The 115343-nt window shown below is 71.3% G+C and carries 93 protein-coding genes, 2 pseudogenes and 3 CRISPR repeat arrays (2 of these 98 cut by a window edge); of the genes and pseudogenes, 63 read left to right on the top strand and 32 right to left on the bottom strand.

The features are described 5' to 3' along the window. The 4 genes from NQO67_RS33120 to NQO67_RS33105 all read right to left on the bottom strand — a co-directional run. Positions 1-123 carry the start of an acyl-CoA thioesterase gene (locus tag NQO67_RS33120; protein ID WP_255954090.1) on the bottom strand. Its footprint begins 294 nt before the window's first position, so only the first 123 of its 417 coding nucleotides appear in the window; it begins with the start codon at positions 121-123; its stop codon lies beyond the left edge, outside the window. Between the two features lie 314 nt (positions 124-437). Continuing rightward, the gene (locus NQO67_RS33115) at positions 438-968 is read right to left on the bottom strand and encodes a hypothetical protein (RefSeq protein WP_255954061.1); all 531 of its coding nucleotides are present in this window, start codon (positions 966-968) and stop codon (positions 438-440) included. 67 nt (positions 969-1035) lie between these two features. Then, the gene (locus NQO67_RS33110; RefSeq protein ID WP_255954060.1) at positions 1036-1641 is read right to left on the bottom strand and encodes a histidine phosphatase family protein; all 606 of its coding nucleotides are present in this window, start codon (positions 1639-1641) and stop codon (positions 1036-1038) included. A 269-nt stretch (positions 1642-1910) separates the two neighbouring features. Beyond that, a complete protein-coding gene (locus tag NQO67_RS33105; RefSeq protein ID WP_255954059.1) occupies positions 1911-3140 on the bottom strand; it encodes a pyridoxal phosphate-dependent aminotransferase in 1230 nt (409 codons plus the stop codon). A 150-nt stretch (positions 3141-3290) separates the two neighbouring features. On the opposite strand from NQO67_RS33105, the gene NQO67_RS33100 reads away from it, so the two are divergent. Continuing rightward, on the top strand, positions 3291-4043 hold the full coding sequence (locus NQO67_RS33100) for a winged helix-turn-helix transcriptional regulator (RefSeq protein WP_374119218.1): 753 nt from the start codon (positions 3291-3293) through the stop codon (positions 4041-4043). Positions 4044-4254: 211 nt separating this feature from the next. Here the strand turns inward: NQO67_RS33100 and NQO67_RS33095 are convergent, their stop codons facing one another. Then, entirely contained in the window at positions 4255-5223 is a 969-nt protein-coding gene (locus tag NQO67_RS33095) for a hypothetical protein (RefSeq protein ID WP_255954057.1), read from the bottom strand. Beyond that, positions 5223-6518, bottom strand: a complete 1296-nt coding sequence (locus NQO67_RS33090; protein WP_255954056.1) for a VWA domain-containing protein — start codon at positions 6516-6518, stop codon at positions 5223-5225. Before NQO67_RS33090 ends, NQO67_RS33095 begins: the two co-directional genes overlap by 1 nt. 199 nt (positions 6519-6717) lie before the next feature. Between NQO67_RS33090 and NQO67_RS33085 the strand changes: the two genes are divergently transcribed. Next, positions 6718-7425, top strand: coding sequence for a DUF4291 domain-containing protein (locus NQO67_RS33085; protein ID WP_255954055.1), 708 nt, complete (start codon positions 6718-6720; stop codon positions 7423-7425). Positions 7426-7522: 97 nt separating this feature from the next. Beyond that, positions 7523-8434, top strand: coding sequence for a HipA family kinase (locus NQO67_RS33080; RefSeq protein WP_255954054.1), 912 nt, complete (start codon positions 7523-7525; stop codon positions 8432-8434). Positions 8435-8586: 152 nt separating this feature from the next. Here the strand turns inward: NQO67_RS33080 and aceB are convergent, their stop codons facing one another. After that, positions 8587-10215, bottom strand: coding sequence for a malate synthase A (gene aceB / locus NQO67_RS33075; protein WP_255954053.1), 1629 nt, complete (start codon positions 10213-10215; stop codon positions 8587-8589). A gap of 425 nt (positions 10216-10640) precedes the next feature. After that, positions 10641-11423 (bottom strand): nucleotidyltransferase family protein, encoded by a 783-nt coding sequence (locus NQO67_RS33070; RefSeq protein WP_255954052.1) that lies wholly within the window; start codon positions 11421-11423, stop codon positions 10641-10643. Between the two features lie 619 nt (positions 11424-12042). Here NQO67_RS33070 and NQO67_RS33065 point away from each other — a divergent pair. Next, positions 12043-12369 carry a DUF5955 family protein gene (locus tag NQO67_RS33065; protein WP_255954051.1) on the top strand — a complete coding sequence of 109 codons (327 nt, stop codon included), beginning with the start codon at positions 12043-12045 and terminating at the stop codon, positions 12367-12369. Between the two features lie 367 nt (positions 12370-12736). On the opposite strand, the gene NQO67_RS33060 is transcribed toward NQO67_RS33065, so the two are convergent. Continuing rightward, a complete protein-coding gene (locus NQO67_RS33060; RefSeq protein WP_255954050.1) occupies positions 12737-13540 on the bottom strand; it encodes an IclR family transcriptional regulator in 804 nt (267 codons plus the stop codon). Between the two features lie 601 nt (positions 13541-14141). Here NQO67_RS33060 and allB point away from each other — a divergent pair. From allB to NQO67_RS33040, 4 genes are all read left to right on the top strand, one after another. Beyond that, positions 14142-15683, top strand: coding sequence for an allantoinase AllB (gene allB, locus NQO67_RS33055; RefSeq protein ID WP_255954049.1), 1542 nt, complete (start codon positions 14142-14144; stop codon positions 15681-15683). Positions 15684-15688: 5 nt separating this feature from the next. After that, a complete protein-coding gene (gene alc / locus NQO67_RS33050; protein ID WP_255954048.1) occupies positions 15689-16849 on the top strand; it encodes an allantoicase in 1161 nt (386 codons plus the stop codon). 115 nt (positions 16850-16964) lie between these two features. Further along, positions 16965-17786, top strand: a complete 822-nt coding sequence (locus NQO67_RS33045) for an AIM24 family protein (RefSeq protein ID WP_255954047.1) — start codon at positions 16965-16967, stop codon at positions 17784-17786. Positions 17787-17994: 208 nt separating this feature from the next. Beyond that, entirely contained in the window at positions 17995-18420 is a 426-nt protein-coding gene (locus NQO67_RS33040) for a guanyl-specific ribonuclease (RefSeq protein ID WP_255954046.1), read from the top strand. A 72-nt stretch (positions 18421-18492) separates the two neighbouring features. Here the strand turns inward: NQO67_RS33040 and NQO67_RS33035 are convergent, their stop codons facing one another. Next, positions 18493-18708: a hypothetical protein gene (locus tag NQO67_RS33035; protein ID WP_255954045.1), complete on the bottom strand. Its 216-nt coding sequence runs from the start codon at positions 18706-18708 to the stop codon at positions 18493-18495. Between the two features lie 397 nt (positions 18709-19105). Between NQO67_RS33035 and NQO67_RS33030 the strand changes: the two genes are divergently transcribed. Continuing rightward, positions 19106-20347, top strand: coding sequence for a sensor histidine kinase (locus NQO67_RS33030; protein ID WP_255954044.1), 1242 nt, complete (start codon positions 19106-19108; stop codon positions 20345-20347). A 29-nt stretch (positions 20348-20376) separates the two neighbouring features. After that, entirely contained in the window at positions 20377-21048 is a 672-nt protein-coding gene (locus tag NQO67_RS33025; RefSeq protein WP_255954043.1) for a response regulator transcription factor, read from the top strand. A 36-nt stretch (positions 21049-21084) separates the two neighbouring features. Here the strand turns inward: NQO67_RS33025 and NQO67_RS33020 are convergent, their stop codons facing one another. Beyond that, entirely contained in the window at positions 21085-22089 is a 1005-nt protein-coding gene (locus NQO67_RS33020; protein ID WP_255954042.1) for a Gfo/Idh/MocA family protein, read from the bottom strand. 112 nt (positions 22090-22201) lie between these two features. On the opposite strand from NQO67_RS33020, the gene NQO67_RS33015 reads away from it, so the two are divergent. The 8 genes from NQO67_RS33015 to NQO67_RS32980 all read left to right on the top strand — a co-directional run bounded on the left by NQO67_RS33015 (position 22202) and on the right by NQO67_RS32980 (position 33765). Then, positions 22202-22951 (top strand): GntR family transcriptional regulator, encoded by a 750-nt coding sequence (locus tag NQO67_RS33015; protein WP_255954089.1) that lies wholly within the window; start codon positions 22202-22204, stop codon positions 22949-22951. Between the two features lie 259 nt (positions 22952-23210). Continuing rightward, a complete protein-coding gene (locus NQO67_RS33010) occupies positions 23211-24212 on the top strand; it encodes a sugar ABC transporter substrate-binding protein (protein WP_255954041.1) in 1002 nt (333 codons plus the stop codon). After that, the gene (locus tag NQO67_RS33005; protein ID WP_255954040.1) at positions 24209-25267 is read left to right on the top strand and encodes an ABC transporter permease; all 1059 of its coding nucleotides are present in this window, start codon (positions 24209-24211) and stop codon (positions 25265-25267) included. The genes NQO67_RS33010 and NQO67_RS33005 overlap by 4 nt, the downstream gene beginning before the upstream one ends. After that, positions 25264-26253 (top strand): ATP-binding cassette domain-containing protein, encoded by a 990-nt coding sequence (locus tag NQO67_RS33000; RefSeq protein WP_255954039.1) that lies wholly within the window; start codon positions 25264-25266, stop codon positions 26251-26253. Before NQO67_RS33005 ends, NQO67_RS33000 begins: the two co-directional genes overlap by 4 nt. 274 nt (positions 26254-26527) lie before the next feature. Beyond that, positions 26528-27688 (top strand): ROK family glucokinase, encoded by a 1161-nt coding sequence (locus tag NQO67_RS32995; protein ID WP_255954088.1) that lies wholly within the window; start codon positions 26528-26530, stop codon positions 27686-27688. Next, positions 27685-28281, top strand: coding sequence for a sugar kinase (locus NQO67_RS32990; protein ID WP_255954038.1), 597 nt, complete (start codon positions 27685-27687; stop codon positions 28279-28281). The genes NQO67_RS32995 and NQO67_RS32990 overlap by 4 nt, the downstream gene beginning before the upstream one ends. 169 nt (positions 28282-28450) lie before the next feature. Beyond that, positions 28451-31459, top strand: coding sequence for an SCO1167/SCO6262 family helicase (locus NQO67_RS32985; RefSeq protein ID WP_255954086.1), 3009 nt, complete (start codon positions 28451-28453; stop codon positions 31457-31459). A gap of 479 nt (positions 31460-31938) precedes the next feature. After that, positions 31939-33765 (top strand): SWIM zinc finger family protein, encoded by a 1827-nt coding sequence (locus tag NQO67_RS32980; RefSeq protein ID WP_255954037.1) that lies wholly within the window; start codon positions 31939-31941, stop codon positions 33763-33765. Between the two features lie 176 nt (positions 33766-33941). On the opposite strand, the gene NQO67_RS32975 is transcribed toward NQO67_RS32980, so the two are convergent. Continuing rightward, positions 33942-35051 carry an FAD-dependent oxidoreductase gene (locus NQO67_RS32975; protein ID WP_255954035.1) on the bottom strand — a complete coding sequence of 370 codons (1110 nt, stop codon included), beginning with the start codon at positions 35049-35051 and terminating at the stop codon, positions 33942-33944. A 52-nt stretch (positions 35052-35103) separates the two neighbouring features. Between NQO67_RS32975 and NQO67_RS32970 the strand changes: the two genes are divergently transcribed. From NQO67_RS32970 to NQO67_RS32955, 4 genes are all read left to right on the top strand, one after another. Then, the gene (locus NQO67_RS32970) at positions 35104-35547 is read left to right on the top strand and encodes a MarR family winged helix-turn-helix transcriptional regulator (protein WP_255954034.1); all 444 of its coding nucleotides are present in this window, start codon (positions 35104-35106) and stop codon (positions 35545-35547) included. Between the two features lie 179 nt (positions 35548-35726). After that, positions 35727-37136 (top strand): TNT domain-containing protein, encoded by a 1410-nt coding sequence (locus NQO67_RS32965; RefSeq protein WP_255954033.1) that lies wholly within the window; start codon positions 35727-35729, stop codon positions 37134-37136. Positions 37137-37216: 80 nt separating this feature from the next. Continuing rightward, the gene (locus NQO67_RS32960) at positions 37217-38461 is read left to right on the top strand and encodes an NAD(P)/FAD-dependent oxidoreductase (protein ID WP_255954032.1); all 1245 of its coding nucleotides are present in this window, start codon (positions 37217-37219) and stop codon (positions 38459-38461) included. Between the two features lie 84 nt (positions 38462-38545). Further along, positions 38546-38983, top strand: coding sequence for a glutaredoxin domain-containing protein (locus NQO67_RS32955; protein WP_255954029.1), 438 nt, complete (start codon positions 38546-38548; stop codon positions 38981-38983). Here the strand turns inward: NQO67_RS32955 and NQO67_RS32950 are convergent, their stop codons facing one another. Continuing rightward, positions 38984-39565, bottom strand: a complete 582-nt coding sequence (locus NQO67_RS32950; RefSeq protein ID WP_255954028.1) for a MarR family winged helix-turn-helix transcriptional regulator — start codon at positions 39563-39565, stop codon at positions 38984-38986. A gap of 86 nt (positions 39566-39651) precedes the next feature. On the opposite strand from NQO67_RS32950, the gene NQO67_RS32945 reads away from it, so the two are divergent. Further along, entirely contained in the window at positions 39652-40683 is a 1032-nt protein-coding gene (locus tag NQO67_RS32945) for an alpha/beta hydrolase (protein WP_255954027.1), read from the top strand. A 95-nt stretch (positions 40684-40778) separates the two neighbouring features. Here NQO67_RS32945 and NQO67_RS32940 read toward each other — a convergent pair whose 3' ends face one another. Continuing rightward, positions 40779-41960 (bottom strand): ROK family protein, encoded by a 1182-nt coding sequence (locus NQO67_RS32940; RefSeq protein ID WP_255954026.1) that lies wholly within the window; start codon positions 41958-41960, stop codon positions 40779-40781. A 159-nt stretch (positions 41961-42119) separates the two neighbouring features. On the opposite strand from NQO67_RS32940, the gene NQO67_RS32935 reads away from it, so the two are divergent. The 3 genes from NQO67_RS32935 (at position 42120) to NQO67_RS32925 (ending at position 45771) form a co-directional block, all read left to right on the top strand. Then, positions 42120-43139 (top strand): Gfo/Idh/MocA family protein, encoded by a 1020-nt coding sequence (locus NQO67_RS32935; protein WP_255954025.1) that lies wholly within the window; start codon positions 42120-42122, stop codon positions 43137-43139. Then, on the top strand, positions 43136-44578 hold the full coding sequence (locus NQO67_RS32930; protein ID WP_255954024.1) for a sugar porter family MFS transporter: 1443 nt from the start codon (positions 43136-43138) through the stop codon (positions 44576-44578). Before NQO67_RS32935 ends, NQO67_RS32930 begins: the two co-directional genes overlap by 4 nt. 296 nt (positions 44579-44874) lie before the next feature. Next, positions 44875-45771, top strand: coding sequence for an aminoglycoside phosphotransferase family protein (locus tag NQO67_RS32925; protein WP_255954023.1), 897 nt, complete (start codon positions 44875-44877; stop codon positions 45769-45771). Positions 45772-45814: 43 nt separating this feature from the next. On the opposite strand, the gene NQO67_RS32920 is transcribed toward NQO67_RS32925, so the two are convergent. Next, positions 45815-46288, bottom strand: coding sequence for an ATP-binding protein (locus tag NQO67_RS32920; RefSeq protein ID WP_255954022.1), 474 nt, complete (start codon positions 46286-46288; stop codon positions 45815-45817). 179 nt (positions 46289-46467) lie between these two features. On the opposite strand from NQO67_RS32920, the gene NQO67_RS32915 reads away from it, so the two are divergent. Both NQO67_RS32915 and NQO67_RS32910 read left to right on the top strand, forming a co-directional pair. Beyond that, a complete protein-coding gene (locus tag NQO67_RS32915) occupies positions 46468-47331 on the top strand; it encodes a helix-turn-helix domain-containing protein (protein WP_255954021.1) in 864 nt (287 codons plus the stop codon). After that, positions 47328-47639: a DUF397 domain-containing protein gene (locus NQO67_RS32910; protein WP_255954020.1), complete on the top strand. Its 312-nt coding sequence runs from the start codon at positions 47328-47330 to the stop codon at positions 47637-47639. Before NQO67_RS32915 ends, NQO67_RS32910 begins: the two co-directional genes overlap by 4 nt. Positions 47640-47697: 58 nt before the next feature. On the opposite strand, the gene NQO67_RS32905 is transcribed toward NQO67_RS32910, so the two are convergent. After that, positions 47698-50610, bottom strand: coding sequence for an NACHT domain-containing protein (locus NQO67_RS32905; RefSeq protein WP_255954019.1), 2913 nt, complete (start codon positions 50608-50610; stop codon positions 47698-47700). Between the two features lie 276 nt (positions 50611-50886). Between NQO67_RS32905 and NQO67_RS32900 the strand changes: the two genes are divergently transcribed. Then, entirely contained in the window at positions 50887-51807 is a 921-nt protein-coding gene (locus NQO67_RS32900) for a hypothetical protein (RefSeq protein WP_255954018.1), read from the top strand. A 57-nt stretch (positions 51808-51864) separates the two neighbouring features. On the opposite strand, the gene NQO67_RS32895 is transcribed toward NQO67_RS32900, so the two are convergent. After that, positions 51865-53058, bottom strand: a complete 1194-nt coding sequence (locus NQO67_RS32895) for an MFS transporter (RefSeq protein ID WP_255954017.1) — start codon at positions 53056-53058, stop codon at positions 51865-51867. A 99-nt stretch (positions 53059-53157) separates the two neighbouring features. Here NQO67_RS32895 and NQO67_RS32890 point away from each other — a divergent pair, with 99 nt between their 5' ends. Then, a complete protein-coding gene (locus NQO67_RS32890; protein WP_255954016.1) occupies positions 53158-54243 on the top strand; it encodes a DUF5937 family protein in 1086 nt (361 codons plus the stop codon). A gap of 466 nt (positions 54244-54709) precedes the next feature. Here the strand turns inward: NQO67_RS32890 and NQO67_RS32885 are convergent, their stop codons facing one another. Further along, positions 54710-55366, bottom strand: a complete 657-nt coding sequence (locus NQO67_RS32885; RefSeq protein WP_255954015.1) for a Tat pathway signal sequence domain protein — start codon at positions 55364-55366, stop codon at positions 54710-54712. Between the two features lie 345 nt (positions 55367-55711). Here NQO67_RS32885 and NQO67_RS32880 point away from each other — a divergent pair, with 345 nt between their 5' ends. Both NQO67_RS32880 and NQO67_RS32875 read left to right on the top strand, forming a co-directional pair. Further along, positions 55712-56440, top strand: coding sequence for a TetR/AcrR family transcriptional regulator (locus tag NQO67_RS32880; protein WP_255954014.1), 729 nt, complete (start codon positions 55712-55714; stop codon positions 56438-56440). Between the two features lie 11 nt (positions 56441-56451). Then, positions 56452-57702 (top strand): helix-turn-helix transcriptional regulator, encoded by a 1251-nt coding sequence (locus NQO67_RS32875; RefSeq protein ID WP_445195111.1) that lies wholly within the window; start codon positions 56452-56454, stop codon positions 57700-57702. Between the two features lie 80 nt (positions 57703-57782). Here NQO67_RS32875 and NQO67_RS32870 read toward each other — a convergent pair. Beyond that, a pseudogene (locus NQO67_RS32870) lies at positions 57783-58805 on the bottom strand (MFS transporter); the annotation flags it as partial. A 905-nt stretch (positions 58806-59710) separates the two neighbouring features. On the opposite strand from NQO67_RS32870, the gene NQO67_RS32865 reads away from it, so the two are divergent. After that, positions 59711-60388, top strand: coding sequence for a lytic polysaccharide monooxygenase auxiliary activity family 9 protein (locus NQO67_RS32865; RefSeq protein WP_255954013.1), 678 nt, complete (start codon positions 59711-59713; stop codon positions 60386-60388). A 107-nt stretch (positions 60389-60495) separates the two neighbouring features. Here the strand turns inward: NQO67_RS32865 and NQO67_RS32860 are convergent, their stop codons facing one another. Next, positions 60496-61014, bottom strand: a complete 519-nt coding sequence (locus tag NQO67_RS32860; RefSeq protein ID WP_255954012.1) for a DUF1203 domain-containing protein — start codon at positions 61012-61014, stop codon at positions 60496-60498. Between the two features lie 717 nt (positions 61015-61731). Here NQO67_RS32860 and NQO67_RS32855 point away from each other — a divergent pair. The 8 genes from NQO67_RS32855 (at position 61732) to fni (ending at position 70983) form a co-directional block, all read left to right on the top strand. Beyond that, positions 61732-62802, top strand: coding sequence for a type III polyketide synthase (locus tag NQO67_RS32855; RefSeq protein WP_255954011.1), 1071 nt, complete (start codon positions 61732-61734; stop codon positions 62800-62802). 129 nt (positions 62803-62931) lie between these two features. Next, a complete protein-coding gene (locus tag NQO67_RS32850) occupies positions 62932-63507 on the top strand; it encodes a cupin domain-containing protein (protein ID WP_255954010.1) in 576 nt (191 codons plus the stop codon). Positions 63508-63512: 5 nt separating this feature from the next. Further along, the gene (locus NQO67_RS32845) at positions 63513-64670 is read left to right on the top strand and encodes a DegT/DnrJ/EryC1/StrS family aminotransferase (RefSeq protein WP_255954009.1); all 1158 of its coding nucleotides are present in this window, start codon (positions 63513-63515) and stop codon (positions 64668-64670) included. Then, complete coding sequence (locus NQO67_RS32840) at positions 64667-65662, top strand: class I SAM-dependent methyltransferase (protein ID WP_255954008.1); 996 nt, start codon at positions 64667-64669, stop codon at positions 65660-65662. The genes NQO67_RS32845 and NQO67_RS32840 overlap by 4 nt, the downstream gene beginning before the upstream one ends. Positions 65663-65796: 134 nt before the next feature. After that, positions 65797-67380 (top strand): class I adenylate-forming enzyme family protein, encoded by a 1584-nt coding sequence (locus NQO67_RS32835; protein ID WP_255954007.1) that lies wholly within the window; start codon positions 65797-65799, stop codon positions 67378-67380. A 151-nt stretch (positions 67381-67531) separates the two neighbouring features. Next, positions 67532-68425 (top strand): aromatic prenyltransferase, encoded by an 894-nt coding sequence (locus NQO67_RS32830; RefSeq protein ID WP_255954006.1) that lies wholly within the window; start codon positions 67532-67534, stop codon positions 68423-68425. 121 nt (positions 68426-68546) lie between these two features. Next, complete coding sequence (locus tag NQO67_RS32825; RefSeq protein WP_255954005.1) at positions 68547-69851, top strand: cytochrome P450; 1305 nt, start codon at positions 68547-68549, stop codon at positions 69849-69851. A 79-nt stretch (positions 69852-69930) separates the two neighbouring features. Further along, positions 69931-70983 carry a type 2 isopentenyl-diphosphate Delta-isomerase gene (gene fni, locus NQO67_RS32820; protein WP_255954004.1) on the top strand — a complete coding sequence of 351 codons (1053 nt, stop codon included), beginning with the start codon at positions 69931-69933 and terminating at the stop codon, positions 70981-70983. A 92-nt stretch (positions 70984-71075) separates the two neighbouring features. Here the strand turns inward: fni and NQO67_RS32815 are convergent, their stop codons facing one another. Together NQO67_RS32815 and NQO67_RS32810 are read right to left on the bottom strand one after the other, a co-directional pair. Then, positions 71076-71258: a MerR family transcriptional regulator gene (locus NQO67_RS32815; protein ID WP_255954003.1), complete on the bottom strand. Its 183-nt coding sequence runs from the start codon at positions 71256-71258 to the stop codon at positions 71076-71078. Further along, positions 71255-71884: a hypothetical protein gene (locus tag NQO67_RS32810; RefSeq protein ID WP_255954002.1), complete on the bottom strand. Its 630-nt coding sequence runs from the start codon at positions 71882-71884 to the stop codon at positions 71255-71257. Before NQO67_RS32810 ends, NQO67_RS32815 begins: the two co-directional genes overlap by 4 nt. A gap of 431 nt (positions 71885-72315) precedes the next feature. Between NQO67_RS32810 and NQO67_RS32805 the strand changes: the two genes are divergently transcribed. Further along, positions 72316-73407, top strand: a complete 1092-nt coding sequence (locus tag NQO67_RS32805; protein WP_255954001.1) for a polyprenyl synthetase family protein — start codon at positions 72316-72318, stop codon at positions 73405-73407. A gap of 33 nt (positions 73408-73440) precedes the next feature. Then, the gene (locus NQO67_RS32800) at positions 73441-74514 is read left to right on the top strand and encodes a methyltransferase (RefSeq protein ID WP_255954000.1); all 1074 of its coding nucleotides are present in this window, start codon (positions 73441-73443) and stop codon (positions 74512-74514) included. Positions 74515-74556: 42 nt separating this feature from the next. Here the strand turns inward: NQO67_RS32800 and NQO67_RS32795 are convergent, their stop codons facing one another. The 3 genes from NQO67_RS32795 to sigJ form a co-directional block, all read right to left on the bottom strand. After that, positions 74557-75378: an AfsR/SARP family transcriptional regulator gene (locus NQO67_RS32795; protein WP_255953999.1), complete on the bottom strand. Its 822-nt coding sequence runs from the start codon at positions 75376-75378 to the stop codon at positions 74557-74559. A gap of 373 nt (positions 75379-75751) precedes the next feature. Beyond that, positions 75752-77521 (bottom strand): ATP-binding protein, encoded by a 1770-nt coding sequence (locus NQO67_RS32790; RefSeq protein ID WP_255953998.1) that lies wholly within the window; start codon positions 77519-77521, stop codon positions 75752-75754. A gap of 715 nt (positions 77522-78236) precedes the next feature. Beyond that, complete coding sequence (sigJ, locus tag NQO67_RS32785; protein WP_255953997.1) at positions 78237-79172, bottom strand: RNA polymerase sigma factor SigJ; 936 nt, start codon at positions 79170-79172, stop codon at positions 78237-78239. A gap of 153 nt (positions 79173-79325) precedes the next feature. On the opposite strand from sigJ, the gene wrbA reads away from it, so the two are divergent. The 4 genes from wrbA (at position 79326) to NQO67_RS32765 (ending at position 82900) form a co-directional block, all read left to right on the top strand. Continuing rightward, the gene (gene wrbA, locus NQO67_RS32780) at positions 79326-79937 is read left to right on the top strand and encodes an NAD(P)H:quinone oxidoreductase (RefSeq protein ID WP_255953996.1); all 612 of its coding nucleotides are present in this window, start codon (positions 79326-79328) and stop codon (positions 79935-79937) included. Between the two features lie 100 nt (positions 79938-80037). Continuing rightward, positions 80038-81327 (top strand): bifunctional 3-oxoadipate enol-lactonase/4-carboxymuconolactone decarboxylase PcaDC, encoded by a 1290-nt coding sequence (gene pcaDC / locus NQO67_RS32775; protein WP_255954084.1) that lies wholly within the window; start codon positions 80038-80040, stop codon positions 81325-81327. Positions 81328-81442: 115 nt separating this feature from the next. Beyond that, positions 81443-82078 carry an MBL fold metallo-hydrolase gene (locus NQO67_RS32770; protein ID WP_255953995.1) on the top strand — a complete coding sequence of 212 codons (636 nt, stop codon included), beginning with the start codon at positions 81443-81445 and terminating at the stop codon, positions 82076-82078. Positions 82079-82120: 42 nt separating this feature from the next. Beyond that, the gene (locus NQO67_RS32765) at positions 82121-82900 is read left to right on the top strand and encodes an exodeoxyribonuclease III (RefSeq protein ID WP_255953994.1); all 780 of its coding nucleotides are present in this window, start codon (positions 82121-82123) and stop codon (positions 82898-82900) included. 176 nt (positions 82901-83076) lie between these two features. On the opposite strand, the gene NQO67_RS32760 is transcribed toward NQO67_RS32765, so the two are convergent. Further along, positions 83077-84885 (bottom strand): SGNH/GDSL hydrolase family protein, encoded by a 1809-nt coding sequence (locus NQO67_RS32760; RefSeq protein WP_255953993.1) that lies wholly within the window; start codon positions 84883-84885, stop codon positions 83077-83079. A gap of 425 nt (positions 84886-85310) precedes the next feature. On the opposite strand from NQO67_RS32760, the gene NQO67_RS32755 reads away from it, so the two are divergent. Further along, positions 85311-85751, top strand: coding sequence for a DUF6278 family protein (locus tag NQO67_RS32755; protein WP_255953992.1), 441 nt, complete (start codon positions 85311-85313; stop codon positions 85749-85751). A gap of 518 nt (positions 85752-86269) precedes the next feature. On the opposite strand, the gene NQO67_RS32750 is transcribed toward NQO67_RS32755, so the two are convergent. Next, a complete protein-coding gene (locus tag NQO67_RS32750) occupies positions 86270-87019 on the bottom strand; it encodes a hypothetical protein (protein ID WP_255953991.1) in 750 nt (249 codons plus the stop codon). A gap of 120 nt (positions 87020-87139) precedes the next feature. Further along, positions 87140-90175, bottom strand: a complete 3036-nt coding sequence (locus tag NQO67_RS32745) for a glycoside hydrolase family 35 protein (protein ID WP_255953990.1) — start codon at positions 90173-90175, stop codon at positions 87140-87142. A 525-nt stretch (positions 90176-90700) separates the two neighbouring features. On the opposite strand from NQO67_RS32745, the gene NQO67_RS32740 reads away from it, so the two are divergent. The 5 genes from NQO67_RS32740 to ggt all read left to right on the top strand — a co-directional run bounded on the left by NQO67_RS32740 (position 90701) and on the right by ggt (position 96945). Then, positions 90701-91183, top strand: coding sequence for an ATP-binding protein (locus tag NQO67_RS32740; RefSeq protein WP_255953989.1), 483 nt, complete (start codon positions 90701-90703; stop codon positions 91181-91183). Between the two features lie 444 nt (positions 91184-91627). Further along, the gene (locus NQO67_RS32735) at positions 91628-92833 is read left to right on the top strand and encodes a PP2C family protein-serine/threonine phosphatase (RefSeq protein ID WP_255953988.1); all 1206 of its coding nucleotides are present in this window, start codon (positions 91628-91630) and stop codon (positions 92831-92833) included. After that, positions 92830-94593, top strand: a complete 1764-nt coding sequence (locus NQO67_RS32730; RefSeq protein ID WP_255953987.1) for a sensor histidine kinase — start codon at positions 92830-92832, stop codon at positions 94591-94593. The genes NQO67_RS32735 and NQO67_RS32730 overlap by 4 nt, the downstream gene beginning before the upstream one ends. Beyond that, a complete protein-coding gene (locus NQO67_RS32725) occupies positions 94590-95036 on the top strand; it encodes a response regulator (RefSeq protein ID WP_255953986.1) in 447 nt (148 codons plus the stop codon). Before NQO67_RS32730 ends, NQO67_RS32725 begins: the two co-directional genes overlap by 4 nt. Before the next feature lie 103 nt (positions 95037-95139). Next, positions 95140-96945 carry a gamma-glutamyltransferase gene (ggt, locus tag NQO67_RS32720; RefSeq protein ID WP_255953985.1) on the top strand — a complete coding sequence of 602 codons (1806 nt, stop codon included), beginning with the start codon at positions 95140-95142 and terminating at the stop codon, positions 96943-96945. A 613-nt stretch (positions 96946-97558) separates the two neighbouring features. Here the strand turns inward: ggt and map are convergent. Continuing rightward, positions 97559-98326 (bottom strand): type I methionyl aminopeptidase, encoded by a 768-nt coding sequence (map, locus tag NQO67_RS32715; protein WP_255953984.1) that lies wholly within the window; start codon positions 98324-98326, stop codon positions 97559-97561. 65 nt (positions 98327-98391) lie between these two features. On the opposite strand from map, the gene NQO67_RS32710 reads away from it, so the two are divergent. The 10 genes and pseudogenes from NQO67_RS32710 to NQO67_RS32665 all read left to right on the top strand — a co-directional run bounded on the left by NQO67_RS32710 (position 98392) and on the right by NQO67_RS32665 (position 112690). After that, positions 98392-98649, top strand: coding sequence for a helix-turn-helix domain-containing protein (locus NQO67_RS32710; RefSeq protein ID WP_255953983.1), 258 nt, complete (start codon positions 98392-98394; stop codon positions 98647-98649). 127 nt (positions 98650-98776) lie between these two features. Continuing rightward, on the top strand, positions 98777-100531 hold the full coding sequence (locus tag NQO67_RS32705) for a chromosomal replication initiator protein DnaA (RefSeq protein ID WP_255953982.1): 1755 nt from the start codon (positions 98777-98779) through the stop codon (positions 100529-100531). 399 nt (positions 100532-100930) lie between these two features. Beyond that, positions 100931-101773, top strand: a complete 843-nt coding sequence (locus NQO67_RS32700) for a nitrilase-related carbon-nitrogen hydrolase (protein ID WP_255953981.1) — start codon at positions 100931-100933, stop codon at positions 101771-101773. Beyond that, positions 101770-103053, top strand: coding sequence for an aspartate aminotransferase family protein (locus NQO67_RS32695; RefSeq protein ID WP_255953980.1), 1284 nt, complete (start codon positions 101770-101772; stop codon positions 103051-103053). The genes NQO67_RS32700 and NQO67_RS32695 overlap by 4 nt, the downstream gene beginning before the upstream one ends. A gap of 179 nt (positions 103054-103232) precedes the next feature. After that, positions 103233-103700, top strand: a pseudogene (locus NQO67_RS32690) (amidohydrolase family protein); the annotation flags it as partial. 107 nt (positions 103701-103807) lie between these two features. Continuing rightward, on the top strand, positions 103808-105199 hold the full coding sequence (gene hydA / locus NQO67_RS32685; protein WP_255953979.1) for a dihydropyrimidinase: 1392 nt from the start codon (positions 103808-103810) through the stop codon (positions 105197-105199). A gap of 400 nt (positions 105200-105599) precedes the next feature. Then, a CRISPR array of direct repeats spans positions 105600-106370; the repeat unit is 29 nt; unit sequence CTGCTCCCCGTGCACGCGGGGATGGTCCC. Between the two features lie 91 nt (positions 106371-106461). Next, a CRISPR array of direct repeats spans positions 106462-107406; the repeat unit is 29 nt; unit sequence CTGCTCCCCGTGCACGCGGGGATGGTCCC. A 322-nt stretch (positions 107407-107728) separates the two neighbouring features. Next, the gene (locus tag NQO67_RS32680; protein ID WP_255953978.1) at positions 107729-108505 is read left to right on the top strand and encodes a class I SAM-dependent methyltransferase; all 777 of its coding nucleotides are present in this window, start codon (positions 107729-107731) and stop codon (positions 108503-108505) included. A gap of 5 nt (positions 108506-108510) precedes the next feature. Then, the gene (locus NQO67_RS32675) at positions 108511-111159 is read left to right on the top strand and encodes an SUMF1/EgtB/PvdO family nonheme iron enzyme (protein WP_255954083.1); all 2649 of its coding nucleotides are present in this window, start codon (positions 108511-108513) and stop codon (positions 111157-111159) included. Continuing rightward, entirely contained in the window at positions 111156-111422 is a 267-nt protein-coding gene (locus NQO67_RS32670; RefSeq protein WP_255953977.1) for a hypothetical protein, read from the top strand. The genes NQO67_RS32675 and NQO67_RS32670 overlap by 4 nt, the downstream gene beginning before the upstream one ends. Further along, on the top strand, positions 111419-112690 hold the full coding sequence (locus NQO67_RS32665; RefSeq protein ID WP_255953976.1) for a hypothetical protein: 1272 nt from the start codon (positions 111419-111421) through the stop codon (positions 112688-112690). The genes NQO67_RS32670 and NQO67_RS32665 overlap by 4 nt, the downstream gene beginning before the upstream one ends. A gap of 154 nt (positions 112691-112844) precedes the next feature. Further along, positions 112845-113731: a CRISPR direct-repeat array (repeat unit 29 nt; unit sequence CTGCTCCCCGCGCACGCGGGGATGGTCCC). A 243-nt stretch (positions 113732-113974) separates the two neighbouring features. Here NQO67_RS32665 and cas2e read toward each other — a convergent pair. The 3 genes in view from cas2e to cas6e are tightly spaced (each overlapping or abutting the next) and all read right to left on the bottom strand, a layout consistent with a single transcriptional unit that may run on beyond the window. Next, a complete protein-coding gene (gene cas2e / locus NQO67_RS32660; protein ID WP_255953975.1) occupies positions 113975-114337 on the bottom strand; it encodes a type I-E CRISPR-associated endoribonuclease Cas2e in 363 nt (120 codons plus the stop codon). Next, a complete protein-coding gene (gene cas1e / locus NQO67_RS32655; protein ID WP_255953974.1) occupies positions 114334-115323 on the bottom strand; it encodes a type I-E CRISPR-associated endonuclease Cas1e in 990 nt (329 codons plus the stop codon). Before cas1e ends, cas2e begins: the two co-directional genes overlap by 4 nt. Next, positions 115320-115343, bottom strand: the final stretch of a protein-coding gene (cas6e, locus tag NQO67_RS32650; protein WP_255953973.1) for a type I-E CRISPR-associated protein Cas6/Cse3/CasE. 759 nt of this gene lie beyond the right edge of the window; the window shows 24 of its 783 coding nt (coding positions 760-783); its start codon lies beyond the right edge, outside the window — the gene reads right to left on this strand; its stop codon occupies positions 115320-115322. Before cas6e ends, cas1e begins: the two co-directional genes overlap by 4 nt.

Here is a 115343-nt window from a genome sequence, read left to right as displayed (position 1 = left end):
GCCGGCGGCCTGCAACAGCGACCAGCGGGCGTGCTCGGCGTACTGGAGGTACACGCTCTGGTTGAGGTGGCCCTGGGTGTCGGTCTCGTAGCCCCGCACGGTGATGGGGACCGAGAAGTCCACGGTGGCGGAGGGCTCCGGAGCGCCGGGGGCGGGCGACGCGGGCCCGGTGGCGGGCCCGGTGGCGGGTTCGGCGGGGGCGAACTCCGGGGCCGGCGCCGTGGCGGTCGGCTCGGGCGTGGGGCGCATGGCGTGCCTTTCGTGGTGCGTGGGCCGGGGTGGGGCTCTGGTCGGTGCGCAGGTGGGCGGCAGAGCGGGCGGGTAGGTTTCTGAGCGCTTGCTCATCCGCCCTGAACCGCCGGCGGGCGTCGCGTATTCCGCCCGCACCCACCCGGGCCGCCGCGGCGGCCGTCGGGCCGTGTGGAACCGGGCAGCGCTCACGCGCGGCGTGGTGACGCCAGCAGGTAGTGCGTGCCGCGTCTGCGATCACGGTGCTCGCTGGGCTGCCAACCGGCGTCCTCCAGGGCGGTCGCGCAGGCCCGCAGCTCCTGCGTGGTGTGCGCCCGGACGGCGACGGCCTCCGGCTGGGGGGTTTCCGACACGTGGTAGCCGCCGGTGCCGGCCGTGGCGGGGCGGCAGCCGGCCGCCTCCAGGGCGAGCGCCGCCGCCCGGACGAGATGCGCGCGCTCCCAGCCGCACGGCCGGTCGGTCGCGCCGTCCGGGTGCGTCATCCGGCGCAGCTCGATCAGGCCCTGCCAGGCGCTGCGCACCTCACGCGCCCGCGCCGGCGAGTCGTCGCCGTGCGGCTCATCGCCGGTGCGGGCGGCGAAGACGCCACCGGGACCGCCCGCGCCGCCACCGGGCCCGCCCGCGCCGCCACCGGGACCGCCCGTGTCACCGGCGGGCGGGCCCGCGCCGCCGCCCCGTGCGGCCGCGTCCCCGCGCTGCCCGCCGCTGCCGTCCCTCATGCCGCCCCCACCTCGCAGCCGTCTCCCGCTTCCCCCTGGCCCCCTGGACCTGCGTACACCGGCGAGCCTACGACCGGGGTGTGACATTCCATCCGGAGAGCACCGGCCGCCCGTGCTCCGTGCCGAGCCGTGCGAGTGTCCCCGTCGCCATCTGGAACAGCGCTCCGCCGGACGGTGGCAGCCCGAGACGGCGGGCCGTGAGCACCCGCAGGAAGTGTCCGTGGGCGACCAGGAGGACGCCGCCGCCGTCCGTCGCCGAGGCGAGTGCCGCGTCCGCCTTGGCCAGCATGCGGTCGGCCCGCGCCCCGACCTCCTCGGGGCGCTCCCCGGGGTGTTCGGGCGGCCCCGGTGCGACGCCGTCCGTGAAGAGGAACCAGTCCGGCCGGGTGCGCTGGATGTCGGCGGTGGTGATGCCCTCGTAGCCGCCGTAGTCCCACTCGCACAGATCGGGATCGACCCGTGCGTCGTCGTGCCCGATCAGTTCCGCCGTCTCGCGCGCCCGCCGCAGCGGGCTGGTGAAGGCGGCGGTGATGTGCTGGCCGGCGATCAGCGGGGCGAGCGCACGGGCGTGTTCCCTTCCGCGGTCGGTGAGCGGCAGGTCGGTGAAGCTGGTGTGCCGTCCGGAACGGGACCACTCGGTCTCACCGTGCCGCACCAGCAGCAGATCACCCACGCCCGTCACCCACCCCCGTGTCCGCCCCGTGGCGTGGTCGTCCGCCGGGCCGGCACCCGACCGTGCCCGCCCTGCCGTCTCCTGCGTCGATGCCGTGCCGGCGGACGCCTCCCACCGGGCGGAGGGCGCCACGGCCCGGGACCTGTATCGGGACGGCGTGGTCCCTTGCTACGAGCAGCATGTGCACCACTATCACTCGCCCCGCGCTGAACCCTCGGTTCCCACCCCGGGCACCCCGCGCGTCGCCGAGCGACCCGGGCGCCGCTGGCTCAGCGCTCCCGGGCGGGCGCCTCTTGCCGGTAGCCCGCCAGGAACCGCCCGATGCGGCTGATGGCGGCGTCCAGGTCGTCGGCGTGCGGCAGGGTCAGGATGCGGAAGTGGTCGGGGCTCGGCCAGTTGAAGCCGGTGCCCTGGACGACCTGGATCTTCTCGCGCAGCAGCAGGTCGAGCACGAACTGCTCGTCGTCGTGGATGGGGTACACCTGCGGGTCGAGCCGGGGGAAGGCGTACAGCGCGCCGCGGGGCTTGACGCAGCTGACGCCCGGGATCTCGTTGAGCTTCCGCCAGGCGCGGTCCCGCTGCTCGTACAGCCTGCCGCCCGGTGTGGTCAGCTCCTGGATGGACTGCCGGCCACCGAGCGCGGCCTGGATGGCGTACTGGGCCGGGGCGTTGGGGCAGAGCCGCATGGAGGCCAGCATGGTCAGGCCCTCGAGGTAGTTCCGGGCGTGCTGCCGGGGCCCGGTGACGACCAGCCAGCCGGATCGGAAGCCGGCCACCCGGTAGGTCTTGGACAGCCCGCAGAAGGTCAGCACGACCAGGTCGGGGGCGAGCGCGGCGACAGAGTGGTGCACCGCGTCGTCGTAGACGATCTGGTCGTAGATCTCGTCCGCGAAGACCATGAGCCCGTGGCGGCGCGCCAGGTCGAGGATGCCTTCGAGGACGTCCTTGGGGTAGACGGCGCCGGTCGGGTTGTTCGGGTTGATGATCACGACGGCCTTGGTGCGGTCGGTGATCTTCGACTCCAGGTCGGCGAGGTCGGGGTTCCAGTCGGCCTGCTCGTCGCAGAGGTAGTGCACCGCCCGACCGCCGGCCAGGGTGGTGACCGCCGTCCACAGGGGGTAGTCGGGCGCCGGCACGAGGACCTCGTCGCCGTCCTCCAGCAGTGCCGTGACCGCCATGTTGACCAGCTCGGAGACGCCGTTGCCCAGGAAGACGTCGTGCACGTCCACGTCCAGGCCCAGGTTCTGGTAGCGCTGGGCGACGGCGCGGCGGGCCGAGAGGATGCCGCGCGAGTCGGTGTAGCCGTGCGCCGCGGGCAGCATCCGGATCATGTCCTGGACGATCTCCTCGGGCGCCTCGAACCCGAAGAGGGCGGGGTTGCCGGTGTTCAGGCGCAGCACGCTGTGTCCCGCCTTCTCCAGGGCGTCGGCGTGCTCGATGACCGGGCCCCGGATCTCGTAGCAGACGTCGGTGAGCTTGCTCGACTGCCGGAACTCCATGCGACCGTCTCCAGACCTCTTGCGGCGGCACCGAAGTGCCTGCGTGGCACGCACGGATGGTGCGCGACTGCGGCACGCGGCCCTGCGTTCACCAGGAGACCTCGCGTCCAACTTGGTTTTACCAAGTACTCGCTTGGAAAGTCCAACAATATGTCTAGACTGCGACGCATGCCACGCCAGTCATCCCAGCCGGAACCCGCGCGCCGCTCGGCGCCGTCCCCCCGGTCGAACCCGCCGGCCCGCCGCAGCTACGACCACTACTGCGGCGCCGCCCGCGCCCTGGACGCCGTCGGCGACCGCTGGACCCTGCTGATCGTCCGTGAACTCCTCGCCGGGCCGCGGCGCTACACCGATCTGCACGCGGACCTGCCCGGCGTCAGCACCGACGTGCTCGCCTCCCGGCTGAGGGACATGGAGCAGGGCGGCATCGCCACCCGCCGCCGGCTGCCCCCACCGGCCTCCGCCTTCGTCTACCAGCTCACCCCGCGCGGCCGCGGGCTGCTGCCGGTCCTCCAGGCACTGCACGCCTGGGGCGCCGGCGACCTGGGCGAGCGGCGCCCCACCGACGCGGTGCGCGCCCACTGGTTCGCCCTGCCGCTGCGCGCCCGCCTCCAGGAGCTGGGCGGCGGCGGAGTGGCCGAAGTCCAGCTGGACGAGGGCGTGTTCCACGTCCGGCTCGGCGCGGACCTGCCGGACCCGGACGATGACGCGGCAGCCGACGCCGACCCGGTCTACGGCGACGGTCCCGCTCCGGGCGCCCCCGACGCCCGCCTGCTGCTGGCCGCCGAGACCTGCACGGCGCTGGTCACCGGAGACCTGACGGTGCGGGACGCGGTGCGCGACGGCCGGCTCCGGGTGGCGGGGGACGGCCCGCTGGCGAAGGCGATCCGCGGCGACGCATGACGAGCCCCTTTCTGAGGCTCGGTTCGCCTCCGGGCGGCAAAGCCGGTGTCGGGACCCCCACCGTGCTCAGCCCTCCTTCGTCGGGCCTGCGCGCGGTCCGGGTCTGGACACCGGCGCGCCCTTCGGCTCACTCGCCGCGCGGGGCACCGCGACAGCCGACCGGCCGCCCCGCGTCCGCGAAGGCGGCGGCCGGTTTTCGGTCGGTCCTCGTTCAGCCCTGGGGCGGCGGCCCGTACCGCGGTCCGCGTCCGCGGGTCAGGACGTACCCGCCGACGCCCGCGAGCGCGGCCAGCACACCTCCCACACCGGTCCAGATCCACCGGTCGGTCGCCCAACCGGAGGCCCAGCCGCCGTCGGGCTCGCCCTCGGCCAGGCTCGCCCGGTCACCGGTACCGGAGTCGGAATCGGAGTCCGATCCGGCGGCCGCCGCCATCGAGATGCCCGGCACCAGCGGCTCGCTGAGCGACCCGCCCACCGCGTACGCCCCGCCCGCATCGTGCGACGCGGCCTTCACCGACGCCCGGAAGGGCAGCCCCACATCGGCGCTGCCGAGGTCCACCGCGGTCAGCCGGATGTAGTACGTGCCCGGCAGCGGATCGTTGGCCCACGGCTCCGCCCAGGCCCGTACCGGACGCAGCGTGCAGGCCAGCCGCACCGATGCGGTGCCCGTGGCGGCGGTCCGTGCCTGCGTGCCGTACATGCAGGCCTGCCGGCGCCGCAGCCCGTCGTACACGTCGATCTGCCAGGTCGAGGCGGCGTGCAGGGCGGGCGAGGTCGGCAGCTGCACCGTCGCCTGCACGGTGGGCCGCTGCCCGGAGTCCGCCGGGAACGACCAGTACAGGTAGTCGCCGGTGGACGCGCTCGCGGTGGCCTGCTGGTCCAGCTGCATGGCGGCCGCCGTACGGAAGGACGTGCCCGCCTCGGTGGGCCCCGCGTCGTCGGACGCGGCACTCGTGGCGTCGGAACCGTCCGACGGGCTGGCCGTGGTGTCCGCGAGTGCGGGCAGCGCGGCAGGCCCGAGCAGTGCAGCGCACGCCAGCAGCGCACCGGCCAGGGTGCGCGCCCCACGGGCCAGCCGCACCCCGCGTATCAGCCGCCGCCTGCCCACCACCGGTGCCTGGCCCACCGCTCCTGCCTGGCCCACGACTCGTACCTGGCGTATCAGCCGTACCCTACGCATCAGTTGGCCCTCCAGATCGCAACCCGCCACCGTGAGATCCAGCCCCACAGCAGGCCTCCCACGAACCCGGTGAGCACCAGCGCACCGAGCAGCCACCAGCCACGGCCGAGGCCGAAGGCGGCCACGTCGCCGGGGGTGTCCGGGCCGTCCACGACATCGACGGTCAGCTCCACGGGCAGACCCGGGGTGGTCTTCACCGACGGGGCGGCGGCGTAGGAGTTGCTGACCTGGAGGCACACCGTCTCCGGCGTGTCCGCCGCGTCGTCATCGTCGTCCTGCTCCGGCCTCGGATAGCGCAGCCCGGTGGAGATCACGTCCGTCCGGCCGTCTCCCGCCTCCGAACCGCGCACGATCTCCCGACCGTGCCGGGTGACCGCCCGCAGCAGCACGCCGTAGTCCCGGTTGACCTCGCGGTCGGCCGCGACGCTCACCGACGCCCGCAGCTCCTGCCCGGCGGCAACGTCCACCTGGTACCAGCGGTGCTCGCCGAACTTCTCCCGGTCGTTGTAGAGCCCCGGCTTCAGCTTCGGCGCGTCGGTGCACCCTGCCGCGCCCTGGACGGCGACGGGGGTCACCACCGGGTCGGCGGTGCGGTCCACCAGCTGGCCCACCCGGTCGGTGAGCTGGTCGGTGTGCTGGACGGACGTGTAGGTGCCGCCGGTGGCCTCCGCGATGCAGAGCAACTGGTCACGCGTCTTGGCGTCCGGCACCAGGCCCAGCGTGTCGATGGTCAGGTGGATGCCCTTGGCCGCGATGTCCCGGGCCACCTCGCACGGGTCGAGCGGCTGGCAGGTGTCCTCGCCGTCGCTGATGAGGACGATACGGCGCGACCCTTCGCCGCCTTCCAGGTCGCCGGCCGCCTTCTGAAGGGCCGGCCCGATCGGCGTCCAACCGGTGGGCGCGAGGGTCGCCACGGCGGTCTTGGCCTCGGTGCGGTCGAGCGGCCCGACCGGGTACAGCTGCGCGGTGTCCTTGCAGCCCACCTTGCGGTCGTCGCCCGGGTAGTTCGCACCGAGCGTGCGGATGCCCAGCTGCACTTCCTTGGGCGTGGCGTCCAGCACCTCGTTGAACGCCTGCTTCGCCGCGGCCATCCGGGTACCGCCGTCGATGTCACGGGTCCGCATGGATCCGCTGACGTCCAGCACCAGGTCCACCTTCGGGGCGTCCTGCTGCGCCTGGTCCCCGGTGCCGTCCGCACCGTCCGCGGCCAGGGCGGGCCCGGCCGCGGGGAGAGCGAGGGTCAGGGCGGCGGACAGTGCGCAGAGCACCGCCGCCAGCCGTTGTCTTGTGATCATCGCCGGATCCTATTGAGCCCAAGGGCCCGCGCTCAAACCGTGCATGATGCTCCGTCAGCTCTCGGGGCCGCCGCGGTGGGGTTCGGCTGGCGCTCCGGCTTCGGCGGCGGACGGACGACGTGCCGGATGGTTGTACGGCGTCCCGCGCCCGCCGCGCGACGCCGTCGCGCCGCGAAAACCCGTGGCCGCAACGTCGACCATGGGTGACGATGGCGGCCGGATGGTGATGATGAGCGACGACAGCCAGGTCATGGGAGCGCGGACCGTGCGGGCCGGGTACACCGCGGCGACCCTCACGGTGTACCAGGCGTATCCCCGGGAGATCGCGGAGCCCGCGGTGCGGGCGGGGACGTTCGTGGCGCCCTTCAAGCAGGAACGGATGACGTGGATCAAGCCCTCGTTCCTGTGGATGATGTACCGGTCGGGGTGGGCCCGGAAGGCCGGCCAGGAGCGGGTGCTCGCCATCGAGGTCCGGCGTGACGGGTTCGAGTGGGCGCTGGCGCACGCCGCGTTGAGCCACTACGACGCCGGCGTGCACGCCAGCCGCGACTCCTGGCGGCAGCAGGTCGCCCAGAGCCCCGTACGGATCCAGTGGGACCCCGACCGCTCGCCTTCCCTGGCGCCGCTGCCGCGTCGGGCGATCCAGGTCGGGCTCGCCGGCGAGGCGGTGCGGCGGTACGTGGGCGAGTGGGTGGTGGGGATCAGCGACATCACCGACACGGTGCACGCGATCCACCACGGTCTGCGGGCAGCCCGGGCGCCGACCCCGGAGGGCATCGCGGGCATCGCGGGCATCGAGGACGCCGGGGGCACCCGGGACGCCGCCGCCGTCCTGCCGGCGCTGCCCGTGGAGCGCGCGTATCCGCTGCCGGAGGCCGTCCGGGAGAGAATCGGGGCGAGTGCATAGCGGTGCGGGAGGGAGCGGGCCACGGCCACGTCACCTCGCCGTCCGTGCCGAGTGGCAGCCGATCGAGGTCGGGCGTGGAGCGTAAGGCGGAAGAGCTGTGAAGTCCGGGGCAGAACTGCGGGAGGTCACCGCGACCCGTTATGTCGAACCCCTGCACGCCGGCGGCTCCGTACCGGGCGTCGTCGAGGCCGATGACCTGGGAACGTACGTGGCGAAGTTCACCGGTTCCGCGCAGGGGCGCAAGGCGCTGGTGGCCGAGGTGATCGTGGGGGAGCTGGGACGGCGGCTCGGGCTTCGGGTGCCCGAACTGGTGCGGGTGGTGTTCGACCCGGCGGTGGCCGCGCACGAGCCGCACCAGGAGGTGCAGGACCTGCTCCGGGCCAGTGCCGGGCTGAACCTCGGCATGGACCTGCTGCCGGGCGCCGTGGACTTCAGCGCCGCCGACCGGGACGCGGTCGCCGTCGGGCCTCTGGAGGCGGGCCGGATCGTCTGGCTGGACGCGCTCACCGCCAACGTCGACCGCACGGTGCACAGCCCGAACCTGATGGTCTGGCCGGGTGCGGGTCCCGCCGAGCCGCGGCTGTGGCTGATCGACCACGGTGCCGCACTCGTCTTCCACCACCGGTGGGACACCGCCGCGAACGCCGTCGGCAAGGTGTACGACTTCCGTGCGCACGCACTCGGCGGGTACCACCCGGACACCGTCGCAGCCGACGCGGAGCTGGCGCCCCGCGTCACGGAGCCGTTGCTGCGCGAGATCGTCGCCCGGGTACCGGACGAGTGGCTGGCGGGTGAGCCCGGCTTCACCGGCCCGGACGCCGTGCGCGCGGCCTATGTCGGCCATCTCGCCGCCCGAGCGAGGGCCTCGGCGACCTGGTTGCCGACCGGGTTCCACGGTCGTGAGCAACTCGCCGCCGAGACCGCCCGACGTGTCGCCGCCACCGAGGCGGCCCGCCCCGGCTGGCTCAAACACGTGCCCGACCTGCACGGCCGCCCGCAGACCCGGTGACCCTGGCGGGGGCGGGTGGCGGCCGGCGGCGCGGGTGCCCGCCGACGTCGAACACACCGAAAGCCGCCCGGCCGCCCGGCCCGTCGACTGACCGGAGCCGGTCCGCCCCCGCGCGGCCGACGGGAGTCGCCGGCCGCTGCGGTCCGCGTGCGTCAGTCCTTCCCGATCAGCTCCCGGTAGGCCGGCAGCGTCAGGAAGTCCGCGTAGTCCTCGTCCAGGGCCACCTTCAGCAGCAGGTCGTGCGCCTGCTCCCAGCGACCCGCGGCGAAGGCTTCGGCGCCGGCCTCGGTGCGGATCGCGGCGAGGTCCTCAGCGGCGATCTTGCGCACCAGCTCCGGTGTCGCCCGCTCGCCGTTCTCGAAGGAGACCCCCGCGTTGATCCACTGCCAGATCTGCGACCGGGAGATCTCGGCGGTGGCCGCGTCCTCCATCAGGTTGAAGATGGCGACCGCGCCCGCGCCGCGCAGCCAGGCCTCGATGTAACGGATGCCGACCTGCACGGCGTTGACCAGACCGCCATAGGTCGGCCTGGCGTCCAGGGAGTCGACGGCGATCAGCTCGGCCGCGCTGACCGAGACGTCCTCGCGCAGCCGGTCCTTCTGGTGCGGACGCGTCCCCAGCACCGCGTCGAACGACTCCATGGCGATCGGCACCAGGTCCGGGTGGGCCACCCAGGAGCCGTCGAAGCCGTCCGTCGCCTCGCGGTCCTTGTCGGCGCGCACCTTCTCGAACGCGACCTTGTTGATGTCCGGGTCGCGCCGGGACGGGATGAAAGCGGCCATGCCGCCGATGGCGTGCGCCCCGCGCTTGTGGCACGTGCGCACCAGCAGTTCGGTGTAGGCGCGCATGAACGGTGCCGTCATCGTGACCGCGTTGCGGTCCGGCAGGACGAAGCGCGCGCCGCCGTCGCGGAAGTTCTTCACGATCGAGAAGAGGTAGTCCCAACGCCCGGCGTTCAGCCCCGAGGCGTGGTCGCGCAGTTCGTAGAGGATCTCCTCCATCTCGTACGCGGCCGTGATGGTCTCGATGAGGACGGTGGCCCGGATGGTGCCCTGCGGGATGCCCAGCTGGTCCTGGGCGAAGACGAAGACGTCGTTCCACAGCCGCGCCTCCAGGTGCGACTCGGTCTTCGGCAGGTAGAAGTAGGGGCCCTTGCCGAGGTCCAGCAGCCGCCGGGCGTTGTGGAAGAAGTACAGGCCGAAGTCGACCAGCGCCCCCGGCACGGGCCGGCCGTCGACCTCCAGGTGCCGCTCGTCCAGGTGCCAGCCGCGCGGCCGGGCGACGACGGTGGCCAACCCGTCGGCGTCCCTGAGGGTGTACGACTTGCCGCTGGCCTCGTCGGTGAAGTCGATGCGGCGCTCGTAGGCGTCGGTCAGATTGAGCTGGCCCAGGACCACGTTCTCCCAGGTGGGGGCCAGGGCGTCCTCGAAGTCGGCAAGCCAGATCCGCGCGCCCGAGTTGAGCGCGTTGATGGTCATCTTGCGGTCGGTGGGACCGGTGATCTCCACGCGCCGGTCCTCCAGCGCGGGTGGCGCGGGGGCGACCCGCCAGGAGTCGTCGGCGCGGATCGCGGCGGTCTCGGGGAGGAAGTCGAGCGTGGCGGTGCGGGCGATCTCCGCGCGCCGCTCGGCGCGGCGGGCCAGCAGTTCGTCGCGGCGGGGGGTGAAGCGTCGGTGCAGCTCGGCCAGGAAGGCCAGGGCCTCCTGGCTGAGCACCTCGTCCTGGCGGGGCAGCGGCTCCGCGTCGACGACGGTCGCCCCCACGGGCGCTGATGCGGACATGAACTCTCACTTCCTTCGACGAGCGGTGTGCTGCACGGCTCGACGGACGGCCCCGCGCGGGGCTGCCCAACTCGGCGGGGTGCACAGCGGCAAGGCCGGGCCCCGGACGGCGTGGCACCGCGTGCCGCAGCCTGATCCGCGCGACGGCAGTGCCGGCTCACCGATCCGGCGCCTGAAGAGTGCCGCTGTGTTCCCCTGCGTAGGTGGCTCTGCGAACGCTTCTGATCAGTGGATACTAGTTTTCTTATGGTGGAAGTTCAATCGTTTGTTGATGTTGAGACTCTTTCCGTCGAGAGATGTCGAGGCGATCTGACGGTGACGGCCACGCTACGGACCGGGAAGGCGTGGCGCGCGGTGCCACTTCGCGTGCCGCGCCGTACGCCGCCACCGTCGCGTCCCTGTCCGAGTGCCCGTCTGAGTGCCCGTCAGTCCGGCATCAGCCGGGAGAGGTCCGCCACGGTGTCGATGTCGTACGCCTCGGCCACGTCGGCGCACTCGACGAGCGTGAGTGCATCCGCGTGCGCTGCCAGATAGGCCCGCGCTCCCCGGTCGCCCCGGGCGCTCGCCGCCACGCCGGCCCAGTGGTCCGCGCCGAACAGCACGGGATGCCCCCGCCGTCCGCCGTACGCGGCGGCCACCAGCGAGGCGGGCGAGTCGTACGCGGCGCGTACCCGCGCCACCGCCGCGGTGCCGATGCCCGGCTGGTCGACGAGGAGGACGAGGACGGCGCCCGGCGCGTCCGCGTACCCGGCGATCGATCCCGCTCCGGACGGGGGCTCGCCGGTGGGGGCGGCTCCGGTGGCGGTGCCGTGGTCGGTGGTTCCGTGGTCGGTGGTTCCGTGGTCGGTGGTGACGTGGGTGCCGGTGAGGGAGGCGAGTCCGGCGCGCAGCGAGGAGCCCATGCCTTCCTCCCATGCTGGATTGTCGACCAGAACGCAGCCCGGCAGAACGGCTTCCCGGCGTACCCGTGCGGCTGCCGCACCCAGCACCACGTGCACCCGGGCGCAGCCGCCGGCGCGCAGCACCTGCGTGGCGTGCTCCACGAGGGGGCGCCCCCGGTGTCGTAGCAGCGCCTTCGGGCGCCCGCCCAGCCGCCGTCCGCCGCCCGCGGCGAGCAACAGCCCCACGACTGCGCCGGTCTCGTTCCCGCCGGCGCGAGTGGTCCCGGCCGGGGACGTAACGGGGTCGTTCGACGCCTTGCCCGTCATGCGGCTCCTCTCCCTGCCCGGCGCACGCCGGCCTGCCCGCCGGCGAGGGCTCCCCGTCGAGCCTACGCGCGCCCGGGCGGCCAACCGCCTGCTCTGGTCACTCGCGGTGTGCGCCCCGCGCCGCTGGCCCGGGAGGCCCACCCGGCCGGCTCGCTCGTCCGGGTCCGGCCGAGGTGACGTATCCGGGTCAACCGGCACGTCCGATGCGCCTTGCGCGAGCGCCATCGAACTCCTGTATGCCGTCCACGTTCTGTGTAACTCTTCCGCCTTTGGAGACTTCGACGTCTCGGCGCTCCTCGTCCCTGGTCTGGCCGCTGACCTTGGTAAGCGTGCGCTCTCGAAGGTCCCTATGAATGCCGTACCCGGAAAAGCGCGCCGATGACGCTTACGGAGAGGTACTGAATCAGATCTTCCGGTTATCCGTTATCGCATCCCTGTTTCAAGGACACGCGTCGAATTACGTCCATTCTGTGGCGCGCGGCCGCAACGTGGCGTTTACTGTCCCGCACCTCCAGGCAATGGGCCACTCATGAGGGGCATGAGGGGTCCAGCCTGGGGTGCGCGTGCAGGGCAGCAGTAATGCGATGCGGCGCACAACGGTGTGTAAGGGGGAGGGGCTGTGTTGCGGAGTGTGGAGTGCAGAACAGTGAAGGGCAGTGGCGGCGTAGACCCGCGTGTGGCGAATTTAAGAGCCGCCGTGTCACGTCTGCGTCGCGAACTGGCTGCCCATCCCGCGGAGTTCCCCGACCGGGGGATCGCGGAGGACGAGCTGGCGGCGCTCGCCGCCATGGCCTTCAACGACATGCCGGAGATCCGGCGGCTACGCCGGTCGCTGCTGCTGGTCGCCGGGGCCATCGGCTCGGTCAGCGCGCTCTCGCCGAGCCTGGCGAAGGTGCGGACGGCAGTGGAACTCTTCGGTGATCGGCGGCTGCCGCCGCTCAACTGAGTGGCCCCGGAGGGGGGGAGAGGTGAGTGAGGGCGTCGGCCCCTGCGCGGCGGGATGCGCAGGGGCCGACGCCCGCTCGCCTGGAGTGCCGGGACGCCGTGGGCTCCTGGTGCGCCGGATGGCCGTGGTGCCCGATGGGTCGGGACCGGCCGGCCGCGTTGATGTGTCCGCGGCCAATGGGAAGTCGGGAAGTGGGATCGCTCCCATTAACTTCTCAGGTTACCGGTGAGTCATTTCCTCATTTTAATTCCAAGGCGATTTTTGCACGGCAGTCCATTTACGGACGGCGGGCTTGCGGGTATTCGCGGCGGTTGTGGAATCTGTTGAATTCTTGCGTGCTTATTAGTGCGCGGTCGTTCGTTCCGGCTCAACTGGCCGTCAGGGCCCCGGAGAGTTCGCTGGCGACCTCCTTCAGGACCGGGACGATCTTCTCCGTGGCGGCGTCGGTGAGCCGCCCTGCGGGACCCGAAATCGAGATCGCCGCGGCCGTGGGGGAGTCGGGCACCCGGACGGCCAGGCAGCGGACGCCGATCTCCTGCTCGTTGTCGTCGACCGCGTAGCCGGCGCGGCGGACATCCTCGAGGGCGCCCAGGAAGTCGTCGGGGGAGGTGATCGTCTTGTCGGTGGCGGCCGGCATGCCCGTACGGGCCAGCAGGGCCCGGACCTCCTCAGCGGGCAGGGGGGCGAGCAGGGCCTTGCCCACCCCGGTGGTGTGCGGCAGCACCCGCCGGCCCACTTCGGTGAACATGCGCATGGAGTGCTTCGACGGCACCTGCGCCACGTACACCACTTCGTCCCCGTCCAGCAGGGCCATGTTGGCCGTCTCGCCGGTCTCCTCCACCAGGCGGGCGAGGTGCGGCCGGGCCCAGGTGCCGAGCAGCCGGGACGCGGACTCGCCGAGCCGGATGAGGCGGGGGCCGAGCGAGTAGCGCCGGTTGGTCTGCTGGCGCACATAGCCGCAGGCGACCAGCGTCCGCATCAGCCGGTGGATGGTGGGCAACGGCAGCCCACTGCCGGCGGACAGCTCGCTCAGGCCGACCTCGCCACCCGCGTCCGCCATCCGTTCCAGCAGGTCGAAGGCGCGCTCGAGCGACTGGACGCCCCCGGAGGATCCGGAGGCGGCAGGGGACTTGGCGGCGTCGGAGGTGCTGGCGCTGGACGACGACGGCACGGCGAGGTCCTTTCGGGACTCGGGAGTCGGGTGAGCCGGAAGGTCTCCGGGCACCGCGACGAACGGGGTGTGCGGGCGAGTGGGTAAGCGATCAGCCTACCCGGCGGCGGTCTGCGTGCTGCCCGGTCCAGAGGCGTTCCGGCCGGTCAGCGGGGCGTGCGGAGAGGAGTGGTGAGTGGTCCGCCGCCTGCTTGGGACTACCACGCCGCCGGGGCCACTGCGGTCAGGGCACCCATCGTACGTACACAGGTACGAGCGGGTCGCGGAAGCATGATTCCGATGATCGGAAGGACCACCCGGGTGGAGGGCCGGGCGCATGCCGCGCGCCGCATGCGCCCCGGTGCGCGGCGGCGGATGGTCGCGGGTGGGGCGCGCTTGAGGTGAGGGCGGGGCAGAGGGCGTGCTTGACGAGGCAATAGGCGCGGGGAACACTTCAACAGAACGTTGAAAACCTTGCGAGCCGGGGCGGAGACCGGCATCGGACGGAGCCGAGGACCTGAGCCGCCGTGCCGTCCCCGGACTCCCGGAGTCCAAGGACTCCGAGCCGTGCAGCGCCGGAGCAGCGGGCACGAGCCGGAGCCGCCCGACGGAGAGGATCCGCGTGTCGATCGCCGAACCGTCCGCATCGCCCGAACCCCCGCAGACCGCCGCCGACCTCCTCCTACGCTCCACCCGGGTCGTCACCCCCGAGGGAACCCGCCCCGCCACCGTGGCCGTCGCGCAGGGGCGCATCACCGCCGTGCTGGCCCACGACGCGGTGCCACCTCCCGGCGCCCGGGTGCGGGACTTCGGCGACGACGCCCTGCTCCCCGGCCTCGTCGACACCCATGTCCACGTGAACGACCCGGGCCGCACCGAGTGGGAGGGGTTCCGCACGGCCACCCGCGCGGCTGCGGCCGGCGGCGTCACCACGCTCGTCGACATGCCGCTCAACTCGCTGCCGCCCACCACGACCGTGCCCCATCTGCGGACCAAGCAGGCCGTGGCCCGCGGCGCGGTGCACGTCGACGTCGGCTTCTGGGGCGGTGTGGTGCCCGGGAACCTCGGCGGGCTGCGGCCGCTGCACGACGCCGGGGTGTTCGGCTTCAAGTGCTTCCTGTCGCCCTCGGGCGTCGAGGAGTTCCCCGAGCTCGACGAGGCACAGCTGGTCGCCGCGATGACGGAGACCGGCGGCTTCGGCGGGATGCTGATCGTGCACGCCGAGGACCCGCGGCAACTGGCCGACGCCGCACGGCACGCCGGACCCGGCTACCCGGACTTCCTGCGCTCACGGCCCGCGGCGAGCGAGGACACGGCGATCCGGACGGTCGTCGAGACGGCCCGCGCGTTGGACGCCCGTGTGCACATCCTGCATCTGTCGTCGGCGGGGGCGCTGCCGCTGATCGCCGCCGCCCGCCGCGCCGGTATCCGGCTCACCGTGGAGACCTGCCCGCACTACCTCACGCTCAGCGCGGAGGACGTGCCGGACGGCGCGTCCGCGTTCAAGTGCTGCCCGCCGATCCGCGAGGCGGACAACCGCGAGCTGCTCTGGGCCGCGCTGGCCGACGGCATCCTCGACTGCGTCGTCTCCGACCACTCGCCGTGCACCGCCGACCTCAAGACCCCCGACTTCGCCACCGCCTGGGGCGGCATCTCCTCCCTGCAACTCGGCCTGCCCGCCGTCTGGACCGAGGCGAGACGGCGCGGTCACACCCTCGACGACGTGGTGCGCTGGATGTCGGAGCGGCCCGCAGGGCTCGTCGGGCTGACCCGCAAGGGCGCCATCGCACCCGGCCGGGACGCCGACTTCGCGGTGCTGGCCCCCGAGGCGACGTTCACCGTCGACCCCACCGCGCTCCAGCACCGCAACCCGATCACCGCCTACGCCGGCCGCACCCTCCGCGGCGTCGTCACCTCGGCCTGGCTGCGCGGCACCTGCGTCTACGCCCGCTCCGGCGGCACGGCGAGCGCGGTCGGCGCGCCTGGTGCACCCGGCACGGCCGGGCCCTTCTTCGCCCCGCCGACGGGCCGTCTCCTGGCGAGGGAGAGCTTCGCCGCACCGGAGGGGAGACACCGCCCGGAGCGGCCGCGTCTCCCGGAACAGGAACACGTCGGGCAGGTACCCGTCCCCGGCAGGCAGCACGTCCCCGAGCAGGAGCAGTGATCACCGTGACGGCGATCCCCCACTTCACCGGCGCCGCGGCCCCGTACCCCGGCGGCGATCCGTACGCGGACTACCGCACCGCCGCGTTCCCTTTCACCGTGCACCCCGACCTCGCCGACCGGGCCCTGGGCGCCGCGGTCATCGCGGCCAACGACGAGTTCTTCGCCCCGCGCGAGAACCTGCTGCTGCCCCATCGCGCCGTCTTCGACCCCGAGCGCTTCGGGCACAAGGGCAAGATCATGGACGGCTGGGAGACGCGCCGGCGCCGCGGCGGTTCGGCCGAGCGGCCCTGGCCGGAACCCGACGACCACGACTGGGCCCTGATCCGCCTCGGCGCCCCCGGCGTGGTGCACGGCGTCGTCGTCGACACCGCCCACTTCCGCGGCAACCACCCGCAGGACGTCGCCGTCGAGGCCACCTGCGCCGAGGGCACCCCGTCGCCCGAGGACCTGCTCGCGGGCGGCGTGCGCTGGCACACCCTCGTGCCGCGTACGCCGGTCGGCGGGCACGCCGCGAACGGCTTCGCCGTCGACCTGCCGCGCCGCGTCACCCACCTGCGCCTCATGCAGTACCCCGACGGTGGCGTCGCGCGCCTACGGGTGCACGGTGAGGTGGTGCCGAACCCGGCGTGGCTGGCGGCGCTCGGCACGTTCGACGTGGTGGCGCTGGAGCACGGCGGCCGGGTCGAGGACGCCTCCGACCTGTTCTACTCGCCCGCCACCCACACCATACGGGCCGGCCGCTCCCGGCAGATGAACGACGGCTGGGAGACCCGCAGGCGCCGCGACCGCGGCCACGACTGGATCCGCTACCGGCTCGCCGCGCACGCCGAGATCCGGGCCGTGGAGATCGACACCGCCTACTTCAAGGGGAACGCGGCCGGTTGGGCCTCGGTCTCGGTCGGCGAGCCCGGCGCCGGCGCCGGGGGAACCGGCGCGCAGGGCGACGTGTCCTGGGTGGCGGCGCTGCCGCGCACCCGGCTGCAACCCGACGCCACGCACCGTTTCGTACTCCCCGCTCCCGTCACCGGCAGCCAGGCCCGCATCGACATCCATCCGGACGGCGGCGTCTCCCGACTACGCCTCTTCGGCTCGCTCACCGAGCGGGGAGCGACCGAGCTGACGGAGCGCGCCGCGGAACTCGGGGGCCCGGGAGCTCGCGCCTGAGCCGGCCCACCACCTGGCCGGAACCGAGCGGGTGGTCTCCGTCGTTGAAGGGACGGACGGGGATCGGGGGCCCCGATCCGCACCGCAAGCACCCGTGCGTGTCAAGGAGACCACCGTGACCCTGCAACAAGAGATCGTCGGCAATGCCATGCAGATGGTGGTCGTGAACCTCAAGCCAGGCCAGACCGTCTACTGCGAGGCCGGCAAGTTCCTCTTCAAGACGGCCAACGTGACCATGGAGACCCGGCTCGGCGGGCCGTCCAGCGGCGGCCAGCGGCAGGGCCAGGGGCAGCAGGGCGGCGGCGGGATGGGCGGCATGCTCCGCCAGGCCATGGGCACCGCCATGCAGGTCGGACAGCGCTACCTGGCGGGCGAGTCGCTGGCGTTCCAGTACTTCACGTCCCAGGGCGGCGACGGCACCGTCGGCTTCGCAGGCGTGCTGCCCGGCGAGATGCGCGCCCTCGAACTGACCGGCTCGCGCGCCTGGTTCGCGGAGAAGGACGCGTTCGTGGCCGCCGAGTCCACGGTCGAGTTCGGCATCGCCTTCCAAGGCGGCAGGACCGGCATGAGCGGCGGCGAGGGCTTCATCCTCGAGAAGTTCACCGGCCACGGCACGGTCATCATCTGCGGCGCCGGCAACTTCATCGACCTCGACCCGGCCGACTTCGGCGGGCGCATCGAGGTCGACACCGGCTGCGTCGTCGCCTTCGAGGAAGGCATCCAGTACGGCGTGCAGCGCGTCGGCGGCCTCAACCGCCAGGGCATCATGAACGCGGTCTTCGGTGGTGAGGGCCTGTCCCTGGCCACCCTGGAGGGGCAGGGCCGGGTCATCCTCCAGTCGCTCACCATCGAGGGCCTGGCGAACGCGCTCAAGAAGGCCCAGGGCGGCGACAAGCAGGGGCCGACGGGAGGCCTGTTCTCCACCCATGCGGGGTGACGACGCGGGCGCTCTTCCAGGTATCGGTCGCGGCAAACAGCCGCCCCAGTCGCCCCCAGTGGCCCCGGCGGCCGAAGACGACCACTAAGAGGCGTATGGCTGGGCCGCCTTGGGGCGCGTCCGTATGTCGCACTTCTGGATGAACGTTCTGGAAACTCATGTCCTTGTCATTGACACGACATGGTCTACGCGCGTCATCCTAGAAGGCATGCGAACCCCCACACGCATCCTCAGCGTTTCCGCCCTTGCCGCCGCCCTCTTCGTCGGCCCCGTGGCCGCCGCGAGCGCGGCGCCGGCCCCCACCCACACCGGACCAGCCGCGACTGCGGTGACGTACCGCATCACCGCGGTCGGCGACATCTGCCACTCCGACCTGCCGGCCGAGGCGTACGACACCCTCGACCTGATCGACCAGGGCGGCCCGTTCCCGTACCCGGAGGACGGTCAGGTCTTCCAGAACCGTGAAGGCGTCCTGCCGCAGCAGTCGACCGGCTACTACCACGAGTACACCGTGGAGACCCCCGGCTCCCCGGACCGCGGCGCCCGCCGCATCGTCACCGGTGAGCAGACCGACGAGGACTACTACACCTCCGACCACTACGCGACGTTCGACCTGATCGACTTCGACTGCTGACGGTCCGCCGTTCGCCGCCGCCGGCCGGTCACCGACGCTCGCCGCTTCCCCAGGGTGGTCAGCGGTCAGCGGTCAGCGGTCGGTGTGACGGTCGCTGTCGCTGTCGGCGGCGGCGAGCAGCGCGAGGCCCAGCACGACCAACGCGATGCTCGCGTAGGTGTCGTAGCCGTCGAGGACGTCGAGGCGCTGGGTGATCCCCCAGCCCACGTGGCCGGTGATCGCGTGCACCAGTCCCCCCACCCCCTGGATCAGCGCGAGCACCGCCACGAACTGCACAAGCTGTTTCATGCAAGAGACCCTCGCCCCGCGGACCCCCCACAGTCATCGGCCGCGGGGCGAGAGCATGCCGACGAAGGGTCACCGTGCGGACGGCCGCGGCGCCGAAAGTATGCGGAGCCGCCGGCCGGACGCGACTTTCGGCTCCCCTTCGGCTCGCCAAGGGCGCGGTCGTCGCCGACCGGGCTCCCTGGCCCGCGGGGCTGCGTAGATTGCCGGCATGGAAGGTGATGAGCGCACGCCGGGCGCCGGGCCGGCCCTGAGCGCCCGTGCGCCCCGGCCGGTGCCTCCCGGACCGAGGGCACGTGGACCACGGGATGACGGGCCGGGTGCCGACGTCCCCGAGTCCACCGCCCGCGGACCCGCCGCCCCCGGAGCAACCGCCCCCGGCCACCCGGCCCGAGAGCCGATGCCGCCCCCGCCGGCCGCCCCCGCCCTCCCGCTGCCGGGGCACCGCTGGTTCCTGCCGTCCGCCCTGGTCCGTGCGCTCGATCCGGAAGGTGCGGGGCGCCGCCGGCGCACGGTGCGGGACTGGATCGTCGACTTCATGTGTTTCTGGGCGGCCGTCGTCCTCGGGCTGCTCGCCGCCCGCACGGTGGCGCACGACCCGCACACCCCCGAGCCGTTGGCCGCCCTGGACCAGCTGCTGGGCGCGCTGTCCTGCGGCGCCGTCTGGCTGCGCAGGCGCTGGCCGGTCCCGTTCGCCGTGGCGATGCTGCCGGTCGGGCTGCTCTCCAACAGTGCGGGCGGTGCTGCCCTGGTCGCCCTGTTCACGCTCGCCGTGCACCGGCCGTTCCCGTACGTGGCCTGGATCGGCGGTGGTTCGCTGGCGAGCGCGCCGGTCTTCTTCTGGCTGCGTCCGGACCCGGACCTGCCCTTCGCTGTGTCGGTCGCGTTCACCGTGCTGCTCAGCTGCGCCGCCGTCGGCTGGGGCATGTTCGTACGCTCCCGCCGCCAGTTGCTGGTGAGCCTGCGAGACCGTGCCCGGCGTGCCGAGACCGAGGCGCAGTTGCGTGCCGAGCAGGCCCAGCGGCTGGCGCGTGAGGCCATCGCACGCGAGATGCACGACGTCCTCGCGCACCGCCTCACCCTGCTGAGCGTGCACGCCGGCGCCCTGGAGTTCCGGCCCGACGCGCCCCAGGCGGAGATCGGCCGCGCGGCCGGGGTGATCCGGGAGAGCGCCCACGAGGCGCTCCAGGACCTGCGGCAGATCATCGGCGTGCTGCGGGCGGGGGAGGGCGACGAGTCCGGCCGCCCGCAACCGACGCTCGCCGCGCTCGATGCGCTCGTCGACGAGTCCCGCAGCGCCGGCATGCACGTCGTCCTCGACCACGACCTCACCGACCCCGCGGCGGTGCCCGCCAACGTGGGCCGCACCGCCTACCGGATCGCCCAGGAGGGCCTCACCAACGCCCGCAAGCACGCGCCCGGTGCCACCGTCACGGTCCACGTCACCGGCGCACCGGGCGACGGTCTTACCGTGTCGGTGCGCAACCCTGCGCCACCGGCCGCCGTGCCGCACGTCCCCGGCTCGGGCCAGGGCCTCATCGGCCTCACCGAGCGCGCCACCCTCGCCGGCGGGCACCTGGAACACGGGCCGCAGCCCGACGGCGGGTTCCTGGTGCGGGCCAGGCTGCCCTGGTCCGGATGAGGGGGAGCGGGCTGGCTACCGTGACGACCATGCGACCGATCAGGGTGCTCCTCGTCGACGACGATCCTCTGGTGCGCGCCGGGTTGTCCTTCATGCTCGGCGGCGCCCACGACATCGAGATCGTCGGCGAGGCCGGCGACGGCGGTGAGGTGCAGGCACTCGTCGACTCCTGCCGGCCCGACGTGGTCCTGATGGACATCCGGATGCCGGCGGTGGACGGCCTGACCGCGACGGAGGCGCTGCGGGCCCGCGCCGAAGCGCCCGAGGTGGTGGTGCTCACCACGTTCCACGCCGACGAGCAGGTGGTGCGGGCGCTGCGGGCGGGTGCCGCCGGGTTCGTGCTGAAGGACACCCCGCCGGCCGAGATCGTCGCCGCGGTGCGCCGGGTCGCGGCCGGTGACCCGGTGCTCTCGCCGACCGTCACACGGCAGCTGATCGGCCGGGTCACCGAGCCCGACCCGGGACGTGACCGCCGTACGCGGGCGCGCGCCCGGCTCGCCGTGCTCGGTGAGCGGGAACTCCAGGTGGCCGTCGCGGTCGGCCGGGGCGCCTCCAACGCGGACATCGCCGCCGAGCTCTATCTGAGCCTGGCGACCGTCAAGGCCCATGTCTCGCGCATCCTGGCCCGGCTCGACCTCAACAACCGCGTGCAGATCGCCCTGTTGACTCACGACGCGGGACTGCTCGACGAGGACGGCTGAGCGGGCCGCCCGTCCGTCCCCGGGCCGCCGCCCGGCTCACGCCTGCCGGATCTCCGCCAGCTGCACCGGGCGGTGCTCGCGCCGGGAGAGTTCGCAGGCCTCGGCGATGCGCAGGGCGTGCAGCGCCTCGTGGCCGTCGCACGGGTTGACGCGGGTGCCGCGCACCACCTCGACGAAGGCGGCGAGTTCGGCCTCGTAGGCGGGCGCGAACCGCTCCAGGAAGCCGGGCCAGGGCTTGTCGGGCGGCGGCGGTCCTGCGGGTTCGGCGGAGCTGACGGGGGTGCGGTCGTCGAAGCCGACGGAGATCTGGTCGCGCTCGCCGGCCAGCTCCATGCGGACGTCGTACCCCGCCCCGTTGCACCGGGTGGCGGTCGCGGTGACGAGCGTGCCGTCGTCGAGCGTCAGGACGGCCGCCGCGGTGTCCACGTCGTCCGCCTCGGCGAACATCGCGGGGCCCGCGTCGGATCCGACGGCGTACACCGTGGTGACCTCACGTCCCGTCACCCACCGCAGGATGTCGAAGTCATGCACCAGGCAGTCCCGGTACAGGCCGCCGGAGAGCGGCAGGTAGGCCGCGGGCGGCGGCGCCGGGTCCGAGGTCATCGCGCGCACCGTGTGCAGCCGCCCGAGCCGGCCGGCGCGCACCGCCTCGCGTGCCGCGGTGTAGCCGGCGTCGAAGCGGCGCTGGAAGCCCAGTTGCAGCACCGTGCCCGCCGCCGTCACCTCTTCCAGCGCGGCCAGCGTGCCGGGCAGGTCGAGCGCGATGGGCTTCTCGCAGAAGACCGGCAGGCCGGCGCGCGCCGCCCGGCCGATCAGCTCCGCGTGCGCCGAGGTGGCCGCCGTGATCACCAGGGCGTCCAGGCCGGCGGCGAAGGCCTCGTCCACGCCCGGGGCGGCGCTGACGCCGAGGCGCTCCGCCAGGTCGGTGGCGCGCGCCGGCTCGACGTCGGCGACGACGAGCGAGTCGACGGCGGGATTGCGGTGCAGGGCCGCAGCGTGAAATGAGCCGATACGGCCCGTTCCGATCAGTCCGATGCGCATGGTTACAACCTGGCCCGGCCGCCGTGACGCTGTCAAATGTCTGGACAATCTTACTTCACGACTTCCCGTCATCATTCCCCGGAGCTACCCTCGCAAGGTGCCCAAACCAGGTGTGGATCCGACCGTCCCCCTTGATCTCAGCGTCGACCGCAGCAGCCCGGTCCCGCTCTACTTCCAGCTGTCCCAGCAGTTGGAGGCGGCCATCGAGCGCGGTCTGCTCACCCCCGGCACCCTGCTCGGCAACGAGATAGAACTGGCGGGACGGCTCGGCCTGTCCCGCCCGACCGTGCGCCAGGCCATCCAGTCGCTGGTCGACAAGGGGCTCCTGGTGCGGCGCCGTGGTGTGGGAACGCAGGTCGTGCACAGCAAGATCAAGCGCCCGCTGGAGCTCAGCAGCCTCTACGACGACCTGGAGGCGGCCGGCCAGCGCCCGTCGACCGGGGTCCTGGCCAACACCGTCGTACCGGCGCCGGCCGCGGTCGCCGCCGCGCTCGGCGTGCCGGAGGGCAGCGAGGTGCACCGGGTGGAGCGGCTGCGGCTGGCGCACGGCGAACCCATGGCGTACCTGTGCAACCACCTGCCGGCCGGGCTGCTCGACCTGGACAACGACCGCCTGGAGGCGACCGGCCTCTACCGGCTGATGCGCGCCGCCGGCATCACCCTGCACAGCGCCCGCCAGTCCGTCGGGGCGCGCGCCGCCTCCGCCGAGGAGGCCGACCGGCTCGCCGAGCCGATGGGTGCGCCCCTGCTCACCATGGAGCGGACCACCTTCGACGACACCGGCCGCGCGGTCGAGTTCGGTACGCACGTCTACCGCGCCTCGCGGTACTCCTTCGAGTTCCAGCTGCTCGTGCGGACGTGAGCCGGCCGCCGGGTGGGGGAGCGGGGTGGGCGGGGCCGGCGACGTGAGCCGTCAGAATGTTATGACAAGGGCATTGACGCGGCTGACCCGCACCGCTAGAACACCTCCAGCCGTACCGCGGTGGCCGCGCAGCACGATCGCCCTGATCAGCGCGTTTCCGCCACGGTAGGGACCCGGTGCACGGGCGGGGGACACGGATACCGGATACTGGACGGCCGGTCCCCGTCGGCACGATATACGGACAGAAGGGCGCGGTCTGGTGGCACGGTTTCGCAGCTGGGTAAGCATGGCTCTGGCAGGGGCCATCGGCCTGACCCTCGCGGGGTGCAGCAGCAACGGCGGCAAGGAGGCCGAGGACGCCTCCAAGAAGGCCACCAGCGGCAAGGCAGCGGTGAGCACGCCGCGCTGGACCTTCGCGATGGTGACCCACTCGGGAGAGGGCGACACCTTCTGGGACATCGTCAAGGGTGGCGCCAAGCAGGCCGCGGTCAAGGACAACATCAAGTTCCTGTACTCCCAGGACGACCAGGCCCAGCAGCAGGCCCAGCTGGTCGACGCCGCCATCGACAAGAAGGTCGACGGGCTGATCGTCACCCTGGCCAAGCCCGACGCCATGAAGGCCGCCGTGGCCCGCGCCGAGAAGGCCGGCATACCGGTGATCACCGTGAACTCCGGCTCCGCCGAGTCGAAGAAGTTCGGCGCGCTCACCCACATCGGCCAAGACGAGACCATCGCCGGCCAGGCCGTCGGTGACGAGCTGACCAAGCGCAGCCGCAAGAACGTCCTCTGCGTCATCCACGAGCAGGGCAACGTCGGCCTGGAACAGCGCTGCGCCGGCGCCAAGGACCACTTCAAGGGCAAGTTCAGCAAGCTGTACGTGGAGGGCACCAACATGCCCGACGTGCAGTCCCAGATCGAGTCCAAATTGCAGTCGGACTCGTCCATCGACACCATCGTCACGCTCGGCGCGCCGTTCGCCGACACCGCCGCCAAGGCCAAGAAGAGCGCCGGCAGCAAGGCCGAGATCGACACCTTCGACCTGAACGCGACGGTGGCCACCGGCCTGAAGGACGGCACCCTCGGCTTCGCCGTCGACCAGCAGCCCTACCTCCAGGGCTACGAGGCCGTGGACCTGCTCTGGCTCTACAAGTACAACGCCGACACGCTCGGCGGTGGCCGCCCCGTCCTCACCGGACCGCAGATCGTCACCAAGGAGAGCGCGGACACCCTCGCCGACTACGCCAAGCGGGGCACCCGATGACGACGACCGCACCCGCGGCCGCACAGCACGGCGGCGCCCCGGCCAAGCGGCCGGGGCGCCGTCCGCCGCTGCGCAAGCTGCTGGGCCGTCCCGAACTCGGCTCGGTCGTCGGCGCCGTCGCCGTCTTCGCGTTCTTCGCCGTCACGGCCGACGGATTCCTCCGTGCGACCAGCCTCGCCACCGTGCTGTACGCCTCGTCGACCCTCGGGATCATGGCGGTCCCCGTGGCGCTGCTGATGATCGGCGGGGAGTTCGACCTGTCCGCGGGCGTGCTGGTGACCAGCTCCGCGCTGGTCACCTCGATGTTCAGCTACCAGTTGACCGTGAACGTCTGGGTGGGCGTCGTCGTCTCGCTGCTGGTGACCCTCGGGATCGGCGCCTTCAACGGCCTGATGCTGACCCGCACCAAACTGCCCAGCTTCATCATCACGCTGGGCACGTACCTCATGCTGACCGGCATGAACCTCGGCTTCACCCAGCTGATCGACGGCACCGTCTCCACCAAGTCGATCGCCGACATGGACGGCTTCTCCTCCGCCAGGAAGATCTTCGCCTCCCAGCTGACGCTCGGCTCGGTCAACCTCCGGATCACCATCCTGTGGTGGATCGTGCTGGTGGCCGTCGCCACCTGGATCCTGCTGCGCACCCGCGCCGGCAACTGGATCTTCGCCGCCGGCGGCGCCAAGGACGCGGCACGCGCCGTCGGCGTCCCGGTGGCCCGGACCAAGATCGGGCTCTACATGGGCGTCGCCCTGGGTGCCTGGCTCGCCGGGCAGCACCTGCTCTTCTCGTACGACGCCGTGCAGTCCGGCGAGGGCGTCGGCAACGAGCTGATCTACATCATCGCCGCGGTCATCGGCGGCTGCCTGATCACCGGCGGCTACGGCTCCGCCGTGGGCTCCGCGATCGGCGCCCTGATCTTCGGCATGACCAGCAAGGGCATCGTGTTCGCCGAGTGGGACGCGGACTGGTTCAAGTTCTTCCTCGGCGCGATGCTGCTCCTCGCGACCCTGCTCAACGCCTGGGTCCGCAAGCGCGCGGAGGCGACGGCATGACGGGAAACGACGACCTGACCAGCGATGACGGCGTGCGTGGCACGGACGCTGCGTCCGGTGGCGGCGACCAGGCAGGCGCGAAAGCGCCCGCGTCCGTCACCAAGGCTCCCGCGCCCGCCGCTGCGGCGCCCGTGCCGGCCGCGCCGGACGGTCCGCTCGTCGAGCTGACGGACGTGAGCAAGTTCTACGGCACCATCCGCGCCCTGGAAGGCGTCTCCCTCCAGGTGCACGCCGGACAGATCAGCTGCGTGCTCGGCGACAACGGCGCCGGCAAGTCCACCCTCATCAAGATCATCTCCGGGCTGCACCAGCACGACGGCGGCAGCCTGCGCATCGCCGGTGCGGAGACCACGCTGGCCTCCCCGCGCGAGGCCCTGGACCGCGGCATCGCCACCGTCTACCAGGACCTCGCCGTGGTGCCGCTGATGCCGGTCTGGCGGAACTTCTTCCTCGGCTCGGAGCCCACCAAGGGCAAGGGCCCCTTCCGGCGCCTGGACACGTCCTTCATGCGGGCGACCACGCACGCCCAACTGCGCCGCATGGGCATCGACCTGCGCGACGTGGACCAGCCCATCGGCACCCTGTCGGGTGGCGAACGGCAGTGTGTCGCCATCGCCCGTGCGGTCTACTTCGGCGCCAGGGTCCTCGTCCTGGACGAGCCCACCGCGGCCCTGGGCGTCAAGCAGTCCGGGGTGGTCCTCAAGTACGTGGCCGCGGCCCGTGACGCAGGCCTCGGCGTGGTGCTGATCACCCACAACCCGCACCACGCCTACCTCGTCGGCGACCGCTTCGTCCTGCTCAAGCGGGGCACCATGGCGGGCAGCCACACCCGTGACGAGATCACCCTGGACGAGCTGACCCGCCAGATGGCCGGCGGCAGCGAGCTGGACGACCTCCGCCACGAACTGGAGCGCGCCCCCGCCCCGGCCGGCCTCGGCGCGGGAAGCAGGAGCGCGGGACGGGACGCCGGACCGAAGAAGGCGTGACGCCGAGTGGCCGACCGTGACGGGACGTGAGCAAGGTCATGGTCGGCCGTGCCGGCACCCACGGCCCGCCGTGAGCGTGGCCGGCGGCCCCGTGTGAGCGTTGTCCCGAAAGGCCTGGCACGTACCCCGCAGCAGGCCGTCAGCGGTACCCGGCTGCGGGATGCGCCATGCGGTCCCAGGGGCGTGTGAGGCACAATCGGCGTCGATGAGCACCTACCGTGACCCCACCCCCCTCCGAGCGTTCGGCTCCGGCGCCAAGCTCGGCTTCGCCCGTATGGGGGTGCCCTCGCGCTCCGGGGGGACCTCCGGAGGCTCCACCCGCGCCACCATGCTGCGCACCGTGGCCGCCCGGGAACGCCGCTCCCACCTGACGGCGCCCCGTGTCCCCACCGTCGGCATCGACATCGGCGGCACGAAGGTCATGGCGGGTGCGGTGGACGCCGACGGCGTGATCCTGGAGACCGTGCTCGCCGAGACCCCGGACAAGAGCAAGAGCCCGCGGGTCGTCGAGGACACCATCGTCGAGCTGGTCCTGGACCTGTCCGACCGGCACGACGTGCACGCCGTCGGCATCGGTGCGGCGGGCTGGGTCGACGGCGACCGCAACCGCGTGCTGTTCGCGCCCCACCTGAACTGGCGCAACGAGCCGCTGCGCGACCGCATCTCCGAGCGCCTCGCCGTCCCCGTCATGGTCGACAACGACGCGAACACCGCCGCCTGGGGAGAGTGGCGCTTCGGCGCCGGCCGCGGCGAGGACCACTTGGTCATGATCACGCTCGGCACCGGCATCGGCGGGGCGATCCTGGAGGACGGCCGGGTCAAGCGCGGCAAGTACGGTGTCGCCGGCGAGTTCGGCCACATGCAGGTCGTGCCCGGCGGCCACCGCTGCCCCTGCGGCAACCGCGGGTGCTGGGAGCAGTACAGCTCGGGCAACGCACTGGTACGCGAGGCCCGCGAGCTGGCCGCGGCCGACTCGCCGGTGGCGTACAACATCATCGAACGGGTCAAGGGCAGCATCCCCGACATCACCGGACCGCTCATCACCGAGCTGGCCCGCGAGGGCGACGCGATGTGCGTCGAACTGCTCCAGGACATCGGACAGTGGCTCGGCGTCGGCCTGGCCAACCTGGCGGCCGCCCTCGACCCGTCCTGCTTCGTCATCGGCGGTGGCGTCAGCGCGGCCGACGACCTGCTCATCGGGCCCGCGCGCGACGCCTTCCGCCGGCACCTCACCGGCCGCGGCTACCGCCCCGAGGCCCGGATCGCGCGGGCCCAGCTGGGCCCCCAGGCGGGCATGGTCGGCGCGGCCGACCTGGCCAGGCTGGTCGCCCGCCGGTTCCGCCGTGCCACCCGGCGCCGGGTCGAACGCTACGCGCGCTACGAGCGCTACGCCCAGGTCCTGGGCGCCCGCAGCACACCGGGGGCCCCGCGATGACCGCCGTGGAACCGACCGAACGGACCGACGTGCAACACCAGGATCCCGCGGCGCCCCCGCCGTCCGGTGAGGGCCGCCGCCACATGATCCGCCGCCGCGCGCTGACCCTCCTGACCATCGTGCTGCTCATCGGCATCCCGGCCGGCTACCTGGTCATCTCGGCCAATCAGAGCCGGGACAGCGGCAAGGAGAAGGAGGCACGCTACGCGGCCACCGGCCTGACCGGCGGGGCGCCGTCCAAGGTGCAGCGGCGGCTGTACAACGTGCCCCTGCCGCTGGAGCACGAAGCGGTGTCGTACTACGAGACGAACAACTGGAAGACCAGCCGTCTCTACGTCCAGTTCCTCACCACCCAGCACGGCCTGAACGACTTCCTGACCACCATGGGAACCAGCGTCGGGGCGCTGAAGAAGGACGGCCTGCCGATCGGCGCCCGGGACCGCAAGGTGGTCGGCTGGGACTTCAGCGGTACCGGCGACTGGCGTGGCCTCTCCCACCTCGAACGCGACCCGCACCCGAGCCAGCGGGTCGTGGTCAACCTCGCGAATCCGCGGTACCCGCAGGTGTACGTGGTGTCGTCGACCAAGCCGTAAGCGGGACGAGCCGGAGGCGGGACGACCGTCCGGCCGCACCGGCCTGGCTCCCGCCGCTCACGGCGCTGCCTGATCGCGTTGTCACACCCTCCGCCTAGAGTCGAAGACGTCGCAGCAGCGGCGACCGAGCCAGTCGGCGGACCCGCACGGGAGGGAGGTGGCTGACGCCATGGTGCACGGCATCCCCGTGGCGTACCCGGCCGTCTTCGTGCCCGCCACGCCGCCCCGGGACGGCCGGCTGGTGTTCTGGGACCCCGCCGGTGACTGGGACCCCGCCGGTGACTGGGATCGTGCGGCCACCACGCCCTCCGGCCCCGCAGCAGAGCCCACCGAGCTCACCGTCGTGCACCGGGACGGTTCCGGTCCGGTGGGCACCAGGACCGTTCCGGCCCTTCGCGTTCCGCTGGCGCAGGCCCTGCCCGCGCTGGTCGCCGCCCATCCGCGGGGCCCCGGCGGTCCGGGAGGACCCGGCGCCGTCCCGCACCCGGCCACCGCCTGCTGGTCAGCGGCCGCCCTGCACGCGCTGCGGCTGGTCGCCGGCGGACGGCTGCTGCCGGGACTCACCGCCGAGGGCCAGGACGCCTGGCGCGCCGGCCCGCTGGACGCGGCCGACATGGCCCACCTGCGGGCCGTGGCCGCCGCCCTTCCGCCGGCCGGCCGCGCCGCACCGTTGCCCGGCCGTGTGCCCCTGGAGCTGCCGGAGTCCGAGGCGCTGGTGCGTGCCTTCCTCGACGCCGTCGCCGACCTGCTGCCCCGCACCCCCGCCGCACCCCATGCCTCCGGCGCGCCGTTCGCCGCATGGCCGCCGCAGACGCTGCCCGAGGCGGACGACTGGGCGGCGGAGGTCGCCGCGGGCGTCGACACGGGGGTGCGGATCTCGCTCCGGCTCGACCTCTCGCCGTCCCGGCTCTTCGACCGGGACGTCGAGCCCATCGTCGGACCGGACCCGCAGGCACCGGCCAGGGCGCGACACGCCGGTGCCGCCATCGTCCAGGTGCACAGCCTCGCCGACCCGACCCTCGTCGTCGACGCCGCCCGGTTGTGGGGAGACGAGACAGCGACCGCCCTTGCGGGGGACGGTCCGGGGGGCGGCTCGGGCGACGGCGCCGCGTTCGGGCCGCGCGCCCGGGTCGACACCGCGCTCGCGGTGCGCCGCGCCGCCCGCATCTGGCCCCCGCTCGCCCGGCTCACCGAGCGCCCGGTGCCGGACGTGCTGGCCCTGTCGGAGGACGAGGTGGCGGATCTGCTGGGCGCCGCGGCGACCCGGCTGGGTGCGGCCGGCGTCGCGGTGCACTGGCCGCGCGACCTCGCGCGCGACTTGACCGCGACCGCCGTGGTGCGCCCGGCGCCCGGCTCCGCCACCGACGGCACGCCGTTCTTCGAGAGCGAGCAGCTGCTCCAGTTCCGCTGGCAGCTCGCCCTCGGCGACGAGCAGCTGACCGAGGCCGAGATGGACGAGCTGGCCGAGGCACACCGTCCGGTGGTCCGGCTGCGGGACCGCTGGGTGCTCGTCGACCCGGTCCTGGTGCACCGGGCACGCAAGCGCGAGCTGGGTCTGCTCGACCCGGTGGACGCGCTCTCCGCCGCCCTCACCGGCAGTACCGAGGTCGACGGGGAGTCGGTCGAGGTGGTGCCGGTCGGCGCACTGGCGGCGCTGCGCGACCGCCTGACCGCCGGCCTCCCCCCGGCCGCCCCGCCCGCGGGCCTGCACGCCCGGCTGCGGGACTACCAGTTGCGCGGCCTGGCCTGGCTGGACCTGATGACCTCCCTGGGGCTCGGCGGCTGTCTCGCCGACGACATGGGCCTCGGCAAGACCGTCACCCTCATCGCCCTGCATCTGCGGCGGGCCAGGAAGGAGCCCACGCTGGTGGTCTGCCCCGCCTCGCTGCTGGGCAACTGGCAGCGGGAGATCGCCCGCTTCGCTCCCGGCACCCCCGTGCGGCGCTACCACGGCCAGGGGCGCAGCCTCGACGGACTGCCCGACGGCAGCTTCGTCCTGACCACCTACGGCACCATGCGCTCGGCTGCCCCCCGCATCGCCGAGCAGCCCTGGGGCCTGGTCGTCGCCGACGAGGCCCAACACGTGAAGAACCCGCACTCGGCCACCGCCAAGGCCCTGCGCACCATCCTCGCACCGGCCCGCGTCGCCCTGACCGGGACCCCCGTGGAGAACAACCTCTCGGAACTGTGGGCCCTGCTCGACTGGACCACCCCCGGCCTGCTCGGCCCGCTCACGTCCTTCCGGGCCCGGCACGCCCGCGCCGTCGAGGCCGGCGTCCTCGGGGGCCAGACCGTCGAAGGCCGGGCCGCCGGTGCCGGGGGCGCGCAGACCGAGGACACCGCGGCGGTGGAGCGCCTCGCCCGGCTGGTCCGGCCCTTCCTGCTGCGCCGCCGGAAGTCCGACCCCGGCATCGTCCCCGAGCTGCCGCCGAAGACCGAGACCGACCATGTGGTGCCGCTCACGCGCGAGCAGGCCGCGCTGTACGAGGCGGTGGTGCGCGAGTCGATGACGCTGATCGGGGCCGCCCGGGGCATCGCGCGCCGCGGTCTGGTCCTGAAGCTGCTCACCTCCCTGAAGCAGATCTGCAACCATCCGGCGCAGTACCTGAAGGAGCCGCCCGCCGAGTTCGCGGGCCGGCTCGACGGCCGCTCCGGCAAGCTGGCCCTGCTCGACGAGCTGCTGGACACCCTGCTCACCGAGGAGGGCTCCGCGCTCGTCTTCACCCAGTACGTCGGCATGGCCCGGCTGCTCGACGCCCACCTCGCCGCACGCGCCGTGCCCGCCGGACTGCTGCACGGCAGCACGCCGATCGCGGAGCGCGAGCGGCTCGTCGACCGCTTCCAGGAAGGCGCCTCACCCGTCCTGATCCTCTCCCTCAAGGCGGCCGGCACCGGCCTCAACCTCACCCGCGCCGGCCATGTCATCCACTACGACCGCTGGTGGAACCCGGCGGTCGAGGAGCAGGCCACCGACCGCGCCTACCGCATCGGCCAGACCCAGCCGGTCCAGGTGCACCGCCTGGTCACCGAGGGCACCGTGGAGGACCGCATCGCGGACCTGCTCCAGGCCAAGCGCGCGCTGGCCGACGCGATCCTGGGAACCGGCGGCGAGGCCTCGCTCACCGAGCTGACCAACCGCGAGCTGGCGGACCTGGTATCCCTGCGGAGGCCGGAATGACCAGCCCCGAACAAGAACCCCGCATCCCGCGCCCGGGCCTGCTCGGCCTCGGCCCGGCGTCGCCCGCCTCCGTCCGGACGTTGCCCGTCTACGGCTCGACATCGCCCGAGCCTGGCCCGGCGTCGCCCGTCTCTGACACGGAGTCGCGTGCCTCGGGCCCAGAGTCGTCCGTCCGCGGCTCGGCGTCCCGTGCCGTGCGCCCGGCGTCGCCCGTTTCTGACATGGAGTCGCGTGCCTTGGGCCGGGAGTCGTCCGTCCGCGGCTCGGCGTCCCGTGCCGTGCGCCCGGAGCCGCCCGTCTCTGACACGGAGTCGCGTGCTCCGCGCTCGGAGCCGTCCGCCGCTGGCCTGGCTTTGCCTGAGCCCGGTTCAAAGTCGCACGTCGTTGGCTCACCGTTGCCCGTCCCTGGTCCGGCGTCGCCCGAGCACGGCCCGGCGTCGCCCGTCTCTGGACCGGAGTCGCCTGCCTCGCAGCCGGAGGTGCCCGAGCCGGGTCCGGAGTCGCCTGCCTCGCACCCGGAGGCGTCCGAGCCGGGTCCGGAGTCCCCTGCCCCGCGCCCGACTTCGGCCGATGCCCGTGCCGAGTCGCCCGTCCCGCGGCCCGCCGACGAGGCGCGCCGTGCTCTGCGCGAGACCCGCCGCGCCCTGGCGGAACGGAAGGCGGCGGCCCGCGCGGAGCGCGAGCGGATGCGGCGTGCGGAGGCGGACCGGAGGAGGGCCGGGCACGGCGCCGCCGACCGGCCCGCCCCCACGGCGCCCGCGCGCTCCGAACCCGCTTCCGCCACCTGGCCCGAGCCGGCCTCCGTTCCGGAAGAGGACCCGACCAGCGCCCCAGGGCAGGATCCGGCCGTAGGACCCGATGCCTCCGGACCCGATGCCTCCGGGCCCGATGCCGCAAGCCTCGACGAGTCCGGGCCCGAGCCGGCCCCCGCCGCTGCTTCGGAGCAGAACCCCGCCACCGCTCCCGGAAACGCCCCTGATCCCGCCCCAGGCCACGAACTCCCCTCCTCCGTCCCGGGCGACGCAACGGCCTCCGTCACCGCCGCGCCCGTCTCCTTCGCCATCACCTGGTGGGGGCGTGCCTGGGTCGCGGCGCTGGAAGAGGGGGCGTTGGATCCGGCACGGGTGGTGCGGGGGAGGGCGTACGCCGGGCGGGGGCAGGTGGGCGCGATCAGCGTCACGCCGGGGCGCCTGCTGGCCTACGTCCAGGGCAGCCGCCCGCGGCCGTATCGTGCGCAGGTCCGGCTGCGGACGCTGTCCGCTGAGGACTGGGACCGTTTCCTGGACGCCGCCGCCGAGCGGCCCGGACACATCGCGGCCCTGCTGGACAAGGACCTGCCGCACTCGTTGGCGGACTGCGGCGTCCCCCTGCTGCCCGGCCCCGGCGACCTCGTCCCGCAGTGCAGCTGCCCCGATTCCGGCTGGCCCTGCAAGCACGCCGCGGCCCTCTGCTACGAGGCCGCCCGGCTGCTCGACGACAACCCCTTCGTCCTGTTGCAGCTGCGTGGCCGCGGTGAGCACGAGCTGATCGAGATGCTCTCCCGCCGGCACGCCGGCAAGGCCGCCCGCGCCGCGCACGCCTCCCGCGCCCCGGCGCCCTTCCCCGGCGTGCCCGCCTCCGACGTGTTCGGTCCGGGCGGCCGCCCGTCCGCACCCACGGCACCGTTGCCCGCGCCGCTCCCCGCTCCGGCGCGCCCCGGGGCCCCGCCGGCGTATCCCATGGCACCGGGTGGCCCCGACCCGCTGGCGCTCGACCAGCTGGCCACCGACGCCGCTGCCCGGGCGCACACGCTGCTCACCACGGGCCGTGACCCGGTGGGGGAGTTGACGCTGTGGCAGGACGCCGTCCGGTTGGCCGCGGCCCGTCCCGGCTCCGGGCTGACGGCGGCGACCCGCGGTCTGTACGCCACGCTCGCCGATGCCACCGGGCGCACCACCGCCGAGTTGGCCCGCGCGGTGGCGGCCTGGCGGCAGGGCGGCGCCGAGGGGCTCGCCGTGCTGGAAGAGCCGTGGGACCCGCCGGCCGGCCGCTTCGACCGGGCACGCTCGGTGCTGCTCGCCGCCGACTTCCCCGCCTTCCGCCCGTGGCGCAACCACCTCACCCACCCCCGCGGCCACCTCCAACTGCGCTTCGGCCGTGACGGCCTCTGGTACGGGTACGAGTCCGAGCCGGGCCGCGACGACTGGTGGCCACGCGGCGTGCGCGACCTGGACCCGGTCGGTGCCCTCGCCGGACTGGACATCGACCGGGCCGAGAGCGACGCCGATCGCGCCGAGATCTCGCGGGAGCGGCCGGCGGCGCCGTAGCCGGCGGCAGACGGCGCCTCGTCGGCCCGGCGGTACGCCAGTCCGTCTGCGGAGTTCCGCCTCCCGCTCTCCCGACGCAGCCGCGGCGGGACACACCCCGTGGGGCGGGCCGGCGCTGGTACCTCGCGAAGAAGCCGGTGGTCCAGCCGACGCGCCGTCAGGCCCCAGGCACGCCGTCAGACGCCGCGCAGTGACTGCTCTACGGCAGCGAATCCGTAGTCGAGCATCTCGGCCTCGTAGTCATGGACCGCGTCGAGCAGTGACCCGCCGTGCCCGGTGTCCCGTTCGGCGATGCGGTGGCACAGCAACGCTGCATCGCGCAGTGCGACGGCCGCACTCTCGCCGACCGGCACCATGGCGTGGATGGCATCGCCCATGAGGGTGACCGGGACGGTGTCCCAGTGCGGTACGGGTTTCGCGCTGCGGACCGTCGTCAGGTGCACGGAGGCCGGGTCACCATGCCGGATGATCTCGGCGAGCTGCGGCGGCCAGTCCGCGACCAGCTCGGCCGCGATCCGCTGCCGGCCGGCACCGTCCGCATCGTGGAGCCCGGCCGGCCGGAGTTCCGGCGGGAAGACGACCACCCACATCAGGTAGTCCTCCCCGGTGCCGGAGCGGGACCGGTAGGCCGCCATCGGCATGGAGCGGCCGTCGGTGCCGAGCACGGCTGAGAACCCCTCCAGAGCGGCGGGCGGCGCCAGGTCGCGTACCCGCCGGGTCAACGGTGTCTTGCCGTAGATCTGGTCCTGGCCCACATCGACGAGCTGCGCGCCGGGCAGGAGCTGCGCGCGAACCCGCGAGTTGGCGCCGTCCGCGGCCACCAGCAGGTCGGCGTCGGCGACTTCGCCGTTGCCGAAGAAACCCCGGACCCTTCCGTCGTCGAGGAGTGCGTAACGCTCGAACGCGGAGCCGTGGTGGACGTCCAGGCCGGTCAGCATGAGCCGCCGGAGGGTGACCCGGTCGACGATCAGGTGCCGTCCGGACGATCCGTCCCCTTCCTGCTCCGGGAACCGGAGACGACGGACCACGTCGAGCTTCGGGTCGAGAAATGTCACCGCTCCCGATCCATGCACACCCGACGTGGCCACCGCCCGGTCGTACAGCTCTGCGGGCAGGCAGCTGCGCAGGGCGAGATCGCCCTGCGGCGCGATGTGGATGCGGTAGCCCTGACTGCGCTCGTCGATCGCGGGTTCCCGCTCGTGAACGGTGACATCCGCTCCCGCATGGAGCAGTCCCTGGGCAAGGAGTGACCCGGAGAGGCCGGCGCCTACGACAATGACCTTCATGAATGAAGACTATCTTAATTAAGACGATCCGTCTTCAGGCATACTGAGCGACGTGGACGAATCCAGTGACGATCTCCCCATGCTGATCGGGCGCGACTTCTATCTGGCGCACCGCTACGCACGTGCCGCGACCAACCGTGCTCTCCGGGCGCACCACGTCGACCTGCGTCACCTCGCGGTGCTCGGCCACCTCGCCGAGGCGGGCCCGGCCGCCCAGCGCACGCTGGTCGATCGGCTACAGATGGACAAGTCCTCGATGGTCTACGTGGTGGACGAACTGGAACGCCAGGCCTTGGTCACCCGCCGCAGGGACGCACAGGACCGCCGCCGCTACGCCGTGGAGATCACCGCCGAAGGCCGCACCCGGCTGGCCGACGCCACCACGACCGCGGCACGGACCATGGCCGACCTGACAACCCCTCTGTCCCCCGCTGACCAGCAGCAACTGCACGCACTCCTGACCCGCTTCATCGAGCACGCCGGCGGAACCGAATAAGCCGTGAGCCGTGAGCCGTGAGCGGCGGGCGCGCCCGGTGTCCGCCGTCAGGGGCGCCGGCGCCCGCCCCGCCCCCTTGCGGTCGCGAACCGGGCGGGCCGCTACGGTACGCGTGCGCCGGCGCGTGAACCTAGCGGCTTTCCGGCGCTGGACGTCAAGGAAAGCCAGGGGGACGGCACATGACGCAGGAACAGGAAGACGAGGCGACAGCGCGCCGGGTGTTGGAGGTGGCCCGGCAGGTGGCGGCGTTGCTGCCGGACGGCTGGAAGTGGGCCCAACTCGCCTACCACGCGGTCGGTTCCTTCGAGACCGTCGTGTGGGAGGGCGATCCGGCCGACGCCACCGCTACCGCCGCCGAGGAACTGCCCCGCACCGAGGTCTTCGACCGGCTGCGCGCGCTGCGGCACGACAGCTACGACGCGGAGCAGGGCACCTGGACCGGCATCAAGATCACCATTTTGCCGAAGGACGAACTCCCGCCCGACGGCGAGTCGTACGAGGACTTGGTCGCCAGCGGTCATGCCGCGGACGGCATCGCCATCGGCTTCTTCGTCTTCCCGACCGCCAAGAACTTCCCCTGGCAGAAGGAGGTCACCCCGGCGGACTGTGTCCAGGAGCTGACGGCGTATCCGCGACCGGAGGAGCAGGTGCAGTGGTGGATGCGGTGGAAGGAGGAGCTGCACCGGGCGGCCGAGGCGTTCGACCCGGCCGAACTGCTCGCCCGGCCGCAGGACGAGAGCGCGCTGGTCGCGCTGCTGCCCCAGGACGAAACGGACCTGTTCGACCGGGCCAGGGCCGCCCTGGACGATCTGCTGCCCGGCAGCGGCGAGCGGTTGCTGATCGGACGGCTCGACGACGGGCACTGGTCGGTGGTGCAGACGGGCGCGGTGTGGTTGGCGGTGCGCTGCGACGGCGGCCGGTGCACGGACACGGCTGCGTTCCACGACACGTGGGAGGCCGTGAACCACGCCATGGGCCGCATCCTCGCCGAGTCGGACCCGGGCCTCACCGGCGGGATACGCAGCGCGGCGGGTCTGCCGTCCGCGCCGTGGGCGGACTGGTGCGCCTCCGTGACCCGCTGGGCGCCGCGCCCACGCGCCACCGCAACCGACACCTACCTGCCCCTGGTACCGGTACCGGACGGCGCCCCGCTGCCCGAGCCCGGGCCACCACCCGCGACCGGACCCTACGTCCGCGCCGGCTTCGTCGCCATGCTGGCCGCCGAAACCCATGTGCCCCCGCCGCGCGGCGTGGTGCTGGTGCCGGGCACCGAGGTCGACGCGTACGCCTGCCACGACCAGAACTTCGTGTACGCCCTCGGCACCCCCGAATACATGCGCGGCGCTGTGCACCGCGGGGTGCCCGACACGCGCCATGTGTACCGGGTGCTGAAGCCGCTGACGGGCTACCCGGGGATGTTCTCGCCCTGGCAGCCGCCGGACCTGCCCGCGCTCGCGCGCGACGGCCGCGGATACGGCATCGTCAGGGACATCGCCGAGTGGATCAGCTCCGGTCACCTGGTGGAGGTCTCCGGACCGGGTGGGGAGCCGGTCGCCGCCCCGTCGCCGGACGTTCCGCCCGAGGAGTGACCTGTCTCACGCGCTGGGCTGTCACAAACGTTCGGTCGCGCGCGGTCTAGAGGGTGAACCCCGCGGACCAAGGAGACACCATGACCGAGGAGACCGGTACGGCCAAGGACACCGGGAGGACCGACCACACCGATGTGGTCGTGATCGGCGGCGGATACGCCGGCGTCATGGCGGCCAACCGCCTCACGCAGCGCGCCGACGTGTCCGTGACCCTGATCAACCCGCGCTCGACGTTCGTCGAACGGATCCGCCTGCACCAGCTGGTGGCCGGGACCGACGACGCGGTCGTCGCCTACGACGAGGTCCTGGGCGCCGGTGTCCGGCTGGTGGTCGACGCCGTGACACGGATCGACGCGGGCGAGCGCAGCGTGACGTTGGCGGGCGGCGGGACGGTCGGCTACGACTACCTGGTGTACGCGGTCGGCAGTGACAGCGCCGACCGGAGCGTGCCGGGAGCGGCCGAGTTCGCCCACCCCGTCGCCGACCTGGAGGAGGCGGAATGGCTGCGGGCGATCGTCGACGCCCTGCCGGCGGCGGCTCCGGTGACGGTGGTCGGCGCCGGTCCGACCGGTATCGAGACCGCCGCCGAGCTGGCGGAGGTGGGCCGCACGGTGACCCTGGTGTGCGGCGAGGCGCTCGGCCCCTACCTGCACCCGCGGGGCCGCCGCGAGGTCACCGGGCGGCTGGCCGCACTCGGCGTGCGGGTGCTCCACGGCGCCGGAACGAAGGCGACGGCCGTGACGCGTGACGCCGTGCACCTCGATGACGGCCGCACGGTGCCGAGCGAGGTGACCATCTGGACCGCCGGCTTCGGCGTACCGGACCTGGCGCGGCGCAGCGGGCTGAGCACCGACGCCGCGGGCCGCCTGCGCACGGACGAGACGTTGACCAGCGTGGACGACGTGCGCATCGTCGCGGCCGGCGATGCGGCGGCACCGTCGGACCTGCCGCTGCGGATGAGCTGCCAGGCCGCGGGGCCGCTCGGTGCCCACGCCGCCGACACGGTGCTCGACCGGATCGCGGGCCGGCGACCCGCCCCCCTCAGCCTGGGGTTCGGCGGCCAGTGCATCAGCCTGGGGCGACGCGTCGGCTTCTTCCAGTACGCCTCCCGGGACGACCACGCCAAGTGGGTCCACCTCACCGGCCGCCCCGGCGCGAAGCTCAAGGAGTTCATCTGCACGCTCACCGTCAAGGCACTGGCACGCGAGGCACGCAAGCCCGGCTCGTACACCTGGGTCAAGTACGCCGGTCGCCGTCGGCTCCAGCGGGCCGAGCGCGGCACGACGCTGGGGACGGCCGAGCGGGCGGCCCAGGCGGGCCGTTGAGGCAGACCGGGGGTCTTCCCGGAGGAGGCGTGACGCCGATGCACTCGCGAGGGGCATGTCGACGCACCGGTAGTCTGCGTCTCCATGAAGCGTGCTTGGATCTGGCCCACGGTGTTCGTGCTCTGCGGTCTGGCCGTGGCGGCGGGGCAGTTCCTCGGCGGGAGCCCCGGCGGAGCCGTGGCGATCCTGGTGGTGTTCGTCGGGCTCGCGGTCGTGCACTCGTCGCTGGTGTTCCCGGGGTCGATCGGCGCGCAGGAGGCGGAACGCCGCAGTGCGGTCGACGGCCGTCCCATCGTCTTCTGGCGACCCGGCTGCAAGTTCTGCCTGCGACTGCGCTTCCGGTTGGGCCGTGACGCCCGCCGGTTGCACTGGGTCGACATATGGCGTGACCCGGCCGCAGCCGCAGCGGTGCGGGCGGTCAACGAGGGCAACGAGACCGTGCCGATCGTCTTCGTGGCCGGCCGGCCGCACACCAATCCCGACCCTGCCTGGGTACGCGAACAGCTGTCCGCTCCCCGGTGATCAGGAGCGGCCGTCGGGCGCCGGCGGGCGAGTGCCCTCGAGAGTCGGCATCAGGGGCGGGCCGTCCGACTCCGCCGCCAAGGTGACCTTTCGCAACAGGACCACAAGGTGCTCCCGCTCCGCCTCGCTCAGCGGCGCCAGCAGCGCGCGCTCCGTCGCGATCTGCTCGCCGATCGTGGACGACCAGGCACGGTGTCCCTCTTCGGTCAGGGTGACGAGCAGGCTTCGGCGATCCTCGGAGGCATGCTCCCGGGTCACGTAACCCGACTTCGCCAACCGGTCCAGCCGGTTGGTCAGCGTCGCCGGATGGGTGTCCAGCACTTCGGCCAGCCGCGTCGGTGACATCCGGTACGGCTCCCCGGCCGAGCGCAGCCGCCAGAGGATCTCGTACTCCCACATCTTCAGCCGGCGCCGGGCGAGCCCCGCCTCCTTACGGCGCTGGAGATGGCGCACCAGCATCTGCATCCGCGTGACGACCCCCTCGACCTTCGGGTCCAGGTCGGGAACCTCGCGCCCCCAGTGGGCGATGTGCCGGTCGATCGAGTCCGCGGATGAGGTCGGACCGTGCGGCGTCGCATCCATCACGCCACCCTACAACCAGTTACTTCCGATTAATATATTTTGAAATCATAGTAATGTCGAGGCCTCTTGCTTCCGAGGAGGTTCCGATGGCTCCATGGCCCACCGCGCTCGCAGGCCGCATCGACGAGCACGTCATCGACAGCGCCCTGCTGAGCGACAATCCGCTGGGCGATCCGGCGCAGCGGCCGCTGTGGGTCTACACCCCGCCCGGATACGACACCGACCCCGGGCGCCGATACCCCGTCACCTACCTGCTGCTCGGTTACGCCGGCACCCTCCCGGTCTGGCGCAACCGCACCCCCTACCGCCAGCCGGTACCCGAACTCGTCGACGGGATCTTCGCCCGTGGCGAGGCGCCGCCGATGATCCTGGTCTTCGTGGACGCCTGGACCACCTACGGCGGCAGCCAGTACGTCGACTCGCCGGGGACCGGCCGGTACCACTCCTACCTCTGCGAGGAGATCGTGCCGTGGGTCGATGCCCACTACCGGTCGCTCGCCGACCGCGATCACCGGGCGCTGGCGGGGAAGTCCAGCGGCGGGTACGGCGCGGTGATCACGTCGATGCTCCGACCCGACCTGTTCGGAGCGTTCGCGACACACTCGGGCGACGCGTTGTCACAGGCCCAGTACATCCCTCATTTCCTCATGGCGGCACGCCACTTGAGGGCGTACGACGGGGACGTCTTCCGCTGGTGGGACGACTTCCGCTCGCGGGTGGCCTTCACCAGGGACGAGGACCTGCGGCTGCTCGAACTGCTCGGCGTCTCGGCCTGCTTCTCGCCCGCTGCGGACGGCACACCGCAGCTGCCCTTCGAGCCGCGCACGGGAGCGATCCGGCCGGAGATCTGGCAGCGCTGGCTGGACCGGGACCCGGTGCGGATGGCGCCCCTGCACGCCGAGGCGCTGCGATCCCAGCGGGCGATCTGGATCGACGCGGGCACCCGCGACGAATGGTTCCTCGACCTGGGTGCACAGGCGTTCCGCGACGTCCTCGCCGAGGTGGGTGTGGACGAGGAGGTCATACGCTTCGAGTTGTTCGACGGAGGACACCATGCCGTGGAATACCGGATGCCGCCCGCACTGGCGTGGCTCTCCCAGCGGATCGCGACCCCCTAGGGCGTAACGCGTAGCAGTGAGGTACTGCCCGCGTCACCTCCGGCCCGTCGAAGCCGCACACCGATCCGGCGTCGAACGGGCCGGTCGGGCCGCCATCATGACCGGATCAGCCGGCGCGACAGCACCAGCCCGGCGGCGCCGAGGAGTGTCGCGTCGTCGTCGAGCGCCGTCAGGGCGATGGCGGGTGGGCCGGCCGGGTGCGGCGGGATGCGGTCGCACAGGTGCCGCTCGATGCGCCGCCGTAGGTCCTCGCCGCCGGCCACCACGTCGCCGTGCAGGATGAACAGTCCGGGGGCGACGAGTTGGTGGAGGTTGGCAAGGCCGAGCGCCAGATTCGCCGACCACTCCTCGAGCAGGCCCTCGGCGCCGGACTGTCCCGCCGCCGCCAGTCGCGCGAGGGGGCCCGCCGTCATGGTGGCGGCACCCGGCAGTCCTCGACGGGCCGCCTCGGCGCGCAGCCAGCCGTGTCCGGCGATCGTCTCCCAGCAGCCCCGCCGGCCGCAGTGGCACAGGATGCCGCCGGCCTGAACGGTGCTGTGACCGGCCTCGCCGCCCGTACCGGACGGGCCCCGGTCGACGTCGCCCCCGATGACCAGGCCGACGCCCAGGGCCTCCCCGGTGTAGACGGAGGCGAAGCGACTGCGGCCCCGGCCCTGCCCGAACCAGCGGTCACCGAGTGCCTGGGCGCGCGGGTGCATGTCGACGCAGACCAGATCGGGGGCGAACCGCTCGGCGATGGCCGAACCGATCGGCATCCCGTCGAGTTCGGGCGCGAGTGCGATCTTGACGACCGTTCCCGTGTCGGTGTCCACCATGCCGCCGACGGCGACCCCGAAACCCATCGGCTCGGCCGCGGCGGAGTCGCGCATCTCGGCGAGCGCGTCCAACAGCACGTCAAGCGCTCGGTCCCGGCTGCCGGTCCCGGTGTCGAACGCGCGCGCAGTGCGGGCTATGACGGATCCGCCCGCGCCGACCAGTGCCGCGAAGAGGCGGCCCGGCAGCAGGTGCGCCGAGACCAGCGGCGGGGCGTCCTCGGAGAACCACAGCGGGCGCGAGGGTTTCCCTCCGCCGGGTCCGCTGGGGCGCAGCGGCTGTTCCGCGAGCAGGCGCCGGTCGATCAGGTCCTGCACGATCGCGGTGAGCGCGCTGCGGGACGCGCCGGTGAGCCGTGCCAGCTCGGCGCGGGAGAGCGGTCCGAAGTCGTACAGCGCCTGCACCAGGCGGGCGCGCGTGGGGTCGAGAGAGCGGATCGGATCGCCGCCCCCGATTGAGTTCATGTGGGAAGTGTACTTACTCGGGCAGAGGTTTCTCGTGGTGTTCCTGAATTTCCGCGGATCTCCCCAGGGGGAAGGGTTGACGTCCACCGGAGTTAGTCCACAGCATGAACATACCTGCTACCTCCCTCCGGTCACCGTTCCCGCTAGCGAGGCATCACCATGAAGAAGATCGGCATCATCGGCGCCGGCATACGCGGCCGCATGTACGCGCACTCCCTCCACGGGTTCCCCGGCGCGCAGGTCCGGGCGGTCTGCGATCTGCACGAGCGGGCGGCCCGCGCCGTGGCCGACGACTTCGGCCTCACCGCCTACGCCGACCACCGAGCGATGGTGGCGGCGGAGGAGCTTGACGCGGTGATCGTCGCCACCCCCGACTTCGCGCACCGGCAGGCCGCCGTGGACGCGGCGCGCGCCGGCCTGCACCTGCTGATCGAGAAGCCGCTCGCCACCACGCGCGAGGACGCCGCCGCCATCGCCGAAGCCGTCGAGTCCGCGGGCGTGCAGTGCATGGTCGGCTTCGAGAACCGCTGGAACCCTGCCGTCCGCAGCATCCGCGACGCCGCGGACTCCGGCACGCTCGGTACCGTCCTGACCCAGAACATCCTGCTGAGCAACACCTACTTCGTGCCGACGAAGATGATCGGGTGGGCGGCGAAGTCGTCGCCCGCCTGGTTCCTGATGAGCCACACCGTCGACGCCGCCCTGTGGGTCAACGGGCGCACCCCGGTCTCCGTCACCGCGCGCGGTTCGCGCGGCCGGCTGGCCGCCCGCGGCGTCGACACCTGGGACGTCGTGCACGCCCTGCTCACCTTCGACGACGACACCACCGCCAACCTCACCTCCACCTGGGTGCTGCCCGACTCGATGCCGTCCATCGTGGACTTCCAGTACCAGGCCGTCGGCGACACCTCGGCGGTCTTCGTCGACCTCCAGGACCAGAGCGTGCGCACCGCGGGCCCGGACGGTTTCCGCTGGCCGGGCCTGCTGGGCGGCGAGATCGACGGACGGCTCCAGGGGCCCCCGACCTGGATGGTCCAGGACTTCGTCAGCAGGCTGGACAACGGTGAGCAGGTCGGCCCCGGCCTCGCCCAGGGGGTGCTGGTGACCGACGTGGTCGTGGCGATCCACGAGTCCCTGGACAGCGGGGACACCGTCAAGATCGCGGCGGGTGCGGCATGAGCACCGAGATGCGGGAACCGAGCCGGGCCGCCGGTGCCCCGCCGGGCGCGACCGGCGGCACGCGCGACAAGCCGCTGGGCACCATGGTCGCCGTCGTCGCCGCGGCCATCGGCGCCATCTACGGATACGACTCCGGCTCCATCGGCGGGGCCCTGATCTTCCTCAAGTCCGACTACCACCTCAGCACCCTGTGGGTGTCCGTGATCACCTCGATCGTGGTCTTCGGCAGCCTGGTCGGCGCCGCCTTCGGGCCCAGGATGGCCAACTCGCTCGGACGGCACCGCACGATGCTGCTCGTGGCCGTCGGGTTCGCGGCGTTCGCGGCCCTCAGCGCGGCGCCCTGGGGCGTGTGGTGGCTGACGGCGGTACGGCTGATGCTGGGCGTCACCATCGGGCTGTCGACCGTGGTGGCCCCCGTGTTCATCTCCGAGTTCGCCGCGGACCACAACCGCGGCAAGCTCGGCACCGCCTACCAGTTCTTCACCAGCGCGGGCGTGGTGATCTCGCTCCTGGTCGCCTGGGCCCTCTCGGACAGCGAGTCCTGGGAGGCGATCCTCGGCATCTCCGCGGTTCCCGCCCTCGTCGTCGCCGTCGCGCTGCTGAGGTTCCCCGACAGCCCGCGCTGGTACGCGATGCGGGGGCGCCACGCCGAGGCGCTGGCGACGCTGCGCCGCATCGACTCCCGGGCCGACGTGCAGGCGCAGCTGAACGCCATCCGGGCCGATCTGGAGGAGGGCGAGCAGGGCCGGTTCCGGGAGATCTTCACCCGCAGGTACGCCCGCGCCACCTTCTTCGTCATCGCCTTCGGCTTCTTCGTCCAGATCACCGGCACCAACACGATCCTCTACTACAGCCCGATGATCTTCGAGAAGGCGGGCTTCGGGAAGGCGTCCGACTCCATCCTGATGTCCGCTCTGGTCCAGTTGATCGCCGTGCTCGGCGTGGCGGTGTCCATGGTGATGGTGGACCGCTGGGGCCGGAGGCCACCGCTGCTCATCGGCACGGTCGGCGTGATCGTCGGGCACGCCGTGATGACCGGGGTGTTCCTGTCCGGCCACCTCGGTGGCGCCACCGGATACCTCGCGGTGGCCGGTATCGGGCTGTTCTACGTCGGGTTCTACCTGGGCATCGGCTCGCTGATCTGGGTCTACACCGGCGAGGCCTTCCCGGCGCGGCTCCGCAGCGTGGGCGCTGCGGCACTCCTGCTCTCGGACTTCGTCGCCAACCTGATCGCCACCTTCGCGTTCCCGGTCGTGCTGGAGTCCGTCGGCGGTGCGGCCGGGTTCGGTGCGTTCGCGGTGCTGTCCGTGGTGGCGCTGGTGTTCCTGTGGAAGATGGCACCGGAGACCAAGGGCCGCTCCCTCGAGGACATCCGCGGGTATTGGGACAACGGGGGGCGCTGGGTCGCCCAGGCGGCTCGAAGCGGCCCCGGCCGATGAGGATCGGCGCGTGCCGGCGAAGGATGGGGGGCGCTCCTCCCGCCCGGAGCGCGGCAACCGTACGACCGCCGTTCCGGTGGCCAGGTCCACCGTCGTCCTGTTCGGCGGAGCGCCGTCATCCTCGCCGTCCGGCGTGATCGGTGCCGACTGCCGCTCCTTGAGCTTGTCAAGGCCAGCAGGGTCAGCACGACGACCAGGCCGGGCAGGGTCAGGAAGAAGACGAAGGGCATGCCTCCCGTGTCCGACGGCACGTCTCCGGCATCCGCGCCACCGGCACGCAGGCCGATACTGGTGGGATGACCATGCATGGTGATCAAGTGGACGTGACCACCGAAGACGTTGCGATCCTGATCCGGGAACAGTTCCCGCAGTGGAGCGGCAAGGCGATCCGGCTCCTGGAGTCGACCGGGACGGTCAACGCCATCTTCCGCATCGGCAACGACCTCTCGGCGCGTTTCCCCCTGCGGCCGGCCGATGCCGCCGAGACGTTGGTGATGCTGGAGCAGGAAGCCCGGGCGAGCGCGGAGCTGGCGCAGGTGTCCCGGTTCCGCACCCCGGAACCCGTCGCCCTGGGAGCGCCCGGAGCCGGTTACCCCATGCCGTGGTCGGTCCAGACGTGGCTGCCGGGAACGGTCGCTTCGGACGTCGACCCGAGCGGATCGGAGGCCTTCGCGCAGGACCTGGCGACCTTCATCGCCGACCTCCGGAAGGTCGGGACACGGGGGCGGCCCTTCAGGGGCGTGGGCCGCGGCGGCGTCCTCACCCGCCATGACGACTGGATGGAGAAGTGCTTCGCGGAGAGCGAGGGCCTGCTCGACGTGCCCCGCCTGCGCCGGCTGTGGAGCCGCCTTCGGGTGCTGCCGCGCACGGGGGCCGACGTGATGTGCCACGGTGACCTCATCCCCGGCAACGTCCTGGTCGCGGGCGACCGGCTCGGCGGCGTGCTCGACGCCGGCGGCTTCGGCCCGGCCGACCCCGCACTGGACCTGGTCAGTGCCTGGCACCTGCTGGATCCGGGTCCGCGGGACGTGCTGCGGCGGACACTGGGCTGCGACGACCTCGAATGGGAGCGCGGCAAGGCGTGGGCATTCGAACAGTCGATGGGCGCCGTCTGGTACTACGTCGACAGCAATCCGACGATGAGCAGGATGGGGCGCCGGACACTCGACCGCATCCTGGAGTCGGCGGAGTGACGCCGCCCCGGCGACCGTATGCCGCCGCGCGGCCGTCCTGCCGTCAACGCAGGTCGAGTTCGGCGACGACCGTCTTCCCCGGGCCGGGCACGCGATTCCGTACGCGCCAGCGGGCGCCGAGTGCGGCCACCAAGGCCAGGCCGCGCCCGGCATCGGCGAGCGGCGACGGGGCCGCGGCTTCCCCCGGGCTCGGCGGGCGGCACTCCGTACGGGTGTCGGACACCTCGATGCGCAGGACGCGCCCGGCGGCGCCCGGACCGAGCGGATCCCGGTGCCGCAGCGCGAGCCGCACCTCGAAGTCACGCCCCGGCACCCGCCCGTGCGTGACCGCGTTCGCGGCCAGCTCCCCGACGACCAGCGCCGCGGTGTCCGACCCGACGGTGCCGTGGGGCACGCCCCAGCGCTCCAGTTGGTGCACGACCAGGTGCCGGGCCAGCCGGGCGCCCAGGGGCGTCGAGCTGAAGCGTTGGGCGAACGCGTGTGCAGGTTCGGTGGGGTGTGGGGTGGTTTGGTTCATGCCCGCCAATGTGACGGTGGTGATCGGCGCAGCGCCAGCGTGACGGGTCGTACACGGGCCGTGTACGCAAGGGCGGGTGCGGGCTGCCGTGACTCTGTGCGGACGGTGCGGGTTGACGGTGTGACCGGTTGTCAGGGGGGTGGAAGCACCCCTCGTTGCATCGAAAAGGGGGCAGGACCATGGACGTTGAGCCCATGGAGCCAGAACCGGAGTCGGAAACGGAGCCGAAGCCGGGGCCGCAACCTTCGGACAGCCTGAGCATGTTCGGGGCGGTCGTGAAGGGGTTACGGGAGCACGCGGGGCTCAGCCGTGAGGAGTTCGGCCGCCTGGTGGGGTTCTCGAAGCACACCGTCGCTTCGATCGAGCAGGGCCGGAGGGTGCCAGACTGGGACTTCGTCATGGCGGCCGATGCCGCACTCGGTTACACGGACGTGCTCCACGAGGCGTTCAAGAAGGTGTGCGAGCCGCCGTGCGGACTTGCTGCGTGGTTCAACCGATGGGCCTGGTACGAACGGCGAGCGGTGAGCCTCTACACATACGAGTGCCGCCTAATTCCCGGCCTCTTGCAGACGGACGCTTACGCCACGTGCGTGTTCACCGACCAGATGCCGCCGCTGAACGACGACCAGGTCGCCACCCGGCTCTCGGCACGGAAAAAGCGGCAGAGCCTTCTGTACGAACGGCCCAACACCGCGTACCACTTCCTCCTCGAAGAGAACCTGTTCCTCCGGCGGACCGGCGGAAAGCAGGTCACGAGGGAACTCGTCGAGCACGTCCTCGCGCTCACGGAGGTGCGGAACATCGAGGTCCAGATCATGCCGCTGGTCCAGGAGCGCCACGCAGGGCTGGGCGGTCCCCTGCAACTGCTGGAGACCTCGGGCAAGACGTGGCTTGCGTACTGCGAGGGGCAGGAGGGCGGACAATTCATCCACGACCCGAATATCGTGAGCGTGCTGCACCAGCGCTACGCACGGATGCGCTCGCAAGCGCTCACCCCTCCGGACTCGATCGCTCTGCTGGAGCGGCTGAAAGGAGCTCTATGAGCACCCCCGAACTGCACTGGTTCAAGAGCACATACAGCAGCGGCAGTGGCGACGACTGCGTGGAAGTCGCGCTGACCTGGTACAAGTCCAGTTACAGCAGCAGTGGCGACGGTGACTGCGTAGAAGTCGCCCTCGACTGGCGCAAGTCGTCGTACAGCAGCAGCGGCTCCGGCGACTGCGTCGAAATAGCCACCTGCCCCACCACCGTCCACCTCCGCGACTCCAAGGACCCCGAGGGCCCGCAGCTCACGCTTGCGCCCACCGCGTGGGCGGACTTCGTGGCGTACGCGGCGGCGGCCCGGGGCTGACCGAAGGCAACGTCACCCACTTCCGGGCGCCCGCGCACACCCTGGCGGGCGCCCGGAGTCATGCCGAGGGCGGGGGTGGTGGCGGGCTGGGCCAGGTGCGGAACTCTGGGCGGCTCAGGCTGAATTTCAGGAAGGGCAGCAGGTCTGCGTCCGCAAGGTCACGCTCGCTGGTGCGAAACCTGCTCTTCTGGAGCAGCCGCACCTGTGGGCCATAGCGGACGTAGAACGTGTTCACATCGAGTTTCTGACTCCACGCCTCGGCGAGCTGCTGGACAGTGTGTTCGCCGACCATGGCGAGTTTGAGGCATATGTGAGGCGGCAGTTGGGCGAGGAAATTAGTATGTGCTGGAGTGGCTCCGACGCTGCGCAGTGACATGATCCAAAGGTCGCGAGTTTCGTGCAGCAGGTCGCCGTACCCTTCGAGTGTGTCGTCATGGATCAACATGGCGATCTCGCGGAAGAATAATTCCCCCCAGGTTGGCGTGTGATACCGATACGGGGGCTGCGTTACGTTGATCTTCTTGACAAAATCCCTCACGCGTTCCCGTCCGAAGAATTCATCGCTCGTCGCGGCGAAGTCGTGCAGCGAAATTCTCGGGGCGACCAGGTACTTCTGGTCTTCGCTCGCCGCGTACAAGGCCAGCGGTGCCGTGATGCGTGGGTCGAGTCGAACGCCGGGGGGTACGTTGAATCCTTCGTTCCGTGCCAGCCACCATGCGATCAGCGCCACGAGGGAGATCAGGGCACTGTCCTTCCCGGCAGCGAAAGGCTGCCACACCCACCGGAAATCACTCGGCCTTCTGATGTGCCAGTTGCGCCTGGCCAACGGCGGGTCAGACGGGGCGTCATCGTCGAGCACTGTCGCCAGAGTGCCGGCGTCTAGGGTCCGTTCGATCTCGGTATCCCGTAGCAGGTCGGCAAGGTAGAAGGCACACGTTCGGGATGCATCGATGTCCGGGTTCCGATGGAACGACCGGGGCAGGAATTCAGCCAGTACCCGAGCAGCCTTCGGAGTGCGAATCAACCACAGTGCCCGAAACGGCAGCGTGGCCCGGTATCCCTGATACTGATCGAGAGGGAAAGCACGCAGTGCCGGCACCGCCAGGTTCCCCATCGACGCCAACGCCTCGACCGCCGCCTCGCCGATGCCCGGTAGCACCAGCAGCGTCGTCAGTGTCGTGGCGGCTCGCGGCATGTGAGTAGCCGCCAGGGCGAAGGCCGCTGCCCGTTGACGCGTGGGATGATCGACGGGACTGCGCGCCGCGCTCTCCAGCAACCGCAACACCCTCGGCCCCGGCTCCCGCCGATCCGCGGCGACCACCCCGAACGCCGTGGTCACCTGGCGGAACGAGCCGTCGCCCAAGTCCTCGTTGAGCAGCCGCATGGCAGCCTCGATCACGCGCTCCGAGAGCTCACGCTCCACCTGGTGCGCATCCGCCAGACACTGGAACGCCAGCAGCGGGTCCTGACGGAAGACCTCCCGAACGACCTCCGTGCAGTCCCGCACCTCCACCCCGCACCACAGCCGCACCGTCTCCCGCCAGGCCGCCGGATCACGGGCGTACCGTCCCAGGAGCGCTGCCGGATCGCCGGCGAGCGCCCTGGCCGTGAGGTACTCCTGCAAGGTCAGGTGGGCGAACTGGTACCGCACGCCGCCGTCGATGCGCAGCAGCAGGCCCGTGCGCTCGACGATCTCCGTCAGCACCTCCAGGGCCTTCTCCGACGTCGCCTCCCGCCGCTGGTCCACCAAGGCCGCCTCGATGTGCCGGAGCACCTCCTTCTCCTCCAGGGCCAGCCGGTCGTGCGCGCTCGACGGGACGTCCTGCGCCGCGAGCGCGATCCGCTGGAGCGCGGCGAGTTTCACCGGACGCGGATGGCGGGTGCGGCGGCGGTCGTCGAGGAGGGCGCCGACGACCTCCTTGTAGAAGTCGGCGCGGGTGTGCGGAAGTTGCTCGTTGGTGCCCGCGTACACGGTGCTGTGCAGGTAGGCCACCATGGTCAGCAGCAACGGGTTGGTGACCAGTGCCATCAGCTGCGGGGTGTCGCGCAGCACGCCGAGGAGCTGGTCGGCGGTGTCCGGCTCCAGGTCGTCCGGCCACGGGTAGCCGCGCAGGAAGCGGCCGATCTGGGTGTCGTCGAACGGCTCGACGTGCAGCGGCGCGCCGAAGTCCTCGTTGAACTCGCCTTCGTAGACCGCGACCCGACAGGTGATGACGGCCCGGCACGAGCGGTGTTCGCCCAGGAACGTACGCAACATCTGGACGATGTCCGCACGGTGGGCCGTGGTGACCTCGTCCAGGCCGTCGAAGTAGAGCGCGGCCCCGCCACCGTCGAGCACCCGGTCCAGCCACCGCCCCGCGTTACGGAAACCGAGGCCGGCGAGGTGGCTGACGATCTGCTCGCGCAGGCCCACGCCCGGGTCGAGCCGGCCAAGCGGCAGCAGCACGGGGATCCCCGTGAGGTCGCGCACGTCGGCGCGCGGCGGGCGGCGACGGCCGTACCATGTGCGGCGAGCCGGGGCGTCCGGGCGATGGCGGGCGAGGACCCAGGTCAGCACGGTGTGCCGCAGCAGCATCGTCTTGCCGGCACCGGGGGCACCGAGCACGACCGTGCGGTCCTTGTCGGCCAGCGACGCGGACGCCGTGCGCCCTCCCGCACTGCCCGAAGGACGCGGGAGGCCCGGCACGCCCGTCGCCAGGCCCAGCCTGACGTACACCTGCCGCATGTCCATCGGCTCGGACGACGAACCAGGCTGGAAGGAGACGTGGAACTGCCGGTGTTCGTCGTACAGCCGGTGCACGTAGGCACGGACCGCCCTGCGGGTGAAGAGGTCGCGGCCCACCAACCAGTCGAAGAGATGGCGCCCGACGAAGTCGAGGAGCTTCTTGAACGACTCCTTGAACTTGGCCCCCAGCGCCGCCAACACGACGCCGACAGCGACCAGTAGCGCATCCTGCGCATGTGCCCACACATGTCCCCCTGTGCCCCCGGTGCCCTGCTCTTGTGCAGGGCCAGCAGCATACGAAGCCGCGCGCACGGCCTGCACGCGTGGGTTGATTACCCCTCTGACGTGCGGATGTGATCAATTTTTTTGGATGTGTGAAGGGGTTGCGAGGGCTTCTTTACGCTACGGTTCCGACTCGTCGCCAGGGCGGCGTCCCCGCACTTCCCCCTTTCCCCACCAGGCGGTGACGCCCCTGCCCGGGTGCAGCACCACACTCTTCGACCCCTGTGAAACGGAGTTTTCATGAGTGAGCGGTTTGCACGGGTTCCTGGATCCGGCGCACTCTCCCCGACCCGACGCCAGACGCTGCTGCTCGGTGGCGCGGCCGCGGCAGCAGCCGTGGTGGGCGGGACCGGGCTCGCGTCCGGCGCCGGCACCGCCCGCGCCGCCGAGCCGCGGGCCGTCGCACGGCCGCTGGTCGGGGCCACGGGCATCACGGAGTCCGACTTCTCGGCCATCTCCTCGCAACTCGGCGCCACCGAGCTGCACTACACCTTCCAGCCCTCGTTCAAGGGCACCTGGTCACAGTGGCTGGGCGCGGCGTGCACGGCCGCGAGCCCGGCCCACCTCCCGCTGGCCTCCACCAAGTGGTCCAGTCCGACGCAGGCCGACTTCACCACGCTCATCAACTCCGTGCCCAAGGACGGCAAGATCCGGCGCATCTGTCCCTGGCAGGAGCCCGAGGACAACATGGACGGCGCGACGTTCACGAACGTGGTCAGGCTGCTGCGCAACGCGGTGGGCTCCCGCACCGACGTCCTGGTGTCCCTGGACCTGATGACGTACAGCCTCAATGCCGCCAGCGGCAGGGACGTCACGACGTGGATGACCACCGACGCGGACGTCATCGGCTGGTCGGTGTGGCCGAAGGGCGACTCCTACGCGAGCGAGGAGACGTACGTCCAGAAGGCGGCGAAGCTCTGCGACGACTACGGCAGGTCCTTCGCGATCTCCTCGTTCATCCTGGACGGCAGCGAGGACGACGCGGGCGCCGCGGGCTTCGTCCAGTGGATGACGGACTTCGTGGCGGACCGGCACGCGGCCGGCAAGCCGACGGACCACGTGGTCGCCTACACGCCCGACACCACCGCCCCGTGGCTCACCCTCGCCAAGACCAAGGCGGCCGCCAAGACGATGTTCGCCACCCTGCGCGGACTCTCCTGAGCCGTGCGCGCCCCCGGCCGCCCCACGGTGCTCCGCCCGGAACACCGTGGAGCAAGCTCAGCGGGCGACGGCGGAGGCGGAGAGGAGCGTCGCGGCGGCGAGGCCGCCCCAGAGGACAGCCGGGCCGTGCGGTGCGAGAGCGGTGATGACCGCGGGGGAGGCGGCGAGACCGAAGCCCGTGGAGAGCTGGAAACGGGCGAGGGCGCGCCCCAGGACATGTGCCGGGACGAGGGCCGTGACGAGCGCGGTGGCGCTGCCCGCGTAGACGACCTCGCCGAGGGTGCAGACCACGGACACCGCGGCGACGGCCGGGGCACCCCAGCCGTGCCCGAGGGAGGTGGCTGCGAGGAAGCCGAGGTAGGACGCGGTGAGCACCACACCGGCGACGGCCAGCACGGACCGGCGGGGGAAGCGGGACAGCAGGACGGTGACCGGCACCTGAAGGGTGACCACCAGCACCGTGTTGGCCACGTAGACGGCCCCGGACCACACCGAGGAGGCGTGCAGCTGCGTCACCAGGACCAGGGGGAGGGCGATTTCGGGGACGTTGAGGCAGAAGACGTAGATCACGTTGGCGGCCAGCAGCGCGCGCATCCGGGGTGCGGGCCCGTCGGCGCCGTCCCGGGCGTCCGTGGCCGCGGCGACGGCCGGGTGCGCGTGCACCCGGACGGACCAGGCCAAGGCCGCCGCGGTGAGGTAGGCGAGCCCGGTGACGGCTGCCAGCGCCTGCAATGCGGTGGTGCCGCCCGCCAGGCATGCGGTGGCGAGGAGCGCACCGGCGCCCAGGCCGGCGTTGCGCAGGGCGCGGCCCCCTGCGAGGGCGGCGTCGCGTTCCCGGCCGTGGGCGACCGTGGCCACGAGGGCGGCGTGGGCGGCCGGCCATGCCTGGTTGCCGATGCCGAGGAAGAGCGCCGCCGCCGCGAACAGCCAGACGTTCCCCGTCGGGGTGGCCAGCAGCAGTGCCACGCCCAGCACCCGCACCAGCATCGACGCCGCCACGGCGGTGCTGCGTGCGCCCCGGTCCAGCCAACTGCCCAGCGCGGGCATGCACGCAAGACCCGCGACGACGCCGGCCGTCATGGCGGTGCCGGTGACCGGCGCGGACAGCCTGAGCACCGTCATCCCGTAGAGCAGCAGAAAGGGCCTCAGCAGGCCGGTGCCGAGCGCGTCCACGGCCAGGGCGACGGCGTAGCGGGGGCCTCCGGAGGCACGGAGGACGGCGCGGGGACGGATCCTGGTGGTGGTTGCCATGGCGCCCACGGTCGGGTCGGCCGCCGGATACGGCACGTCGGTTGACGGACATCGTCAACCGACACCGTCGCCCGCTGTCCGACCAGCGATGATGGGGGGATGACGCTGCGCATCGACATCACCGGGCTACCGGCCGAGCGGCTGCGTTTCGCCGCCTCCCCGCTGGCCGAACTGACCGCGATGTTGCACGTCCTGGCCGAACCCGGGCATCACCCGCGGCTGGCCGGCTGGGCCGGGGACGTCTGGGCACGGCTGCCTCCGGAGCTGGCCGAGCGGCTCAGGGAGGCGGAGTTCCTCTGGCGTTCCTCACGAGCCGACTTCCTGGTCCCCGCCCGGCCTCGGCAGACCCTCGCCGAGGAGTTGGACGAGGTGGACCGGATCGACGACGAGACCTATGTGACCGCCGCCCTCACCACCACGTGCGGCAGCAATCGGGTCCTCTTCGGTGCGCCGTCGCCGCTCGCCGACCGGGCCGCGCGCGAGCGGGCCCTGGAACTGGCCCAGGCCCGTGGTGCGCTCCAGGAGGCATTCGCGGAGCGGCTGCTCGCGGACCCGGCCGCGGTGCGGGCCCGGGTGCGCGGGACCATCGAACAGTGCGCCGAGGCGTTCTTCGACGCCGCCTGGACAGGCGTCGCCGTGCAACTGGCCACCGACCTGCGTCTGAAGAACGACCTGCTGAAGCGTCAGGGCATCGGGGCGGCACTCGCCTCGGTCTCCGGCGCTCTCAGCCTGGCACCGGACGGCAACCGCATCCTCGTGGACAAGCTCCAGGACAACGCGACCGCCGCCCACGGCATCGGGGTCACCTTCATCCCCACTACCTTCGGCCGCCCGCACCTGGTGGTGATCCACGCACGTGGCTGGCAGCCGGTGGTGCAGTACCCCGTGGCCGAGCCGGGCCCGTCGGAGCCGGCGTCGCTGGACACGGTCACCCGCCGGCTGGAGGCACTCGCACATCCGGTACGACTGCGCCTGCTGCGCACCCTGGCCCGCGGCCCGCACACCACCGGCGAGCTGGCCCACGCCTGGGACCTCTCCTCCCCGGAGGTCTCCCGCCACCTCGCCGTCCTGCGCCGCGCCGGCCTGCTCACCACCCGGCGGCAGGGGCGCTACGTCCACTACACCCTCAACCTGCCCGAGATGACGACACTGGGCACCGACCTGCTGGCGGCCGTCCTGCGCTGAGCGGTTGCGGTGCGCCGGAACGCGGGCGACTGCCGCCTGCGCACCACCGTCCGACTCGGCAGGTCACCGGGCAGGGCGTGCGCGTGCCCGGGTGGCACCGTGGCAACCTACGGGGGGCCGCTCGGCCAGGCCGCGGCCAGCCGCCGGCGCTGCCACCCCAGGCCGGACCGTCGCCTACCAGGAGGCCGTCGGCCCCGCCGCCGGCGCCGCGCCGGGCGAACCGTGCGGGCGCGCGGCACGCGCGGAGCTCTTCGAGGGCCACGCACGCTCCGGCGACGTCCGCGCCCACAAGTACGCGGGCGCACCCCTGCCCTGGGCACCGGCGAGCCGGTGAACCGGGTGCGCTGCCGTCCGACCGGTCGGCGGGCCGGGCGGCAGCGCGGCACGACGCCACGCCGGTGCCGGCGGCGACGGGCCCCGGCCCGTGTGCCGGGGGACTGCCGTCACCCCGGCACACGGCCCCGGATCAGTTGGTGAACACGCTCGGGCTGCCGGCCGCCGTGGTGTCCTTGACCGGCCCGTAGGTCGCCGTGAAGTAGCCGGAGCCCGGGCAGAGCGACGACCCGGACGACTTGGTGAACTCCTGGTTGCTGAACGCGATCGAGCTGTCCGTGTTGGATGCCGTGCCGGTCAGGCTGTCCGCGGTGTAGCCGCAGGTGACGTTCCCGAGCAGGCTGCCGAGCACGACGGTCGTGGTGAGCGGCCCCTGGACGGTGACGGTGCCCGACGACGTCACGGACGTGGCGTACGGCAGCCCGCCCGCGGTGATGCTCTTCACGCTGGTGGTGCCGACGATGTTGGTGCTGCAACTGCCGCCGATGGAGAACGCGCTGAGACTCTCGGTCGCGGTGCCGGGCGCGGCCGGGTTGGTCGCCACGGACGCCGAGAAGGACGAGGCGTCGCAGGTGATGCCGGTACTGCCGCCCGACGTGGTGCGGATCGCCACGCTGCTGCTGGCGGCGGACAGCACGTCCCCGACCGCCACGGAACTGCCGCCCGCACTGCCGTAGGTGAGCACGGTGCTCGCGGCGGCGGCCTGCCCGGTGGCGGACACGGCGGTGGCGGTGAGCAGCGTCCCCGCGAGGGCGGCGGAGGCGACGAGGAGAGAGTGCCTGATGGTCATGCGAGTCCCTTTCGCAGTCGAGTGACGGACCGGTGCGTGACGCGGCGCTGCCTGGCGGTTGCACGGCAGAACGGTGGCTGCGCAGCGGCGAACCGAGGTGAGCGTGCTGCGCGGCCGGCTGGCCGGGAACGTACGCGGTACGGCGCTGGGGGAGCGGTCAGTGGCACGTCGGAAGGCACCGGGCGAGACGATGGTGCGTGCAGCCGTGCAAGGTCTTACCGGGCGCGCGCCGCTGGGAGACCCGCGGCCGACGGGCCGCGGCGCGAGCTTGGAACAGTAGGAAACCTGAGGGGGTTGTAATCCCGCGGGTGCACCGCGTCAAGGGTGGGCGGAGGAAGTTCGGCCATGGAAGTTACCCACGGTACCGAGAGGTCAGCCACGTCCGGGCAGCTGCCGGGCGCGCGCACGGGACGGGAGGCCGAGCGGTCCATCCGGCGCGGCCCGCGACGTGTGCCGGCCGAGTTCGTCGCGGCCAACCAGCGCGACCGGCTGCTCGACGGCGTCGCCCGCACCGTCGCGGAACGCGGCTACGCCGGGGCGCGGATCAGCGACATCTGCCGGGCCGCCGGGGTCACCCGGCCGGTGTTCTACGAACTCTTCGCCGGGAAGGAGCACGCCGTCCTCAGCGCCTACCGGGCCGGGACCGCGCTCGTGGTGGCCCGGATGGCAGAGGCGTACGAGACGGCGGGCGGCGGCGCCGACTGGCCGGCAGCGGTCCGGGCGGGCCTGCGCACGCTGCTCGACCTGTTGGCCGAAACACCCCCGTTCGCCGCGATGCTCGTCGAGATCGAAGCGGTGGGGCCGGCCGGCCGCCGGGCCCGCGCGCGGCTACTCGCCGAGTTCCGCCGCTTCTTCGCCGACGCCCCGCCGGGCCCCGTCGGCATACCCGGCGCCGAACTCACCGATGCGCTCATCGGCGGGGTGCACGCCGCGCTGTACCGCTGGATCGACGAGGACCACGTGAGCGAACTCCCGGGGCTGCTGGACACCCTGGTCTTCCTGGTCGTCGCCCCGTTCGGCACCGCGTCCCGGCCTCCGCGGCCTTCGCCCACCTCGGCACCTCCGCACGGCTGACCAGATGGCGAGTGACCCGCCAGTGGCTTTCGATCCGACGGTCACGCTCCCGCGTCCTGCCGGGCTTCGGCGAGGGTGCGGTACGGCGTGGGCAGGCTGGGGTGCTTGCCCTGGTGCCGTTCATGGTCCGCATCACTCGGGAGAGCCGGCAGGTGCCGAAGGGCCAGGCCCGGACCTGGAATGATCGGTTCATGCGCGCGGCCCGGCTCCTCTCCCTCGTCCTCCTGTTGCAGAACCGGGGCCGGCTGACGGCAGGTGAGCTCGCCGAAGAGCTGGGTGTCTCGGTCCGGACCGTCTACCGGGACATCGACGCGCTGAGCGGCGCGGGTATTCCGGTGTACGGGGACGCCGGGCACCACGGCGGTTACGAGCTGCTCGGCGGCTACCGGACCCGGCTCACCGGACTGCACGCCGACGAGGCCGAGTCGCTGTTCCTGGCCGGGCTGCCCGGTGCGGCGGACGACCTGGGACTGGGCGAGGTGCTGGCGGCGGCACAGCTGAAACTGACTGCGGCGCTGCCGGCTCCACTGCGGGACCGGGCTGGCCGGGTCCGGGAGCGGTTTCACCTCGACGCGCTCGGATGGTACCGGGAACAGGACTCGCCGCCCGCGCTCGTGGTTCTCGCCGATGCCGTGTGGAACCAGCGGCGGATCCAGGTGCGCTACCGCCGCTGGGCCGAGCCGCAGGAAGTCGAGCGCGCACTCGACCCCTACGGCCTGGTCCTCAAGGCGGGCGTCTGGTACCTCGTCGCAGCGGTGGACGGCGCGGTGCGGACCTACCGGGTGTCGTCGATCCTCCGTCTGGATGTCGGGGACGACGTCTTCGAACGCCCCCACGGCTTCGACCTGGCCGCCCACTGGCAGGACTACCTCACCGCCTACGACGCCCGCAGACTGCGGCTTCAGGCCTCCGTCCGGATCGCTCCCGCGCTGCTGTCCGCGCTGCCGGACCGCCTGGACGCGGCATCGGTCCGAGCCGTCGAAGCCTCGGCGGGGCCGCCGGAAGCAGACGGCTGGGTGACGGCGACGATGCCGCTGGAGTCGGTCGAGCTGGCGGTGCCGACGCTGCTGTCACTGGGGCCGGACATCGAGGTGCTGGCTCCCGAGGAGCTGCGCCGCGAGATCGCAAAGACCGCGGCGGCCGTGCGCGACCGGTACCGGCCGGCGGATACGTCCGGCCGCGCGGGGGCCGGCGATCTCAGCAGCAGTCCGGCGGACAGGGTGGCCGGCAACGCAAGGGCGGCGAGGACCCCGAAGCCGTAGCGCGTGTCACTGTGGTCGGTGACCGTCGCGACCAGGAACATCACCCCGACCGTGGCCGCAAGCCCGCCACCGTTCGCCAGCCCGAAGGCCCTGCCCACCGAGGCATCGTCGGTCGAGGCCATCAGCATGGTCCGGGAAGCGATCCTGGCTTGCCCGAAGAACAGCGCGCCCAGCGGCACCCCGACGAGATAGCCGGCGATCCCGAACTGGCTCTGCAGTACCAGGCCGACGTTGCAGAGCAGGAATCCCACGACGGCGATGCGAAGGTCCGGACTGCGTCTGCTGACGATCCGGTAGGCACCGGTGGCCGCCAGGAAACCGAGGCATCCGAGGGCGTCCACGGTACCGAACGTCGCTGCTCCCAGGTGGAGTTCGCCGATGACGGCGGTGGGCAGCAGGGCGTTGAAGACCGTGACGACCACGCTCCCCTGGGCGTACAGGAGGATGAAGCGGCGCATCCGCAGCGGCCCGCTCGGAGCCGCCGGCGCCGGCGGCGAGCCGGCTGCGGTGGCCGTCGTCGCCCTGGCCGGTTGACGCCCCACCGCGGCGACGCAGAGCGCCGAGACGGCGAAGGTCCCGGCGTTGAACACCAGCAGCGGCACGGCACCGAACGCCTGGACGGACAGCCCGCCGATCGTCGCCGACAGCAGCATCCCCGCCTGGGTCCCCATCTCGTAGCGGGCGTTGAACCGCCGCAGCCGGTCCGCCGGGACCCGTTCCTTGATCAGCGCGGAACTCGCCGGAAAGAACAGGGCGCCGACCACGGCGAGCGCCAGATTGGTGCCGTAGATCCCGGGTTCCGGAGAGCCGCCGCAGGCCAGCCACAGTGGCAGCCCGAGGGCCAGCGCCGCACTGGTGGCATCGCAGCCGATCCACAGGGCCCGCCGGTCGAAGCGGTCGGCCAGCCGTCCGAAGAGGGGCGACAACAACGCCGGCGGCCCGGCGACCGCGATGAAGAGCCAGCCGACGGCCATCATGGTCTGCTGCTCCCTGATCACGAGCAGCGCACCGACGATGAGCTGGACATTGTTGCCGAGCGCGGTGGCGAAAGCAGCGGGCACAAGCAGCCGCTCTGCCCGGCGGGAGTGGGGGCTGAAGATCATGGCCCCACTATCCGGAGGTTCGCTGACATCTTCTGTCAGTCAAGTTCCCGGTTCGTTGTCGGTGATGACGCCGCTGTTGCCGAAGCCGACGGCGGCGGGCACCCACGCCACTCGCAGTTGCCCGGCTCGCCGCTGTCCCGGCACCGACGGGGCCCGCAGGCTCCAGGCGCCGGGGCGGGGGAGGATCGCCCTCCGCCCGAGCGCCCGGCAGTTGGGCCGTGCTCGAATGCAGCAAGGTCCGCGGCAAGTCGGGGCTGCTGGGACTGCTGGGGCTGCTGGGGCTGCTGGGGCTGCTGGGAAGGTCGGCGCCGCGCTCGGCTGCCCCGGACGGCTCGGTCCGCTCCCGTCCGCCCGGTGGTCTTCCCGGCGGCCGGCGGGGAGAAGACGCCACAGGACCAGGTTGCCGAGACGAAGGCGACGACTGCCGAGTTCGCCCGCAGCAAAGGGGAGGTGTTCCAACCACTACCGCAGCGGACTCATGAAGTTGCCCAGCGTGCTCGACGTCCGCTCCTCCGACGACCGGCGCAAGGCCGTCACGGAAAAGGTCAAGCAGGTATTCGGCCTGGTCTGGCGGGGCCCTCCCGGGAGTGGCCCGTTACGGTAACGGTAGTGCGTCCAGGGGGGATGGGCCGGAGGCCCGACACGAAGAGGTCGCTCTCGCGCTCGTCAAGAGGAGAGTTGTCAGGGCACGGGCGCTGAGGAGCCACTCGGAGGTCACGGGCGCTTGCGTGCCGAGATCGTGGCGGTGGATGGCGGTGTCGCACGCCTGCACGCATCTGGCCGAGAGTGGCGGGTTACAGCGATGTGTCCTCGGGTAAAGTCCGGGTAATCATGGGAGCGCTCCCAAGGATGTGTTCCCCGTGCAATCACCCCCACTCCCTCACTGAAGACGGAGACCGCACACGATGTCCCCACATGCCCTCTCCCGCCGCTGGACGATGCGAGTGATCGGGCCGGTGCTGGCCGCGGTCCTCGGCCTGACCGCCCTGTTCCTCAGCCCGTGGAACGGCTCCGCCAGCGCCCACGGCACCATCGTGGAACCGGCTTCCCGCAGTTACGACTGCTGGCAGCGCTGGGGCAGCGACTTCCAGAACCCGGCCATGGAGCAGGAAGACCCCATGTGCTGGCAGGCCTGGCAGGCCAACCCGAACACCATGTGGAACTGGATGAGCCTCTTCCGGGAGAACATGGCCGGCAACTTCCAGGCCTACATCCCGGACGGCAGCCTGTGCAGCGACGGTGACGCCCAGAGCGGCCTGGCCAGCTCCCTCGACACGGTCGGCAAGTGGCACACGACCAACGTCAGCAGCAACATCACCATGCACCTGCACGACCAGGCCAGCCACGGCGCCGACTACTTCAAGGTGTACGTCAGCAAGCAGGGCTACAACCCCGAGACCCAGCCCCTGGGCTGGGGCAACCTCGATCTGATCACGACGACCGGCAAGTTCGCCCCGGCGACCGACTACACCTTCAACATCAACGCCTCGGGCTACACCGGCCACCACGTCATCTACACGATCTGGCAGGCCTCGCACCTCGACCAGACCTACCTGATCTGCAGCGACGTCAACTTCGGCTGAGCCGGCCGGCTGAGCCGACGGACCAGTGATGCCGACCCACCCACCGGGCCCGAACAGGGCCCGGTGGACTTCTTTCCGGCGGCCGAACGGCTGATGCGGCACCCGGATCAGGGCCGCCGCACCTCGAAGTGGAAGCAGCCGTACTCCACCGCCCGTACGTGCACCAGCGCCACCTCCGGCAGCGCGAACGCCTCCGCCAGGGCCGTGTCGAAGCCGCCGTCGGCATCGTCCGGGATCTCGAAGAGCCGACCGCCGACGATATGCCCGCGCGCGTCGTAGCGGCGCAGCGTGCGCAGCGCACCGGCCCGGGCGAACGGATAGCCTTCGCCGCCCCGTGGCCCGGGGCACTCCCCGGCGTGCACGAACACGGGGCCGGCCTCGTCGTACGCCCCCGGGTCCGCCCCGGTCCCGGCAGCCCAGCGGCGCAGCGGCGCGTATGAGACCAGCGCGATGCGCTCGCCGGGCTCGACGGGCCGCAGGCAGCAGCGCAGCGGGGAGCCGACGCTGTCGTTGGGGTCGCTGTCGTCGCCGGCGGTGTAGGGGCGAAGGGGGCGCCCGGCGTCGTCGACGTCACGGAGTTCCTTGAGGGTTCCGGCCGGGATCGGGAGAGCTTGGTAGTTCGTCATGGCTCCAGGCTCGACGCCGTCTCCCCGCCGTGCCGGCGGGTTTCCGACGCGAGGTTCGACGCGTGGCCGCTCGTTCCTGGGAGGCGAGCCGCGGGGGGCCTCGCCGTGTGACGCGGGTAGCGGGGGAGCGGCAAATGTGACCTGGGTCACTTTGTGATGTCCTTGGCGCGAGGGCCGCTCCTGTGTCACGATTTCCGCACGCCTCCCCTGCCCGAAAACGGCTCGCAAGTACGTAATCGACCGCCTTGTGCGCTCTCTTGGGGGCGGCGGGACGCTTGTGATCCACAGCAGCCGGCTGCGTTGCCCCCAGCAACTTCCCTGCCCTCCCGGCCCGTTGAAGTCCCTGTGGGGGACCGGGGACTCCCCGGGGGTTTCCGGGCCGTTGAGGTCCCTCCACTTGAAGTGCGGGCGCAGCTCGCCGTCGACGTCTCTCCTCGGACCGGCTGCCGATGTGACCGGCCGGCCGTCACCGGAGCCCTCTGACAACGCCCGGGCAGTCGACGTGCCTGCACGGCGGGGTGCCGCGTCTCGACGAGAGAGCCCGTCAGGGCGTGCGGCGGGCGAACGCAGAGGTGTCCGCCCCATCGATGCGCGGGCACGCCAGGCCACCGTGAAGAACTCGTCACCCACCACACCCAGGACGGCGGGCGAAACGGCCACCAGGACAACGCCCCAGCGCCCCTTGCCGTCGAGACTCTGAGGAAGTGGATCCCAGATATGCCGAGGCTATGCAAGCCGGCGATGAACGCGCCCGAACACGTCATCACCGTGGAAGAGACCCTGGAGTTCGCCGCGCGGGCCCATGCGGGCAAGCCGCAACTGGCACTGGCGCTCCGCCTGATCCAGAACACCGGTGTCAACAAGCGGCATATCGTCCAGCCCATCGAGAAGACGCTCCGGCACCCTGGCTTCGAGGAGCGCAACCGCATCTACGAGGCCGAGTCCAAGAAGCGCACCCCCCAGGTCGTCGAGCAGGCCCTGGCCAACGCGGAACTGAAGGCCCGTGACATCGACGCGATCATCTACGTCTCGTGCACCGGGTTCCTCATGCCGTCGCTGACGGCATGGCTGATCAACACGTTGGGCTTCAGACCGGACACCCGGCAGATCCCGATAGCCCAGCTCGGCTGCGCGGCGGGCGGAGCGGCGATCAACCGCGCGCACGACTTCTGCCTGGCCCACCCCGGCAGCAACGTCCTGATCGTCTCCTGCGAACTGTGCTCGCTCTGCTACCAGCCCGACGCGGACGACATCGGCTCGCTGCTCTCGGACGGCCTGTTCGGAGACGCCGTCGCCGCCGCCGTGGTACGCGGCTCGGGAGGCATCGGCATCGACCTGGAGCGCAACGCCTCCTACCTCATCCCGGGCACCGAGGACTGGATCTCCTACGCCGTCAAGGACACCGGCTTCCACTTCCAGCTGGACCGCCGCGTGCCCGGCACGATGGAACCGCTCGCCCCGGTCCTGCGCGAACTGGCCAAGGACCACAGCTGGGACGTCGGCAAGCTCGACTTCTACCTCATCCACGCCGGTGGCCCGCGCATCCTCGACGACCTCGCGAAGTTCCTCGAAGTCGACCGCGAGGTGTTCCGGCACAGCTGGTCGACCCTGCGCGAGTACGGCAACATCGCCAGCGCCGTCGTACTCGAAGCCGCCCGCCGGCTGTTCGACGAGGGCGCCCTGGCGTCCGGTGCGACCGGTCTGATCGCGGGCTTCGGTCCCGGCATCACCGCCGAGATGGCGCTCGGCACCTGGGCGGTCGACGGCGTTCCGCAGACGTTCGTCTGAACCCCTGCGCGCCCGCCGCGCCGCACGCATCCCTGCACCTCCCACACCCCGCACCCCTGCACCCCTGCACTCGTGCACTCGTGCGGGCATGCCCGCATGCCCGCATGCGCCGACAAAGAGAGCGGAGCAATGACTGACCTCATCATTCCGGCTGGTGCCGGGCGAAAGCTGGTCACCCCGGCACAGGAGGTGACCTTCAAGGCCACCAAGGAGATGGGATCCGCCATATCGATCTTCGAGGTGATCGTTCCGCCCGGATTCGACGTCGGGGCGCACGTCCACAGCCACTCCCAGGAGTTCTTCTACGTCCTCCAGGGCGAGCTGGACCTGCTCTGCTTCGAGCCGACCGAGCGCACCGCGGACACCTGGCACCACTGGGAGTCCCCCAAGGGCGACCGGGTCGTCCGCGCCGGTGAAGGCAGCTGCATGTTCGTGCCCTCCGGCACCCCGCACGCGTTCCGGAACGCCACGGACAAGCCCGTGAAGATGCTCTTCCAGAGCTATCCGTCGCCCGACCACGAGGACTACTTCGAGGAGATCGCCGAGATCTGGTCGCGCGGTACGAGCGTGGACCCGGCGGCGGTGGAGGCGATGCGGCAGCGGTACGACGTCGGTCAGATCACCCCGCTGCGCTTCGAACCGCCGCCGTCGACCACCGGGGCAGGCAGCCAGGAAACGAACGTGCAGCCGGGCGGCGAGAGGTGACCGCGATGGAACCGATACCCCTGGTCCACGCGAGCCTCGGGGAGCGGGAGCTCGCCGCCGTCGCCGAGGTGTTCGCCTCCGGCTGGCCGGCCGGCCAGGGCCCCGAGGGCAAGGCACTGGAGGCCCAGCTGGCCGGGAGGTACGGCGTCGGCGACGCCGTCGCGGTGAGCAACTGCGGTGCCGCGCTGCACCTGGCCATGCTCGCGCTCGGCGTCGAGCCGGGCGACGAGGTGATCGTCGCCGACTACGGCTTCCCGGCACCCGCGCAGGCCGTGCGGTACGTCGACGCGGTCCCGGTCTTCGCCGATGTGCGACCCGACATCTACACCGTCGACCCGCAGGCGGTGGCGGACCTGATCACCCCGCGCACCGTCGGGGTGATCGCCGTGGACACGGTCGGCATGCCCGCCGACTACACGGAACTCCAGCAGATCGCCGACCGCCACGGCCTGTTCCTCGTCGAGGACGCCGCCTGCGCCGTCGGCGCGACCTACCAGGGCCGGCAGGCCGGTGCGCTCGCCGAGGTGGGCTGCCTGTCCTTCCACGGCCGCAAGGGCGCCTCCAGCGGTGAGGGAGGTGCGGTGCTCGCCCGCGACCCGAAGATCGGCAAGGACGTGCGGCTGCGCTCCTCCTTCGGCATCGGCAGCATCTTCGACATGGGGAACGTCGTCGGCCTGCCCATCCCGACGTTCACCGAGATCGGCTACAACTTCAAGCTGTCCGACATCGCCGCCGCGATCCTCCGGGTGCAGCTGGGCCGGATCGACGAACTGCTGGAGCGCCGCACCACCGTCGCCACGCAGTACACCGACCGACTCGCCGGCGAGGAACTGCTGACGCTGCCGAGCGTTCCGGAGGACCGCACCCACGCCTGGCAGACCTACATGGTGACGCTGGACCCGAGCGTGGACCGTGCGGCCGTCGCCGCCGAGCTGCGCGGCCAGGGCATCGGCTGCGGGCACGGCACGTTCGCCGCCCATGTGCAGCCGGTGTTCGAGACCAAGCAGGAGTGCCCCGTCTCGGCAGACCTCTTCCAACGCCAGCTCGCCATCCCCATGCACGCGGAACTCACGCCGGACCAGGTCGAACGGGTGGTGAACGCGCTGCGCAGCGCCGTGCGGACGCACTCGTCGGCCACCCGGGCCATCGGAGGGGCAGCATGACGAACGACAGGCCGTCACCGGACCGCGTGATGCGGCTGATCAACGGCTACTGGGCCACCGGCGTGCTCGCCGCGGCGTCCACCCACGCGCTCTTCACCCACCTCGAGAACGGGGCGGGCACGGCCGCGGAACTGGCCGACCGCGCCGGCATCTCCGAGCGCGGCGCGCAGACCCTCCTCGACGGCCTGATCAGCGTGGGCCTGATCGAGCTGCACGAGGGCCGGTACCGCAACACCCCCGAGGCGGCCACCTACCTGGTCGAGGACACGCCCGTCTCGCTGACCCGCTTCGCGAAGCTCAAGCTCAAGCACATGGGTGCGCTGACCGACCTGGCCGAGGTGGTCCGCGTCGGCGGTCCGGTGTCGAACCCGGTGGTCGAGGTGGCCAACAACCCGCACTGGGAGGAGATCGTCAAGGCCATCGCCGCGCAGTCGGTGCCCGCCGCGGGCATCGCCGCCGAGGTGCTCGGCCTTGCCGACGCCGGCGCGCTGTCGATCCTCGACGTCGGTGGCGGTTCGGGCATCTACTCGGGCGTCTGGCTGGCGGCCAACCCGGCCGCCCGCTCGACCCAGCTCGACTGGGAGCCGATCAACGCCATCGCCCGCCGGCTGCTGGACGAGCGCGGCGTGGGCGACCGGTTCACCACCGTCGACGGTGACTTCCACACCACCGACTTCGGTACCGCGGCGCACGACGTCGCGGTCTACTCCCACATCGCCCACCAGGAGGGGCCGGAGGACAACGTGGAGGTCTTCACCAGGCTCCGGCAGGCCCTCAAGCCCGGCGGCGCTCTGGTGGTCTGCGACTACATCGTCGACGACGACCGCAGCGGTCCGGCCTTCCCGCTGGTCTTCGCCGCGGAAATGCTGCTCAAGAGCAAGCGGGGCAGCACATGGCGGCGGGCCGACTACCGCGACTGGCTGGTCAAGGCCGGCTTCGAGGACATCTCGTTCCACTCCGCGCCGCCCGCCACCCTGGTCATCGCCCGGTAGCCGGTAGCCGGTGGCCCCCCAGAACCGCGCCCTGGGGGCCGACCCCCTCCCTTCGCACCGCAGGTGTCCCTCGTACCCGCATCGAGCCGGCCACCACCCGATCGCCCATCGCACACCGAAAAGGAGACAGCTCGATGAAGGGCTCCGTGGCCTATCGATCGATACAGAAGCGCGGTCTTCACATCGGCCTGCTGCCGGCCATGGCCGCGGCCGTCAACGCGACGACGCCGATCACCCTCGACCACGATCTGGACGTGCTCCCCGAGGCGGGCAGGCACCTGACGGTGGCCCGGCTCGCCGAACTCGTCGACGACCTGGCGGCCCGCCTGTGGGCCACCGGGGTGCGGCCCGACCAGCACGTCGTGCTCCACAAGAGGGCCAACGCCGATGTGTGGGTGCTGGCCTGCGCCGCATCCCGGATCGGCGCGGTGCCCGTACTGCTCTCGCCCAGCCTGGACGCGGTGACGGTCGGTGCCCTGCTCGAGCGGGTCGGCAGGCCGAACCTGCTCACCGACGAGCCCAAGCTGGACGCGCTGGCCGAGCTGCCGCTACCGGAACTGACCCGGCAGGTGATCACCGTCTCCGGTGAGCGGCCGGGGACCGTGTCGCTGGCTGCGCTCGCCGGGGCGCCGCGGGTCAAGCCCGTGGAGCGGCCCATCGACGAGGCGGCCGTGATCACCCACACCTCAGGGACCACCGGAGTGCCCAAGCTGGTCGTGCACACGCCTCGCACCCAGGGCCTCAGGCTCAAGCCGCAGTGGCGGCTGCTCTCGCTGATGCGCAGGCGGGAGACGGTCGCGATCCACATCCCCTTCGTGCACTCCCGGAACGTCGCCGCGATGGCCCTGGCGCTCCTCAAGGAGATGCCGGTCCTGCTCATGAACGAGTCGGACCCCGACACGGTCGCCGGGCTGTTCGCCGAGCACCCGCCCGGGCTCATCGAGGCGCTGCCCAACTCGCTGATGGCGTGGGAGGGCCTGGCCGAGGACCCCCGCAAGCCGTTCGCCTCGGTGAAGTACTTCAGCAGCACCTTCGACGCGATCCACCCCGCGACCATGAGCCGGCTGCTCGCCTCGTCCGAGCGGCGGGGCGCCCTGTTCTTCCAGATCTACGGGCAGAGCGAGGTCGGGCCCGCCGTCGGCCGTGCCTACTTCCGCCGCTCCGCCCACAAGGCCAACGGGCGCTGCGTCGGCTGGCAGATGCCGGTGGGCTCGGCGAAGGTCCGCACCGTCACCCGCGACGGCAGGCGGGCGACGGAGCAGAACCCCGGCCGCATCCAGGTCTCCTGGCCCGCCCTGGCCAAGACGTACTTCGGCGAGCAGGAGCGGTACGACGGCAACCGGGACGGCGACTGGTGGTACACCGGCGACATCGGCTACTTCACCAGGTTCGGCTGCCTGCACATGCTGGACCGTGAGGTCGACCGGATCCCCGGGGTCCGCAGCTCCCTCGAGATCGAGGACCTGGTCCTCGCCAAGCTGCCCGAGCTGAGCGAGCTGGTCGTGGTCCAGGGCCCCGACGCCGAGGCCGTTCCGGTGCTCTGCACCCATGGTGACCAGCCGTTGAACAGGGACCGCTGGCGCGCCGCCGTCGTGGACTTCCCCCAGCTGGCCGCCCCGGTTCAGATCCCCGAGGCCGAACTGCCGCGTACCGGCACCCTCAAGGTCCAGCGCCTGGCGCTGGCCGACCGGCTCAAGGAATTCAAGGACCGGGCGTGACCCGCGCCCCACTGGATTTCCGTGATCCCGGTCGTCACCTCAGCAAGTCCACGGCGTTCCCGGACCACCACCACCACGGCGCCGCTGGAACAGAGATCGACTCTTTGATTGACTCTTTGGAGTAATGATGTCGGGTACCGTCGATGTCGATGTGGCAAGTGTCTACTCAGCCATCGAGAAGTCAGCCGGCCTGCTGAACGTGACGGCGTCGCGTGACGTCGTCTGGCCCATTCTGACCGCGTTCGAAAACGAGCTGTCCCAGGCCGTGATCGCCTTCAGGGTGGCCACCAACGCACAGCACGAAGGGGATTTCGACGCTCGCTTCACCCTCCCCAAGGAGATCGACCCGTACGCCGTCGCCGTGTCGAAGGGCCTGACCGAGAAGACCGACCATCCCGTCGGCAACCTGCTCACGGACATCCAGCAGCTCTGCCCCATCGACAGCTACGGCATCGACTTCGGGGTCACTTCCGGGTTCAAGAAGATCTGGGTGTACTTTCCGGCGGGAGAGCACGAGACCCTGGAGCGGCTCAGCAGTCTGGCGTCGATGCCGCGGAGCCTGGCCGAGAACATGGACTTCTTCACCCGCTACGGCCTGGCCGAGAAGGTGGACGTGCTCGGTATCGACTACCGCAGCCGGACGATGAACGCCTACCTGAGGGCCCCCGTCGAATGCTATGAGCGAGACGGCGTCCTGGCGATGCACCGGGACCTCGGGCTGCCGGACCCGAGCGAGCAGATGTTCGGCTTCTGCGAGAACTCCTTCGGGCTCTACACCACCCACAACTGGGAATCCAAGGAGATCCAGCGGATCTCCTACGGGGTGAAGACGCAGGATCCGATGGCGTACTTCGCCCGGTTGGGAACCAAGATCGAGCACTTCGTCAAGAGCGTTCCGTACGGTGTCGACGACCCCAAGATGGTGTACGCAGCCGTGACCTCCGAAGGCGAGGAGTACTACAAACTCCAGTCCTACTACCGCTGGCGCCCCGTCAGCCGGCTGAACGTCGCTTACATCGCCGCCCGCGACACGGAGTCCGCGTAACGGCGGAAAGCAGTTCACGCACCTTCAGGGAATCCCGCGTCCTGCGGGATTCCCGCTTTGCGCTGTTCGCGTACGACGCGCCCAGAACTGTGTACGAGAGGTGAGCGTAGTGGGGGGTCGGATGAACTCGGAAACCTCATGCTCGGACGATCCGGGTGAACGTGAAGTGCCGGCGTTCCAATTCAGTCGCATGGAGAACATGCTCCGCGGGCGCCGACTTCGGCGCCTGACGGTGGATGGCGTCGACGCCGTGTTCGTCAGGGACCCGGCGCTGGTTCGCTCGATACTGGTGAGCGAGAGCAAGAACTTCGGGAAGGGTGAACTCTTCCGGAAGGCCAGGAATCTCAGCAGGGTGGGAATGCTCTCGGAGGACGAGAACAGCCACCGGCACTACCGCCGCCTGGCGAATCCCTATCTGCGGTCGGCGAAGGTCGACACCTATGTTCCCGCCATGCGTGACATCGTCCGTCGCATCGTGTCCTCGTGGCGTGCCGGAGACGCCGTGGACATCCAGTCCGAGATGTGCCGGATCGCCTGCGCGATCGTGGTGGGCACCCTCATCGACGGGCTGCCGCCGGCGACGACGGAAGCGCTGAGCGAGCGGTTGTCCCGGCTGGCCTGGGAAATGATCAAGAAACCGCTCTACGGGAAGTCGGCAGCCCGAGCGGCGCGGCCCCAGGCGGCGAAGGGACTGTCCCGGGCGCGCAAGGAATTCCGGGAACTGCTCGCGGAGTGCATCGCCGATCTCCAGGCATCTCCCGGAACGGAGGGCGGCTACCTTTCGACGCTCCTGGCGGACTCCGATGAAAAGGGAAACCGAGTCCTGACGGCGGAGCAGGTGTGCGAGGAGGCGGTCATGATGCTGACCGCCGCCACGGTCACCACGGCTTCCGTCATGTCATGGGCGCTGCACGTGCTCTCTCGAGATCCCCTGGTCGAGGAGCGACTCCTCAAGGACGCGGTACAGCGGAGAAGCGGAAGTCCCGGCCACGACCAGGGTGTTTCCAGCTACACCATGCGGTTCCTGATGGAGGTGCTGCGGCTCTACCCGCCGGTGTGGATTTCGTGCCGAAAAACACTTGCGGACATCAGGCTCGGCGACTGCGCGCTTCCCGCGGGAACCAATGTAGTATTCAGCTCGTACCTGCTGCACCGGGACCCCGAACACTACGCACATCCGCATCGGTTCAATCCCGACCGATGGCTTTCCATCCACCTCAGCAAGGTCGATGCCTCCTACATTCCCTTCGGCATCGGATCGAAGGGGTGCATAGGAGAGATGTTCGCCTGGAAGCAACTCGAAGTCATCCTCGACGAGGTGACGCAGGAATGGAAGCTGTATCCGGAGCCCCATTCCCATGTCCGCACGGCTCCGGAGACCACGCTCCATCCGCGTCGTCTCCTCATGGTGCCCCAGCCGCGGTGAGCCTGCGCGCCCCGGCTACCGGTGTGCCGCGAGCCCGTGGTGTCCGTGCCGATCCGTCCCGCCGCGGAAGGGAACAGGAATGATCGCTCAACGCAAGGACGACCACGTCCGACTTGCCGTCGAGCAACAGCAGCAGCACAGCGGACGCAACCAGTTCGACGACGTGTCCTTCGTGCACCACGCCCTCGCGGGCATCGACCGGCCGGACGTCTCACTCGCCACCACCTTCGCCGGCGTCGCCTGGCAGGTGCCGCTGTACATCAACGCGATGACCGGGGGCAGCGAGCGGACCGGCATCATCAACCGGGACCTGGGCATCGCCGCTCGCGAGACCGGCGTGCCCCTCGCTTCCGGGTCCATGAGCGCCTACTTCAAGGACCCGGACTGCGCGGACTCGTTCCGCGTGCTGCGCAAGGAGAACCCGGACGGGTTCGTCATCGCCAACGTCAACGCGACGACCTCCGTCGACAGGGTGCAGCGTGCCCTCGACCTGATCCAGGCCGACGCCCTCCAGATCCACGTCAACAGCGTCCAGGAAACCGTGATGCCGGAGGGCGACCGGTCGTTCTCGTCCTGGGCGCCGCAGATCGAGAAGATCGTGGCCGGCGTCGACGTCCCCGTGATCGTCAAGGAGGTCGGCTTCGGGCTGAGCCGGGAGACCGTCCGGCTGCTGGAGAGCCTCGGCGTGCACGTCGCCGACCTCGGCGGCCGGGGCGGCACCGACTTCGCACGCATCGAGAACGGCCGGCGCGAACTCGCCGACTACGCCTACCTCACCGGCTGGGGACAGTCCACCGTCGCCTGCCTGCTGGACGCGCACGACGCCGCCCTGCCCGTCCTCGCCTCCGGAGGCGTGCGCAACCCGCTCGACGTGGCACGTGCGCTGGCGCTCGGCGCGTCTGGTGTCGGCGTCTCCGGCACCTTCCTGCGCACGCTGCTCGACGACGGTGTGGCGGCGTTGGTCGCCCGGATCACGACATGGCTGGATCAACTGGCCGCACTCATGACGGTGCTCGGCGCGCCCACCCCGGCCGACCTGACGCGCTGCGACCTGCTGATCCACGGCGAACTCCGCGACTTCTGCGTCGACCGGGGAATCGACACCAGGCCGTTCGCCCGCCGTTCCCGCTAGCCGGACGTCCGCTCCGTGCGGCCGCCCCCGCACCCGCGGGTCTGTCGCGACCCGGGCGAGCGCTGAGGCGGCCACGGCACGCGAGCCGTCGCCTAACGATGTCGTTCCCTGACGATCTGCATGATTTCGGCTATGTCGAACTCGGCCCGGCCGGGTGTCCCGTAGCGGGTGATCTTCCCGCGACTCACCCACTTGCGGATCGTCGCGTCCGACACGCCCGCGGCGAGCGCGGCCACATGGGTGGGCAGCAGTTGGTGGCGCGGCGGTCTCCTCATGCGTGGACCGCCTTCTCCTGCCGTTCCATGAGCAGGCGCAGGGTAATCCACTCATGTATGTGCCACGTGTGTCCCGAGGAACACCGGATGCCTCTGCCCGCCGCGTTCCCGGCATGCTGCGACGGCATGGTGATCTTCCCGGGGCAGTCCGTCACCACACAATCCCGGGTGGCCGCGTTAAAATCGCCCGGTTCCGAGTCGACGGTGTGCAGCAGTTCCCTCCGGAGACCGTCAACTTCGTCCGCGAAATCAGCCGCCGGTGGCTGCCGGGTGAGCCACTCCAGGTTGTGCAGCAGGAAATGTGCCAATTGCGGAACCGAACCCGTGGGAGCCATTAAGCGGCGCTCGTCGGCCACGAACGCGGCCCATGACTCGAGAATGGCGAGGATCCGGTGCCGGGAATCGAGCGCCGCCATGTTCAGGCGATCCCTGCTCCGGCTCCCGGACACCCGCGTCTGGTGTGTTTGCCTGGATATGGGTAAGACCTGGTGCAGGCTCTCCTGGTAGAGGCCGGGGAGCGCACGCAGATCGCCTTCCAGTTGCCGCACACGCGAGTCGCAAAGAGTGGATTCGGTCGCCTCGCCGGGTTCTTGAACAGGGCTTTGGGCGCAGCTGTGCAACCCCATTTGAGCTCCTTTCTGAGGTGGCTTTCACGGTGACCACAGCGAACCGTGCGGACCGCCGCATCGCGAATGCGCAGTCGTCGTCGCTTCGATGGCCCCTGGGTAAAGACGAAGAGGGCGCGCTACGGAATGTGGATACGGCTCGGTGAGCAACTGCCCTTGCCCGGCGGAGAGTACGAGTAACACATCTTCCCTACCTCCGGTAACGCTTGTTCGATTCCGCTCCGGGCGCACAGGGAGGTTTCCACGGGATTGATCAGCATGTCAACGTTCCACATTCGCAATCGATCGTCGCTAAAGCGGAACTCCAGATTCGCTCCATGCGGACGTCAGCACCGACGGCGGGCGCGTATCCGGTCGAGCCGCGCCGGCCCGGTGACCACACCGCGGCGCTCGCGCGCACGTGCCCCCGACGGAACCCCGAGGAGATACCCGTGACCCCGGAAGCGACCACCGACGCCGGCCGGGAGGCCACCGATCTCGCCCGCCGCACCAGCGCCGGCCTGCTGCACCGCGTCGAGGACAGGCTGCGCTCCCTCCTCGCGGCCGAACGCGCGGGGTGGGCCGGAGTGCACGAGCGGGCGGTCGTCCCCGTCGACGCGCTCCGCGAGCTGATCGCGTCGGGCGGCAAGCGCATCCGGCCCGCCTTCTGCATCACCGGCTATCTCGCCGCCGGCGGTGACCCCGAGGACCCCGGGATCGTGGCAGCCGGCGCCGCCCTGGAGATGCTGCACGTGTCCGCCCTCGTCCACGACGACGTCCTGGACGACTCCGACCAGCGGCGCGGACGGCCGACCGTCCACACCCGGCACGCCCGGCTGCACGCCGACGAGGGATGGCAGGGCGAGTCACGCCGGTACGGCGAGGGCGTGGCGATCCTCGTCGGCGACCTCGCGCTCGTCTACTCGGGGGAGTTGATGGCCGAGGCACCGAGGACGGTGGCCCCGGAGTGGCACAGGCTGCGCTCCGAAGTGATGGTCGGCCAGTACCTGGACGTCCACGCCGCGGCCGAGTTCTCGGTCGACCCCCGGGGCTCCCGGCTGGTCGACCTGCAAGGCTCCCGGCTGATCGCCAGGATCAAGTCCGGCCGGTACACCATCCACCGTCCGCTCGTCGTGGGCGCGCTCGCCGCGGGCCGCCACGACCTGGCCCCCGCCTTCGAGGAGTACGGAGAGGCGGTGGGCGAGGCGTTCCAGCTCCGTGACGACCTGCTGGACGCCTTCGGTGACCCGGCCGACACCGGCAAGCCCACCGGCCTCGACTTCACCCAGCACAAGATGACGCTGCTGCTGGGCTGGGCGATGCAGCGCGACGAGCACATCCACACCCTGATCACGGAGCCGGGCCACACCCCCGACGAGGTACGCCGCCGCCTTCTGGACATGGCAGTTCCCGCCGATGTCGAGAAGCACATCGCCGACCTCGTCGAGCGGGGCTGCAAGGCCATCGCCGACGCACCCGTCGACCAGGTGTGGCGCGGCGAGCTGGCGGACCTGGCCGTGCGCGTCGCCTACCGCAACGCCTGAGCCCACCCGACCCGTCGAATCGAAGGGATACCTGTGTCCAACCCCGAAGCCGTACTGGCCCGGATACGCGAGTACATGGTGGGACCCACCCGGTTCATGAACCTCCACGCCTGCTTCGAACTCGGCATCGTCGAGGCGCTGCGCAAGGAATCCGGCCTGACCGCCGCCGAACTCGGCGCCGCCGTCGGGGCGAAGCCCGACGCCGTGGAGCAGCTGCTGCACCTGCTGGTGAAGGAGGGCTTCGTCGCCCGGGACGAGACCTCCGGCGGCTACACCCTCGACGCGCTCGCCGACGTCTGCGAGCCGGACCTCCAGCGTGTCCTGACCTTCATGAGCATGATCAAGACAGGCATGCTGCGGCAGCTGTACTACCTCGCCGACAGCGTGTCGACCGGCAGCGTCGTCGGTCTGAAGCAGCTCTACGGCTTCGACGGCACGATGTTCGAGGCGGCCGCCGAGGTCGCCGAGGTGCGTGCCGCATGGGGACCGCTGGCCCAGAACGAGACCGCCGCCGTCTACCCCTGGTTCTTCCGCAGCTTCGACGTTCCCGACGGGGCACGCGTGCTGGACGTGCAGGGCGGCAACGGGCTCGGGGCGATCATGACCTGCCAGCTGAAGGGCTCGCCCGGGCTGCGCGTGACCACCTTCGACCGGCCCGCCCTGGAGGCCGAGTGCCTGCGGAACTTCGCGGCGCAGGGCGTGGCGGAGCAGTGCTCGTTCGTGGGCGGTGACGTCCTTGCGTCCCTCCCGGGGGGCTTCGACGTGCTGCTGCTCAAGCACTTCGTGGACATGTACGACAAGGACGAGGTCCTCACCATCTTCAGGAACGCCCACCAGGCACTGGACCCCGGCGGGCAGATCGTCGTCCTCGCGCCCGTGTACCCCGAGGATATCAGGGACACCGACGACCTCCAGGTCGACTTCTTCCCGTCCTACATCCTCGGCTGCGTGATGGGACGCGGCGGCTTGCAGACGGTGTCCACCTACCGGAGCTGGCTGGAGGAGTGCGGGTTCGAGGTCACCGGGGTGACCGCCAAGGATCCCGCCGACATCCCGCCGGACGCCATCATCAACCGCGTCGTCATCTGCGCGACGAAGCGGGGCTGAGGCGCCCGGCGCAACCGAAGGAGCCGGGCCCTGCGGAAGGACTCAGGCGGCGAAGAGGTCGAACGTCGAGGTGCGCCGACCCCCGGCGGCGACGTCCAGTTGGGGGTCGCCGGTCAGCATCGCCTGGTGGAGGCGCTGCACCTGCGGAGAGGGTTCGACGCCCAGCTCCTCGACCAGCCGGATGCGCAGCGTCCGGTAGACCTCCAGGGCCGACGCCTGCCGTCCCGCTCGGTAGAGCGCGACCATGGCCTGGGTGTGGAGGACTTCGTGCTTGGGGTGGCGGGCCGTCAGCTCCGTCAGCTCCGGCAGGAGTTCGGTGTGCCGGCCCAGGCGCAGATCGGCGTCGATCCGCTGCCCGACGGTGCACAGGCGACTCTCCTCCAGGCGCATGACCTCTATCCTGAGGACGGGCCCGACCCGCAGGTCGACCAGTGCCGATCCCTGCCACAGGGCGAGCGCCTGCTGGAAGCGGTCGGCCGCGACGACGTCGTCGCCGGTCTCGAAGGCCGACCGGCCCTCCGCGACCAGGCGCTCGTACGTGTGCACGTCGACGCTTTCGGCGGTCGTCTCCAGCACGTAGCCGCCGGGCCGCGTGGCCAGCACCTCCTTGGCCGTGCCGGGCCCGTCGGAACCCATCGCGCTGCCGAGGCGCCGGCGCAACTGGAGGATGTAGGTCTGGAGGGTGGCGAGAGCGCTCGGGGACGGCGTGGCTCCCCACAGTTCCTCGATGAGCGTGGCGACCGGGACCACCCGTCCCGGAGAGAGCGCGAGCAGGGCCAGAACCTGCCGCGGTTTGCCGGCCGTCGGAACGATCGATCTCCCGTTGACCTCGGCGGACAAGGGGCCCAAAACCTGGATCTTCACGTTTCCCCCGTATCTTCGTCGAGTCCCTCTCGGCGTTGATGACGTTGCCGCGCGGTCACCTTCCGCCATGGCCTTGCGCGGCCGTCCCCGGCCCGGTGGGTGGCGACGTGCGCGCCGCTGCGCTGGCCGCGGCGGGGGACGTACGTCGGGTGGGAAGCAGGCCTGGGCCTGGGAAGTGGTCACTCAGCCCCCTGTGTCCCACGCCGACGCCTGTCCGGCTCGGCCCGGGAGCGTTCCGATGCTGCGTAGGCCCACCAGTGTGGTCCATGGGACTTGAGGGGGACCGTTCGCCGGCTTGGGGCCGGCTTGGCGACTGCTCGACAGCTGCCCGGTGGTTGATCGGTGGTTGCTTGGCAGGGCCGTCGGGGCGGCCTCAGCGGCGGCGTCGAGGGTGCAGCTGCGGCCCGCGGCGGAGGCTGCGGACGGCGACTCGACGGCGGTCGGGCCGGGTCGTGCCGGGCGCCGCCTCGTCCGGTGGTGCCGGCACCGACGCCGGGCGGGTGCGGCTCGGGCGCCCTTCGCCGTCCCGCGCCCTGATCAGTTCGCGCAGGTGGAACGGATTGCCCCCGGTGCGGTGCCGGAGATCCTCGGCCGTTGCCCGGCTCACCTCGCGGCGGAGCATCGCGCTCGCCAGGGCCCGGGTCTCCGCGGTGTTCAGGCCACCCAGCTCCAACCGCGTCACTTCCGCGCGTGCCAGTGCGGCCGGCGTCCGGGCGGGGGCCGACGCCTCGTCGGAACGGTGGGACACGGCCACCAGCAGGCGACTCGTCTGCACGGACGCGGCCAGCCGGGCCACCAACTGAAGGGAGCTCCGGTCCGCCTGGTGCAGGTGATCGAGCACGATCACCAGCGGTGTGGCCTGGGAGACCTCGATGAGGTAGTGGACGATCTCCTCGCACAGCCGCGAGGTGACGGCGTCCGCGTGCGCGGCGTACGGCGGCTGGCAGGCTTGCCCGCTCACCTTGTCGACCCCGTTGAGCAGCTCGGCCACGGAGCCCGGAAGGGGGCGCCGCGTGCCCAGGGTGCCCGCCATCCCCAGCACCTGCCGCCAGGGCCACAACGGCGGGGTGGCTACATGCCGGGGGCAGGCACCCCACAGCACCGGCACGCTCGCCGCCAGCTCGGCGAACCGGCGCAGCAGGCTGGTCTTGCCGATGCCCGGGTCACCGGAGACCGTCACCACCCGCCCCCGGCCGGCCGCCGCCCCACCCGACATCGCGGCCAGTTGGCGCAGTGCCGCCTCGCGGCCCACGAAGATCTCCTCGTCCGCGGTCGCCCTGGTCCGCGCCGGTGCGGGCACCCGGACCTGCGGCGCGGCCACGGGCCTGCCCGCAGTCGGCATGGCCGGGGCAGCCGGGACGGCCGGCGCGGGGCGCCAGTCCAGCGCCGGAGCATGGCTCAGGATCTCCCGCTCGAGCTGTTGGAGCGCCGGTCTGGGGTCGATGCCCAGTTCCTCGCCCAACCGTCTCTGGTTGGTTCGCAGCACCGCCAGGGCGTCGGCCTGCCGCCCGGCCCGGTACAGCGCCAGGCTCAGGAGCTCGCAGCCGTACTCGCGCAGCGGATGGGCCTGCATGAAGGCCTCCAACTCGGCGACCGCCACCTCGTGGGCCCCCACGGCCAGCAGCGCGGCGCACCGCCCCTCGACGGCCGACAGCCGTAACGCTTCCAGCCGCGCCACCTCCGCCGCCACATGGACCGCATGGGACACCTCCGGGTAGGCCTCGCCCCGCCACAACCCCAGGGCGGCTTCGAACTCGCCCAGGGCCTCATGCGGGTCACCCCGGTGCCACGCCTGCCACCCCGCCTTGGCGCGTCGCTCGAACTCGTGGACGTCCACCGCCACGACGCGGTCGTCCAGCAGATAGCCGCGGTCGCTGGTGCGCAGCACCTTCGCCGGTGTCCGTGGCGCCCGGCCCGGTTCCAGCACCCTGCGGAGATTGGCCACGTAGGCCTGGAGCGAGGCCGTCGTCGACGGGGGCGGAGACCCCGCCCACAGGGCCTCCAGCAGCACGTCCACCGGTGCCGGCTGTCCGACTCGACTGACCAGTAACGCCAGCAACCTGCGCTGCTTGGGTGCCCCCAACTCCACCGGCCGGCCGGCGACCCATGCCTCCAACGGGCCAAGTGCCCGGAATTCCACCATGGGGGGCGCGGCACTCGGCATTTTCGGTGGCCCGGCTTCGGGCCAGGATGTTAATTCACGCGAGGTGCCGAATACCGGCGCACCGGATTGCACGTCAGTCATATCGTTCATTCTTCCAAGTCGGCAGCCGGGAAGGTAAATCGATGGGCGAGCTAACCATGGTGATGTGATTACGCGGAATGCGGAAAACAGTGAATACTGGCGAGTGAAATACACGGTGCGACGGAATGGCGGCACCGGCCACGGGATCCGCGAAGTGCCGGGTGGGCTGGGCATGGACGAGCGGGCGGCACCTGCTCCTCACGTCGTCCTGGGGGGTTGCCTGCCGGCGCCGGAGGCATGTCTCCGGTACCGCGGGCGAGAGGAAAACGGGCGGCGCGGCGAGGTCCGTGCGGCTGAATAAAATGCGGACGACCGCCACGCTTCACGAATATCCCCCCGGAGTGCGAGGGCAACCGCGCATCCCCGTCGGCCCCTTCGCTCGCTTGATCGTGTAAGTATGTTTATCGGGTAGATCGCTGTCAAGCGGTGCTTCGGTGCCGTCGGCTTACACCCGATTCCTGAACAGGTGATGTCGAAGAGGTGTCAATGGGCGGTCGGCGTAGGGGGTGTAGGGGGTGCACGGCAATCGGCTTGCGGCAATCGGTTCGCGGCAACGGGTTGCGCGCATTCGATCGTCGGTCGACTCCGCCCGGCACGGTTGCTCGGACGCGGGTCAGCCCGACCTCCAGGGCCGGAGCTTGTCGGGGTTGAGCACCGCCCAGATCCGGGTGATCCGATCGCCCTCGACGTCGAACGCCAGCACGGACACGGGGGCGCCGTCCAGGTGGGCGACCAGGCCGGGCTGACCGTTGACCGTGCTCTCCAGGAGCGTGATGTCCGGCACCGCGTCCATCCGACCCGCGAAGAAGTGCGCGACCTGCTCGGCGCCTTCGATCGGATGCAGCGCCGCGGGCACCAGTCCGCCACCGTCGCCGGTCGCCACGGCGTCCGGGGCCAGCAGGCCGATCAGGGCGTCGATGTCCTTGGCCCGCCACGCCCGTTTGAAGGCGCGGACGGTGTCCACGCGCCGGGTCGCCGGGGTCGCGGCGGACTGTGACTGCCGTATGCGCCTGCGGGCCGACGAGGCCAGCTGCCGGCATGCCGTCGGCGTCCGCCCGACGATCGTGGCCACTTCGGCGAAGGAGTAGCGGAAGACGTCGTGCAGGATGAGCGCGACGCGCTCGGCCGGGGTCATCACGTCGAGCACGACGAGGAAGGCCATGTCGATCGACTCGTCGAGGGTGATCTGGTCGGCCGGGTCGCCCGTGGTGTCGCCGCCCCACCGTCCGCTGACCCACTCCGTACCCAGGGGCAGTGGCTCCGGGACCCATTCCCCCACGTAGCGCTCCCGCCTGGCCCGCGCGGAGCCGAGCAGATCGAGGCAGATGCGGCTGGCGACCGTCGTCAACCAGCCGCCGGGGGACTCGATGTCCTCCCGCTGCCGCGGAGCCAGGGCGTACCAGCGGGTGTAGGTCTCCTGGACGACGTCCTCGGCTTCGGTCAGCGAGCCGAGCAGCCGGTACGTGAGACCGATCAGCCGGTGCCGCTCGCTCATGATCGCGCTCAGGCCGGGATCGGGCTGGTGCTCGGACCCGGATGGGTTGGTCATGGTGGTGCCGACTCCCTTGGTCGCTCTGCCCCGCTCAGTTCGACAAGACACCTCGGCGAACGCTGCGTTGGGCGCGCCGCCTCACATTCCGCAGGGCTGCGTCGTCGTAACGGGTGAAGGGAACACTATCCCGATGATGAAAGAATGGAACTGATGTCCGAATCTGTGAATGTCTCGATCATTTACTACAGCGCCACGGGCACCGTGCACGCCCTGGCACAGGCGGCCGTCGAGGGCGCGGAGAAGGCCGGTGCGCAGGTACGCCTGCGCAAGGTGGCGGAGACGGTCCCGGCGGAGGTGATCAACACCAGGCAGGAATGGGTCCAGCACATCCAGGACACCGCCGACGTCCCCCAGGCGAGCATCGACGACGTGGAGTGGGCCGACGTGGTGCTGCTCGGCACCCCCACCCGTTTCGGCAACCCGGCCAGCCAGCTGCGGGCATTCATCGAGACCACCGGACCCCTGTGGTTCCAGGGCAAGCTCGCGGGCAAGGTGTACTCGGCCTTCACCGCCTCCAGCACCCCCCACGGCGGCCAGGAGTCCACCCTCCTGACACTGGCGAACACCTTCTACCACTGGGGCGGCATCATCGTGCCGCCCGGCTACACCGACCCCGTCAAGTCCCAGCAGGGCAACCCCTACGGCGCCTCCCACGTGGCCACCGAAGGCGCGCCCGGCGAGGCGTCCCTGGGGGCGGCCCGCCACCAGGCCAGCCGTGCCGTCGAGATCGCGACCGCACTCAAGGCGGGCCGCGCCGCCTGACCCGGCGCGGACCCGGGGAGTTCGCCGCCGCCGGCCGCCACCGGCTGCCGACGGCGGCGGCCGCACAGCGGATTCGGTTACCGTGACAGGCGTGAGTGAAGTGAGCGTGGCGAAGACCCCGGCCCTCCAGTACCGCCTCGACGGCCCGGAGGACGCCCCGGTGCTCGTACTCGGCCCGTCGCTGGGCACCACCTGGCACATGTGGGACCGGCAGGTGCCCGAGTTGACGAAGCAGTGGCGGGTGTTCCGGTTCGACCTGCCCGGGCACGGCGGCGCCCCGGCCCACCCGGCGAACTCCGTCGCCTCCCTGGCCGACCGGCTACTGGACACCCTCAACGAACTGGGCGTCGCACGCTTCGGCTACGCCGGGTGCGCCCTGGGCGGCGCGGTCGGCGCCGAACTCGCGCTGCGCCACCCCGAACGGATCGCGTCGCTGGCGCTGGTCGGCTGCTCGCCACGGTTCGGCACGGCCGACGAGTTCCGGCAGCGCGGCGTCGTGGTGCGCAGCCACGGGCTCGACCCGATCGCGCGCGCCGCGCCCGAGCGCTGGTTCACGCCCGGCTTCGCCACGGCACAGCCCGCCATCACCGAGTGGGCCGTACAGATGGTGCGCACCACCGACCCGGGCTGCTACATCGCCGCCTGCGAGGCGCTCGCCAGCTTCGACATCCGCCCGCAGCTCGCCCAGATCGGCGTGCCCACGCTGGTGCTGGTCGGCTCCGACGACGCGGTGACCGGACCCGCCGAGGCACGCACCCTGGTCGCCGGCATACCGGACGCACGGCTCGCCCTGGTGCCGGGCGCCTCCCACCTGGCGCCCGTCGAACAGCCGGCCGCCGTCAGCGATCTGCTGGTACGGCACTTCTCCACCGCATGGCAGGTGCCGGACCCGACCACCACCGGCCAGTTCGTCCTGCCGGCGCCGGCCGAGTCGGTGATCATGCCGCCGCAGGTGGCCCCGCTAGCCGAGATCGCGCCGAGCGCACCGCAGCCCGAGTGCGCCAGCCGCCTCGACACCCACCAGGCCGGCCTGAAGGCACGCCGCGAAGTGCTGGGCGACGCACACGTCGACCGCGAACTGGCGGCGACGGACGACTTCTCCGCCGACTTCCAGGACCTCCTCACCCGATACGCCTGGGGCGAGGTGTGGAACAGGCCCGGACTCGACCGCCGCACCCGCAGCTGTGTCGCGCTCGCCGCACTGGTGGCCGGCGGACACCTCGACGACGTCGCCGCACACACCCGTGCCGCCCTGCGCACCGGGCTCACCCCGCAGGAGATCGGCGAGGTGCTGCTCCAGACCGCCGTCTACTGCGGGGCCCCGGCCGCCGGCCGGGCCTTCAAAGTGGCACAGGAGGTCATCCGGGAGGAGACCACACCCCAGGAGTGACACCTTTCGGGGCATCTCGCCGTGGTACGGAGCAGGCGCATTCCGCCGCGACACGTTGCAGGCATCTCGCACCCGGCGCCATGGCCCCGCAGGGGCACGTAGCAGGATGGGGACCATGAAGCTCATCAAGAAACTGCATGCCTGCATCCGCCTGGAGAAGGACGGCAGGACGCTGGTGGTCGACCCGGGCGGCCTCAGCGAAGAGGACGCAGCGGTCGGCGCGGACGCGATCCTCGTGACGCACGAGCACTTCGACCACTTCAACGAGGAACGGCTGCGGGCCGCCCTCGACGCCGACCCGGCCACCGAGATCTGGACCCTGAAGTCCGTCGCCGACCAGCTCTCCGCCGCCTTCCCCGGCCGGGTGCACACCGTCGGCCACGGAGACACCTTCAGCGCGGCCGGCTTCGACGTCCAGGTACACGGCGAGTTGCACGCCGTGATCCACCCGGACATTCCGCGGATCACCAACGTCGGCTACCTGATCGACGGCTCGGTCTTCCACCCCGGCGACGCGTTCACCGTGCCGAACACCCCCGTCGAGACGTTGCTGCTGCCCGTGCACGCCCCCTGGAACAAGAGTGCCGAGGTCATCGACTACGTGCGCGAGGTACGCCCGCAGCGTGCGATCGACGTGCACGACGCCCTGCTCGCCGACCTGGCGCGTCCGGTGTACGACGCCCAGATCGAGTCGCTGGGCGGCGGCGCCGAGCACCTCCGGCTCGCCTCGGGCGGCAGCACCGAACTGTGACGGCGGACGGCGCTGTCACACCCGGCCGGTAGGTTGGCAGACATGCGCATCGCCACCTGGAACGTGAACTCGATCACCGCCCGCCTCCCGAGGCTGCTGGCCTGGCTGGAGAGCAGCGGCACGGACGTGCTCTGCCTCCAGGAGGCCAAGACCACCGCCGAGCAGTTCCCCACCGCCGAGTTGCGCGAGCTGGGCTACGAGACGGCGGTGCACGCCACCGGCAGGTGGAACGGCGTCGCGGTGATCTCACGCACCGGCCTCGAAGACGTGGTCCGCGGCCTGCCCGGCGACCCCGGGTACGACGGCGTCGAGGAGCCCCGCGCGATCTCCGCGACCTGCGGCCCGGTCCGCGTCTGGTCGGTGTACGTGCCCAACGGCCGAGAGGTCGAGCACCCCCACTACGTCTACAAGCTCCAGTGGCTCGAAGCCCTGCGCGCCGCGATCGCGGGCGACGCCACCGGCAGCCGCCCCTTCGCCGTCCTGGGCGACTACAACATCGCCCCGACCGACGACGACGTCTACGACACAGCCGTCTTCGAAGGCTCCACCCACGTCACCCCCGCCGAGCGCGCCGCCCTCACCACGCTCCGCGAAGCCGGTCTGACCGACGTGGTGCCCCGCCCCCTGAAGTACGACCACCCGTACACGTACTGGGACTACCGCCAGCTCTGCTTCCCGAAGAACCGCGGCATGCGCATCGACCTGGTATACGGCAACGAGCCCTTCGCCAAGGCCGTCTCCGACGCCTACGTGGACCGGGAGGAACGCAAGGGCAAGGGGGCGTCGGACCACGCACCGGTCGTGGTGGATATCTCCCTTTAGGGCTCGGTTCGGCACCCTTTTTCGTGGCTCGATTCGCCTCCGGGCGCTTCAGCTGGTGTCCAGGGCCCGCCCGTGCTCGACCCTCCTTCGTCGGGCGCTCCGCGCGGGCGGGCCCTGGACACCAGCGCGCCCTTCGGCTCACTCGCCAGGGGGCACCGGGTCAACAGGGCACCGGGTCACCGGGTCAGCAGGTGGAGGTCCACCGAGTTCGCCAGTGCCGCGTAGCCGGTGTCGCCGGGGTGCAGGTGGTCACCGCTGTCGTAGGCGGGGGACAGGCGTGCCGGGTGGTCCGGGTCGCGTAGCACCCGGTCGAAGTCGAGCACGGCGTCGAAGGCGTCACCGGTGCGGATCCAGGTGTTGACCGCGGTGCGCTGGGTGTCGGCCGCCGCGGTGCACAGCGTCTCGCCCTCGCAGGGGGCGATCGTCGCCGCCACCACCCGCAGTCCCAGGGCATGGGAGCGATCCGCGATCTCGTGCAGCCCGGCGACCAGATCCTCGGCGGTGCCGCCCCAGCGCACATCGTTCACGCCCTGGAAGACCAGGACGGTGCGGGCCGAGGTCGCCGCGAGCACATCGCGGTCCAGGCGGTGCACCGAACTCACACCACCCACGTCGGTCGAGACCCCGTCGCCCGGGTAGCGGTCGGTGACCACCTTGTTGGCCGAGATACCGGCGTTGAGCACGCCGAAACGGGGCACCGCATGCTGCTGGAGCAGCCGGGCGGCAAGCAGATCGGGCCAGCGGTGGTTGGCGCCCACCGTCGACTTCTCGCCGTCGGTGATGGAGTCGCCCAGCACCACCACCGAGCCGGGTCCGCCGCTCACATCCACCCCGGCCAGCAGCGGCCACGTGGTGATCGTGCCCCCGTACGCGTCGGGGGAGATGTCGCGGGTGTGGTCCCCGGGCCCGCTGACGTAGGACTGCTGGACGGCCAGGCTGTGCAGCGGCGCGGCGGTGACGGTGTCCGGCAGGTGAAAGCTCACCAGCAGATCCGTCTGCTCCGGCACGTCGAAGCGGAGCGGATCGCTGTACGCCTGTGCGCCCGCCGGAATGCTCGTGCTCGGCTCACCGCCGAACCGCAGCGGCACCGGGGCGCTGCGCGGGGTGGCGCCCTCCGCCCGCAACGCGACCGTGGCGGCACCGATGCGTACCGGGGCCGAAGCGAAGGTGTTGGCGAACCGGATCCGTACCTGCGGCCCACCCGCCGTGGTGTGCACCACCAGGCGCAGCGTCTGGTCGGCGAACGGCCCGACGACGGGCTGCCCCGAAGTGACAGCCTCCCAACTGCCCGTCCAGCCGTCCGTCCCCTGCCGCACGGAGACGGCGAAGACATGCAGGTCAGGACCCTCGTCCCGAGGCAGCACGACCGAGGCCACAGTGCGCCGACGGTCGACCGGCACCGTCACCGGGTACACCTTCGCGGGAGTGGCGACCGTGCCCGAAGCGGTGTGGATGTGCGGGAGCGCCACCGCCTTCGTGGCGAGCGGACCGGTGCGCCAGTCGGGTGCGGTGAGCGTGAAGGTGTCGCGAGAGCCGTCCTGGTAGCGGACCTCGGCGCGCCCGCCCGCCGTGCCCGCACCGTCCGCCGCTCCTCCGGTGCCGGCCACCAGGAACGCGAGGGCGTCACCCCGGCCGGCCACCCGGACCCGCTGGCCGTCGGCGACCACGTTGTCCGGGGCACCCGGGGCGCGTCGCGGCCAGGTGAGGGAGGCCCGCTCCAGGGTGAGGCGGCGGCCCGGGGTCCAGCCGGCCGCGGTCAGGTCCTCGGCGGGCAACGAGTTCCCGGCACCGTCGAAGTCCGCCGCATCCGGCCGCCCGGGGTCACTGATCGCCCGATTGTCGAAGAGCCGCTCCAAGGGCACCGGCCGCGACCCGTGCGCAGGACCCGTCGAGGAGGCCGGCGCGGCGGCCTGGGCGGCTGCCGTGGGCAGGGCGACGGCGAGCAGCGCCAGCACCGCGGCCGAACCCCACAGACGACGGCGCATGGTCCCTCCTTGGTCGCACGACACGAGCAGGCGCGCCGTGCGGCCCGGAATCCGATCGCGACCCGGGGCCGCGTGAGCGGACCGAAGAGGAGGCTACGGCTCCGCAGCCGCCTCGGGAACACCGTCGGACACACCTCTTGCCTCCCGTAACAGACAGGAATCACACCGGTATCGGACAAGAGTGACTTCCGTGTCGAACAGAAGTGATCAGAATTAATACAAGATCAGATCAAGTGGGAAGAGTCGGGGTAACGGGGACGGTCACCCCAAGTCACGGGCGCGAGCGGCAGGCTGACGTGACGTCGGGAACCGGTGGCGGCAGGGGCCCCGGCCGCGCCCGCAGACCGCATCCCCTGCACCCTCAGGTGCGAGGTGTCCGCGCGCCCCTGTGGTGCGGGTGCCGTTGGGATGCCACGCTGGGTGGTATGAACATCCCTTTCTTGGACAGGTGGCGCAGGAACCGGCCCACGGATGGGAGCAGAGGGCTCGCGGCCGCGTTCGCGCACGACCCCGATGGCGTCGGCGAGCTGTTCTCCGAGTGCGAGTTGCTGCGGTCGCAGGCCGCCGCCGCGGGCGTGGATCTCGATGACTCCGCGACCTCCCTCGCCGAGCTCGACCAGTTGCTGCCGCGCTGGCGGGACGATCCGGAGACGCTGCCCTGGCTCGGCAACGACGCGGGCCTCTACCTCGGCTCGGTGATCGTGCGCACCGTCCAGGGTGCCGCCTGGCACGTCGGGCCCGGCGGCCAGCCCGTGGTGCGGCTCGCCTCCGGCCGGGAGATCCACGTCGTGGAGGCGGGGCTCGACTGGGCGGTGAACGGGCATCCGGAGCTGTACCGGGTGTATGCGGAGGCGTCGGAGGCCTGAGTGGGTGAGGGGTCTGGGAGGTCTGAAGGGTCGCCTGGATCAGAGACATCTGAGATCTCGAACGCTCAACAAGAGCGATAAAGCAGGCGAATGAGAACAAATACGGTTATTGATCGTCAGCGCGTGTCCGCCGTGGTGCACTCGGACAGGGCGGATAGCTTGCGAGGACCGGCCCAGCGGTAGGGCGGGTGGCTGGGCACGACCGGCGGGCAGCCGAAGATCACTCTTCGCGCGGGACCGACACGCACGACGGGTCGGCCGGACGAGGAGAAGGTCAGCTGCACACCGGACGGGTCGTGCCACGCGCGCCCCCGAAGGGGCGCGGGGAACTGAACGAGCAACCACCCGTCAACCGACCTCCACCGCCTTCCTGGTTCCCCCACTGCCTCGAAGCGTGGGCGGCAACCCAGAGGTACCCCAGTTCCCCGCGCCCCTGAAGGGGCGGGCGTCAGATCAGCGGGTACCCCTCGAACGGGCTGCCCGTGCGGCCCGGCCGGACGTGCGCCGCCGGCCGGGACTCAGGTCGCGCGATGGGACTTGGCGGGCACCGGCGGGGCGCTCTGCGCCGGCTTGGTGACGTCCGCGACCAGCTCCACCACGTCCGGGCCGTACGCCGCGGAGTTGACCACCTTCAGCAGCAGCACGAAGGAACCGCCGCGGTGCTTGCGGGCCAGCCGCTCATGGTGGTGTGCCAGGTACCGGCCGGCCGCCTGATGGGTGATGGGCCGCTGGCCGCAGAGCAGGAAGACCGGACGCCCGGTGTTCCCCTGGCCCGCGGTGAGCCGGGCCAGCAGGACGTACTCGGCCTTGCCCGGCTCCACCCGGTACCGCTCGCTGCCGATTCGGAACGAGTCGCGGTCCGCGCCGGCCTGCGGGTCGTTGTCGACCGTCACGCCCGGCAGCAGCGACTGCATGTGCGCGGCCATCCGGCGGTGCGCCCCGGGCGCGCCCACGCAGAACTCGGTGCGCTCCCCGAACCCCTGCTGGGCCGCGTCGTGCGCCACCAGCTGAGGGTGCCCACCGCAGTCCTTGATGAGCGCGGACAGTTCGACCAGCGCCAGTGCGTCATGCCGGGTGACCGTCAGCTCGGGACTGCCGGCCTCGCGGGTGACCACCACCAGTGACTCGGCGTTCACGGGCAACCCGAAGAAGCCCTGTCTGCGGTGCAGCTTGCGCCGGCCCAGGGACGTTCTGGCCAGCCAGCCGAGCACCGCGCCTATCGCGAGGACCACGACGGCGAGGACGATGGTGCGCAGGTCGTCATTCATGGGCGGGAATGCTAGTCGGTTCGGCCCGGCACGGAACCGGTCGGTCCGGCACGGAAGTGGCCGGTCCGGCACGGAACCGGTCGCTCCCGCACGGAAGCGGCCGGTCCCGTACGGAACCGGTCATGCCGTGCCGTGTCGGCCGAGGCGCCCGGGCCGCCCCTTCCCCGGGCCCTTGACGGCCGGGGTTGCGCCCCCTGCGGCCGCGCCGAGCAGCGTCAGTTCGACCTCGCCCGGGCCCGCCGGGGTCGAGCCGTCCGCCAGCACGGCGAGGGCCAGGGTGTTGGTGCCGCGTGGATCGAGGACGCCGTTCGGCAGGACGAACGTGTGCTGGGGCCCCACGTCGTTGATGTACTGGCCCAGGTTCCAGCCGTTGAGGAAGATCTGCGCCCGCCAGGCGTGCGCCGGGTCGTCGGTGAGGGTGAGCGCGACAGACGCGTCCACTCCTTCGGACACCGCGAGCCGGAAGTCGGTGCGGTACCAGGTCACGCCCTGCTGCTGCGCGCTGTAGGGCAGATCGGTGGGCAGCCAGCCGGCGGTGCCGTGCTCCGGAAGGTGCCAGCCGGCCCGTTCGCCGTGCAGCCCGCCCGTGTTCAGCGGTCCGCGCACCGGATCGGCGGTGCCCGTCGCGCCCTGGATCCGCCAGGTGAGGTCGGGGCCGGAGCCGGCGAAGCGCGCCGCGAGCAGCCCGCGGGCCGCCTTGAACGCGTCGTTGGCGCCGCCGTCCTCGTCATGGGCCATCCGGCGCACCAGGACGGCCAGCACGTGCTGGTCCGCCGCCCCGGACCCTTCCGAGACCGCGGTCAGCGGGAGGGTGGCCGTCGCGCTCCAGGTGCCGGTGGTGGCCTGCTCCTTGGTCGGCACCGGCATGCGGTGGGTGCCCAGCGGGACACCGTCCAGCCAGGCCATGAGCAGACCCTGGGTGCCGGTCTGGTAGTCGAGTTCCACCGCGGTCGCGTCGAGCGGGCCGGTGAACGTGGCGCGGTACCAGACGTCGCCGTAGTGGAAGCCGTAGTCGTCGGCGAAGAGCACCGGGGAGCCGGCGGGTACCTGCGTGGTGGAGGACGAGGCCGTCCTGTCCGCGACCGGCCAGCCGGAGTCGTCGTAGTCCGGCGCGGACTCCGGGTTCTCCGCGCGCCGCAGCCAACCGGTCAGCGCGGGAAGCTCCGGGCGCTCCGGGCCGGCGAGCGCGGTGCGCGCGGCCAGGCTGCCGGCCGTGGTGCGGGCGAGCGTCACCGGGCGGTCGTTCCAGCGCACGGCGGTCACCCCGGCGGGCGCCCAGACCTCCAGGTCGCTGGCGGTGGTGGTGTCACCGGTCAGGTGCAGGACGGTGCCGGCCACCCGGGCGGTGCGGACCAGCGCGGGGCCGCGGACCAGCGCGGCGCCCGAGGCGGTGGTCGGGCGCCAGAGCACGGTCGAGGCGTCGTCGTCGGCCAGCAGCAACAGCACGGGCGCGGCGTCGCTCCCCTGGTCGCCGGTGATCCGCAGCCGGATGAGCCCCGACAGCGTGGCGCGCACCCGCAGCACCCCGGCCGTCGCGTCGTACTCCGTCTGGGCCGTGCCGTCCAGGACGGTGACGGTGGGCTCGTGCGGGCAGGCGAGGGCGAGCTCCACGGGGTCGCCGGGCCGGGCGACGAACAGGCCGACGTCCTGGCCGCCGATGCGTTCGAGGACCATCGGCTGGGCGGTGGTGTGGTGCACCCGGCGCGCGCCGAGGGTGATCCCGGTGGCCAGCAGCCGGGCGTCCCGGGCCGCCAGCCGTACCGGCACGTCGACGGTCCCGGCCGCGGTGGTCATCGGGAGCGTGAGGTCGCGCGGGTCCGCTGCGTCGTTGCGCAGCACGTACACATGGGTGTCGGTGCCGGGGCTCGTGAGGTGGTAGACCCGTACGCCGTCGGCGCCCGTGGTGATGTCCTCGGCCCGGTCCAGCGCGGCCAGCTCCGGCACCGCCTCCAGCATCAGGCCCATCTGCTTCATCGGAGGGATCTTGCCGGTCAGGCCGCGGCCCTCGTCGATGGCGGCCCCGTAGTCGTACGAGGTGTAGACGACCGGGGCGGGCAGCCAGCCCCAGGAGGTGCCGCCGAAGATCATGTACACGTTGTGGATCTTGATGCCGTTGGCCAGGTTGGTCAGGTAGAAGCGGCGCTCGAACAGCGCGTTCCGGCTCTCCCGTGATCCCTCGTAGCCGCGGCCGTCGAACTCGGCGCCGCCCCAGCAGTCGAACCAGCCGCCGCCGAACTCGGCCAGCAACCCGGGTGTGTCCGGGCTCGCGGTCGCACCGCCCTTGGGGCCGCCGGTGCCGAAGTAGCCCCAGTCGGGCGGCGTGGACGTCGGCGAGGGATATCCGTCGAAGCCGTAGAGGTAGCGCCCCTCCTCGTCGTCCGTGGGGAAGGTGCCGGGCACCCAGTAGCCGTTGCGCCCCTTGTCGTTGTGGAACAGCGGCACGGTGATCCCGTCGGCGCGCACCTTGGCGTACAGGTGGGACAGGTAGGCCGCGCCGGTGCCGTCGCTGACGTGGGCGGCGTACTCGTTCTCCAGCTGGTACAGCAGGACCGTGCCGCCGCCGGTGGTGTACTGGCGCGGCGCGATCACCTCGTCGACGGCGGTCAGCCACTCGTCGACATGGCCGAGATACGCCGGGTCGTCGGAGCGTGCGGTACCCGGCAGGGCCGCGAGCCAGCCCGGGAAGCCGCCCCCGTCCACCTCGGCATTGATGTAGGGGCCCGGTCGGGCGATGACGAACAGGCCCGCCTCCGCCGCCATGTCGAGCATGGCGCCCACGTCCCGCACGCCGGTGAAGTCGTAGGAGCCGGGTGCGGGGGAGTGGAAGTTCCAGGAGAGGTAGATGCTGACCGCGTTGAATCCGCTCGCCCTGAACTTCTGGAGGATGTCGCGCCACAGCTGCGGACTGGGCAGCCGGAACGGGTGGAACTCACCGGACCACAGGGGGGTGCGGGCGCCGTCCACCAGCAGGGAGTACTTGTCGAAGGTGACCGGTCCGCCCCCGGGGCGGCTCCGGGCGGCGAGCCCGGTCTGATCCGGGGTGAGCGGGGCCGCGGCGGCCGGCCCGGCGCCCACGAGCTGTCCCGCGGCCCCGGTCAGCAGTCCCGCGGCGACACCGCCGCCGAGCAGGGTGAAACGTCTCCGGCTGAACTCCACCTCATGCCTCCCCACCCGGCATAAGCCGACAAGAATGAACTGAAGCGAACACATTGTTGCAGAAAACATCATGTCGTGACCGGTGGCTGAGAGTATGGGCATCCGCCCGGTGAGGCAACCGTCAAACTGGCCGTGCTGCGCCGGTGTCGGCCTTCCGGAGAATGTCGAAATGCGGGCATACGGTGTGCAACTTGCGTCACGTGGTGTGCAGCATGCCGCCAGGTGGTGTGCGCGTTCGTGCGGCAGGCCAACGATTGGCGTCATCCTTTACCGGACAGACCGTCACATGACCGCCATCGGTTACCGTAGGGCGAACGCGTGCTTTCATCGTGGTTCAGCGTGGAACCCCGGCCGATGGGAGCGTGGCTCCTCGGGCGCACAAGGGTGCTCGGGACCGTGCGTGAAGCCCGGAAAGTCGGGCAACAGGGCTGGAACGGCCCGCCCGCGGGTATCGGCATGACAGCGGTCATGCTCCCCAGCGGCCCGGTGAGAGAAGGCGTGAGCACATAGCGGAACGGGGCAAAAGTGTCAGTAGTCGGCTTTGACGTACCAGTCGAACCTCTCCGGCGCACGGCGCACTACACGGGCGAGCCGGGCTGCATCGCCGACGCGCGCGTCTTCGCCGGGGAGTTCATGGCCGAACTCGCCTCCGAGTGGTGCGCCCCCATCGACACCCGCGCCCATGACGACATCCTGCTGCTCGTGACCGAGCTGGTCACGAACGCGGACCGGCACTGCCGCGGTCCGTACATCCTCTCCCTGGAGGGCACCGACGAATCGGTCACCGTGACCGTGTACGACAGCAGCCCCACGCTCCCCAGCATCTACCCCAGGGACCCGCAGCGGGTCGGAGGCCACGGGATGGAGATCGTCACCGCACTCGCCTGCGAGGTCTTCGTCGAACGGGTGCCGGTCGGCAAGCGCGTCTCGGCCCGGGTACGACTGCCCGGCCAGCCGCCGCCGCAGCCGGGCCGGATGGTGTCCGAACAGGCCCTCGGCGAGGTGTAGACCCCGACGTCCCTCGGAGGGACCTGGTTGCCCGGCGGGCCCGCCGCCCGAGCGGTGATCCACCGCGTCGTCTGCGCCGTTTGTCTGCGTGGTTTGTCTGCGTCGTGTGGCGTCGACAGGTGTCGTCCGAGTCGTCCGCCCGCGCGCGGCTACCCGAGGCGCCAAGGAGCCAAGACGCCAAGGCCAAGGTGCCAAGGCGCCGACGACCAACGCACGGGTGGCTCGGGGTCGAAACCCACGGCGGACATGAGCCATGGCTGAGCGGTATCGGGATGTGATCGTCGCGACCCTGCCCGTTGCCCTGTGGCCAGTATCATTCCGAGCCGACCGGCGATTCCCTCGGTCGGTGACCAGAGGTGGGGGCAGGTGGCGCAACGCTCGATACCCGGGAACCCCGTAAGGCCCGGAAACACCCCATCCGATCCGGACCGGACCGGCGCGGCCGTGCCCAGCGGTGCGCCGCTCCGTCCGGACCTGGGCTGGGCTGCGGGGACTTCCCTGGCCCTGTTGCTCGTCGAGGACGACGCCGGCGATGCGCTGCTGGTGAACGAGGTGCTCGCGGACAGCGGACTGCCGGTGGACGTCACCTGGTGCCGGTCGCTGGCCGAAGCGCGCACAGCGGTGAGCGACGCCGGGCAACCGGAGTGCGTCCTGCTCGACCTGCACCTGCCGGACACCTGGGGCACCACCGCCGTCGGCCGGATGCGCGAGGTCACGCCGGACGCCGCCATCGTCGTACTGACCGGGCTCGCCGAGAACGAGGCAGGGCTGACCGCGCTCGCCGAAGGCGCCCAGGACTACCTGGCGAAAGACGGTCTGGACGCCGAGACCCTGGGCCGGGCGATACGTTACGCCTTGCAGCGCAAGCAGGTGGAGCGACACAGCGTGGAGCTCCAGGCGAGCCGGCTGCGGGCGGCCGAGAACGCCCGGCTGGAGCGTGGCCTGCTCCCCACCCCGCTGCTGCGCGACGACGACTGCACCGTCGCCACGCGCTACAGCCCGGGGCGCGATCACGCACTGCTGGGCGGCGACTTCTACGACGCCGTGCAGACCGCGGACGGCACGGTGCACGCCGTCATAGGCGATGTGTCCGGGCACGGTGCGGCCGAGGCGGCGCTCGGCGTGTGCCTACGGGTGGGATGGCGGGCGGCCGTGCTCTCCGGCTGTGTCGGCGCCCGGCAGACCCATCTGCTGGAAGAGATCCTGACCGCCGAACGTGCCGCCGACTACGTCTTCGCCACCCTCCTCAGCCTGCGGCTGCCGCCCGATCGCCGCCACCTGCACGTCGTGCGGGCCGGCCACCCGGGTCTGCTGGTGCACACCCGGGACACCATCGAGCTGAGCGAGCCGCCCGGCGGTCCGGCCCTTGGCCTGTTCGCCGACCGCTCCCAGTGGACGGAGACCACGCTGCCGGCGGACGGCGTCGAAGCCGTCACCGTCTTCACCGACGGCCTCTTCGAGGGCGTGGTCGGCGAGCGACGAAGACTCGGCGAGGAAGGCCTCCTCGACCTGGCTCGTAGCCACCGGCGGCTGCGCGGCAAGGACTTCGTCGACGCGGTGGTCGAGGAGGTGACGGCGCTGACGGCGCCGTTCGGAGGACTCGCCGACGATCTCGCCGTCCTCGATCTGTCCTGGGAGAGCACAACATGACGCAGCACGAAGCGACGGCGGCGGCAGACGCCACCGCGGGGCACACCCCGGCGGACGACGCGCCCCCGCAGGGCGATGCCGCGGACACCGGCCCGCTCGACGCCGGCGTGGGGCCCGCGCCCCCGGCCGACGGCGGCGGGCAGCCCGGACCGGCGGGCCGCCGCGGCCGGGTCGGGCGGCTCACGGTGCAGGGCTGGATCCATGTCGTCCTGACGGCCAACGTCCTGCTGGTGATCGTGTGCGGCGTGGCGGGCGGACTCCTGCAACAGCGGGCCGACGAGCGTGCCCAGGACCTGTCCGACCGCATCCAGCCGCTCGCCTCGTCCCTCTACCAGCTGAAGACCTCCCTGGTGGACCAGGAGACCGGGGTGCGCGGCTACGTGCTGAGCGGTGACGCGGCCTTCCTGGAGCCGTACACCTCAGGGCAGCGCACGGAGAACGACCGGTACGCCGGGGTGACGGCACGCATCGGTGACGACGCCCGGCTCGGCGCCGACCTGCGCGCGATCCGCACGGCGACCCAGGACTGGCGCACCCACCAGGCGGAACCCCTCATCGCCGCCGCACGCCGCGGCGAGAAGGTGAGCGAGGCGAAGCTGCGTGCCGGCAAGGACACCTTCGACGTCACCCGCGGCCGGTTCACCCGGATGGAACGGGACGTGTCCGACCTGCGGGCGAGCACCCGCGCCTCGGTGGACGACACCCGGCGGCTGCGTGACATCGCGCTGCTGGCGCTGCTGGCGGGCTTCGTGGCCGGCAGCGTGGCGTTGACGGTCCTGCTGCGCCGTATCGTGGGCCGGCCGCTGGCCCTGCTGGAGGCCGCGGCCACCGAGGTCAGCACGGGCGCCTTCGACCAGCCGATCCGGCTGAACGGGCCCCGTGACCTCCAGTCCCTCGTCACCGCCGTGGAGGCCATGCGGTGCCGGATCGTCACGGCGCTCGCCGCCACGCGCAGCCGCGCGGCCCAGCTGGAGGCGCGCACCACCGAACTCGACGAGCAGACCCTGGAGCTGAAGCGGTCCAACGCCGAGCTGGAGCAGTTCGCCTACGTGGCCTCGCACGACCTCCAGGAGCCGCTGCGCAAGGTCGCCTCGTTCTGCCAGCTGCTCGAGAAGCGCTACGGGGACCAGCTCGACGACCGCGCCAAGCAGTACATCGCCTTCGCGGTGGACGGCGCCAAGCGCATGCAGGTGCTCATCAACGACCTGCTGACCTTCTCCCGGGTCGGCCGGGTCGGCGACGAGCAGGCCGAAGTGGCGCTGGACGAGGTGCTCGACGGGGCCCTCGCCAACCTCTCCACCAGCATCGAGGAGGCCGCGGTGGACGTCGAACGCCCCCCGTCGCTGCCGACCGTGTCCGGTGACCCGAACACCCTGACCATGCTCTGGCAGAACCTGATCGGCAACGCGGTGAAGTTCCGCAGCCCCGCCAGGCCCTGCCGCATCGCCATCGGCGTCGAGCGCGCGGACGACACCTGGCGGATCTCCGTGCAGGACAACGGCATCGGCATCGAGCCGGAGTTCCAGGAGAAGGTCTTCATCATCTTCCAGCGGCTGCACAGCCGGGAGGAGTACGAGGGCACCGGGATCGGTCTCGCGCTCTGCCGGAAGATCGTGGAGCACCACGGGGGACAGATCACCCTGGACGACACCGTCACCGAGGGCACGCGGGTGTTCTTCACCCTCCCCGTCCACCCCAGCGACACGACATCGAACGAGCCCGACGCGGCACCGCACGACCCCGAAGGAGCCACCGCGTGACCACCCCCCAGGCCGAGCCCATCGAGGTGCTGCTCGTCGAGGACGACCCCGGCGACGAGCTCATGACGCGCGAGGCGTTCGAGGACAACAAGATCCGCAACACCCTGCACGTCGCCCGGGACGGCGAGGAGGCACTGGACTTCCTCTACCGCAGGAACGGCCATGAGGACGCGCCCCGACCGGATCTGATCCTGCTCGACCTGAACCTGCCCAAGTACGACGGCCGTCAGGTCCTGGAGCGCATCAAGTCCGACCCCGACCTCGCCCACATCCCCGTGGTCGTGCTCACCACCTCCTCGGCCGAGGAGGACATCCTGCGCAGCTACCGACTGCACGCCAACGCGTATGTGACCAAGCCGGTCGACCTCGATCAGTTCATCGCCGCCGTCCGGCAGATCGACGACTTCTTCGTCACCGTGGTCCGACTGCCGCGCAACGGCTGAGGGCGCCGCGGTACGGCGGGCAGAAGGTGGTCCGAGCGGTCCCTGGCGGCCCCGCACGGGGCGCGGCTACGCTGCGCCGATGGCTGTCCAACGGAGGTTGCGTATGCGTCGTTCGGTTGCACGGACGCTTTCGGTACTGACAACTCTGGCCGCGACTCTGACGGTCGGCGCCGCGGCACCCCCGTCCGCCGCACCCGCCACGGCCACCCCACCCAAGGTGCCCGTCGCCGTCGGCTACGGCGGCGCGGTGGCCAGCGTCGACGCGGACGCCTCGGCGGCCGGCATCGAGGTGCTGCGGCAGGGCGGCAACGCGGTGGACGCCGCCGTGGCCACCGCGGCGGCGCTCGGGGTCACGGAGCCGTACTCGTCCGGTGTCGGCGGCGGCGGGTACTTCGTCTACTATGACGCGCGCACCCGCAGCGTGCACACCATCGACGGACGCGAGACGGCGCCCCGCACCGCCGACCAGAACCTGTTCGTCGAGGACGGCAAGCCGCTGCCGTTCGCCGACGCGGTCACCAGCGGCCTGAGCATCGGCACCCCCGGCACCCCCGCCACCTGGCAGACCGCCCTGGACACCTGGGGCAGCCGGAGCCTCGGCACGGTGCTCCGGCCCGCCGAACGGATCGCCCGGGACGGCTTCACGGTCGACGCCACGTTCCGCTCCATGACCGAGGGCAACCTCGACCGCTTCAAGGACTTCCCCGCCACGGCGGACCTGTTCCTGCCCGACGGCAAGCTCCCCGAGGTCGGCTCCACCCTCAAGAACCCCGACCTGGCCCGTACCTACGCGCTGCTGGGCCGCCAGGGCATGGGCGCCCTGTACCACGGCGACCTGGCCCGCGACATCGTCCGCACGGTGAACGAGCCGCCGGTCGACCCGGCCGCCGACCGCGTGGTACGCCCCGGCGACCTCTCGCTCGCGGACCTCGCGGCCTACCGCGCCAAGCTCCAGGCGCCCACGAAGACGACCTACCGCGGCCGTCAGGTGTACTCCATCGCGCCCTCCTCGTCCGGTGGCACCACCGTCGGCGAGGCGCTGAACATCCTGGAGAACACCGACCTGTCCAAGGCCTCCGAGGTGCAGTACCTGCACCACTTCATCGAGGCGAGCCGTGTCGCGTTCGCCGACCGGGGCCGCTGGGTCGGCGACCCGGCCGTCCAGGACGTGCCCACCAAGGAACTGCTCTCGCAGCGGTTCGCCGACTCCCGGGCCTGCCTCATCAAGGACGACGCGGTGCTCACCAGCCCGCTCGCCCCCGGCGACCCGCGCCACCCGGCCGACTGCAAGACGGCGGGCCAGGCCGTGCCGGCCACGTACGAGGGCCAGAACACCACGCATCTGACGGTGGCCGACAAGTGGGGCAACATCGTCTCGTACACCCTCACCATCGAGCAGACCGGCGGCAGCGGTATCGCCGTACCGGGCCGCGGGTTCCTGCTCAACAACGAGCTGACCGACTTCGACTTCACGCCCGCGAACCCGGCCGTGCCCGACCCGAACCTGCCGGGCGCCGGCAAGCGCCCGCGCTCGTCGATCTCGCCGACCATCGTGCTCGACCGGCAGGGCCTGCCCGTGGTGGCACTCGGCTCGCCCGGCGGCGCCTCCATCATCACGACGGTCCTCCAGACCCTCGTCGGCTTCCTCGACCGCGGCCTCCCGCTGGTCGACGCGATCGCGGCGCCCCGCGCCAGCCAGCGCAACGCCGCCACGACGGAGCTGGAACCGGCGCTGTGGACCAGCGACGACCGCACCGCCCTGGAAGCCCTCGGCCACCACTTCACCCAGAACCCGGAGATCGGCGCGGCCACCGGCGTCCAACGCCTCCCGAACGGCCGCTGGCTCGCAGCGGCGGAGCCGGTCCGCCGGGGCGGCGGCTCGGCCCAGGTGGTCCAGCCAGCGGGGTGAGGCCCTGCCTCCCCCCGGTCACGGGGCTGTGACACTTTGCGGCTCCCGCCGCGTGGCCGTGACCGGCTCCGACGGGACCGTCGGGTCGTCACCGTCGCGAGGGGGCTGTTGCCGTCGTGTCCGGGCCACCGGCCCGGTGGTGGGTTGCTCGCGCAGTTCCCCGCGCCCCTGGGGGGTGGGCGCGTGGCGCCCCCCTTGGGGCCCCGTGGGGCACGAAGTGCCCAGCTATCAGGGGCGCGGGGAACTGCGCGACCGGCCCCGACGAGACCGTCGGATCGTCACCGTCGCGAGGGGGCAGTTGCCGTCGTGTCCGGACCACCGGCCCACTGGGTGGTTGCGCGCGCAGTTCCCCGCGCCCCTCACGGGAGTGCCCTCGGCCGCAGGGCGCGCGGGAAAGGGGCGCGTGGCTGTGACACTTTGCGGCTCCCACCGCCTGGGCGCGACCAGCCACGATGGACCGGTCAGGTCGTCACCGTCCCAAGGGGGCAGCGACCACCGCATCCAGGCCACCGGGCCGGGCGTTGGCACCACGCGCTGGCACCACGCGCTGGCCCCACGCGGTGGAACCGCCCCGGGCACACGGGCCCGGGCCCGCCCGGGGTCAGGTACGGCGCTACAGCGCCGTGAGCACACGCGGACCGGTGTCCGTGATGGCCACCGTGTGCTCCACATGCGCCGCACGACACCCGTCATTCGTGCGCAGCGTCCAACCGTCCCGCGCGGTGTGGTAGCCGTCCCGGCCGCTGCCGAGCAGCATCGGCTCGATCGCCAGCACCATGCCGTGTCGCAACGGCATGCCACGACCCGGCCGTCCCTCGTTCGGCACGGCCGGGTCCTCGTGCATGTGACGGCCCACGCCGTGGCCGCCGTAGCCGTCCGGGATGCCGTAGCCCGCGGTGCGGCAGACGGTGCCGACGGCGTGGGCGATGTCGCCGATGCGGTTGCCCACGACGGCGGCGGCGATGCCCGCTTCGAGGGCGCCCTGGGCCGTCTCGATCAGGCGGACGTCCTCGGGGCGTGGGGTGCCCACGATCAGGCTGATGGCCGAGTCGCCGGCCCAGCCGCCGAGTTCGGCGCCGAAGTCCAGGGAGAGCAGGTCGCCGTCGCGCAGCCGGTAGCCGTCCGGGATGCCGTGCACGATCGCGTCGTTGACGGACGCGCAGAGCACCGCGGGGTAGGGGGTGGGGGCGAAGGCCGGGCGGTAGCCGAGGAAGGGGGAGGTGGCCCCGGCGGCGCGGAGCACGTCGTGGGCGATCGCATTCAATTCCAGCAGCGACACGCCGACCGCCGCCGCGTCGCGGGCCGCGGTGAGGGCCTGGGCGACCACCCGGCCGGCCGCACGCATCGCGTCGATCGATTCGTCTGTCTTGAGTTCCACCATGCCAATTACTATACCGGAATTACTATACCGGTATGAGAATGGGATGCAGCGGGTAGGATGGGGGCATGGTGCGAACCCCGTTGACCCCCGAGGAGCGCGAGCGCGGCGAGCGGCTCGGCCTGCTGCTGCGTGCCGCGCGCGGCGAGCGCAGCATGGTGGAGGTCGCCGCGCGCGCCGGAATCTCCCCCGAGACGCTGCGCAAGATCGAGACGGGCCGCGCCCCCACTCCGGCGTTCTTCACCATCGCGGCGCTCGCCCGGACGCTCGGCCTGTCCATGGACGACCTCATGGCGCGGTGCGTCCTCGTGTCGCTGTCCGGTTGACCCGCTTCGCCCCCACGTCGCGCGCACCGAGTCCAGGCTGAAAAGACTTCGTAGCGATCTCGTAACACTGGGGGTGTTGGCTACCGCCCCGTTGGGATCCGGTCGACGGGGGCAGGAAGTGACGACTGTGGAGAGACTCCCGGCCGCGGTACGGGAGTTCGCGGAATACCTGTCCGCGCTGGTGGGCCGCCTTGACCAGGGCGGCGGCTGGTGCGGAGTGTTCTGGCGGCGTGACCCGGATGGGATGCAGGCGTGTCTGGAAGGGCGTGAGGAACCACCCTGGGACGTGGTGGAGGCCCTGCTGCAAGACCTCGCCGCGCTCCACGGGCAGCCGTACGCCGTGCAGGAGGCGGCCCGGGCGCGGGAGCTGCACACCGCCTCGCTCGCCGCGTACGACGCGTTGCCGGGCGCGCGTCACCGGCTCGGCGACCGGCTCGACGTCATGCTGCGGGAGCAGCGCCACGCAGCCGGGCGACGTGCCGAACTCGCCCGCCGGCTACCGGCCGCACCGCCCGACGAGGCCGCCACCATCGAGCGTGACCTGGCCTGGGCCCAGGACGACCACGCACGCGCCAGCGCCCGCTGCACCGAACTACAGGCCAGACTCGCCGAGATCGACCAACGCACCGCAGCGGGTGCCGGCGAACCCCGCGGGACGCGCCCCGACCCGAGCGCCAGACGTTCCGGCTTCGATCCGGACGCCGGGTACGCCGGCTACGGGCACGACGACACGGGGCAGGGCGGCTTGGACCCGGCCGCGACGGGGCACGCCGGCTTCGACCACGGGGATGCGGGGCAGGCCGACTTCGACCCGCTGGGTTCGGGGTGGGCGGACCATGATCCGCTGGCTTCAGGACACGCGGACTACGACCACGCGGATCCGATGCGGACCGGCTTCGATCCCGTCGCGGGGCAGGGCGACCACGACTGGACGGCACCGGGACAGCGGGACCACGACCCGGCGGCCCTCGGGGCGCCGGGCCCCGGCGCCCCCGCAGCCGGGTACGCCGCGTATCCCGACGCCCCCGCATCCGCGTACCCGGAGGCTTCCGAGTATCCGGGCCCTTCCGAGTACCCGGACGCTTCCGAGTACCCGGCGGTCTCCGCCTATCCAGAGGACCCCGGGTACCCCGGTGCCGAGCCCGACCCCAGCGGTGGTGGCCGGGCGGCCCGGCCGCGTGGCGGCGCCCGGTTTGCGGGGGCCGCAGACGGGACCGACGGCGGCGAGCAGCCGGCCGTCGTGTTCCCCGGCCCCACGGCGACACCGGCGGCCGGCGCGCCGCGCGGTGCGCGGTTCGCCGGGAGTCCCGGCGCGTCGTCCGACGACGCGCAGCGGACGGACTCCGAGGGCGAGGGGGCACGGGAGGCCGTGGCCGGCGCCGTCGCCGCGCTCATGCGGCTGCGGGCCGAGGGCCGCGGCGGTGAGGCCCATGCGGTCCTCGTCGAGGCCGCGTCCTGGCCACCGGACCACTTCCCGCTGTTCGCGGTGGAGTTGAGCCAGGTGGGTCTCGACCCGGACTGGTCCACGCTGCTCTGGGAGGCCTCGTCACAGCCGACGGACCGCCTGGTCGCGCTCGCCGACACGCTCACCGCCGGTGGACTGGCCGCCGACGGCGGCCGGCTGCTGCGCCAGGCCGTGGCGCGTCCGGCGCCCGAGGTCTCCGCCGCGGCGCTCGTCCTCGTCGAGGAGGGCCGGGACCGCGAGGTCGGCGCGCTGCTCGACGCCTGTGTGCGGTCCCGCCCGCCGGAGGAGGCGGCGCGCTGCGCCCAGGCCGACCCGCAGCGCCTCGTGCCCCTGCTGACCGCGGCGGCCGAGGCGGTGTCCGAAACCTGCCACGGCGACCTGCTCCACGCCCTGCGCGTCGCGGGCCTCTCCCGCTAGGCCAGGACTCCGCACGGGGCGCCCCTCCCAGACCGAGGGACGCCCCGCAAGGCGCGGAACGTCCCTTCCGGGACGCGGACCGGCGACCTGGGAACGCGGAAGCGGTCTCTGGCAGAAGCGGTCTCTGGCAGAAGCGGTCTCTACACGTGCGCAATGGCGCCCTCAGGGGCGCCGACCGGCAAGGCGGCGACGGAAGCTGGAAAGGAGACGGTGGGGCAGGCGCCATCACGTGGACGTACCTCGTTTCGCCCCCTCACCCGCACGGGTACGAATCATGATCGACTCAGCGGGTTCAGGGCGATGGTCTTGCCCCGCTCGAGCACGAGGCTTACGTTCATCCCTCTACCCGCTGTGTCTACGTGCGTAGAGAGCTTCTGTCGTTCGTCGAAGGAGCAGCTCATGGCCACCGTCGTACGTGCCGCACTGGTCCAGGCGACCTGGACAGGCGACACCGAATCCATGATCGTCAAACACGAGGAGCACGCTCGCGAGGCGGCTCGCCGAGGCGCGAAGATCATCGGCTTCCAAGAGGTCTTCAACGCCCCCTACTTCTGCCAGGTGCAGGAGCCCGAGCACTACCGCTGGGCAGAGCCGGTGCCGGACGGTCCGACGGTGCGCCGCATGCAGGCGCTCGCCCGGGAGACCGGCATGGTCATCGTCGTCCCGGTCTTCGAGGTCGAGCAGTCCGGCTTCTACTACAACACCGCAGCCGTGATCGATGCCGACGGCACCGTGCTGGGGAAGTACCGCAAGCACCACATCCCCCAAGTCAAGGGCTTCTGGGAGAAGTACTACTTCAAACCGGGCAACGCCGGCTGGCCGGTCTTCGACACCGCCGTCGGCAGGGTCGGCGTCTACATCTGCTACGACCGGCACTTCCCGGAAGGCTGGCGCCAGCTGGGCCTGGCCGGTGCGCAGCTCGTCTACAACCCCTCCGCCACCTCCCGCGGCCTGTCCGCCTACCTGTGGCAGCTGGAGCAGCCGGCGGCGGCCGTCGCCAACGAGTACTTCATCGCCGCGATCAACCGCGTCGGCCAGGAGGAGTACGGCGACAACGACTTCTACGGCACCAGCTACTTCGTCGACCCCCGCGGCCAGTTCGTGGGCGAGGTGGCCGACGACAAGACCGAGGAACTCCTCATCCGCGACCTCGACTTCGGCCTGATCGACGAGGTGCGCAACCAGTGGGCGTTCTACCGAGACCGCCGACCCGACGCGTACGAAGGGCTGGTGCAGCCATGAGTGAGCTGTTCGACCGACACCAGGCCGTCCTGCCGAAGTGGCTGGCGATCTACTACTCCGACCCGCTGGAGATCACGCACGGCGAGGGCCGGTACGTCTGGGGCGCCGACGGCCGCCGCTACCTGGACTTCTTCGGCGGCATCCTGACCACCATGACCGCGCACGCGCTGCCCGAGGTCACCAAGGCGATCGCCGAGCAGGCCGGCAAGATCCTGCACACCTCCACGGTCTACCTGAGCCGGCCGATGGTCGAACTCGCCGAGCAGGTGGCCGAACTGTCGGGCATCCCGGACGCCCGGGTCTTCTTCACCCCGTCCGGCACCGAGGCCAACGACGCGGCGCTGCTGCTCGCCACCGCCTACCGCGGCTCCAACCAGATCCTCGCGATGCGCAACAGCTACCACGGCCGCTCGTTCAGCGCGGTCGGCATCACCGGCAACAAGGGCTGGGCGCCGACCAGCCTCTCGCCGCTGAAGACGCTGTACGTGCACGGCGGCATGCGGAGCAGGGGCCCCTTCGCGCACCTGCCGGACGACGAGTTCATCGCGGCCTGCGTCGCCGATCTCGAAGACGTGCTCGGCCAGACCCGCCCGGGAGTCGCGGCCCTGATCGCCGAGCCGGTGCAGGGCATCGGTGGCTTCACCTCCCCGCCCGACGGCCTCTACGCGGCGTTCCGCGAGGTCCTGGACCGGCACGGCATCCTGTGGATCGCCGACGAGGTGCAGACCGGTTGGGGCCGTACCGGTGACCACTTCTGGGGCTGGCAGGCGCACGCCGAGAACGGCCCACCGGACCTGATGACCTTCGCCAAGGGCATCGGCAACGGCATGTCGATCGGTGGCGTGGTGGCCCGTGCCGAGATCATGAACTGCCTCGACAGCAACTCCATCTCCACCTTCGGCGGTTCCCCGGTGACCATGGCCGCGGGCCTGGCCAATGTCGCGTACCTGCTCGAGAACGACCTCCAGGGCAACGCCCGCCAGGTCGGAGGGCGGCTCATCGAGCGGCTGCGCAGCGGCTGCGCCGGCCTGCCGGGCGTGCGTGAGGTACGCGGCCGGGGGCTGATGATCGGGATCGAGCTGGTGAAGCCGGGCACCGACGAGGCGGATCCCGAGGGTGCCGCCGCGGTCCTGGAGGCGGCCCGCGAGGGCGGGCTGCTCATCGGCAAGGGCGGCGGGCACAACACCAGCGCCCTGCGGGTGACGCCCCCGCTGTCCCTGACCCAGGAAGAAGCAGACGAGGGCGCCGAGATCCTGCTGCGCGCCCTCGGCGGCGGCTGACCCGGCCGCACCGCCCCGGCCGTGCCCGCCCCTCCGCCGCACCACGCGGCCGGGCAGGGAAGCCGCCCGCCGCACCCCCGGACGGGCGGGCACGACCGGGCCACCCGCCGCACCGCCGACCCGCCGTCGTCCCGCCACCGTCCCGCCCCCGCAGCAACCCGCGTTCAAGGGAACCGAAGATGAGCACCCGTACCCTGATCCGCGGCGGCCTCGTGATCACCGCCGCCGAAGAGACCCAAGCGGACGTCCTCATAGAAGACGAACGCATCGTCGCGCTGGCCGCGCACGGCAGCGACATCGCGGCGGGCTGGCAGGCCGACCGCGTGCTGGACGCGACGGGCAAGTACGTCATCCCGGGCGGCGTCGACGCGCACACCCACATGGAGATGCCGTTCGGCGGCACCTACGCGTCGGACACCTTCGAGACCGGCACCCGCGCCGCCGCCTGGGGCGGCACCACGACCATCGTCGACTTCGTGGTGCAGAGCGTGGGCAGCTCGCTGCGCGAGGGCCTGGACGCCTGGCACGCGAAGGCGGACGGCAACTGCGCCGTCGACTACGGCTTCCACATGATCCTCGCCGACGTCAACGAGGGCACGTTGAAGGAGATGGACCAGCTGGTCCAGGAGGGCATCACCTCCTTCAAGAATCACGTTGGCTGAGCTGACCACGGGTTTTCTGAGGGACGCCGCGTTGCGACGGCACAACAGCACCGCAGGAACTGCGAGTTGAACGGCACAGGGAGGGGCGAGGCATGACCCGCACACTGATCACCGGCGGTCTGGTCATCACGGCCGCCGACGAGATGCACGCCGACGTGCTGATCCAGGACGGCCGGATCGCCGCCCTGGCCGTCGCCGGAAGCCAACAGTGGTCGGCCGACCGCGTCATCGACGCGTCGGGCAAGTACGTCATCCCGGGCGGCGTCGACGGACACACGCACATGGAGATGCCGTTCGGTGGCACCTACGCGTCGGACACGTTCGAGACGGGCACACGGGCGGCGGCCTGGGGTGGCACGACCACGATCGTCGACTTCGCGGTGCAGACGGTCGGACGCTCGCTCCGGGAAGGCCTGGACACCTGGCACGCCAAGGCCGACGGCCAGTGCGCGATCGACTACGGCTTCCACATGATCCTCTCGGACGTGAACGACTCGTCGCTGAAGGAGATGGATCTTCTCGTCGAGGAAGGGATCTCCTCGTTCAAGCTGTTCACCGCGTACCCGGGGGTCTTCTTCAGCGACGACGGCCAGATCCTGCGCGCGATGCAGAAGGGCGCCGCCAACGGCGGACTCATCATGGCGCACGCGGAGAACGGCCTGGCCATCGATGTGCTGGTGGAACAGGCCCTGGCACGCGGCGAGACGGACCCGCGCTACCACGGGGAGGTCAGGAAGTCCCTGTTGGAGGCGGAGGCGACGCATCGGGTGATCAAGCTGGCGCAAGTGGCGGGCGCGCCGGTCTACGTGGTGCACGTATCGGCGCAGGAGGCGGTGGCGGAGCTGGCGCGGGCCAGGGACGAGGGCCTGCCGGTCTTCGGTGAAACCTGCCCGCAGTACCTGTTCCTGTCGACGGACAACCTCGCCGAGCCGGACTTCGAGGGCGCGAAGTACGTGTGCTCGACGCCGCTGCGGCCCAGGGAGCACCAGGCGGCGCTGTGGCGGGGCCTGCGCACGAATGACTTGCAGGTCGTCTCGACGGACCACTGCCCGTTCTGCTTCGTCGGGCAGAAGGACCTGGGCCGTGGCGACTTCTCCAAGATTCCCAACGGCATGCCGGGCGTCGAGAACCGTATGGACCTGCTCCACCAGGCCGTCGTCGACGGGCACATCTCGCGCCGGCGCTGGATCGAGATCGCCTGCGCGACACCGGCCCGGATGTTCGGCCTCTACCCGAAGAAGGGCACCATCGCGCCGGGCGCCGACGCAGACGTCGTGATCTACGACCCGCACGCCGAGCAGACGATCAGCGCCGAGACGCACCACATGAACGTCGACTACTCGGCGTACGAGGGCAAACGCGTCACGGGGCAGGTCGACACCGTGCTGTCGCGCGGTGAGCCGGTCATTGAGGGCCGGAGGTTCGTGGGGCGAGCGGGGCATGGTGCTTACCTGGCACGGGGCCTGACGCAGTGCGAGTCGTGAACGGCTGGCGTCGGTTCTAACTGCGGGCCCCCGGGGTTATCTGCGTGATGGTGCAACGGTTATGAATGACGGATCGGCTGGTGGGGAGCCGGCGGATGATGCGCATGGCCGCAGATTCGAGCTGGCTACCCGCACGCACGGGGATGGTCCCTCCAGGGCCGGGGGCGCTCCGGAGGGCAGCGATGTAGAGGGAGCTTTGTGTCGCGACGATAATGTCTGGATCTTTGTCCTCGGGTGCGGTGAGGTGGCCGAGTCTCTGATAGTGACGTCGTGTGGTTTGTCTGTGTGGCATGTCAGACTGTGCGACCCTTCTTGATCTTCCTATATGCCTGATAGGTGCAAATCGATGAAACTGGCTGTCTTCGGCGTCCTCTCTTAGAGAAGTGCCTGGTCGCGAAGACTGCTCCCCGTGCACGCGGGGATGGTCCCCCGGCCGCCGACCGTGGAGGCGAGGTTGTTCACTGCTCCCCGTGCACGCGGGGATGGTCCCGTGCCGCGGCAGAACGGCAAGGGCGGCATCATCTGCTCCCCGTGCACGCGGGGATGGTCCCCCGCTGAAGGTGCAGGGCATCGCCGACTATGGCTGCTCCCCGTGCACGCGGGGATGGTCCCACGGTGATCCGGGGACGGGCGGTGCTGATCTGCTGCTCCCCCTGCACGCGGGGATGGTCCCGAGCGGTCCATCGGCGCCACGGCGAGGGTCACCTGCTCCCCGTGCACGCGGGGATGGTCCCTGATATCAGTGCGCCATAACTTGCTGCCGGCACTGCTCCCCGTGCACGCGGGGATGGTCCCTGGCCGACGTGGCCGGCATGCAGACCGTCAAGGACCGGCTGGCTGCTCCCCGTGCACGCGGGGATGGTCCCCACCCATTACTGGGCAGACCGCCGTACGACGCCTGCTCCCCGTGCACGCGGGGATGGTCCCATCCACCAGTTCGCGACCGGGCACGCCGTTCACTGCTCCCCGTGCACGCGGGGATGGTCCCGGTCTTGGCATCTTCACCGGTGCCCGGATCCGCTGCTCCCCGTGCACGCGGGGATGGTCCCTACAACGAGTCGTTCGACAACCCGCAGTTCTACTGCTCCCCGTGCACGCGGGGATGGTCCCTACACCGAGTCGACCGGCGGGCGGTACCTGTCCTGCTCCCCGTGCACGCGGGGATGGTCCCGACGAGAAGCCCAAGGAAGAGGAAGAGACTCCCTGCTCCCCGTGCACGCGGGATGGTCCCGTCAGTGAGCAGTGCTTCGCTGTCCTGTGGGGCTGCTCCCCGTGCACGCGGGAATGGTCCCCGGGTTGAGCCACCTCCCCACCCACAGACGCCCTGCTCCCCGTGCACGCGGGGATGGTCCCTTCCCGAACCTGCGTGACATCAAGCCGTTCAACTGCTCCCCGTGCACGCGGGGATGGTCCCGAGGACTGATCATGAGCGACTTGGTTCCCCGCCTGCTCCCCGTGCACGCGGGGATGGTCCCTCGTGCGCGTGCCAGCCCTTCTCGGTCGCGTCCTGCTCCCCGTGCACGCGGGGATGGTCCCAGGCCGACTTGAATGATCACGAAGACGAGTGCCTGCTCCCCGTGCACGCGGGGATGGTCCCGCGCCCGTCAGGGCAAGCGCCGGGACACGCCTCTGCTCCCCGTGCACGCGGGGATGGTCCCAGGGCCACGACCACGGCGATGACGAACACGAGCTGCTCCCCGTGCACGCGGGGATGGTCCCTCCCCGACGGGCGCGTCGTCGTCACCGCCAAGCTGCTCCCCGTGCACGCGGGGATGGTCCCGAGCCCGACATGATCGCCATCGGCCCGCTCTACTGCTCCCCGTGCACGCGGGGATGGTCCCATCTTCGCCGAGAAGTCCCTGCGGCAGGCGGTCTGCTCCCCGTGCACGCGGGGATGGTCCCCGGCGCTCGGCATCGCTCATCAGGAAGCCTCCCTGCTCCCCGTGCACGCGGGGATGGTCCCCGGAGCCTCACGCCGCCGTCGCTGACTCGTCGCTGCTCCCCGTGCACGCGGGGATGGTCCCACCTCGGCGCGCAGTTCGGTCCGCTCCTCCTGCTGCTCCCCGTGCACGCGGGGATGGTCCCTGGACACCGCCACCCACGGCGGCCCTCTCACCCTGCTCCCCGTGCACGCGGGGATGGTCCCGTGTCCTGGCCGTCCGCACCGTTGGCCGCGCACTGCTCCCCATGCACGCGGGGATGGTCCCCTCCTTGCTGTTCCCGCTCGTCTACACCGGCGACTGCTCCCCGTGCCTGCCGTGCCGTTCTCACGTCGAGGACACCTTGCCGTCGAGGCCAGACGACCCGGGAGGTGGCGAAGAAGCCCGTCGCCGGCCATCGCACTCAACGGCTTCCGGTGGTGGCGTGACCCAGGCGCCTTCGGGGCATTGCTGGAGGGGCGGGGAGTATCAAGGCGACCCGGATGTCGTCTGAGTCGATGACGGACTGTTGCGGCGTGAGCACTCGCGATAGCCTGTTCTGTGCCTTATACGGCACGACTGGCGATACGGGAGGGGCACGAGGGGGATCGTGGAGCAGCGTGATGTGCGCGGACATTACGAGGAGTTGGCGGCCGAGTACGACGAGCACTGGGTGTATGGCCCGCATTACATTCCCTGGATGTCCGCCCGGATTGCTGAGGCGTTGCGGCTTGCTCCCACTGACCGGATCGCTGACGTCGGCTCCGGGACGGGCCTGTTCGCCAGGGAAGTTGCCAGGCAGCTCCAGCCGCGCCATCCCCTTCTGTGTGTGGATCCGTCCGAGTCGATGCTCAGCCAGCTCGGCACGCCGCCTACGGCCGGTCTGAAGCCGATCGTTGCTTCTGCGGAGGACATCGCCGAAGGACGTACTCGTCTGCCATACGAACAGCTCGATGCGCTGTGGTTGAAAGAGTCGGTGCATCACGTGGCCGATCCGGCGCGAACCCTGCGCGGCCTGGCTGATCAGTTGGCGCCGGGAGGCCGGCTGCTGGTGGTGATGCTCCCGGCCAGTATCCAGTATCCGCTGTTCGAGGCGGCTCTGGCGCGCTTCGAGGAGTTGCAGCCGGACCCGGCCGTTATCGAGGGTCACCTGGCCGCGGCGGGGCTGGAAGCCAGTCTGAGTTATGTGGAGCATGAGCTGCGCATCGATCGGGACAAGTACTTCGGTATGGTGCGTGCCCGCTATATGTCGTTGCTTTCCACCTTTAGTGACGACGAGATCGAGAAGGGCATCGCAGAGATGCGTAGCGCTCATCCGGAGCCGGTGTTGGTGTTTCCTGACCGGCTCGCATTCGTGCTCGGCCGACGGGGTGGGGAGTCCCTGTGAGCTCCATGGTCGACGAGCGCCTGCGGCGCCTACGGAGTGAACTCGACGACCATTCGAGGATCGCTGACCGGTTGGGACTCGATCTGGAACGGCCGTTGCGGTCTCTCAATGACGGCTATCCGGAGAATGCCGTGGCCTTGGTCGGAAAGCTGACCGAGAAGCTCCTCAAGGAGTTGTGGCGCCACCACGGCGTCGAGGGCGACCCTGCGACGAAGGCCCTGAACGACCTGGTCAAGCGATGCCGTCCGTACATTCGCAGCAGCACGGTGCTGGATGCGCTCGACGACATTCGGCGGTTGCGGAACCGGTCCACGCACGACGGGTACGACATCAGCGACGAGGACGGGCTGCTGGCGGTCCGCAGGCTCGTCGATGTGCTGGTCTGGTTCACCGCCACCGGGAGCGCGGCACTGCTCGGCGGTGAGCCTGACATGGCGCCCGAAGTGGCCCGCCGCTGCGAGTTCCTTGCCGGGCTGTACCTCACTCTCGGCTACCGGCAGGCCAAGCGCTTTGTCCTGAGCCCGGACACCGTGTACCAGCTGTTCTGCCGTGAGTCGGGGATGCGGCTGGAGTACGTGGAGCTCATGCTCTCCAGGGATGCTGACGACTTGAGGACCGTCCTTGCCTCCAGCGATGGTGAGCTGCTGCGGACCCGCCTGCCCAAGCTGACGCGCTTCGTCGTCCTGGATGACGACGGTGGTACGGAGCCCGGCGCCCTGCGCGGGATGCTGGGGCTTGATTTCCGAGTCGTACGCTATGACGGCTTCGTCGATACCATCGTCAACCTCGATCAGCACCTCGCCGATCTCCCCTCGGCCGACGAGCCGTCGGAGCCGCGGGCCGCTGTCCCCGCGGCTACCCTGACCACTGACCCCCGCACCGGCGAATCGACAATGGAGCATTCCGGCGATGCGGCCCAGCTCGTGGCCCGCCTCGCATCCGGCAGTGCGAATGTCTTGGTCACCGGCCGTCCGGGGAGCGGCAAGAGTACGCTCCTGCGTTCCTTGGCTGCCGATCCCGAAGTCCGGCGGTTCCGCTTCTACTTCGACCTCGGTCTCAAACCGAAGGGCGAACCGTTCTCCGAGTACGCGGCCCGTCTCCTGGCACCGGCGATGAAGTCAGATCGCTCGCGCGCTTATGATCTCTTCCTTTATCTCATCCGCTCCGGGACGGCACTGTGTGTGCTCGATGCGGTGGACGAGGGCGTGGAGGAACCAAGTCCTGCCGGCTTCTTGCGGCTCTTTACCGATCTCGCGGCCGTCTTGTCCGCCGAATCCGCGGTGGTGATGAGTTCGCGGGTGTCGTTCCTCGCGGATTCTCCCCAGGTACGTCAGCTGCTGGACAGCGGCGCCGGCCGCTCCGAGCAACTGGTCGAGCAGATGTACGTCAACGGGCTCGACCCTTCGCGTGTGCCGCACTTCCACGTTGTACGTCTGGCCGACCCTGAGGCAACGCCTCTCGAGAAGCGCCTGACTGCGTCGCTGAATATCCCGGCGGGGAAGCCGCTCGCGGACATCCTGGGCGTTCACCTCACGAGGACGCTGGCGGAGCAGGGGCAGCCCGACCTGGAGCAGCGCCTGCCAGCCGTGTTCGGATATGCCTTCCTCACCGATCGTACGGTGTTCTCCCTGCTCGACGCACACAGACAGTTGGGGGCGGACGCCTTCCGAAACGGACGCCTTGACCTCGATGCCTGTGTCCTTGGCCCGCTACTGCGGCCTGCCGGGTCCGATCACCTTGCTTTCGTGCACACTGCCTACCAGGAACTGCTGGCTGCGAGATTTCTGGCCGAGCCGAAGAACCGGGAAATGGCAGCGGATCTTCCCGGCGGTCCCTTCCTCACGGAGCAGGTACGCGCGTTCCTCGCTGGCATGCCCGGCACCTCGGACACGGACGACTGTGTGCTCCCTGCGGGGGCCTACCTGGTCGGGCCGGCGGAACGGCTGCTGATCCGCCGCGTCAACGGTCCCGTACGCTTCGACCGTCACGCGGTGACCGTCGAGCGCTACCGACGTTTCCTCGACGCCCTCGACGCGGACGGCACCTCCCGATGGGATCATCCCGATCAGCCGGCGCACATCACGCACAGTCCCTGGACTGACCGATTGCGGTGGCCCGACTACTACGAGAATCCGCAATTTGCCGACCATCCGGCCATCTGCGTGAACTGGTGGAGCGCTTACGCCTTCGCCGCTTTCGAGGGCAAGCGCCTGCCGACAGCTCTGGAATGGGAAGCCGCGGCCCGCGGCGATGATGGACGCCTCTTCCCCTGGGGAGACAGCCCAGACATCACTCGCGTGAACTGCGCCGACGCGTGGATCGAGCGGCCTGTGATGACGTACCAGGCCTGGTATCGGGACTTTGCGGGCGACGCTGTTCGACGCGCCGGGGTGACACCCGTCGATAAACGGCCGGACAACCGCTCCCCGTTCGGCATGTACGACATGGTGGGCAACTGCTGGGAATGGACCTCCACCATCTTGGACGACCCAGGCGAGGCCGTCATCTGCGGTGGCAGCTACGACAACCCCATGCGGGCGGTGCAGACCAGCAGCAAGGGCGTATACCGCAAGCGCGGCGGAAGTAACGCTGTCGGCTTCCGATGCGTTCAGGACATCGACCCGTCCGCGACAGGAGAGGCGGTGACGGCGTGAGCGGCACCGGGGCACGTCACGGAACCATCGTCGACAGGCGCCCGAGCGGCGGAGGACTCAGCGGCGCCCTCGGCTCCTACGTGGTCCGGGACGATCAGGACGAGCGGTACTACACCTTCGACTACCGGCAAATCGTGACCGAAGGCTTTCGGACCATCCGCACGGGGGAGCACGTCCGCTTCTACGTCAGCGCTGAAAGCCCCGATCGTGCAGAGTTCGTCATCCGACTAGACCAGCCCGACCCAGCCGAGTATTACCGGTGACCAGTTATGGAGCTTCGCCACTTGAGAACGTCACCGGCGCACGCCAGGAGCTGACCGTCGTCCTGCCGGTACGGCTGCTGCGTATCCCCGACTGGCCCGAAGGTCCCTACCCGTTCGAGCTGGGCAACCGACTCACTGACGTCCAGACCCGTTCCACCTACTTCGCCCCCGCCTCCGCCCGCGCCCTCTACGGGGCACCCGGACGGCCCTGTCGATGGCACCTGCCGCTGGACGTCAAGCACGACGGACTACACCTGCTCGGCATGGAGCTCCTGCGTGCCGCCACCACACGCAACAACGAACACGCCCTCGCAGTCCTGCACCTGAGCGTGGAAAGACCGCTGTTGCCAGTACTTCGAGCCCTGGCCGGACGCAGGCCGAACACCGGCAATGAAATCCTTTCCGGGCCCCTGGACCCAGTCATGCTGTTTGCGGGTGTTGCCGACGTCCGCGATCACGAGGCACCGTTTGCCATAGCCCGGCCATACACGGTCGCCTTCATGACCCCGACCGCACAGCAAACCCCGGCCCTGCGCTTCAACCTGGAAGGGGAACTGCCCCCCTCTGCTGACCGCTGGCTGTGGCAGCTCGCCTCATGCTCGACACCTGAGGACTTCCCCCTGCCACCGGAGACCGCCGGCGAGCAATTCAAAGACACCGCGAGGATTTCCGCGGACTGGAGCGCCCTGGTGCTTCGTCAAGGAGCTGCCTTCCTGGGCCACCGGGCCGACACCGGTACGGGCGATTTCTTCGAATTTGCTGCGCTGCACTCTCGTTCCGTGTATCTAGACGCTCTCCTGCTCGGTTCACTCCAACGCGATCAGATCGACGAGTTGACCGACGAACTCTCCCATGTGTTCACATCGTCGCAGCTGGCAAAGCGGGTGGCCGCACTGGAACGGAGTATCGCTGTCTTTCGCAGCACCTACTGGCGTCAGCATCTCACCGCCCATGGGGCAGCGAACGACCTGTTGCTCGCCTTCCAGAACCAGCACCGGCTCCCCGCCCGCTTCGACGAGATCCTCGCCGAAGCGGCCGACTACAGTCGACTCGTGCAGACCCAGGAAAGCCAGCAGATCAGCGGTGCCCTGGGCGTACTCACCATTCTCGGCCTGCCACTTGGCACAGCCCTGAGCATCTTGCAGGTTCTCGATGACCACTCTGTGGCACACCTGATCGTCTCGCTCATCCTGTCCATCGCCGCCACGGCCGCGGCCCTCACTACGCGATATGGACGCCTGGTCCTGACGTCTTTGCGGGCGAGGTGACGAAGTTTTTCACGTGGCGAAACGGCCATGACGATGACCCGGCGCCGTATGGCCTCTTTTTCGTCTACTTCATCCAGCTATTTCTGATATGAGCAATTCTCTGAAGGTGGTATTTTCTCGGCACCTGCCGTTAAGAAATCCCTGGTCAGAAAGTCTGCTCCCCGCGCACGCGGGGATGGTCCCGGTCGTATGTCGAACAGCGTGAACAGCCCCCGCTGCTCCCCGCGCACGCGGGGATGGTCCCACCATTCCCGGAGATTCGCTGTGTGGCTCCCTCTGCTCCCCGCGCACGCGGGGATGGTCCCTGCGTCCTCGTAGCCCAGTCGCCGTGCGAGTACTGCTCCCCGCGCACGCGGGGATGGTCCCAGAGCTGGATGCGGGCACCGCGCTGGAGGGCGCTGCTCCCCGCGCACGCGGGGATGGTCCCCACGCTCTGGCTGCAAAGGTCGCAGCGCATCACTGCTCCCCGCGCACGCGGGGATGGTCCCTCGTCCGGTCTGGGCCAGACGAACCGGGCCACCTGCTCCCCGCGCACGCGGGGATGGTCCCTGCCTCTGGGTGTCGGTGACGTCCGAGAGATGCTGCTCCCCGCGCACGCGGGGATGGTCCCGCAGTCTCGCCTGGGACGTGTGAGCCGATGACCTGCTCCCCGCGCACGCGGGGATGGTCCCGCCCCCTCGCGCCACACACGCAGGGAGCATCCCTGCTCCCCGCGCACGCGGGGATGGTCCCGGGGTACGGCGCCGGCCGGCGACGCGGCCGCCCTGCTCCCCGCGCACGCGGGGATGGTCTCTACTACTCGACCACGAACAGGCTGGCTGAAGCCTGCCTGCTCCCCGCGCACGCGGGGATGGTCCCACCGACGCCTCACGCATCCGACACGTGGGCTACTGCTCCCCGCGCACGCGGGGATGGTCCGCTCGAATACCCCCACCATTGAGGGACCGCCGTCTGCTCCCCGCACACGCGGGGATGGTCCCCGCATCACGGACAGGTCGAGGTAGAGCGGTAGCTGCTCCCCGCGCACGCGGGGATGGCCCCAGGGCGACAGCGGTGACCCCGAGGCCGGTGGCCTGCTCCCGGCTCTAGCAGGGACGGGTACGTGCGCTGCCACTGCGCTTCGGGATGTGCTCCCCGGTTCCGGGGAGCACATCGCGAGGACGTTTTGGCCACGAGTAGTTGACGTACAACTGGTCCCCCCGGCCCCCAAGGTGCTGGAGGCGCCCGACACTGTGACGGCGCCAACCCGTGCCATGGGGCGTCGCCTGTCCATTGCGGTCGGGCCTAGCCTCTTCCCCACCGGCGGCGTTTGGAGGCCCGGCTCCAACCTGGCGGTGGAGTACTTGGGGTCTGCGTTGGTGAAGCCTGAGCCTTTGCGGTAGGGCGTTGGATCAGAGTGACCCCTTCGTGGTCGATCGGGTGCCACTGGTGGTCGAACGTCCTGAAGGTGAAGCCCTGCTCGTTGTTGGTGGTGTGGGCCAGCAGAGCTCGGCCTTGGCCGGCGTACTGCTGGACCTCGTTCCAGAGGGCATCGCGGATGCGGGCCGAGGGGTTGCCGATGAAGACCCCCGCGGATATCTCCAGGAGCCAGCGGGTGAGGAAGCCCCGCAGACCACTGGGGCAGTTGGTGAGGACTATGACCGTCACCAGGTCTCCCCTCCGACAAGGTTCCAGCCCTCGTACTCGTCCGGGCCGTCGTGGTTGACGCCCGAAGGGACGTGGTGGCCGCCATCGCTCTGGAGGGTCGCGATGTCCTGGTCGTCGCCGAGGGCTGCCGCCTTCGCCTGATCTGGTGCCAGCAGCAGGCGTCGGATGTCGTCGACGCACCGGTTCAGCAGTGAGGTCTCGTTGATTCTGTCTCTCAGGGCGCGTCGGGTGCGTGAGCCGACGTCCTCTTCTCCCTCCGAGGCGGTGTCGAAGGCAAGAGGGATGCCGATCTCCGTCTTGTAGAGGTCGGCGATGTCCAAGACGAAGGACAACTCGTGGCCGGAGTGCACGAAGCCGAGCGCCGGACTGCATCCCAGAGAGGTGACGACGGCGTGTGCGATGCCGTACATGCACTGGGCAGCTGCGGTGATGGCCTGGTTGACGGCGTCTCCGGCGCTGAAGTCGCCCGGTACGTATCGGCGGCCCCGCCAGGGCACGCCCGTGCGGGCCGATTCGGCACGGTAACAGACCTTCATCCGTCGTCCCTCCCGTCCGAGTAGCTCACGCCGGGTCAGGCCGACCGGGTCCTCATCGGGGAAGCGCAACCGATACATCTCTCGGGCCACGGCGAGACGGCTGCGCGGGTTGGCCCACTGCTGGGCCTGAGCTTCCATGAGGGCCGAGGAGCGGCTGAGGGCGCGGCCGGACGCGTAGTAACGCACCCCGTGTTCACCGACCCAGCAGACGGCGGCCCCGGTCTCGCCGAGGACGCTCATGGCCTGGTGGGTGATCCGAGTTCCCGGCCCTAGGAGGAGCGTGCCGATCGTCGCGGACGGGATGTGTGTGGTGCCCTCCCCATCCTGTGCCGTGATCGCGTTGGCGTCGCGGTGGACGGTGCAACGCTCCAGGTAGATGAAGGAGAGACGGTCACCGGTGCGGGTGAGTTGTCGAGGACTGGGGGCCGGACGCTTGGAGACGGTCGTCATGTTGTGCGGGGACTCCTCGC

The sequence above is a fragment of the Streptomyces odontomachi genome, assembly GCF_024435355.1.
In the GTDB taxonomy this organism is placed as follows: domain Bacteria; phylum Actinomycetota; class Actinomycetes; order Streptomycetales; family Streptomycetaceae; genus Streptomyces; species Streptomyces odontomachi.
This window is presented reverse-complemented; position numbering and strand designations above follow the sequence as displayed.

What these genes read in the sequence shown, in the direction of transcription:
- NQO67_RS32845 (WP_255954009.1), top strand. Translation starts at nt 63,513, where the DNA reads ATGGAACCGATACCCCTGGTCCACGCGAGCCTCGGGGAGCGGGAGCTC.
- NQO67_RS32985 (WP_255954086.1), top strand. Translation starts at nt 28,451, where the DNA reads ATGGTGCACGGCATCCCCGTGGCGTACCCGGCCGTCTTCGTGCCCGCC.
- NQO67_RS33040 (WP_255954046.1), top strand. Translation starts at nt 17,995, where the DNA reads ATGCGAACCCCCACACGCATCCTCAGCGTTTCCGCCCTTGCCGCCGCC.
- NQO67_RS32935 (WP_255954025.1), top strand. Translation starts at nt 42,120, where the DNA reads ATGAAGAAGATCGGCATCATCGGCGCCGGCATACGCGGCCGCATGTAC.
- NQO67_RS32885 (WP_255954015.1), bottom strand. Translation starts at nt 55,366, where the DNA reads ATGACCATCAGGCACTCTCTCCTCGTCGCCTCCGCCGCCCTCGCGGGG.
- NQO67_RS32700 (WP_255953981.1), top strand. Translation starts at nt 100,931, where the DNA reads ATGGCCACCGTCGTACGTGCCGCACTGGTCCAGGCGACCTGGACAGGC.
- map (WP_255953984.1), bottom strand. Translation starts at nt 98,326, where the DNA reads ATGGTGGAACTCAAGACAGACGAATCGATCGACGCGATGCGTGCGGCC.
- NQO67_RS32865 (WP_255954013.1), top strand. Translation starts at nt 59,711, where the DNA reads ATGTCCCCACATGCCCTCTCCCGCCGCTGGACGATGCGAGTGATCGGG.
- NQO67_RS32895 (WP_255954017.1), bottom strand. Translation starts at nt 53,058, where the DNA reads ATGGCAACCACCACCAGGATCCGTCCCCGCGCCGTCCTCCGTGCCTCC.
- NQO67_RS32880 (WP_255954014.1), top strand. Translation starts at nt 55,712, where the DNA reads ATGGAAGTTACCCACGGTACCGAGAGGTCAGCCACGTCCGGGCAGCTG.
- NQO67_RS32860 (WP_255954012.1), bottom strand. Translation starts at nt 61,014, where the DNA reads ATGACGAACTACCAAGCTCTCCCGATCCCGGCCGGAACCCTCAAGGAA.
- NQO67_RS32915 (WP_255954021.1), top strand. Translation starts at nt 46,468, where the DNA reads ATGGACGTTGAGCCCATGGAGCCAGAACCGGAGTCGGAAACGGAGCCG.
- NQO67_RS33105 (WP_255954059.1), bottom strand. Translation starts at nt 3,140, where the DNA reads ATGGAGTTCCGGCAGTCGAGCAAGCTCACCGACGTCTGCTACGAGATC.
- NQO67_RS32890 (WP_255954016.1), top strand. Translation starts at nt 53,158, where the DNA reads ATGACGCTGCGCATCGACATCACCGGGCTACCGGCCGAGCGGCTGCGT.
- NQO67_RS32770 (WP_255953995.1), top strand. Translation starts at nt 81,443, where the DNA reads ATGAAGCTCATCAAGAAACTGCATGCCTGCATCCGCCTGGAGAAGGAC.
- NQO67_RS33005 (WP_255954040.1), top strand. Translation starts at nt 24,209, where the DNA reads ATGACGACGACCGCACCCGCGGCCGCACAGCACGGCGGCGCCCCGGCC.
- NQO67_RS33000 (WP_255954039.1), top strand. Translation starts at nt 25,264, where the DNA reads ATGACGGGAAACGACGACCTGACCAGCGATGACGGCGTGCGTGGCACG.
- NQO67_RS32995 (WP_255954088.1), top strand. Translation starts at nt 26,528, where the DNA reads ATGGGGGTGCCCTCGCGCTCCGGGGGGACCTCCGGAGGCTCCACCCGC.
- NQO67_RS32675 (WP_255954083.1), top strand. Translation starts at nt 108,511, where the DNA reads ATGGTCGACGAGCGCCTGCGGCGCCTACGGAGTGAACTCGACGACCAT.
- NQO67_RS33035 (WP_255954045.1), bottom strand. Translation starts at nt 18,708, where the DNA reads ATGAAACAGCTTGTGCAGTTCGTGGCGGTGCTCGCGCTGATCCAGGGG.
- NQO67_RS32815 (WP_255954003.1), bottom strand. Translation starts at nt 71,258, where the DNA reads ATGAGGAGACCGCCGCGCCACCAACTGCTGCCCACCCATGTGGCCGCG.
- NQO67_RS32910 (WP_255954020.1), top strand. Translation starts at nt 47,328, where the DNA reads ATGAGCACCCCCGAACTGCACTGGTTCAAGAGCACATACAGCAGCGGC.
- fni (WP_255954004.1), top strand. Translation starts at nt 69,931, where the DNA reads ATGATCGCTCAACGCAAGGACGACCACGTCCGACTTGCCGTCGAGCAA.
- NQO67_RS32755 (WP_255953992.1), top strand. Translation starts at nt 85,311, where the DNA reads ATGAACATCCCTTTCTTGGACAGGTGGCGCAGGAACCGGCCCACGGAT.
- NQO67_RS32940 (WP_255954026.1), bottom strand. Translation starts at nt 41,960, where the DNA reads ATGAACTCAATCGGGGGCGGCGATCCGATCCGCTCTCTCGACCCCACG.
- NQO67_RS33095 (WP_255954057.1), bottom strand. Translation starts at nt 5,223, where the DNA reads ATGCGTAGGGTACGGCTGATACGCCAGGTACGAGTCGTGGGCCAGGCA.
- NQO67_RS32975 (WP_255954035.1), bottom strand. Translation starts at nt 35,051, where the DNA reads ATGAAGGTCATTGTCGTAGGCGCCGGCCTCTCCGGGTCACTCCTTGCC.
- NQO67_RS32960 (WP_255954032.1), top strand. Translation starts at nt 37,217, where the DNA reads ATGACCGAGGAGACCGGTACGGCCAAGGACACCGGGAGGACCGACCAC.
- NQO67_RS32990 (WP_255954038.1), top strand. Translation starts at nt 27,685, where the DNA reads ATGACCGCCGTGGAACCGACCGAACGGACCGACGTGCAACACCAGGAT.
- aceB (WP_255954053.1), bottom strand. Translation starts at nt 10,215, where the DNA reads ATGTCCGCATCAGCGCCCGTGGGGGCGACCGTCGTCGACGCGGAGCCG.
- NQO67_RS32955 (WP_255954029.1), top strand. Translation starts at nt 38,546, where the DNA reads ATGAAGCGTGCTTGGATCTGGCCCACGGTGTTCGTGCTCTGCGGTCTG.
- NQO67_RS32730 (WP_255953987.1), top strand. Translation starts at nt 92,830, where the DNA reads ATGACGCAGCACGAAGCGACGGCGGCGGCAGACGCCACCGCGGGGCAC.
- NQO67_RS32920 (WP_255954022.1), bottom strand. Translation starts at nt 46,288, where the DNA reads ATGAACCAAACCACCCCACACCCCACCGAACCTGCACACGCGTTCGCC.
- NQO67_RS32695 (WP_255953980.1), top strand. Translation starts at nt 101,770, where the DNA reads ATGAGTGAGCTGTTCGACCGACACCAGGCCGTCCTGCCGAAGTGGCTG.
- NQO67_RS32835 (WP_255954007.1), top strand. Translation starts at nt 65,797, where the DNA reads ATGAAGGGCTCCGTGGCCTATCGATCGATACAGAAGCGCGGTCTTCAC.
- cas1e (WP_255953974.1), bottom strand. Translation starts at nt 115,323, where the DNA reads ATGACGACCGTCTCCAAGCGTCCGGCCCCCAGTCCTCGACAACTCACC.
- NQO67_RS32945 (WP_255954027.1), top strand. Translation starts at nt 39,652, where the DNA reads ATGGCTCCATGGCCCACCGCGCTCGCAGGCCGCATCGACGAGCACGTC.
- NQO67_RS33115 (WP_255954061.1), bottom strand. Translation starts at nt 968, where the DNA reads ATGAGGGACGGCAGCGGCGGGCAGCGCGGGGACGCGGCCGCACGGGGC.
- NQO67_RS33100 (WP_374119218.1), top strand. Translation starts at nt 3,291, where the DNA reads ATGTCTAGACTGCGACGCATGCCACGCCAGTCATCCCAGCCGGAACCC.
- NQO67_RS33070 (WP_255954052.1), bottom strand. Translation starts at nt 11,423, where the DNA reads ATGACGGGCAAGGCGTCGAACGACCCCGTTACGTCCCCGGCCGGGACC.
- NQO67_RS32825 (WP_255954005.1), top strand. Translation starts at nt 68,547, where the DNA reads ATGAACTCGGAAACCTCATGCTCGGACGATCCGGGTGAACGTGAAGTG.
- NQO67_RS32925 (WP_255954023.1), top strand. Translation starts at nt 44,875, where the DNA reads ATGACCATGCATGGTGATCAAGTGGACGTGACCACCGAAGACGTTGCG.
- NQO67_RS32790 (WP_255953998.1), bottom strand. Translation starts at nt 77,521, where the DNA reads ATGGTGGAATTCCGGGCACTTGGCCCGTTGGAGGCATGGGTCGCCGGC.
- NQO67_RS33030 (WP_255954044.1), top strand. Translation starts at nt 19,106, where the DNA reads ATGCCGCCCCCGCCGGCCGCCCCCGCCCTCCCGCTGCCGGGGCACCGC.
- NQO67_RS32810 (WP_255954002.1), bottom strand. Translation starts at nt 71,884, where the DNA reads ATGGGGTTGCACAGCTGCGCCCAAAGCCCTGTTCAAGAACCCGGCGAG.
- NQO67_RS32965 (WP_255954033.1), top strand. Translation starts at nt 35,727, where the DNA reads ATGACGCAGGAACAGGAAGACGAGGCGACAGCGCGCCGGGTGTTGGAG.
- NQO67_RS33025 (WP_255954043.1), top strand. Translation starts at nt 20,377, where the DNA reads ATGCGACCGATCAGGGTGCTCCTCGTCGACGACGATCCTCTGGTGCGC.
- NQO67_RS32765 (WP_255953994.1), top strand. Translation starts at nt 82,121, where the DNA reads ATGCGCATCGCCACCTGGAACGTGAACTCGATCACCGCCCGCCTCCCG.
- NQO67_RS33085 (WP_255954055.1), top strand. Translation starts at nt 6,718, where the DNA reads ATGGGTGACGATGGCGGCCGGATGGTGATGATGAGCGACGACAGCCAG.
- NQO67_RS32900 (WP_255954018.1), top strand. Translation starts at nt 50,887, where the DNA reads ATGAGTGAGCGGTTTGCACGGGTTCCTGGATCCGGCGCACTCTCCCCG.
- NQO67_RS32750 (WP_255953991.1), bottom strand. Translation starts at nt 87,019, where the DNA reads ATGAATGACGACCTGCGCACCATCGTCCTCGCCGTCGTGGTCCTCGCG.
- NQO67_RS32760 (WP_255953993.1), bottom strand. Translation starts at nt 84,885, where the DNA reads ATGCGCCGTCGTCTGTGGGGTTCGGCCGCGGTGCTGGCGCTGCTCGCC.
- NQO67_RS33020 (WP_255954042.1), bottom strand. Translation starts at nt 22,089, where the DNA reads ATGCGCATCGGACTGATCGGAACGGGCCGTATCGGCTCATTTCACGCT.
- NQO67_RS32840 (WP_255954008.1), top strand. Translation starts at nt 64,667, where the DNA reads ATGACGAACGACAGGCCGTCACCGGACCGCGTGATGCGGCTGATCAAC.
- NQO67_RS33090 (WP_255954056.1), bottom strand. Translation starts at nt 6,518, where the DNA reads ATGATCACAAGACAACGGCTGGCGGCGGTGCTCTGCGCACTGTCCGCC.
- hydA (WP_255953979.1), top strand. Translation starts at nt 103,808, where the DNA reads ATGACCCGCACACTGATCACCGGCGGTCTGGTCATCACGGCCGCCGAC.
- NQO67_RS32930 (WP_255954024.1), top strand. Translation starts at nt 43,136, where the DNA reads ATGAGCACCGAGATGCGGGAACCGAGCCGGGCCGCCGGTGCCCCGCCG.
- wrbA (WP_255953996.1), top strand. Translation starts at nt 79,326, where the DNA reads ATGTCCGAATCTGTGAATGTCTCGATCATTTACTACAGCGCCACGGGC.
- ggt (WP_255953985.1), top strand. Translation starts at nt 95,140, where the DNA reads ATGCGTCGTTCGGTTGCACGGACGCTTTCGGTACTGACAACTCTGGCC.
- sigJ (WP_255953997.1), bottom strand. Translation starts at nt 79,172, where the DNA reads ATGACCAACCCATCCGGGTCCGAGCACCAGCCCGATCCCGGCCTGAGC.
- NQO67_RS32850 (WP_255954010.1), top strand. Translation starts at nt 62,932, where the DNA reads ATGACTGACCTCATCATTCCGGCTGGTGCCGGGCGAAAGCTGGTCACC.
- NQO67_RS32710 (WP_255953983.1), top strand. Translation starts at nt 98,392, where the DNA reads ATGGTGCGAACCCCGTTGACCCCCGAGGAGCGCGAGCGCGGCGAGCGG.
- NQO67_RS32855 (WP_255954011.1), top strand. Translation starts at nt 61,732, where the DNA reads ATGCCGAGGCTATGCAAGCCGGCGATGAACGCGCCCGAACACGTCATC.
- NQO67_RS32950 (WP_255954028.1), bottom strand. Translation starts at nt 39,565, where the DNA reads ATGGATGCGACGCCGCACGGTCCGACCTCATCCGCGGACTCGATCGAC.